37 protein-coding genes and 3 pseudogenes (1 of these 40 cut by a window edge) are annotated in these 115,343 nt (G+C 71.3%); 11 read left to right on the top strand and 29 right to left on the bottom strand.

Annotated features, from left to right (window positions below):
* Positions 1 to 39 precede the first annotated feature (39 nt).
* The gene (locus ACZ8ZB_RS34560) at positions 40 to 2,682 is read left to right on the top strand and encodes a helicase associated domain-containing protein (RefSeq protein WP_470741669.1); all 2,643 of its coding nucleotides are present in this window, start codon (positions 40 to 42) and stop codon (positions 2,680 to 2,682) included.
* 91 nt (positions 2,683 to 2,773) lie between these two features.
* Here ACZ8ZB_RS34560 and ACZ8ZB_RS34555 read toward each other — a convergent pair whose 3' ends face one another.
* Positions 2,774 to 3,580 carry a transposase family protein gene (locus tag ACZ8ZB_RS34555; protein ID WP_470741746.1) on the bottom strand — a complete coding sequence of 269 codons (807 nt, stop codon included), beginning with the start codon at positions 3,578 to 3,580 and terminating at the stop codon, positions 2,774 to 2,776.
* A gap of 112 nt (positions 3,581 to 3,692) precedes the next feature.
* On the opposite strand from ACZ8ZB_RS34555, the gene ACZ8ZB_RS34550 reads away from it, so the two are divergent.
* On the top strand, positions 3,693 to 3,992 hold the full coding sequence (locus tag ACZ8ZB_RS34550) for a hypothetical protein (RefSeq protein ID WP_470741670.1): 300 nt from the start codon (positions 3,693 to 3,695) through the stop codon (positions 3,990 to 3,992).
* A gap of 157 nt (positions 3,993 to 4,149) precedes the next feature.
* On the opposite strand, the gene ACZ8ZB_RS34545 is transcribed toward ACZ8ZB_RS34550, so the two are convergent.
* Positions 4,150 to 4,566: a carbohydrate-binding module family 20 domain-containing protein gene (locus ACZ8ZB_RS34545; RefSeq protein ID WP_470741671.1), complete on the bottom strand. Its 417-nt coding sequence runs from the start codon at positions 4,564 to 4,566 to the stop codon at positions 4,150 to 4,152.
* A 1,065-nt stretch (positions 4,567 to 5,631) separates the two neighbouring features.
* On the opposite strand from ACZ8ZB_RS34545, the gene ACZ8ZB_RS34540 reads away from it, so the two are divergent.
* Positions 5,632 to 5,805, top strand: a complete 174-nt coding sequence (locus ACZ8ZB_RS34540; RefSeq protein WP_470741672.1) for a hypothetical protein — start codon at positions 5,632 to 5,634, stop codon at positions 5,803 to 5,805.
* Between the two features lie 92 nt (positions 5,806 to 5,897).
* On the opposite strand, the gene ACZ8ZB_RS34535 is transcribed toward ACZ8ZB_RS34540, so the two are convergent.
* Both ACZ8ZB_RS34535 and ACZ8ZB_RS34530 read right to left on the bottom strand, forming a co-directional pair.
* Positions 5,898 to 6,221 carry a hypothetical protein gene (locus tag ACZ8ZB_RS34535; RefSeq protein WP_470741673.1) on the bottom strand — a complete coding sequence of 108 codons (324 nt, stop codon included), beginning with the start codon at positions 6,219 to 6,221 and terminating at the stop codon, positions 5,898 to 5,900.
* Positions 6,222 to 6,234: 13 nt separating this feature from the next.
* A pseudogene (locus ACZ8ZB_RS34530) lies at positions 6,235 to 6,960 on the bottom strand (IS256 family transposase); the annotation flags it as partial.
* A gap of 209 nt (positions 6,961 to 7,169) precedes the next feature.
* On the opposite strand from ACZ8ZB_RS34530, the gene ACZ8ZB_RS34525 reads away from it, so the two are divergent.
* On the top strand, positions 7,170 to 7,619 hold the full coding sequence (locus tag ACZ8ZB_RS34525; RefSeq protein ID WP_470741674.1) for an effector-associated constant component EACC1: 450 nt from the start codon (positions 7,170 to 7,172) through the stop codon (positions 7,617 to 7,619).
* Positions 7,616 to 8,005 (top strand): hypothetical protein, encoded by a 390-nt coding sequence (locus tag ACZ8ZB_RS34520; protein WP_470741675.1) that lies wholly within the window; start codon positions 7,616 to 7,618, stop codon positions 8,003 to 8,005. Before ACZ8ZB_RS34525 ends, ACZ8ZB_RS34520 begins: the two co-directional genes overlap by 4 nt.
* 29 nt (positions 8,006 to 8,034) lie before the next feature.
* Here the strand turns inward: ACZ8ZB_RS34520 and ACZ8ZB_RS34515 are convergent.
* The 5 genes from ACZ8ZB_RS34515 to ACZ8ZB_RS34495 all read right to left on the bottom strand — a co-directional run bounded on the left by ACZ8ZB_RS34515 (position 8,035) and on the right by ACZ8ZB_RS34495 (position 13,107).
* Positions 8,035 to 9,107 (bottom strand): IS630 family transposase gene (locus tag ACZ8ZB_RS34515; protein ID WP_470741676.1). Its coding sequence is split into 2 segments (ribosomal slippage): positions 8,035 to 8,652 and positions 8,655 to 9,107, totalling 1,071 coding nucleotides; the frame shifts between segments, so codons are not numbered across the junction.
* Positions 9,108 to 9,417: 310 nt separating this feature from the next.
* A complete protein-coding gene (locus tag ACZ8ZB_RS34510) occupies positions 9,418 to 10,212 on the bottom strand; it encodes a siderophore-interacting protein (RefSeq protein WP_470741745.1) in 795 nt (264 codons plus the stop codon).
* A 14-nt stretch (positions 10,213 to 10,226) separates the two neighbouring features.
* The gene (locus ACZ8ZB_RS34505; RefSeq protein WP_470741747.1) at positions 10,227 to 11,402 is read right to left on the bottom strand and encodes a prephenate dehydrogenase; all 1,176 of its coding nucleotides are present in this window, start codon (positions 11,400 to 11,402) and stop codon (positions 10,227 to 10,229) included.
* A 54-nt stretch (positions 11,403 to 11,456) separates the two neighbouring features.
* Positions 11,457 to 12,290: a hypothetical protein gene (locus tag ACZ8ZB_RS34500; protein ID WP_470741678.1), complete on the bottom strand. Its 834-nt coding sequence runs from the start codon at positions 12,288 to 12,290 to the stop codon at positions 11,457 to 11,459.
* Between the two features lie 553 nt (positions 12,291 to 12,843).
* On the bottom strand, positions 12,844 to 13,107 hold the full coding sequence (locus ACZ8ZB_RS34495; protein WP_470741744.1) for a hypothetical protein: 264 nt from the start codon (positions 13,105 to 13,107) through the stop codon (positions 12,844 to 12,846).
* A gap of 745 nt (positions 13,108 to 13,852) precedes the next feature.
* Between ACZ8ZB_RS34495 and ACZ8ZB_RS34490 the strand changes: the two genes are divergently transcribed.
* Positions 13,853 to 14,854 carry a LuxR C-terminal-related transcriptional regulator gene (locus ACZ8ZB_RS34490; RefSeq protein ID WP_470741743.1) on the top strand — a complete coding sequence of 334 codons (1,002 nt, stop codon included), beginning with the start codon at positions 13,853 to 13,855 and terminating at the stop codon, positions 14,852 to 14,854.
* Positions 14,855 to 15,075: 221 nt separating this feature from the next.
* Positions 15,076 to 16,137 carry a threonine ammonia-lyase gene (locus ACZ8ZB_RS34485; RefSeq protein WP_470741742.1) on the top strand — a complete coding sequence of 354 codons (1,062 nt, stop codon included), beginning with the start codon at positions 15,076 to 15,078 and terminating at the stop codon, positions 16,135 to 16,137.
* Between the two features lie 93 nt (positions 16,138 to 16,230).
* Here ACZ8ZB_RS34485 and ACZ8ZB_RS34480 read toward each other — a convergent pair whose 3' ends face one another.
* The 10 genes and pseudogenes from ACZ8ZB_RS34480 to ACZ8ZB_RS34435 all read right to left on the bottom strand — a co-directional run bounded on the left by ACZ8ZB_RS34480 (position 16,231) and on the right by ACZ8ZB_RS34435 (position 98,330).
* Positions 16,231 to 16,443, bottom strand: a complete 213-nt coding sequence (locus tag ACZ8ZB_RS34480; RefSeq protein WP_109784066.1) for an MbtH family protein — start codon at positions 16,441 to 16,443, stop codon at positions 16,231 to 16,233.
* Between the two features lie 323 nt (positions 16,444 to 16,766).
* Entirely contained in the window at positions 16,767 to 18,608 is a 1,842-nt protein-coding gene (locus ACZ8ZB_RS34475) for an ABC transporter ATP-binding protein (RefSeq protein WP_470741741.1), read from the bottom strand.
* A gap of 516 nt (positions 18,609 to 19,124) precedes the next feature.
* The gene (locus ACZ8ZB_RS34470) at positions 19,125 to 19,472 is read right to left on the bottom strand and encodes a hypothetical protein (protein WP_470741740.1); all 348 of its coding nucleotides are present in this window, start codon (positions 19,470 to 19,472) and stop codon (positions 19,125 to 19,127) included.
* 202 nt (positions 19,473 to 19,674) lie between these two features.
* Positions 19,675 to 36,636 carry an amino acid adenylation domain-containing protein gene (locus ACZ8ZB_RS34465; protein WP_470741739.1) on the bottom strand — a complete coding sequence of 5,654 codons (16,962 nt, stop codon included), beginning with the start codon at positions 36,634 to 36,636 and terminating at the stop codon, positions 19,675 to 19,677.
* Entirely contained in the window at positions 36,636 to 37,019 is a 384-nt protein-coding gene (locus ACZ8ZB_RS34460; protein ID WP_470741748.1) for a phosphopantetheine-binding protein, read from the bottom strand. Before ACZ8ZB_RS34460 ends, ACZ8ZB_RS34465 begins: the two co-directional genes overlap by 1 nt.
* Positions 37,005 to 40,070, bottom strand: a pseudogene (locus tag ACZ8ZB_RS34455) (non-ribosomal peptide synthetase); the annotation flags it as partial. The gene ACZ8ZB_RS34460 and the pseudogene ACZ8ZB_RS34455, both read right to left, overlap by 15 nt.
* An 84-nt stretch (positions 40,071 to 40,154) precedes the next feature.
* Positions 40,155 to 46,307: pseudogene (locus tag ACZ8ZB_RS34450) on the bottom strand (amino acid adenylation domain-containing protein); the annotation flags it as partial.
* Positions 46,304 to 65,620 (bottom strand): non-ribosomal peptide synthase/polyketide synthase, encoded by a 19,317-nt coding sequence (locus ACZ8ZB_RS34445; protein WP_470741738.1) that lies wholly within the window; start codon positions 65,618 to 65,620, stop codon positions 46,304 to 46,306. The gene ACZ8ZB_RS34445 and the pseudogene ACZ8ZB_RS34450, both read right to left, overlap by 4 nt.
* A gap of 536 nt (positions 65,621 to 66,156) precedes the next feature.
* Positions 66,157 to 85,440 (bottom strand): non-ribosomal peptide synthase/polyketide synthase, encoded by a 19,284-nt coding sequence (locus tag ACZ8ZB_RS34440; protein WP_470741737.1) that lies wholly within the window; start codon positions 85,438 to 85,440, stop codon positions 66,157 to 66,159.
* The gene (locus tag ACZ8ZB_RS34435; RefSeq protein ID WP_470741736.1) at positions 85,440 to 98,330 is read right to left on the bottom strand and encodes an amino acid adenylation domain-containing protein; all 12,891 of its coding nucleotides are present in this window, start codon (positions 98,328 to 98,330) and stop codon (positions 85,440 to 85,442) included. Before ACZ8ZB_RS34435 ends, ACZ8ZB_RS34440 begins: the two co-directional genes overlap by 1 nt.
* A gap of 327 nt (positions 98,331 to 98,657) precedes the next feature.
* Here ACZ8ZB_RS34435 and ACZ8ZB_RS34430 point away from each other — a divergent pair, with 327 nt between their 5' ends.
* On the top strand, positions 98,658 to 99,848 hold the full coding sequence (locus ACZ8ZB_RS34430; protein WP_470741735.1) for a cytochrome P450: 1,191 nt from the start codon (positions 98,658 to 98,660) through the stop codon (positions 99,846 to 99,848).
* A gap of 66 nt (positions 99,849 to 99,914) precedes the next feature.
* Here ACZ8ZB_RS34430 and ACZ8ZB_RS34425 read toward each other — a convergent pair whose 3' ends face one another.
* Positions 99,915 to 100,955, bottom strand: coding sequence for a TauD/TfdA family dioxygenase (locus ACZ8ZB_RS34425; RefSeq protein ID WP_470741734.1), 1,041 nt, complete (start codon positions 100,953 to 100,955; stop codon positions 99,915 to 99,917).
* 479 nt (positions 100,956 to 101,434) lie between these two features.
* On the opposite strand from ACZ8ZB_RS34425, the gene ACZ8ZB_RS34420 reads away from it, so the two are divergent.
* Together ACZ8ZB_RS34420 and ACZ8ZB_RS34415 are read left to right on the top strand one after the other, a co-directional pair.
* The gene (locus ACZ8ZB_RS34420; RefSeq protein WP_470741733.1) at positions 101,435 to 102,235 is read left to right on the top strand and encodes an alpha/beta fold hydrolase; all 801 of its coding nucleotides are present in this window, start codon (positions 101,435 to 101,437) and stop codon (positions 102,233 to 102,235) included.
* Positions 102,236 to 102,304: 69 nt separating this feature from the next.
* On the top strand, positions 102,305 to 102,949 hold the full coding sequence (locus ACZ8ZB_RS34415; protein ID WP_470741732.1) for a GNAT family N-acetyltransferase: 645 nt from the start codon (positions 102,305 to 102,307) through the stop codon (positions 102,947 to 102,949).
* Positions 102,950 to 103,041: 92 nt separating this feature from the next.
* Here the strand turns inward: ACZ8ZB_RS34415 and ACZ8ZB_RS34410 are convergent, their stop codons facing one another.
* The 6 genes from ACZ8ZB_RS34410 to ACZ8ZB_RS34385 all read right to left on the bottom strand — a co-directional run bounded on the left by ACZ8ZB_RS34410 (position 103,042) and on the right by ACZ8ZB_RS34385 (position 111,222).
* Positions 103,042 to 105,486 carry an aminotransferase class I/II-fold pyridoxal phosphate-dependent enzyme gene (locus tag ACZ8ZB_RS34410; protein WP_470741731.1) on the bottom strand — a complete coding sequence of 815 codons (2,445 nt, stop codon included), beginning with the start codon at positions 105,484 to 105,486 and terminating at the stop codon, positions 103,042 to 103,044.
* On the bottom strand, positions 105,483 to 106,502 hold the full coding sequence (gene hppD, locus ACZ8ZB_RS34405) for a 4-hydroxyphenylpyruvate dioxygenase (RefSeq protein ID WP_470741730.1): 1,020 nt from the start codon (positions 106,500 to 106,502) through the stop codon (positions 105,483 to 105,485). Before hppD ends, ACZ8ZB_RS34410 begins: the two co-directional genes overlap by 4 nt.
* 206 nt (positions 106,503 to 106,708) lie before the next feature.
* Positions 106,709 to 108,292, bottom strand: a complete 1,584-nt coding sequence (locus ACZ8ZB_RS34400; RefSeq protein ID WP_470741729.1) for an MBL fold metallo-hydrolase — start codon at positions 108,290 to 108,292, stop codon at positions 106,709 to 106,711.
* Between the two features lie 306 nt (positions 108,293 to 108,598).
* On the bottom strand, positions 108,599 to 109,132 hold the full coding sequence (locus tag ACZ8ZB_RS34395) for a YbaK/EbsC family protein (RefSeq protein WP_470741728.1): 534 nt from the start codon (positions 109,130 to 109,132) through the stop codon (positions 108,599 to 108,601).
* Between the two features lie 321 nt (positions 109,133 to 109,453).
* The gene (locus tag ACZ8ZB_RS34390) at positions 109,454 to 110,314 is read right to left on the bottom strand and encodes an ABC transporter permease (RefSeq protein WP_470741727.1); all 861 of its coding nucleotides are present in this window, start codon (positions 110,312 to 110,314) and stop codon (positions 109,454 to 109,456) included.
* On the bottom strand, positions 110,311 to 111,222 hold the full coding sequence (locus ACZ8ZB_RS34385) for an ABC transporter ATP-binding protein (protein WP_470741726.1): 912 nt from the start codon (positions 111,220 to 111,222) through the stop codon (positions 110,311 to 110,313). The genes ACZ8ZB_RS34390 and ACZ8ZB_RS34385 overlap by 4 nt, the downstream gene beginning before the upstream one ends.
* A 133-nt stretch (positions 111,223 to 111,355) precedes the next feature.
* On the opposite strand from ACZ8ZB_RS34385, the gene ACZ8ZB_RS34380 reads away from it, so the two are divergent.
* A complete protein-coding gene (locus ACZ8ZB_RS34380) occupies positions 111,356 to 112,657 on the top strand; it encodes a sensor histidine kinase (protein ID WP_470741725.1) in 1,302 nt (433 codons plus the stop codon).
* Here ACZ8ZB_RS34380 and ACZ8ZB_RS34375 read toward each other — a convergent pair.
* The 3 genes in view from ACZ8ZB_RS34375 to ACZ8ZB_RS34365 are tightly spaced (each overlapping or abutting the next) and all read right to left on the bottom strand, a layout consistent with a single transcriptional unit that may run on beyond the window.
* Positions 112,578 to 112,964: a DUF6009 family protein gene (locus ACZ8ZB_RS34375; RefSeq protein ID WP_470741724.1), complete on the bottom strand. Its 387-nt coding sequence runs from the start codon at positions 112,962 to 112,964 to the stop codon at positions 112,578 to 112,580. The genes ACZ8ZB_RS34380 and ACZ8ZB_RS34375 overlap by 80 nt on opposite strands.
* Positions 112,961 to 114,493, bottom strand: coding sequence for a DNA primase family protein (locus tag ACZ8ZB_RS34370; protein ID WP_470741723.1), 1,533 nt, complete (start codon positions 114,491 to 114,493; stop codon positions 112,961 to 112,963). Before ACZ8ZB_RS34370 ends, ACZ8ZB_RS34375 begins: the two co-directional genes overlap by 4 nt.
* A protein-coding gene (locus ACZ8ZB_RS34365) for a bifunctional DNA primase/polymerase (protein WP_470741722.1) crosses the window boundary here: on the bottom strand, positions 114,490 to 115,343 show its 3' portion. 208 nt of this gene lie beyond the right edge of the window; only the last 854 of its 1,062 coding nucleotides appear in the window; its start codon lies off the right edge, out of view — the gene reads right to left on this strand; its stop codon occupies positions 114,490 to 114,492. The genes ACZ8ZB_RS34370 and ACZ8ZB_RS34365 overlap by 4 nt, the downstream gene beginning before the upstream one ends.

The following is a 115,343-nucleotide window of genomic DNA, read 5'->3' as shown; positions in this document are numbered from 1 at the left end:
TCTTTATCATTGCCGAGGTCGGAGAGGTGAGGGGGGTCTGTGATTCAGCTCAAGGAGCATCAGATAGAGCAGAAGTCGAGTTTCCGAAAGTGGGTCGGATTTCCTGCAAGGTCATCTGTGCCGCCTCAGGGTGCCCGTGGGACGATCGTGTCCGCGACCGGGTCCGGTAAAACGATCATGGCTGCTGCGTGCGCGCTGGAGTGCTTCCCCGAGGGCCGGATCCTCGTGACCGTGCCGACCCTGGACCTGCTCGTGCAGACCGCCCAGGCGTGGCGGGCGGTGGGTCACCGCTCCCCCATGGTCGCGGTGTGCTCACTGGAGAACGACCCGGTTCTCAACGAGCTGGGGGTGCGCACCACCACCAACCCGATCCAGCTCGCCCTGTGGGTCGGGCGCGGGTCGGTCATCGTGTTCGCCACGTACGCCTCTCTCGTGGACCGCGAGGACATCGACGCTCCTGAGGGCCAGCGGAAGGTTCGCGGGCCGCTGGAGGCTGCTCTGGCGGGCGGAGAGCGGCTGTACGGCCAGCGCATGGCGGGCTTCGACCTCGCCATCGTGGATGAGGCCCACGGCACCGCCGGTGATCTCGGGCGGCCGTGGGCGGCGATCCACGACAACCAGCGGATCCCCGCCGACTTCCGGCTCTACCTCACCGCCACACCGCGCATCCTGGCGGCGCCCCAGCCGCGCAGGGGCACGGACGGTCAGGAGGTGGAGATCGCGACCATGGCCGCCGACCCGGACGGAACGTACGGCGCGTGGCTCGCCGAGCTCGGACTCTCGGAGGCGATCGAGCGGGGCATCCTCGCTGGGTTCGAGATCGACGTCCTGGAGATCCGCGACCCCTCCCCCGTCCTCGGGGAATCAGAGGAGGCGCAACGGGGCCGGCGCCTGGCGCTGCTGCAGACCGCACTCTTGGAGCACGCGGCGGCGTACAACCTGCGTACGGTGATGACGTTCCACCAGAAGGTGGAAGAGGCTGCGGCGTTCGCGGAGAAGCTGCCGGAGACCGCAGCGGAGCTGTACGCCAACGACGCTTCGGATGAGGATCTGGCGAAAGCGGAGGAGCTGCCGGAGTCGTCGATCGACGCGGCGTTCTACGAGTTGGAGGCCGGCCGCCACGTCCCGCCGGACCGGGTGTGGTCGGCTTGGCTGTGCGGCGACCACCTCGTCACCGAACGGCGCGAGGTGCTGCATCAGTTCGCCAATGGCATCGACGCGACCGGCCGTCGGGTGCACCGGGCGTTCCTCGCCAGCTGTCGCGTGCTCGGAGAAGGCGTCGACATCACCGGCGAGCGCGGAGTCGAGGCCGTCTGCTTTGCCGACACCCGCGGCTCCCAGGTCGAGATCGTGCAGAACATCGGCCGCGCGCTCCGACTCAACAAGGACGGCTCCACCAAGGTCGCGCGGATCATCGTGCCCGTCTTCCTCGAGCCCGGCGAGGACCCGACCGACATGGTCGCCTCCGCCTCATTCCGCCCCCTCGTCGCCGTTCTCCAGGGTCTGCGCAGCCACGATGAGCGACTCGTCGAGCAGCTCGCCTCCCGTGCGCTCACCAGCGGCAAGCGCAAGGTCTACGTGAAGCGCGACGAAAAGGGGCGGATCATCGGAGCCGGCGGGGAGAGTGACGGCGGGGACCAGGCGCAGGACGGCACCGATGCCTCCGCCGAGTCAGCCCTGCTCCACTTCTCCAGCCCGCGCGACGCGGCGACTATCGCGGCCTTCCTGCGCACCCGGGTCTACCGGCCGGAGTCCCTGGTGTGGCTGGAGGGTTACCAGGGCCTGCTGCGGTGGCGGGCGGAGAACCAGATCACCGGCGTCTACGCCGTGCCCTACGACGTCGAGGTCGAGGTGGGGACGACGAAGGCGTTTCCGCTCGGACGATGGGTCCATCAGCAGCGGAAGGCGCTGCGGGCCGGGGAGCTGGAGGAGCGGCGCAAGACGCTGCTGGACGCTCCGGAAGCCGGGATGGTCTGGGAGCCGGGCGAGGAAGCCTGGGAGGCCAAGCTGGCAGTCCTGCGCTCGTATTGGCGGGCGACCGGGCACCTCGCGCCGCGCCAGGACGCGGTGTGGGGCGAGGGCGAGGCGATGGTGCCCATCGGGCAGCACATGACCAACCTCCGCCGCAAGGGCGGGCTCGGGAAGGACCCGAAGCGCGCTGCGGAGCGGGCAAAGCAGCTGGCGGCGATCGACCCGGACTGGAACTGCCCGTGGTCGCTGAACTGGCAGCGCCACTACCGGGTGCTCGCCGACCTGGTCGACGCCGACGGCAGCCTGCCCGAGATCCAGCCCGGGGTGCTGTTCGAGGGCGATGACATCGGACGGTGGCTTCAGCGGCAGAAGAATCCAGGCACCTGGGCGCAGCTCCTGCCCGAGCAGCAGGAGCGGTTGGCGAAGCTGGGCGTGCAGCCCGCTCAGGCCCCGGCAGCCACGCGCACGACGAAGTCCTCGAGCAAGGCGGAACAGGCGTTCCGGCGCGGCCTGACGGCCCTTACGCAGTGGGCCGAGCGGGAAGGCGCGGACCGGCCGGTGCCAAGGGGCCACAGCGAAAAGATCACGATCAACGGCGAGACGGTGGTGGTGAAGCTGGGCATATGGATTTCGAACACGCGCGCTAGGCGAGACAAGCTCACCCAGAGACAGCAGGAGGCGCTGCGGAAGCTGGGCGTGGGCTGGGCATGATGGCCCGTGCGTGAGGAGTGCACGGGCCCAGCACGTTTTTCCCTCACGGCCTGCCCGCGCTGCCGACTATCAGTCGGCGACTGGAACGTTTTCATCCTGAGTATGTGCAAGTCAGCAGGGTATGGACAGCTTGGACAGCTGTGCCGATGCGGCGGGTGGGACAGTGGGCTCGCCGCAGTGGCTGCCGCGTCTTGAGTTGAGTGAAGGCGTGTTCGCTGGGGGCGCGGAGTCGGGCGTGGTCGCGGTTGAACTGCTGGTACTGCTGTGGTTGTTCGCTGTGGTGGTAGTACGGCGTGCGGAAAGTGGCGCCGGTGCCCTGGTGGGCGCGGTCCGCCAGCGCGAGGATCCGCCGGGTGAGGCAGGCTTGGACGATGCCGTGAGCACGGGCCGCGGTCAGGTCGTGCGTGCGGCCCGGTGTCGCGCGCGAGAACCACAGAGGGATGCCGTCCGCACGCGCGACCACCTGGACGTTCATGCCGTGCTTCCGGTGTTTTTGGGAGTGGTGCGGCTCGTCCGCGGCGATGCGGTCGATGGGGATGAGCGTGCCGTCGACGATGACGAAGTCTCCTTCGCCCAGGCCGATGGGGGCCTCCTGTAGGCCGGGCGCCCGGGAGGTCAGGACCTCGAGGGTCTCGTCCACGTACCGCCAGGCGGTTGCGGTGGAGGTCCCGAATCCCGCCTCGAGCCGGGGCAGCGTCTCGTTCTTGCGCGGGTGCGCCAGCGCCGGCAGAGCCTGGTGGAAACAGCCCGGCTTGCGCCACCGCGTGCCGCGTTCACACCGTCGGGCATGGATCAGCCATGAGACATGCCCGACGAGCTCGTGCGGGATGTCGAGCGTGGCTCGATACGGGACCGAGCGAGGCTCCTGGGACGAAGCGTGGTGCGTGGAGAACACCACCGCAACGACCAGGAGCCTCGCCTCGTCACACCACCCCGCTGACCTGCCCCATCGCCCCTGCAGGACAGGATGGGGACGGTTCACTGAGTGGAGGTTCGTGTCAGGAAGTGTCGTGGACGTGTCCGGTGCCAGGGACGCCGTGCAACGCCTGCCGGCGCTCGGCCACATCCGGACCGGCATGGTCGCGGTCCGGTCGCACTCGCCGGCCGGAGCGACACGGCTGCACGGCTACCGCGCCGCGCTGATCGTGGCTGCGGCGGACGACGTCGAGGTACTGGGTGGTCCAGTCGATGAGGTGGCCGGTGTAACCGCCGTCGACCCAGGCGGCTTTCCCGGACGCGCAGGACCCGTCCAGGTGCCAGGCTCTGCGCGAGCCTACGGCAACGACAGCTGGGCGGGGGCGGCGCGCTGAGCAATGTCCACCTGCTTGGCGGACAGTTGCCCGGACTCGGTGATCCCGCGCTGCAGGTCGGTGACGGTTCCGGTTGCCGAGAGCTGGGAGCAGTGGCCGCGTCGCATCCCACGAGGGGCCGGGCGGTCCGGCCGCCCGGCCCCTCGTTGTCAGGCGATTAGTTGCGGAAGTCCTCGTGGGTGATGTACGTACCGGTCGGAGGGGTGACCGTGGTGCGGTTGAGCCCGCTCTCCCAGACGACAGGGGCGTTGTTGCTCTTGATGATGTACTTGTACTCCACGGGGGCGTTTGCCGGGAGGACGACGGTGGCCGACCAGGTCGGGTAGGCAGCCGAGGAGAGCGGCACCGCCTTGTCCGGGTTCCACGAGCCGAGTTCCGGTCGGTCGCCGGTGACGTAGACCTGCTGGCCCCACTGGGTGTACGTGGTGACGTTGAACGTCGCCACGACGGAGTTCTCAGCCGCTCGTGCGGACGGTACGGCCGAGGCCTGCGGGGTTATGAGCAGCCCGAGGAGCAGGGCGCACACGGCTGCCAGTCCCAGGCGCAGGCGATCTTGCGGACGGCTGCGGTTCATGAGGAATGTCCTTCCGTATGACGACGGGACGGTCTGCCAGGGCCCTGACGAACGCCATCCTCATGATCCCCGCACACATTGCGCAAACCTCTGAAAGAGTTTTCAGACGTAGTGGAACGCTCAAGCATATGAGCTGTTCATATGGCTGTTTCTGGGATGCAAGTTTTGCAGAACCCTTGTGTGGACGTCGCCGCTGCATATCCGTCGTCGCACTTCCCCTGCAGTGCCATTCAATGACGAATCAGCCAGTCGGAGTAAGGAGATGCTCCCCTCGCCGGCTGCTGTCCGGTGCACCGCACACGTCCTGATCCCGACGCGACAGAGGTCGGCCACCCGGCTCGGTCCCGGTTGAAGGCAGGGCTGGGCGGTCTCACTGCCCGCTCCCGACTCACCGTTGCACAAGGTCGTCGCGACATCGCTGCCCAGGACCTACGACCGGTCCCCCGACACCAATCCGTGGAACGGCAACCCCGCCGAGGGCAGAGCTGCGAAATCCCTCCTCCTGGCTTTGGCGGCATGATGGTGGGCCCGGTAGACGGTGGAGTCTACGTCACTGAGGGTGACAGCGATGCGCCCATGGCCCGGACTATGGACGGGGGCGGTGAGCTCACCGTGGCCAAAGCTCGCGTCGGCCGCCCTGTCGAACAAGCTGATCTTATTGGCGTTGTGGTGCGCGGGATCGCCCCGAATTCCCCGCGACAGTAGTGACTGTGGGCGCGGGAGAGCGCCTCGGCGACGCCGTCGGCGAGGGTGTCGAGGCACCCGGCGTCCTTGCGTTCGACGACCTCGGCGCCGGTCAGGGCGAGGGCGGCGGCGCAGACGGCCGCGTTCGAGGTGGCAGGCGCCGATCCCGGCCGGGTCGCGGACCGCCTCGACGGCGCGGGAGCGGCCCAGGGAGGTCCACCCGGCGGCCGGATTGATGACCGCGGCGTGCACCACTGTGCGGCCGGCCTGGATCGCGGCGGGCTCCACCGTCACGCTCAGGCGCATCCGGGCAACGCACGCGCCATGCCCGGTGCCCTGGCACACGAAGTACCCGAGGGTCGTCTCCGGCCCGCAGACCGGGTGGGACGGGCGACCGCGGTGGAGCAGCGGTTCCTGGAGGGCTTCAAGGCGTCCACGGCCCGCAGCGGGTCGGCTTTCGCGGCCGAGTCCAGCAGCATCGACGCGGAGCAGCGGGTGAGCGTGCGGGAGGCGCCGCAAGAGCTTGAACAGCAGGAGCGGGGCCGCGCCGCGTGAGCGAGCAGGAACCTCATCACCCGGCCGATGTCACGTTCCCGCCGCACGCCGCGTGACGAAGAGTAATTGTCAAAAGCTGTGGATCCAGCTGTTCACACCGTCTCGCGGTTCAGGCGGATGAGTCCTTCGATGGAGTCCAGACGGGCGTGCAGGTCGGGGTCCGGGGTCGGTGTGGTGGTGAGCAACAGCACTTGGGCCGCCGGGTGTTCCGGGGCGTAGAGGTCCTCCTCATCGTCGTCGCCGGGGATCGGGTTGGGCTGGATCTCGATCCGCCCGTCGGCGATGCCGGCGAGGTGGTAGACGCCCCGGTAGTCGCTGTCGCGTTCGGTGAAAACCAGCCCGAGGCGGTCACTGACGAACCGGACCAGCTCGCCGGCGGTGCGGGTACTGGTGCCGTAGGTGTGGTGGCCGGTCATGGTGCACCAGACCCTATGCCGCAGCGGTGGCGGGGCGCTCGGCCGGCTGGCCGCGTTCGAAGCGGGCTCCGGCACGGACGAGGGCGAGGGGGCGGGGTGCGTTCACGGCCCGCCACCGGGCCTGGGCGGACTCGACGAGCTTGAAGACCATCGCCAGGGCAGCGGCGCGGGAGCCGGCGCCGCGGGTGACCTTGGTGCGCAGGCGGACGGTGGCGAACGTGGACTCGATCGGGTTGGTCGTCCGCAGGTGGATCCAGTGCTCGGCGGGGAAGTCGTGGAACGCCGACAGCCCGGCCTCGTCCCCGGTGATCTTCTTGACGGCCTTGGGGAACTTCGCACCGCAGAGCTGGGCGAACGCAGTGATCGCCTTGACCGCAAGGTCGCGGTCCTCGGCGTTGTGGATGTCCTGAAGCGCCTTGCGGGCGCCGGGCCGGACCGATTTCGGCGGAGCGCTGAGCACATTGGCGGTTCTGTGCACCCAGCACCTTTGAGGCCGGGAGGCGGGGAAGACCTCGGCCAGGGCCTTCCAGAAGCCAAAAGCCCCGTCGCCGGCCGCCAGGACAGGGGCGCGCATCCCTCGGCGGGCGCAGTCACGCAGCAGGTCCGCCCAGGACTCGCCCGGCTCGCGGTAGCCGTCCCCGAGCGCGACCAGTTCCCTGCTGCCGTCGGCGCGCACGCCGACGAGCACGAGGACGCAGGCTTCGGCCCCTTCCAGGCGGACGTTGAGGTGGATGCCGTCGGCCCGTCGGCATCGCACCCGTGCAGAGGTAGAGGACGTCCGCGCCGGCGCCGACCGCTGTGTCCGCCACCCCGGCGGGGACCACCGGCAGCGGCTGCGGCCGGGATGGGCTGTCGCTTCGAGCGCGCCCCTTCGCCGCATGGCCGGAAAGCATCACCCCGGTGCTCGCTCCTGTGCCGTGCAGGTCTCCACTCGGCACGCTGCGCCTCGTGGCTCAGCAGGGCGGCACAACACCGGGGGAGAGCACGCGCATCCTGGTCACCGTTGAAGGAACCGGTAACGGCACGGACGAGGACGGCATTCACGATCTCGGACGCCGGCTGGACGAGAAGCCAGAGTCGCGGGGACGGATGCGGCAGGAGGCCGCCGCGCCACTTCCGGCGGGGGCGACGGGGGCCATGAGTGATGCCTTACTCGCGCTGGTGGAGCCGGGCGGCACCGCCGCGGTGTTCGCCGCCGTGGTCGCGTGGGTGCAGACCCGGCGCGGTCAGCACACCGTGACCATCAGCCGCCCGGACGGCACGCGGATCACTGTGTCCACGCCCCAGGTGAAGGGACAGACCGTCGAGAGGACAGCCCAACCGGTGCAGGAGCTCGCGGCCTCACCGGACCCCCGGTCATCGGCGGAGGTGAGCGAGGGACCGGCGGACGGAGCGTGACCGCGGACCCCGGCGTCACCGGACTGGCGGCGGCGGGCGCCTGCGCCGTCCTGATCGGCAGTGACAGCCACGTCGCCGGATCGGAGCTGCCCGCTCCGCCGGCCGTGGCCACGACGCCGAACGACCTCGAAGCGGCATTGCGCAACACCTGCGGCATCGACCCGGGACGCATCCACCGGGTACCGGGCGGTGCCTCCTCCGCCGAGGTGACCGCGGCGGTGGAACGGGTGGTGGAGGAGGCCGCCGGTGGGGTGCTGCTCCACTACCTCGGGCACGGCCTGCCGGGCCCTGGAGGCGAGCTCTACCTCGCCACGAGGGCGAGCACCTCACCGGACCGAAGAGCCGACGCCGTCACTGGCTTCGGCTCTGCGGGTGCCGATGACTGAGGTCGAACTTGTGATGCCGTCTTCGGTGATCAAGAGCTGATGGTCAGTCCTGTCCCGGTGAGGCAGCCGTCCAGGAGGTGGCCGCGGTACCGGATGTGGCGGAGACCGCGTCGGATGGTCTGGACGAGGTGTCCGGGGGTGCTGAAGGCGACGTCGGAGAGCCGGCCGCGCCGCAGGAGTGCCCAGATCCCTTCGACGGGGTTGAGGCCGGGTGCGTAGGGCGGCAGGTAGTAGATGGTCGGCCAGTCCCGGGCTGCCACCCATTCCCGCAGGTCGGCGGCCTCGTGGACGTTGAGATTGTCCCAGACCAGGACGATCGGGCCGCCGGGTTGCCGGTGGGCGGCGGTCAGCAGGGCGCGGTAGTCGCGCCAGAAGAAGCTCTTGCGTCCGTCGCGCTGCCCGTCGTCCCGGCGGGGCCGGTAGACCAGCCTCGAGCGGTGACCGGGTTCGTAGCAGATCGACGCTGCGATGGAGATGCGTCTGCGGGAGCGGCCGCAAACCCGCACCACCGGGGTCCGGCCGCGCTGTGACCAGATCTTCGCCTGCGGCGGCGTCATGGGGAAGCCTGCATCGTCCTCGAAGACGAGCCGGGCTCCACGGACCGCCGCGAATCCTCCGCGCAGGGCCAGGTCTCCTTCACCCAGCCGGCCACGGCCCCGTCGTTGCGTTCCAGGGCCCGGCGGGCGGGGACCTGGCAGGACCAGCCGTTGCGGGTCAGGAGCTTGCGCACGCCCTGGATCGTGTAGGTCAGGTGGAAGCGCCGGCCGATCACGGCCTCGACCCGCGCCAGTGTCCAGCGCTGGTCCTGCCAGCCGTGCGCGGCCGGCCCCTTGGCCAGCTCCGCCTCCAGTTGCTCGAACTGCTTCTCGCTCAGTCTCGGCAACGACGCCGCTCCCTGCGACCGCAGAGCACACGGCCCGTCCTCCTCCCACGCCTGCCACGCCTGCCGCCACCGCTGCACCGACCGGACGCTGACGCGCAGATCCCTGACGATCACAGAACTCGCCTCGCCCCGGGCGAACCGCTCGGCCGCTCGGAGCCGTAACCCCTCCCGGAACTGCTGCCGTTCGGCGGTCAGCCCGCCCCCTTGTGGATACCGCATGTCCCGGTGACACCGCAGGGGACTGCCTCCCGGCAGCCCCCACGACACCACGAGTTCAACCTCAGTGGGTCCGGGCCGGGAAGTCCGTCTGGGCGGCGAAAACCCGCACCGCCGGCGCCGCAGCGTGAACGGGATGGGCGATACGCGCATGGAGCCGACGTACGAGGAGCGCGGTCGGCTCATCGGGCTCGGGCGAGGACGCGTTGCGGTTCACCCGTCGCGCGCATGAGCGCGGCAACCGTCTGCCGCGGTGACCCTTCCGGTCCGGTCTCCACGGCGTCACCGCATGCAACGCGATGCGCTGTGCGCATCAAGGGCGGGGGATGTGGCGCCAGTAGCCGGAGGCGGAGATGCGGTCGCGGGAAACACCGCGGTCGTGCAGGAGGTGGCCGCGGATCTCCCGGACCGCGTGAGCCTCGCCGTGGACGAAGGCGTGCAGGCCCCGCGCGGGCAGGTGGAGGTGGCGGACGGCGTCGGTGAGGAGTGTGCCCGCGCGGTGGGCGCCTCGGTGGAGCCAGATGATGTCGGCCCCCTCGGGGGCGTCGATGGGCTGCTCCTCGCGGGCGCTGTCCACTTCCAGCAGGACCGTGGCCCCTACGCCTTGTGGCAGGCATTCCGAGGCGGCGGCGACGGCGGACAAGGAGGTGTCGTCTCCCACCAGGAGGTGATGGGTCGCGCTGGAACCGGGGCGGTAGGTTCCGCGGGGCTGGAGATAGAAGACCGTGTCGCCGGGCCGGACACGGCGGACCCAGTCGGTCGCCGGGCCGCCCCGGTCGTGCAGGGCGAAGTCGAGAGTGATCTCGGCGGTGCGCGGGTTCTTGTGGCGGATCGTGTAGGAACGCATGCGGGGCCAGAACTCGCCGGGCAGTGTCGCTTTGACGTGACCGAGGTCGAAGGGCTCGGGATAGCTGACGCTCTCCGGGGCGAGGAGCAGGCGGACGTACGCGTCGGTGTCGGCGTACGGACCGGTGCGGACGTCCTCAGGAGTGTCGGTGCGCAGGACCACGCGTCGCCTTCGGGGGGTCAGCCGCCGCACCTGGGCCACGCGGGCGGACCGCACCGGCGCGAGCGGTGGTGACGCGGATCGTGGAGGTGAGGAGGGCATGGGGTTCTCCGGCATCAGCGGGTCAGGATCGTGCTCGGCATGCGCAGTGCCCGGGTGAGGCGTGGCGCGGCGTCGGCAGTCACCAGCAGCCCGACCAGACCGGTGACCTGGCCGGGGGCATGGTCGATGAAGACGTCCTCGATGTTGACGCCCGCTGCTCCCACGTCCGTGAAGACTCGGGCCAGCTCGCCCGGCTGGTCTCCGACGAGGACGGAAACGGTGACGTAGCTTCCCTGGAGGGCGTCGCGTTTGTGCGGGATACGGCTGTGGCCGGCGCAGCCACGGGCGAGGAGGGCGGTGAGAACCTCGGCGGCTTCTGCGTCGACGACCTTGCTGCCGCCGGTGAAAGCCTCGGCGGCTTCTGCGTCGACGACCTTGCTGCCGCCGGTGAAAGCCTCGGCGGCTTCTGCGTCGACGACCTTGCTGCCGCCGGTGAGACCTCGGAGCGCGAGGATCGCGCGGTCGAGGTCGTCGGCCAGGTCGTCCAGGATGTCGGCGACTGTGCCTGCGTTGGCGGACAGGATGTCGAGCCACAGCGCGGGGTCGCCGGCGGCGATGCGTGTCACGTCACGCAGTCCCTGGCCCGCCATGCTCACCTCGCGGTCGGCGGCGTGCTCCAGGCGGGCCGCCATCAGGCTGGCGACCAGGTGTGGAGCATGGGAGACAAGGGCGACGGCCCGGTCGTGCCCCTCCGGGTCCATGACGAGCGGAACCCCGCCGCACAGGCCCACCAGGGCACGTACGGTGTCCCAGGTGCTCTGGGAAGTGTCGGTGGCGGGCACCAGTGCCCACACCCTGCCCTCGAAGAGGTCCGGGCGTGCCGCGAGCGGGCCGGAGCGCTCACCGCCCGCCATCGGGTGGCCGCCGAGGTAGGTCCGGGTATCGCAGCCCAGACGTTCGATCGCTTCGAAAGCTTGCGCCTTCACGCTGCCGACATCGGTGTACGCCCTGGCCAGGCCTCGTAGCTGAGCGTTCTTCAGTGTAGGGGCGATGTCCGCGGGCGGCACGGCCAGAACGGCAAGGTCGACCGGACCGGGGGGCTGGGCGGCGAGCCCGGCGCCGAGCGCCGCTGCGGTCAGGGCCGCCATCGGTTCCCGGTCGGTGAGATAGACCGTGACGCCTCCGGCCGACAGGGACTGGGCGATCGACGTGCCGATCAGTCCCGCGCCGATCACAGCGACGGTGCGCAGCATCCTGGTGCCCCATCCTCATCTTCTCGGTGAAACGCCGGAGCGGGCCGTTGGTCAAGCGCTCTCGGTGTCGGCCTGGGTCTCGGAACGGGTCTTCAGGTCGTGCGCGAAGAGTTCCCAGATCTCTGCGTAGCCTTGGACGAGCTCCGACATCTGGACCTTGCAGTGCGCCGGGACGCTCTCGACGATGCGCTGCCGGTCGCGGGCCACCAGGGCAGCTGCCTCGAGCATCCGGAGCGTGTGCCGGCCCACCTCGTTGAACCGCAGGGACGGGTCACGGCGCAGGGTGTCGAACAGGGAGACCAGTTCGGCTGCCGAGCGGGTCTTGGCCGGACGTGGGATCGTGGGAGGGCGGTGGGCGGCCGGGTGGGCCGGCGAGGCGGCCTTCAGGTGGCCCCGCTGACGGGCCGGCACCGGGTCCTCGCCGCGCATCACCCTGTCGCGTACGTCGGCGACGGTCGCGGGCGAGATGCCTGCCTGTCGTGCGATCGTGCGCAGGGAGGCGGTGGGATTCTCCTTGATGAGACGGCTCGCGAGTTCCCGGCCGTAGGTGGAGTCGACGGGACGGGCACGTCCGTCGAGTCCGATCCGGCGGGCGCCGTTGAGGAAGGTCCCGCAGGAGTTGCGGCGGATCTCGGCGATCTTCCGGGCGGACAGGCCCGCGACAGCCGCCACCGCGCGGTCGGACCACTCCGGGTGGGAGGCGAAGATCCTCTCCGCCGCTCCGACGCGGTCCTCCAGACACAGGGGGCGTCCGTGGGAGACGTTCAGGACGATCGCGAGGAGGTCCGCGTCGGTGGAGTCGCCGTCGAAGTAGCGGACGTGGATGAAGTCCTGCCCGCGGGAGCGGGCTGCCGCAAGGCGGTGCAGGCCGTCGACGACGCGCATCGTGGGGCGGTGCACGAGGATCGGCGGAAGCTCGGACTCCGTGTCAGCGAGCGTGCGGGCGTACTCCTGGTCGACGCCGCCGGCCCGCGGCGACGAGGAAACGCACAGATCCTGAATACGGACGAGCTCGACGGGAACTTCATTCAGGCCTTTGTCGCGCAGCGCGAGCAAGTAGTCAGAACTACTGCACGTCAACGGCCTTTCGATCGGTTCAACAGTCACTGCGACGACTCCTGAAGGGGTGAACTGGCATGGCGGGGCGGCGGTGGGGTGCGGCGGGGACGCGGTCGACGGGCACGGCAGCGGCGTGGCTGCCGGGGTCAGGAGGCGCAGCCGCGGGTGGCAGCACCGTCGATGCGGTGGCGGGGCGGGCTCGGGCGGGCCGGGTGGCGTCCGTGAGCTCGATCGCGGGGCCCTGGGGTGAGGTGCGCGCCGTGGGCGTGGTGGCGGGGCCGGACTCGGGCGGCGCGGTGGGGGCGCGGCGGCCGAACGGGGCGGGGGGCCGGCGGTGTGGTGGCGCTGGAGCGGGGCTGTGCGGGGGGGGCTCTTGCTGTTACTGCCAGCCCGAGTCGTCGACGTCGGTCGTGACGCCCGGGCCGGGGGTGGGGTTCTGCCAGCCGGAGTCGTCGGTGCCCGTCGTACCGGGGTCGGCGGTGGGCGCGGGGGTCGGGCCCTGCCAGCCGGAGTCGTTCTCGGCTGCAGCGGCCGGAATCTCCTGCGCCACCAGGCTCGTCGGCGTGGTGTCGGAGGCCCAGGCGGTCTGGACGCCCAGGGCAAGGGTTCCGGCGGCGGCGGTGAGGAGAAGCTGACGGATCATCGGTTCTTCCTGTTCTGCTCAGGACTGGCGGCGACAGGAACGAGTCTTGTCCGCGCCCCGCAGGAGCAGAAGAGCATGCGGGGTGGGCAAAGCGGCCTTGGCGCATTCAGTCCAGAGTCCGGGCGGAAGGAAGCCCTTGTTCCCTTTCGTCCCGGGCGGTGAGCGGCCGGCTCACATGTCGTGGTCAGGGCGCATCAGAGGCACCTCTGCTGATGCCAACTCCCATGCGTTCAAGGCGGGTTCGCGTGCTACGGCGCGGTGCCAGGCGTCCACGGCGACCCATTCCGCCGCTGCCGGGTCCCGTGCGTGGACGTAGACGCCGATCACCGGACCGGGCTCGGCCCGGGGGTGGAGGCTGACGTGTTCGACACGGCCGACGCCCCCGGCGGCGGTGGAGTGGCCCGCGGTCGCGGTGGGATCGGCGGCGGCCATGAGGGCGGCGACGCTTTCCGGAAGGGGGTCGCCCAAAGGGTGGGGCAGAAGCCGTACGTGCACAAGAAACACAACTCAGTCCTCAGCAGACGGCATGGGCGACAAGCCGTCCACGTACGGCGGGGTCCAGATGGTCGGCGGTCCCTCTTCCGGCGGAAGTCGCCCGGCGCTCCGGGCGCGGAAATTCCGCCCGCCGGACACTCCCCCGCCGGGATAGTCTTGCGGAAAACCGTCTCGAACGCCTGTCCTCAGCCGGGAAGTCAGCGGTCGGGGCTCGCACCGCTCGGGACCTCGACGGAGAGGGGACGCTCGCGTGCTGTTGACGGATCTCGGGCTCGACGCCGCCGCCGAGGTGGTCTACCGGGGCATGCTCACGCACCCGGACGCCTCTCTGGCCGAACTCGGCGAACGACTCGACTTGCCGGAGGGTGAAATCCGGCACGCTCTGGACAAGCTCAGCGAGCTCGCCCTGGTGAGGGCCTCCTCGAGCGACCCCTGTCAGGTCCACGCCGTCAGCCCTCAGCTCGGCATGGAAATCCTCCTCGCCCGTCAGCAGGCCGAACTGGCCGCCCTGCAGCAGCGGGTCGAAGCATCCCGCTCCGCCGCCGCGCGTCTCATCGCCGAGTTCACGCACGGGCAATCCTCCCATCCGGATGAATCGGTGCAGTACCTCCGAGGTATCGATTCCATTCGAGACTATCTCGCCGCCCTGAATAATCAGGTCGAAGAGGAATTTCTCACTTTCGCCCCCGGGGGCGCCCAGACGGAAGCCAACATGAGGGCATCGCGACCGCTCAACAAGCGGCTGCTGGAACGCGGAATCAACATGCGCACGGTATATCTGGACAGCATTCGGCGCGACCAGGCCAGCGTTGAACACGCAGAATGGCTGACAAAGCACGGCGCGTACGTGCGCACCGCGCCGTCACTGCCGAACCGGATGATCATCTGTGACCGTCGCGTCGCGATCATCGCCAATGACAGCGACGACACCGGCATCGGCGCCATCGCCATCACCCTGCCGGGGCTGATCTCCTCCCTGTGCGCGCTCTTCGAGAACGAATGGCGCAACGCCCAGCCGTTCGGCGAACCCACCAGGCACCAGCCCGGCGAACTGTCACCCCAGCAGATCACCGCGCTGCAGCTCCTGGCCAAGGGCGCCACCGACGAATCCATCGCCAAGAAACTCGGCGTCTCGCCCCGCACTGCACGCCGCCTGGCCACCGGTCTCCTCACGCACCTCAACGCCCGCAGCCGCTTCCAGGCCGGCGTCCACGCCGTCCAGGAGGGATATCTCCCGCCGCAGCCCCAGTGACCGGCACGGCGTGACGAGCGGCGGTGCAGCGCGTCACTGCGCGCGGACGCGGACACGTGCGTGTTTCGCGGTGCCCGCAGTACGTTGACGCCCTGACGTCGTGACGCATCCCGCACACGAGCAGCCCCCTCCCCTTTCGCCGCGGTACCGGCCGTCAGCCAGGTGTGTGCCGCCCTGGGCGGATGCGTCGCATTCCCCTGACTTTCCTTGGAGGGACACCCATGCCTGAGTACGGGAAAGGCACATCGGCCGGCACCGCCGTGACGGAGCTCGGGCGGGCCGACGTGGACGACGCCCTGGTCCGGCTGGCCGGAAAGGTCCTGCGCACTCCGGTCATCCGTTCCGAGCAGCTCGACGCCGCGTGCGGTGCGCGGCTGTGGCTCAAAGCCGAGAACCTCCAGCACGGCGGCTCGTTCAAGGTGCGCGGCGCGCTGTTGGCCGTCGAGCACCTGGCCGCGGCGGGCAGCCGGGGTGTCGTCGCGCAGAGCACCGGCAACCACGCCATCGCCGTCGCCCTGGCCGCGCGGGCCCATGCGCTGCCCGCCCTCATCGTCCTGCCCGACGACGCTCCCGGGACCAAGGTCCGCCGTATCCGGGAAGCCGGTGCCCACGTCACCTTCGCCGGGACGGCACTGGCCGAACGGATCGCTGTCGTCGCCGAACTGCGGGAGCGGCACGGATACGACGTCGTCGACCCCTACAACGACCCGCGAGTGGTCGCCGGTCAAGGAACCGCGACCGCCGAGCTGTTGTCGCAGACCGCCGCGCAAGGAGTGCGGCTGGACACCGTCGTGGTCCCCGTGGGAGGGGGCAGCGCACTCGCGGGGGCCTGCCTCGCCGCCACCGGACACGGCACGCGGGTCACCGGTGCGGAACCCGAGAACGTCCCGGCGTTCACCGCGGCGCAGCGCGCCGGCGGACCCGTGACCGTGCCCGCCCGGCACACCGTCGCCGACGGACTGCGCCCTGACCGCATCGGCGACCTTCCCTACGCCCTCGCCCGGCCGGGCAGCACCCGCGTTCTGACCGTCGGTGAAAGCGCCATCACCGACGCCCTGCAGACCGCACTGTGGCTGGCCCGGCTCCTCGTCGAACCCGCCGCCGCGACTGCCCTGGCGGCAGCACTCGCCCACGCCCGTGAAGCCGGCGCCGGGACCGACATCGGGGTGCTCCTCACCGGCGGAAACGTGGAGCCCGCTCTCGTCACGCGCCTGCTCACGCACGCTGCTTCCGCCGGGCGGCGCCCCGCCAGGCGCACAGGTGCCGGAGCCCTTTCCGCCTGACACGGCGGCCGGCCCGTGCGGTGGGTGCGGGCGCGCCTCGGCCCGGAGCGCGTTTGTCGCGTTCCGGGCCGAGGGGTGGAGCGTGGTACGGGGTTACTTGCCCGCCATGGCCTCGATCAGGCTCTTGGGACGCATGTCGGTCCAGGACTTCTCTATGTAGGCGAGGCAGTCCTCGCGGCCGGCCACGCCGTAGACCGAGGTCCAGCCGTCCGGTACGTCGACGAAGACGGGCCAAAGGGAGTGCTGTCCCTCCTCGTTCACCAGCACCTGATACTGGGCATCGGGGTCTTCGAACGGGTTCGTCACCACATTTTCCTCTCTCGGGCGAGCAATTCTGATCACGCCGGCCACCGATCCGGGGAAACAAGAAGAGAATTTCCGAGCATGCGTGATCGAGTATTCCCCTGTCGCAGATCAGTGCGGTCCGCGGCGATCCACTATGGCCTGGCGGAAGGCGCGGCAACAACAGCGGTCGAGTTGTGCGCGGTGATACACCGGAAAGGGTGTTCCGCCGCGCGCCGGGGGGCGTCCAACCGCTTCCGTGCGGCAGTTGGACGCGCCCCTGTGCTCCTTGAGCGCATGGCGGATTGCGGGTAAACAGGAGAGCTCTGGTCATCCGAGCCCTCCCGTCACGCGGAGCGCTTGCCGTTCATATCGGTCACCCCCTCCGCGAACTGCGTCCGGTACAGCTCCGCGTACGCCCCGCCCTTGGCCAACAGCTCCTCGTGCGTCCCGCGTTCACGGATCCGGCCGGCGTCGACGACCAGAATCTGGTCCGCCTCGCGGATCGTGGACAACCGGTGCGCGATCACCAGGGAGGTCCGGCCGGCCAGTGCCGTCTTCAGGGCCCTCTGGATCGCCGCCTCCGACTCGGAGTCGAGATGCGCGGTCGCCTCGTCGAGGACCACGATCGGGGGCGACTTCAGCAGCAGGCGGGCCAGGGCGATCCGCTGCCGCTCACCGCCGGAGAGGCGGTATCCGCGGTCGCCGACCACCGTGTCCAGGCCGTTGGGCAGCCGTGCGATGGAGTCCCGGATCAGGGCGGCTTCACACGCCTCGACCAGCTCCTCCTCGGTGGCTTCGGGGCGGGCGTAAAGGAGGTTCGCGCGGATCGTGTCGTGGAACATGTGGGTCTCCTGGCTCACCACGCCGACCGTCTCGCTCAGCGACTGCAGCGTGACGTCCCGGACGTCGTGACCCCCCACCCGGACCGATCCCGTCGTCGCCTCGTACAGCCGGGGGACGAGCTGGGTGATCGTGGTCTTACCGGCACCGGACGGGCCGACCAGGGCCGTCAGCTTTCCCGCCGGGGCGGTGAAGCTGAGCTCCTTGAGGATCCACGCGCTGTCCCCCCGGTCCTTGTCCTGGAGCGCGATCGGCTCCAGGGAGGCGAGCGAGACCTCCTCGGCGCTCGGGTAGCGGAACGACACGTGATCGAACTCGATCTCCGCGCCGATGCGCCGGGCGTCGGCCGACGCACCGCTGCCGGGCAGAACGTACGCGTCCGGCTTCTGGTCGACCAGCGGCTTCAGATCCAGGACCTCGAAGATGCGGTCGAAGCTGACGAGGACCGTGAGGACCTGGATCTGGAGGTTCGACAGCTGGTTGATCGGTCCGTACATCCGGAACAGCAGCGTCACCATCGCCACCAGGGTGCCGATCTGCAGCGCGCCGCTGATCACGAGGTTGCCGCCGAACCCGTACACGATCGCTGTCGTGAGCGAGGTCAGCATCGTGACCACGATGAAGAACATCCGGCCGTGGACCACGTTGAGCGCGGTGACGTCGCGTACCCGACCGGCCTTCTCCTCGAAGAGCGCCGCCTCGGACTCCGGCCGCCCGTACAGCTTCGCGAGTTCCGCGCCCGAGACGTTGAAGCGCTCGTTCATCATCGAGCCCATCTCGCCGTCGAGCGTCATCCTCTCCCGCGTGATCTTCTGCAGCTTCCGCCCGATGATCCGGGCCGGGAAGAGGAACGCCGGCACCATCGCCAGCGCGACCAGCGTGATCTCCCACGACAGGTAGATCATCGTGCTGATGACGATCACCAGCGTCAGCAGTCCCGACACCGCCTGCGTCAGCAGCGACGTGATCGCCTGCCGCGTGCCCACGATGTCGGTGTTCAGCCGGCTGACCAGCGCGCCCGTCTGCACCCGCGAGAAGAACGCCAGCGGCTGACGCTGCACGTGCTCGAAGACCTCCGTCCTCAGGTCGTAGACCAGGCCCTCGCCGATCTTGCCCGAGCAGCGTGCCTCGACGTACAGGACGAACGACTCCAGCAGGGCGAGCAGCACGATGCCGAACGCCAGCATCAGGACGACTCCGAACCGCTGGGGAAGGATCCCGTCGTCGATCATCAGCTTGAGCATGAGCGGACTCGCGGCGGTGATCGCACCGCACGTCACACTCGCGAGAATCAGGACCGCGAGCTGGCCGCGGTAGCGGACCAGGTACGGGAGGATACGCCGCAACGTACCCGGGTCTATCTTCTGGCGGATCTTTTCCTTCCCGCCAAAACCATTTCCGGAATTGAGATTCGGGCCACCTATGAGAGCCATAGAGGACACTCCTTTCCTGTGGGTGAGAGAGACCTTTCAGTCCGGTGGTCGTTCGGTCGGGTGGGTGCGCGCCGCAGAACGCGGCGAAGCCGGCCGGGGCGGGCCACGCGAGGTGGTGGTGCGACGTTTTCCGCCGGCACCGGCCCGCCACGAGGCGTTGAGGCCACACCGGGCGCGGGGAGAGGGGGCGGGGGCCCTCCGTGCCGCCGGCCGCCACCGCCGCCTGCCGGGCGGGGGTGCGTTTCGGCTGTTCGGGGCCGCCCCTGATGTCGGAGTTCTGCTCGTAGTCCGGCTCGAAGGCCAGGAGAATTCCTGTGGCCGTCATGATCGGCATGTCGGGGTCATCACTTTCTGCCGCCAAGGGCCCTGCGTTTCGCCCTTGTCGAGGTCGGCCGCCCGGATTCGAGCGGCCTCGGGCCCGGCCGTCCGTCAGCCGTTGCCGCGCGCGTCGCGCGCGGTGTCGTGGATCAGCTCCTGGGCGTAGAAGCCCTTCAGGCGCGAGAGGAAACCGCGCCGGCCCGCACGGGCCGCGGACGCCGGGCGCGGGCCCGGGTCGAGGGCGTCGAGCATCGCCTGGCGCCGCAGCTCGGCGACCGCGATGACGTCGGCCCCCGGGTTGTCCAGGGGAAGAGCGCGGGTGGCCGGGTGGACGGGGGCGGCGGGCATGACCGGGGCGGACGCCTGCGGCGTCCCGGTGCCGTCCGGGGCCGTCCGGGTCCGGGAACCGTCCATGGGCTCGGGAGCGGACACGGCCGAGGCGGGATTCACGACAGACATGGATTCAGGTCTCTTTCCAGTGGGATGTCCGGCTGGTACAGGAAGTTGCGGCTCATTGCCAGTCATTGCGGGGTATTGGATGGTATTGGTTGGTATTGGGATTTTTTCTGGCCACTGCGAGTTTTTGCGGGTTATTTCGCTCGATCGTGGATACGCCTGACGAGGGGCCCCGGGTCAGGGCCCCCGGTGGGGCCCTGACATGTCACGGGCGGGAGGCCAGCCAGGCCGAGACCGTCTTCCAGATCTCCGCCAGCGTCTCGGGCCTGGCCATCTCGTAGTGCGTGCAGACGACCTGGCCCTGCGTGATCTCGCCCGTGATGTAGGGCGTCCAGCGCTCGGCGGGCACCTCGCCGGGCGGCATGCTCTGTTCGGCCACGATCAGCAGGGCGTCCCCGTCGAACCGGCCGTGTTCGTGCCCGGCCCGGATCGTGCGGTGGTTCTGCAGGATGCGGGCGAAGGTCCGGTACTCCTCCTCCGTCGCCGCGCCCAGAGCGCCGCCGGCCTCCCTGCGGACGACCTCGACGAGCCGGTCGACCTTCGCTTCGAGGTCGACCTCGGTCTCCTCCACGGCGTCGACGGCCTCGCCGTCCTCGCCGCGGCTCCACGGGTACTGGTCGAGGATCACCAGGGCCGAGATCTCCTGGCCCGCCGCCCGCAGCTGCACGGCCATCTCGTGGGCGACCGCGCCGCCGTAGGACCAGCCGAGCAGCCGGTAGGGTCCGCTCGGCTGCACCGAACGGATCTGCTCGACGTAGTCCGCCGCCATCTCCGTGATGGACCGCGCCGGCTCGCTCGTGCCGTCCAGGCCGCGTGCCTGCAGCCCGTACAGTGGGATGTCGGCCTCGACGTGGCGTGCCATCGGCATGTAGCACCAGCTCAGGCCGCCGGCGGGGTGGACGAAGAAGAACGGGGGCTGCTTGCCCTGTTCCCTGATGGGCAGCAGCACACCGAGCGCGTCGCGGATCGAGGACAGGCTCATCCCCTTCATCAGCCCCGCCACGCTCGGCGCGGCGAACAGATCACGCACGGCGATCGACACACCGCGTTCGCGCAGCGCCTCGACCAGCCGCACCGCGAGCAGCGAGTGGCCGCCGAGGGCGAAGAAGTCGTCGTCGACACCGACCTCGGGAAGCCCGAGGACCTCGGCGAACGCCTCGCACATGCCGTCCTCGAAGGAGGTCACCGCCCAGTTCGCGGTCTCCTCCCCCGCCGTCGCCTCGGGCACCGGCAGTGCCTTGCGGTCCAGCTTGCCGTTCGGCATCAGCGGCAGCCGGCCGATGGCCACCACCGCGGACGGCACCATGTAGCCGGGCAGCCGGTCCTGTGCGAGCGCCCGGACCTCGCGGCCCAGCCTCTCGGCCGCCTCGTCGTCCTCCTCACCGTCCGGCGCGGCGGCGGCGTTCGGGACCACGTACGCCACCAGGCGCTGGTCCCCCGGGGTGTCCTCACGGACCAGGGCGACGGCCTGGTCCACCGCCGGGTGCGAGGCCAGCAGCGCCTCGATCTCCCCGAGTTCGACGCGGAACCCGCGGATCTTCACCTGGTCGTCGGCCCGGCCCACGTACCGCAGGTCGCCCTCGGGGGTCCAGCGCACCACGTCACCCGTGCGGTACAGCCGCTCGCCGGCGCCGCCGAACGGGCTCGCGACGAACCGGTCCGCGGTCAGGCCCGGACGGCCCAGGTAGCCCCGGGCGACACTGTGACCGCCGATGTACAGCTCGCCCGCCACACCCGGCGGCACGGGGACGAGCCCCGCGTCGAGCACGTACACCTGGGTGTTGCCGATCGGGCCGCCGATCGAGGTGGCGTCGGCGTCCCGCCCGGACAGTTCCTTCGCGGTCGACCAGACGGTCGTCTCGGTCGGGCCGTAGAGGTTGGTCAGGGTCGGTGTCCTGTCCAGGATCGTGCGTGCCAGGTCCGCCGGGAGTGCCTCCGCGCCGATCATGGCCCGCACGCCGGTCCAGTCGACCGGGTCGTCCGCGTCCGCGATCAGGCCGCGCCACAGACTCGGCGTCGCGTGCACGACGGTCGCGCCGGTCGTACGGATCAGGGAACGCAGCGCCCACGGGTCGAGGACCTGCTCCTGCGAGGCCAGCACCATCCGCGCGCCGTTGAGGAGCGGCAGGTAGAACTCGAAGCCCGCCATGTCGCAGCCGTGCGTGCTGACCGCGAGGAGCCGGTCGTCCGCGGCGAGCGCGAACCGGTCCTGCATCGCGCCGAGGAAGTTCACGATCGCCCGGTGCTCGACCAGAACACCCTTCGGACGGCCCGTGGAACCCGAGGTGTAGATGACCCACATCGGGTGTCCGGGGCGCAGTACCGCCGTACGGTCGTCGTCGGCGAGCGGCCCGTCCGCCAGGCCCGCGAGCCGGCCGGCGGCCTCGGGGCCGTCCAGCACGATCACGGGGACGCGCGGCCGGTGTTCCGGGACGGCCGGACGGGCGTCCAGGTCCTCGGAGGTCAGCACGCACACGGCGCGGGAGTCGTCGATGACGTACGCGATGCGGTCGGCCGGGTAGGCCGGGTCGATCGGCAGGTACGCCGCTCCCGACTTGATCACGCCCAGCAGAGCCACCACCAGGTCGACGGTGCGCTCGAAGACCGCCGCCACGACCGTCTCCGGGCCGATGCCCCGGCCCGCCAGAAGGCGCGCGAGCCGGTTGGCGCGGGCGTCGAGCTCCGCGTATGTCAGCTCCTCGTCGCCGTGGACCAGGGCGATCGCGTCCGGGGTGCGGGCCGCCTGCGCCTCGAACAGTTCGACGACGGTCGCGTCCGGCACCTCGGCGCCGGTCATGTTCCAGTCGACGAGCATCCGCGTCCGCTCGGCCTCGTCCAGGACGTCCACCTCGCCGAGACGGATCCCGGGATCGGCCGCCAGCACCGCCAGGACCCGGCCCAGTCGCTCCGTGATCCGCAGGACCGACTCCGGGTCGAACAGATCGGCCGCGGCGACGAGCGAGCCGCGCATACCGGCCGGCGCGCCATCGGCGTCGTAGAGCTCGGCGACGCTCACGTCGAGGTCGAACTTCACGACCGCGTCGGCGGTCGCACCGCCGTCGGTGGAGCCGTCCGTGGAGGGGGCCGTGGAAGCCGTGGGGGCCCCGCGGCGGGCGTCGACGCCCTCCAGGTCGAGGATCGCGCGCTCGTTGTTCTGCAGGAGCAGCATCACCTGGAACAGCGGGTGGCGGGCCATGGAACGGGTCGGGGCCAGCTCCTCCACCAGCCGCTCGAACGGCACGTCCGGGTGCGCGAACGCGCCCAGACCGGCCTCCCGCACCCGTCCCAGCACCTCACGGAACGTCGGGTCCCCCGACAGGTCGGTGCGCAGGACGAACGTGTTCACGAAGTAGCCGACCAGGTCGTCCAGGGCCTCGTCCGTACGGCCGGCGATCGCCGAACCGATCGGGACGTCCGTGCCCGCGCCGATCCGGGACAGCAGCACGGACAGAGCACCGTGCAGCACCATGAACATCGTGACGCCCTCGGCCCGCGCCAGCGCGGCGAGACCGGCGTGGACATCCGCCGGGATCTCCAGCGGCACCCGGTGGCCACGGTGCGAGGCTGCCGGCGGCCGCGTCCGGTCGAACGGCAGCTCCAGCTCCTCCGGCATCCCTGCCAGCGTCTCCCGCCAGTAGGCGACCTGCTGCGAGATCAGGCTCTGCGGGTCCTGGCTGTCGCCGAGCACTTCGCGCTGCCACAGCGCGAAGTCGGCGTACTGGACCGACAACGGCTGCCACTGCGGGGCGCGCCCGCTGCGGCGCGCCTCGTACGCCGTCGCCACGTCGCGGGCCAGAGGCGCCCACGACCAGCCGTCACCGGCGATGTGGTGGACCACGACGACGAGGACGTGCTCCTCGGGGCCGGCCCTGAACAGCCAGGCACGGACCGGAACTTCGGACGACAGGTCGAAGGTGTACCCCTTCGCGCCGGCGACGGCGCCGGGCAGGTCCTCCGGGGTGACGTCGGTGGCGGTCAGTTCCCAGTCGAGGTCGTCGACGGCGACGATCCGCTGGTACGGCTCGCCGTCCGCGACCTCGAAGACCGTGCGCAGCACCTCGTGACGCGCGAGCACGTCACGGAAGGCCGCGCCCATCGCCTCGGCGTCCACCGCCCCTGTGAGCCGGGTGGCCACCGGGATGTTGTACGTCGGGCTCGGCCCGTCCATCTGGTTGATGATCCACAGGCGGCGCTGCCCGTACGAGAGCGGAAGCCGCTCGGGGCGCTCCCTCGCGGTCAGTGCGGCGCGTGCGGTACGGGCGCCGGTCAGGCGCTCGGCGAGACCCGCGACGGTCGGGGCCTCGAACAGCGCCCGGATCTCGACCTCGACGCCGAGGACGGAACGGATGCGGCTGACGAGGCGGACGGCGAGGAGGGAGTGGCCGCCGAGCTCGAAGAAGTCGTCGTCCACGCCGACCTCGGGCAGCCCGAGGACTTCGGCGAAGGCCAGGCAGAGGATCTCCTCCTGCAGGGTCTCCGCCCGTCGGCCGCCCGAAGCGAGCGACGAGGAGTAGTCGGGTGCGGGCAGGGCCTTGCGGTCGAGCTTGCCGTTGCCGGCCAGCGGCAGGGCGTCCAGGACGACGACCGCCGAGGGGACCATGTGCTCCGGAAGCCGCTGCGCCGCGAACTCCTTCAGCGCATGCGAGAGTTGAACCTTCTCCTGCGGCTCCAGGTCGTCGGCGACGACGTAGGCGACGAGCCTGCGGTCGCCCGGGGTGTCCTCACGGGCGACGACGGCCGCGTGGTCCACCAGCGGGTGGCCCGTCAGGACTCCCTGGACCTCGCCCGGTTCGATGCGGTAGCCGCGGATCTTGACCTGGTCGTCGGCCCGGCCGAGGAAGACGACCCGGCCGTCCGCCGTCCACTTCGCACGGTCGCCCGTGCGGTACATCCGCTGTCCGGTCTCGTACGGGTTGGCGACGAACCGCTCGGCGGTCAACGCCTCCCGGCCCACATATCCGCGCGCCACGCCGGCACCGGAGACGTACAGCTCACCGGCGGCGCCCGGCACGACCAGGTTCAGGCGGTCGTCCAGGATGTAGAAGCGGGTGTTGGCGATCGGCGTGCCGACGGGGACAGTCCCGTCGGCGACCTGTTCGGCGGTGAGCCGTGTGGTGGCGATGCCGATCGTCGTCTCGGTCGGGCCGTAGTGGTTGTGGACCGCGCGCTCGCCGGCGGCGGCCGTGAGGAGTGCGGTGGCCAGGGCCGGCGGGGTGGACTCGCCGCCCAGGACGAGGGAGCGCCTCGGCAGTACGGCCTCGATGCCCGCCGCCGTCAGCGCGGCCAGGTGCGAGGGAACGGCCTTGAAGTGGTCGATCCCGTGCTCGGTGAGATAGGCGGCGACCAGTTCCGGGTCGGTGACCGCGCTCTCGTCCAGGATGTGGAGTTCACCGCCGGTGGCGAGGCTGGCGAAGACCACCGTGTTGCCGAGGTCGGTCGCCTGCGCCTGGAGCAGCGCATAGCGGGCGCCCTCGCCGCCGAAGCCGAGACGGTCGGGGACCGAGGCCGTGTAGTTCGCCAGGCCACCATGGGTGACGGCGACGCCCTTGGGCCGGCCGGTCGAACCCGACGTGTAGATCACGTACGCCAGGGACCGCGGATCGACGGAACGTCCGGGGCTCTGGGCCGAGGCCGCGGCGAGCTGCATCTCGACGAAGGTGTCGTCGATCGCCACCAGACGCGAACGGCCCGCGGGCAGTTCGTCGAGGATCTCCTCCGTGGTCAGGGCCAGGGCGGCCCGGCTGTCGCGGAGCATGTACGCGATCCGGTCCGTGGGCTGCGCCGGGTCGATGGGCAGATAACCCGCCCCCGCCTTCCAGACGCCCAGGATCGCGGCGATCACGTCCACGCCACGCGGCAGACACAGCCCCACCACCGACTCCGGACCGACACCCTGACCGATCAGGTAGTGCGCGATCCGGTTGGCCCGCACCTCCAGTTCCGCATACGAGACCGCCACGCCCTCAGCGACGATCGCCGCGGCCTCGGGAGCGGCGGCCGCACGCGCCTCGAACCGCTCATGGACCAGGCCCGGCCGGCCGTCGGCCGACGTATCGTTCCAGACGGTCAAAACCCGGTGCCGGGTCACCTCGTCGAGCACCGGGACGCCGCTGAGGCGGGTCTGCGGGTTGTCGCCGAGGAGGTCGAGTACGCGCACCCAGGCACCGGCGATCCGGTCGGCCCACTCCGGGTCGAACAGATCGGCGGCGACGGTGACCGAGCCGCGCAGCCCGGCCGGGGCGCCCTCGGCGTCGTACTTCTCGCCCACCATCACGTCCAGGTCGAACTTCGCCGCCCTGGTACCGGTCGACATGCCTCCGGTCCAGACGACGGGCGTGGCCGAGGAGTCCAGGCCGGCGCTGACGGTGTTCTGCTTCGTCAGGACGACCTGGAAGAGCGGGTGGCGGGCCATGGAACGGGCCGGGGCCAGCTCCTCCACCAGTCGCTCGAACGGCACGTCCTGGTGGGCGAAGCCGGACAGGCTCGCCTCCCGCACCCGGGCCAGCAGCTCGGTGAAGGTCGGGTCGCCCGACAGGTCCGTGCGCAGCACCTGGGTGTTGACGAAGCAGCCGATCAGGTCGTCCAGGGCCTCGTCGCCGCGGCCGGCGTGGGCCGAGCCGATCGGGATGTCGGTGCCCGCGCCCAGCTTGGAGAGCAGGATGGCCAGGGCCGCCTGCAGCACCATGAACACGGTCACGCTCTCGGACCGGGCGATCTCCGCCAGGCGTACGTGCAGCTCGGCGGGAACGTCGAGGGGGACGCTGTGGCCCAGGTGGGAGGCGAGAGCCGGGCGGGAACGGTCGAAGGGCAGCTCGAGCTCCTCGGGGGAGCCCGCCAGCGTCTCGCGCCAGTACGCGAGCTGCCGGGCGATGACGCTGTCCGGATCGCTCTCGTCGCCGAGCAGTTCGCGCTGCCACAGCGCGTAGTCCGCGTACTGGACCGGGAGCGGCGTCCACTCCGGCGCCTGGCCGGCGCTTCGTGCCGCGTAAGCGGCGGAGAAGTCCCGGGCCAGCGGCGCCCGCGACCAGCCGTCACTGGCGATGTGGTGCACGAGGACGACGAGGACGCGCTCGCCCGCACCGGCCTCGAAGAGGGTGGCCCGGATCGGCACCTCGACGGAGAGGTCGAAGGCGTACCGCGCGGCCCCGGTGACCGCGTCCTCCAGCTCGGCCCGGCCGACCTCGACGACATCCAGCTCCCAGTCGAGCTCGTCGAGCGCGAGGACCCGCTGGTACGGCTGCCCGTCCGCGACGCCGAAGACGGTCCGCAGGACCTCGTGCCGGCCGATCACGTCCCGCAGGGCCGCGTTCAGCACCTGGTGGTCGGCATCGCCCGACAGGCGCAGGGCGATCGGGCTGTTGTAGGTCGCGCTGGGGCCCTCCAGCTGGCCGATGAACCACAGGCGCTGCTGGGCGAAGGAGAGCGGCACCCTCTCCGGGCGGTTGCCGGAGGTCAGGGCGAGCCGGGCCTGTCCGGCGTCCGCCAGCCCGGCCGCGAGACCGGCGACGCTCGGGGTGTCGAACAGGGCACGCAGCGGAACCTCGACACCGAGGACCGTACGCACCCGGCTGATCAGGCGGACGGCGAGCAGGGAGTGACCGCCCAGAGCGAAGAAGTCGTCATCCACACCGACCCCGGGCAGCCCGAGGACCTGCGCGAAGACACCACACAAAAGCTCCTCGCGGAGCGTGGCCGGACCACGGCCCACGGCGCCGGTGACGTACTCGGGAGCCGGCAGGGCCTTGCGGTCGAGCTTGCCGTTGACGTTCAGCGGCAGCGCATCCAGGACCACGACAGCCGACGGAACCATGTACGTCGGCAGGCGGTCGGCCACGAGGGCGGTCAGGATCCGCGGCAGTTCATCGGCCACCCCGTCCTCGGCCGGCACCGCGTAGGCGACCAGGCGCTTGTCCCCCGGCACGTCCTCACGGGCCACGACCACGGCCTGGGCGACCAGCGGGTGGCCGGCCAGGACCGCCTGGACCTCTCCGAGTTCGATGCGAAAACCCCGGATCTTGACCTGCTCGTCGGCGCGGCCGAGGTACTCGAGCTGACCGTCCGCGTTCCAGCGGACGACATCGCCGGTGCGATAGAGACGGCCGCCGTCGCACGAGAACGGGTCCGCAACGAAACGTTCACCCGTCAGCTCCGGACGGCCCAGATAACCACGGGCCAGACCCGCACCCGCGATATACAAGTCACCGGCAACACCCACCGGGACCGGGGCGAGGCTGCCGTCCAGGACATAGACCCGGGCGTTGGAGATCGGACGGCCGATCGGGACCGCGCCTTCGACGTTGCCGTCCGCGTACCAGGCCGTCGTGTAGACCGTCGCCTCGGTCGGGCCGTAGATGTTCGCGACCCGGGCTCCCGGGATCGCCGTGCGGATGCCCGCGACGGCATCCGCCGTGAGCGCCTCACCCGCCAGGACAACGGTCCTGGGACGGGCATCGATCTCACCCGCGGCCACCATCTGGGCGAAAGCCGAGGGTACGCCGCTGACCAGACTGACGTCACCGACCGGCGTGTCGGTATCGGCCAGGGCGAGGAGATCGCGCACCACTTCCACCGTGCCGCCGGACACCAGCGGACCGAAAAGCTCGAAGACCGAGACGTCGAAGTTGAAGGACGTGGACACCAGGACCCGGCGGAAGTCCTCCCCGCCGAACTCCGCCGCCGCCCAGCCCATCAGGCCCGCCACCGACCGGTGCTCCACCACGACACCCTTCGGACGGCCCGTCGAACCCGACGTATAGATCACGTACGCCGGATGCTCGGGACGGATATCCACACCCAGGGGGGCGGCCTCAAGTCCGGCGAGGTCGAGCTCGTCCAGGACCAGGACGGTCGCATCCGACTGCGGGACGGCCGCCGACGTGCCCGTCGAGGTCAGCACCACCGTCGGCTTCGCGTCACCGAGCATGTACGCGATCCGGCCGGCCGGATAGGCCGGGTCGATCGGCAGATACCCGCCGCCCGACTTCAGCACCGCAAGCAGCGCCACCACCGTCTCGACACCACGCTCCAGGCAGACACCCACGAACGACTCCGGGCCTACGCCCTGGGCCACCAAGTAGCGGGCCAGCCGGTTCGCACGGGCCTCCAGATCCGCATACGAAACCTCCACACCACCCGAAACAACAGCCACCGCCTCCGGCGACCGCGCCACCTGCGCCTCGAACAACTCCGGCAACGAACCAGCCGACACCTCGACCGCCGTGCCGTTCCACTCGGACACGACACGGTGGCGTTCGGTCTCGTCCATGACCTGGACGGAGCCGAGCGGCACATCCTCGTCGTGGGCGAGGGCCGATTCGAGGGCCGTGACCAGGTTCTCCGCGGCCGTGCGCAGGAAGAGGCCCACGCTCTCCGGGTCGATCGGGGCGACCGCCTGGACGGCGAGCGAGATCCGGTCGCCGTTGTCGTCGACCGAGACCATCAGGGGGTAGTTGGTGCGCTCCTCGAAGAAGACCCTGCGGATGCCGTCGAGCCGCTCGTCGCGTACCTGGGACACCTCGGCCCCGGCGTCGGCCTCGGTCCCGGCCTCCGTCGTGCCGCCGCTGTTGTGCCGGTAGTTGAACAGGGCGGTGAACAACGGCGCGTCGGCGGCCACCCCGCTGGCCTGCTGGGCCACCGTGAGCGGCGCGTGCTCGTGCTCAAGCAGCTCCGCGAGCTGGCCGCGCATCGCGGAGACGGCCGTCAGGACGCCGAGCGTGTCGGTGCGCACACGGACCGGAAGCGTGTTGAGGAACGGGCCGGGGACCCGGTCGGAGCCGGCGCCGGCGTTCATCCGGCCGAACAGGACGGTGCCGAAGACGACGTCCTCGCGGCCGCTGACCGCGGCGAGGACACGGGCCCACGCCAGGTGCAGAAGGGTGGCGGGGCTGGCGCCGAGGCGGCGGGAGACGGCGAGCAGCCGGGTGTGGAGGTCGTCGCCGAAGACGACCCGGGCGCGGGTCGTGCCCGTGCCGTCGCCGTGGACGTCGACCAGGCCGAAGGGGGCCGTGGTCTCGGTGACGTCGCCGAGGAGCTCGGCGAAGTACCGCTCGTGCTCGCCGGTGGTGACTCCCGCGCGGGCCTGGGCAACGAAGGTTCGGAAAGGCAGCGGTTCCGCGAGGGTGCTCTCGCGTCCGGTGAGGAACGCGTTGACCTCGGCGAGCATGACCTCCAGGGCGGTGTGGTCCTGCACCATGTGGTGGATCCGCACCAGGGCCAGCCACTGCTGTCCGCCCGGCACGCGGGCCGCGTGGACGCGGATCAGCGGGGCGCGGTCCAGGTCCATCGAGTCGCCGCCGGTGGCCAGGAGCTGCGGCACCGGGTCGCCGGCCTCGGCGGCCAGGGTGACAAGGTCGACGGGCAGGGTGGCGTGGCGCCGGACGACCTGGACGGGCTCGCGCAGGCCCTCCCACACGATCGAGGTGCGGTAGATGTCGTGCCGGTCGACCACCTGCTGCAGAGCGTCGGTGAACGCGTGGAGCCGGTCACGGCTGTCGAACTCGACGACCGTCGGCATCACGTACGTGTCCTTGCCGCCCTCAGCGAGGAGGTGGTGGAAGAGCAGACCCTCCTGGAGCGGAGCCAGCGGGTAGATGTCCGCTATGTTCGCCGCGCCGCCCGTGACCGTGGCGGCCACGGCCGCGATCTCGTCGGGGGTAAGGTCGACGAGCGGCAGCATGCCGGGCGTGATCTCGGTCGCGTCGGCCGGGATCAGGTTGGCCGGTACGGCCACCTGGACCGCGCCCACCGAGGCGGCGAGGCCGGCCGGGGTCGGGGCGTCGAAGAGGGCCCGGACGGAGACGGAGACGCCGCGCTTACGGAGCAGGGCGACCAGGCGGATCGCGAGGAGCGAGTGGCCGCCGAGCCGGAAGAAGTCGTCGTCCACGCCGACGCCGGCGCCGGTTCCGGATCCTGCTGCGTCGAGGCCCAGGACCTCGGCGAAGGCCGCGCAGAGGATCTCCTCGCGGGCGTTGGACGGGCCACGTCCACTACCGGTGGCGTACTCGGGGGCCGGCAGGGCCTTGCGGTCGAGTTTGCCGTTGACGTTCAGCGGGAGCCGGTCGAGGACCACGACAGCCGACGGGACCATGTACGTCGGCAGGCCGTTGGCCGCGAAGTCGGCGATATGAGTGGGCAGTTCGGCGGCGGCTGACGGCGTGGTGTCGTTCGGGACGACGTAGGCGACCAGGCGCTTGTCCCCCGGCACGTCCTCACGGGCCACGACCACGGCCTGGGCGACCAGCGGGTGGCCGGCCAGGACCGCCTGGACCTCTCCGAGTTCGATGCGAAAACCCCGGATCTTGACCTGCTCGTCGGCGCGGCCGAGGTACTCGAGCTGACCGCCCGTGTTCCAGCGGACGACATCGCCGGTGCGGTAAAGACGGCCGCCGTCGCACGAGAACGGGTCCGCAACGAAACGTTCACCCGTCAGCTCCGGACGGCCCAGATAACCACGGGCCAGACCCGCACCCGCGATATACAAGTCACCGGCAACACCCGCCGGGACCGGGGCGAGGCTGCCGTCCAGGACATAGACCCGGGCGTTGGAGATCGGACGGCCGATCGGGACCGCGCCTTCGACGTTGCCGTCCGCGTACCAGGCCGTCGTGTAGACCGTCGCCTCGGTCGGGCCGTAGATGTTCGCGACCCGGGCTCCCGGGATCGCCGTGCGGATGCCCGCGACGGCGTCCGCCGTGAGCGCCTCGCCCGCCAGGACAACGGTCCTGGGGCGGGCATCGATCTCACCCGCGGCCACCATCTGCGTAAAGGCCGACGGCACACCGCTGACCAGACTGACGTCACCGACCGAAGCCTCCGCGTCGGCCAGGGCGAGGAGATCGCGCACCACTTCCACCGTGCCGCCGGACACCAGCGGACCGAAAAGCTCGAAGACCGAGACGTCGAAGTTGAAGGACGTGGACACCAGGACCCGGCGGAAGTCCTCCCCGCCGAACTCCGCCGCCGCCCAGCCCATCAGGCCCGCCACCGACCGGTGCTCCACCACGACGCCCTTCGGGCGGCCCGTCGAGCCGGACGTGTAGATGACGTACGCCGGGTGCTCGGGACGGATACGTGTGCCCAGCGGGCCGGTCGCGAGGGCGGTCAGGTCGAGCTCGTCCAGGACCAGGACGGTCGCATCCGACTGCGGGACGGCCGCCGACGTGCCCGTCGAGGTCAGCACCACCGTCGGCTTCGCGTCACCGAGCATGTACGCGATCCGGCCGGCCGGGTAGGCCGGGTCGATCGGCAGGTACCCGCCGCCCGACTTCAGCACCGCGAGCAGCGCCACCACCGCATCGACACCACGCTCCAGGCAGACACCCACGAACGACTCCGGGCCTACGCCCTGGGCCACCAGGTGGCGGGCCAGCCGGTTCGCACGGGCCTCCAGATCCGCATACGAAACCTCCACACCACCCGAAACAACAGCCACCGCCTCCGGCGACCGCGCCACCTGCGCCTCGAACAGCTCCGGCAGCGAACCAGCCGGCATCTCGACCGCCGTGTCGTTCCACTCGGCGAGGACCTGGCGCAGCCCTGCCTCGTCCATGACCTGGACGGAGCCGAGCGGCACGTCCTCGTCGTGGTCGAGGGTCGATTCGAGGGCCGTGACCAGGTTCTCCGCGGCCGTGCGGACGAACTCGCCGACCACACGGGGGTTGATCGGGGCGACCGCGTCGACGGCCAGCGTGAACAGGTCACCGTTGTCGTTGACCGAGACCATCAGGGGGAAGTTGGTGCGCTCGCGGGTGAAGACCGCGCGCATGCCTTCCATGCCCTCATGGCGGCGCTTGTCCGCGCGCTGCTCGGCACTGCGGCCGGGGTTGTGGCGGAAGTTGAACAGGGCGGTGAACAGCGGGGTGTCACCGGTGACGCCGCTGGCGCGCTGCGCCACGACGAGGGGCGCGTGCTCGTGCTCCAGGAGCTCGGCCAGTTGGCCGCGCATCGCGGCGACGGCCGCTCGGACGCCGGTGGCGTCGGTGCGCACGCGTACGGGCAGGGTGTTCATGTACGGGCCGGGGACCTGGTCGGCGCCCTGTCCCGCGTTCATGCGGCCGAACAGGATCGTGCCGAAGACGACGTCGTCGCGGCCGCTGACCGCGGCAAGTACGCGGGACCAGGCGACATGCATGACGGTCGCGGGGCTCGCACCGAGGCGGCGGGAGACCTCGCGGAGCCGTACCGTCAGCTCCGGGTCGAACGGCACCACTTCGCGTATCGCTCCGGCGCCGTCGCCGCGCACGTCGGCGATGCCGAAGGGGGCGGTGGGCTCGGTGACGTCGCCGAGGAGGTCGGCGAAGTACCGCTCGTGCTCGGCGCGCGCGACCGCGCCCCGGGTCTGGGCGACGAAGTTCCGGAACGGCAGCGGCGCGGCCAGTTCCCGGCCCCGGCCCGCCAGGATCGCCTGGACCTCGTGGAAGACGATCTCCAGCGCGGTGTGGTCACGGACCACGTGGTGCGCCCGCAGCAGACCGAGCCAGCGACCGGTGCCGGGAACCCGGGCCGCGTGCATCCGCAGCAGCGGGGCCTGGGTCAGGTCCATGCGCAGACCGCCGGCCGCAAGGAGCTGCTCCGTAGGGTCGCCGCCCTCAGGGTCGAGGACGACGTCGGTGACGGGCAGGGTGGCGTGGCGCCGAACGACCTGGACGGGCTCGCGCAGGCCCTCCCACACGATCGAGGTGCGGTAGATGTCGTGCCGGTCGACCACCTGCTGCAGGGCGTCCGCGAAGGCGTCGAGACGCTCGCGCGAGTCGAACTCGAGCACGGTCGGCATGACGTAGGCGTCGTCGCCGCCGTCGGCGAGGAGGTGGTGGAAGAGGAGACCCTCCTGGAGCGGGGCCAGCGGGTAGATGTCCGCGATGTTGGGAGCCCCGCCGTCGACGGTGGCGATGATGGCGGCCAGTTCATCGGTGGTGAGGTCGACGAGCGGCAGCATGTCGGGGGTGATCGTGGTCGCGTCGGCTGGGATCAGGTTGGCCGGGACGGCGACCTGGACCGCGCCTGCCGAGGCGGCGAGGCCGGCCGGGGTCGGAGCCTGGAAGAACGAGCGGACCGAGACGGAGACACCGCGCTTCTGCAGCAGGGCGACGAGGCGGATGGCCAGCAGGGACTGGCCGCCGAGGGCGAAGAAGTCCTCGTCCACGCCCACGCTCTCAAGACCGAGGACCTCGGCGAAGGCCGCGCAGAGGATCTCCTCACGGGCGTTCGAGGGACCTCGGACCACCGCGTTCGTGCCGTGTTCCGGGGCGGGCAGGGCCTCGCGGTCGAGCTTGCCGTTGACGTTCAGCGGCAACGCGTCCAAAACCACGACCGCCGACGGAACCATGTACTCGGGCAGACTGCGCGAGACGAACTCACCCACCGGACAATCAAGTTCACCGCAGACGACCACATACGCGACCAGACGCCGGTCACCGGGAATGTCCTCCCGTACGACCACGGCCGCCTGAGCGACCTGTGGATGCGCGGCGACCGCTGCCTGGACCTCACCCAGCTCGATGCGGTAGCCGCGGACCTTGACCTGCTCGTCCGTACGACCCAGGAACACCAGCTGACCGTCCCCGGTCCACTTCACCCGGTCACCGGAGCGGTACATCCGCTCACCCGAAACCGAGAACGGCGACGCCACGAAACGCTCCGCCGTCTGAACCGGACGGTTCACATAACCACGCGCCACACCCGCACCCGACACATACAGCTCACCGGCCACACCGACCGGAACCTCACGCAGCCACTCATCGAGAACGAACACACGGGCGTTGGGGACCGGGCCGCCGACCACGACATCCGCAGACGAGGAAAGACACGCGATTGAGGTGTCGACCGTCGCCTCCGTCGGACCGTAGAAGTTGAAGCCCTCCACACCCTCCAGAGCACGCAGCCGCTCCCACAGACCCCGCGCAACGGCCTCACCGCCCACACCGACACGGAAAGGATGCTGCTCAGCATCGAACAGACCCTCGTCCATCAGGACCTGCAGATACGAAGGAGTGACCTCGGCGAAGCCGATACGGGAAGCGGTCATCCACTCCACCAGACGACCCGCGTCCAGCCAGGTGTCCCCATCGACAACATGCAGCTCGTGCCCCGAGAACAGAGCGGAAAGCTGGTTCCACGACGCATCGAAGGACACCGACGTGGTCAGAGCGACCCTCAGCGGAGCACCCTCCGTCGCGAACACCGACCGGCCATGACTCTCGCACAGACCCACGACACCACCATGGGTGACGATCACACCCTTCGGCCGGCCCGTCGACCCCGACGTGTAGATCACATACGCCGGATGCTCCGGACGGACCACCACATCCAGCGGCCCCTCCCCCACACCCTCCAGCACCGTGGTGACCTGCGGATCATCCAGTAGAACGACCGGCACGCCCGACACCGGCAGCACCCCCGCCGTCACCGACGACGCCAGGACCACCACCGCAGACGCATCCCCCACCATGTACGCGATCCGCTCCGCCGGATACCCAGGATCCAAAGGCAGATAAGCCCCACCGGCCTTCAGCACCGCAAGCAGCGCGACGATCAGATCCGCACCCCGCTCCAGGCACACACCGACCAGCGACTCCGCACCCACACCACGACCCACCAGATACCGGGCCAGACGATCGGCACGGGCGTCCAGATCCCGGTACGACAGCGACTCCCCCGCCGCAACCACGGCCACCGCCTCCGGCGTCCGCGCCACCTGCGCCGCGAACAACTCCGGCAGCGAACCCGCCACCACCTCCACACCAGTGTCGTTCCACCCCGCCAGCTCCCGGCGATCGGCCTCATCCAGAACCTCGACCTCACTCAGCCGCAACCCCGGAGCCGACACCAAAACCTCGATCACCCTCACCCAACGCGCCACCAACCGCTCGGCCGACACCACATCGAACAGATCGGCCGACACCACCACCGAACCACGCAGACCCCCAGGAACACCCACCCCCTCGAAGACCTCCGTCACGGAAGCATCCAGGTCGAATTTCGCGGCGGACTCACTGGTGGCCGGGCCGTCGTGGGTGACGGTCTCGGTCGGAGCCTGTGCATCGTGGGCCTGGGCCGGTGCGCTGCCGCTGCCCGTACCGGGCAGGTCGAGGACGGCTTCGGCGGTGTTCTGGACCTTCAGCATCACCTGGAACAGCGGGTGCCGGGCGAGGGAGCGGGCCGGGGCGAGTTCCTCCACGAGCTTCTCGAACGGCACCTCCTGGTGCTCGAAGGCCGCCCAGCCGGCCTGCCGTACCCGTGCGAGGAGTTCGGTGAAGGTCGGGTCGCCCGACACATCCGTCCGCAGGACGAGGGAGTTGATGAAGAAGCCGACGAGGTCGTCGAGGGCGACGTCCGTACGGCCGGCGACCGTCGTGCCGATCGGGATGTCCGTACCCGCGCCGAGGCGGGCGAGGACGGCCGCGAGGGTTGCCTGGAGCACCATGAACGGGGTCACGCCCTCGGCCTTGGCGAGCTCGGCAAGGCGTGCGTGGACCGCGGCGGGCACGTTCAGCGGGACCTTGTGGCCGCGGTGCGAGGGGAGTGCGGGACGGGAGCGGTCGGTGGGGAGCTCCAGCTCCTCCGGAATGTCGGCCAGCACGCCGCGCCAGTAGGCCATCTGCGTGGACAGCACGCTGTCCGGGTCGTCCTCGTCGCCGAGCATCTCGCGCTGCCAGAGCGTGTAGTCGGCGTACTGGACCGGCAGCGGCTCCCAGTCGGGGGCCCGGCCGGCGGCGCGTGCCGCGTAGGCGACGGAGAGGTCGCGGGCCAGCGGGCGCTTGGACCAGCCGTCGCTGGCGATGTGGTGCGTCACCAGGACGAGTACCTGCTCGCCGCCGCCGGTGGAGAACAGCGAGGCACGGATCGGTATCTCGGCGGACAGGTCGAAGGTGTGCCCGAGGACGGCGGCGATCGCGTCGTCGAGCTCGGCGGGGGCGACCTCGGCCACCGTCAGCGACCAGTCGAGGTCGGCCGGCTTCAGGATGTGCTGGTACGGCTCGCCGTCCGCGACCCGGTAGACGGTGCGCAGGACCTCGTGGCGGCCGATCACGTCCCGTAGGGCGGCGCCGAGCGCCGTCCCGTCGGTCTCGGCGGACAGGCGCAGCACGACCGGGATGTTGTACGTGGCACTCGGGCCCTCGGACTGGCTGAGGAACCACAACCGCCGCTGCGCGAAGGACAACGGGATCATCAGGACTCCTCCTGGTTACGCATGGGCCGCAACGCCGGCCGTGCTGTCTTCTGGTGGGCTAGTTGTTGTGCGAGTGCTGCCACGGTCGATGCTTCGAGGAGCACGCGGAGCGGGACCTCGACGCCGAGTTCGGCGCGGATCCTGCTGGTCAGGCGGACGGCGAGAAGGGAGTGGCCGCCGAGGGCGAAGAAGTCGTCGTCGACGCCGACTTCGGGGAGCCCCAGGAGTTCGGCGAAGGCCGCGCAGAGGACCTCCTCCTGGCGGTTGGCCGGCCCGCGTCCTGCCGAGGCGGAGTGCTCGGGTGCGGGGAGGTTCTTGCGGTCGAGCTTGCCGTTGGCGGTCAGCGGGAGCGCGTCGAGGATGACCACCGCGGACGGCACCATGTACTCGGGGAGCCGCTGGGCCGCCGAATCGCGGACGGCTCGCGCCAGGTCCTCGTCGGTCTCTTCGGGGTCGGTGGGGACGGCGTAGGCGACGAGGCGGGTGTCTCCCGGGGTGTCCTCGCGGGCGATGACAGCCGCCTGGGCGATGCCGGGATGCGCGGCGACCACCGCCTGGACCTCGCCCGGTTCGATACGGAAACCACGGACCTTGACCTGCTCGTCCACACGGCCCAGGTACTCCAGAAGGCCCTCCCTGGTCCAGCGGGCCATGTCGCCCGTGCGGTACAACCGCTCACCGGACCCGTACGGGTTCGCCACGAACCGCTCGGCCGTCAGACCGGGACGCCTCACATAGCCGCGAGCCAGCTGGACGCCCGCGATGTACAGCTCACCGGCGACACCCGGAGCGACCGGCCGCATACGGCCGTCCAGGACATACAGGCGGGTGTTGGCGATTGGACGGCCGATCGGCACCGTGTCCCCGACACTCCGCCCCGCCGACACCTCATACACACAGCAGCCCACGACCGTCTCCGTCGGACCGTACTCATTGACGATCACCGACCGAGGAGCCCGGGCCAGCCAGTCCCGGACGACCGCCCCCGAAAGCGCCTCCCCACCCACGACCCACGTACGGGCCGAAGCGGCCGCCTGCCCGGTGGTGAGCATCTCCGACAGGAGCGGCAGATGGGCGGGGACCGCCTTGACCAGACCGAACGTGCCCGACGCCCTGACCAGGCCCGCAAGACCCTCCGCACCGCCCCGCCCGTCGGCCACGACAGCCGAACCCGCGACCAAAGGCACCAGGACACTGGTCACCGTCAGGTCGAACGCGAGCGAGGAATGCAACGGCGCACCCCCCGCACCCTCACGCATCCCGTACGCGCCGACAGCCCACGCCACATAGTTCGCCAGGCCCTCGTGGGTGACGGCCACCCCCTTCGGACGACCCGTCGAACCCGACGTGTAAATCACATACGCGACCGACTGGGGGTCATTGTCCGCGGCCGGTGCGTCCGTGCCGGCCGAGGTCAGCTGCATCTGCGTCAGCGGGCTGTCCAGGGCCACGAACCGGTTCCGCCCCGCCGGGAGATCATCGAGGATCTCCTCCGTCGTCAGCGTCAGCACCGCCCCGCTGTCGGCCAGCATGAAACCGATCCGCTCCGCCGGACAGTCAGGATCGATCGGCAGATAACCCGCACCGGCACGCCACGCCGCCAGGAACGCAACCACCGCATCAACCCCACGCGGCAGACAGACACCCACCACCGACTCCGCACCAACCCCCTGACCGATCAGATACCGGGCCAGCCGGTCCACCCGGACATCCAGCTCCGCGAACGACACCTCCGCCCCACCCGCGACCACAGCCACCGCATCCGGCGTCCTCACCACCTGCGCCGCAAACAGCTCCGGCACCAGCCCCGAACCCAGATCCGTCCCGGTGTCGTTCCACTCCACCAACACACGACGACGCTCATCGGAATCCAGGACATCGAGGTCGCTGAGACGGGTCAGGGGTTCGGTGACCAGGTGTCCGAGTGCACGGGTCAGTCGCACGCTCAGAGCCTCGGCCGTCTCCGGGTCGAAGAGGTCGGCCGCGGCGATTACCGAGCCCCGGACGCCCGCCGGGGTGCCCTGGCCGTCGAAGGTCTCGGAGAGCCGGACCTCCAGGTCGAACTTGGCGACCGCCTTCGCGACCGGGACTCCACCGGCCCGTGCACCGGGGAGGTCGAGGACGGCGTCGGTGTTGTTCTGCAGGTCCAGCTGGACCTGGAACAACGGATGCCGGGCCATCGACCGACTCGGCGCCAGCTCCTCCACCAGCCGCTCGAACGGCACCTCCTGATGCGCCAGAGCCGAAAGACTGACCTCCCGCACCCGTCCCAGAACCTCACGGAACGTCGGGTCACCCGACAGATCAGTACGGATCACAAGGGTGTTGATGAAGAAGCCCACCAGATCATCCAGGGCCTCGTCCGTACGGCCGGCGTTCGCCGAACCGATCGGAATGTCGGTGCCCGCGCCCAGCTTCGACAGGAGCATCGCAAGGGCAGCCTGCAGCACCATGAAGGGAGTCACCCCCTCGGCCCGCGCCACCTCGACAAGACGGGCGTGGACCTCGGCCGGGATCTCCACCGGCACCCGGTGCCCACGATGCGACGCCACCGCCGCACGCGAACGGTCGAAAGGCAGCTCCAGCTCCTCCGGAGAACCGGCCAACGCCTCACGCCAGTAGGCCATCTGACGCGACATCACACTGCCGGGGTCACTCTCGTCGCCGAGCAGCTCGCGCTGCCACAGCGCGTAGTCCGCGTACTGGACCGGCAGCGGCGTCCACATCGGCGCCTCTCCGGCACTTCGCGCCGCATACGCCATGGACAGGTCCCGGGCCAGCGGAGCCGTCGACCATCCGTCACCCGCGATGTGGTGCAGCACCACCACCAGCACCCGCTCACCAGGACCGGCCTCGAAGAGAGTGGCCCCTATGGGGAGCTCACGGGTGAGGTCGAACTCCCGGGCGGTCGCCTTCGCGATGGCGGCGTCGAGATCGTCGGACGGAACAATGGCGCGCTCCAACTGCCATTCGACGTCTGCTGGTTCGACAATGCTCTGGTACGGCTCACCGTTCTCGGCCGTCGGGAAGACGGTCCGCAGGACCTCGTGCCGGCCGACCACGTCACGGAAGGCCAGGGCGAGCGCGTCCCGGTCGATCTCACTGCCCATCCGCAGCACGAACGGGATGTTGTAGGTCGCGCTGGGGCCCTCCAGCTGGCCGATGAACCACAGGCGCTGCTGGGCGAAGGAGAGCGGCACCCTCTCCGGGCGGTTGCCGGAGGTCAGGGCCAGCCGGGCCTGTCCGGCGTCCGCCAGCCCGGCCGCGAGACCGGCGACACTCGGGGTGTCGAACAGGGCACGCAGCGGAACCTCGACACCGAGGACCGTACGCACCCGGCTGATCAGGCGGACGGCGAGCAGGGAGTGACCGCCCAGAGCGAAGAAGTCGTCATCCACACCGACCTCGGGCAGCCCGAGGACCTGCGCGAAGACACCACACAAAAGCTCCTCGCGGAGCGTGGCCGGACCACGGCCCACGGCGCCGGTGACGTACTCGGGAGCCGGCAGGGCCTTGCGGTCGAGCTTGCCGTTGACGTTCAGCGGGAGCCGGTCGAGGACCACGACAGCCGACGGGACCATGTACGTCGGCAGGCGGTCGGCCGCGAGGGCGGCGATATGAGTGGGCAGTTCGGCGGCGGCTGACGGCGTGGTGTCGTTCGGGACGACGTAGGCGACCAGGCGCTTGTCCCCCGGCACGTCCTCACGGGCCACGACCACGGCCTGGGCGACCAGCGGGTGGCCGGCCAGGACCGCCTGGACCTCTCCGAGTTCGATGCGAAAACCCCGGATCTTGACCTGCTCGTCGGCGCGGCCGAGGTACTCGAGCTGACCGCCCGTGTTCCAGCGGACGACATCGCCGGTGCGGTAAAGACGGCCGCCGTCGCACGAGAACGGGTCCGCAACGAAACGTTCACCCGTCAGCTCCGGACGGCCCAGATAACCACGGGCCAGACCCGCACCCGCGATATACAAGTCACCGGCAACACCCACCGGGACCGGGGCGAGGCTGCCGTCCAGGACATAGACCCGGGCGTTGGAGACCGGACGACCGATCGGCACGATCCCGTCCACCTCGGCATCCGCGTACCAGGCCGTCGAGTAGACCGTCGCCTCGGTGGGACCGTAGATGTTCGCGACCCGGGCTCCCGGGACCGCCGCGCGGATGCCCGCGACGGCATCCGCCGTGAGCGCCTCACCCGCCAGCACAACGGTCCTGGGACGGGCATCGATCTCACCCGCGGCCACCATCTGCGTAAAGGCCGACGGCACACCGCTGACCAGACTGACGTCACCGACCGAAGCCTCCGCGTCGGCCAGGGCGAGGAGATCGCGCACCACTTCCACCGTGCCGCCGGACACCAGCGGACCGAAAAGCTCGAAGACCGAGACGTCGAAGTTGAAGGACGTGGACACCAGGACCCGGCGGAAGTCCTCCCCGCCGAACTCCGCCGCCGCCCAGCCCATCAGGCCCGCCACCGACCGGTGCTCCACCACGACGCCCTTCGGGCGGCCCGTCGAACCCGACGTGTAGATCACGTACGCCGGGTGCTCGGGACGGACACGCGCGCCCAGCGGGCCGGTCGCGAGGGCGGTCAGGTCGAGCTCGTCCAGGACCAGGACGGTCGCATCCGACTGCGGGACGGCCGCCGACGTGCCCGTCGAGGTCAGCACCACCGTCGGCTTCGCGTCACCGAGCATGTACGCGATCCGGCCGGCCGGATAGGCCGGGTCGATCGGCAGATACCCGCCGCCCGACTTCAGCACCGCAAGCAGCGCCACAACCGCATCGACACCACGCTCCAGGCAGACACCCACGAACGACTCCGGACCCACCCCCTGAGCCACCAAGTAGCGGGCCAGCCGGTTCGCACGGGCCTCCAGATCCGCATACGAAACCTCCACCCCACCCGAAACGACAGCCACCGCCTCCGGCGACCGCGCCACCTGCGCCTCGAAGAGACCGACCACTGTGGCGTCGCCGGGGAAGTCGGCCGTCGAGTCGTTCCACTCGGTCAGCACCTGGCGCAGCCTCGTCTCGTCCAGGACCTGGACGGAGCGAAGCGGCACGTCCTCGTCGTGGTCGAGGGCGGATTCGAGGGCCGTGACCAGGTTTCCGGCCGCCGTGCGGACGAACTCGCCGACTCCGCGCGGGTCGATCGGCGCGACCGCGTCCACGGCGACCCAGAGGCCGTCGCCGTTGTCGTCGACCGAGACGAGCAGGGGGTAGTTGGTCCGCTCGTGGGAGAAGACGGTCTTGATGCCGTCGAGCTGCTCGTTGCGCGGGGCCTGGGGCTGCGCCTGGGCTTCGGTCGTGCTGTTCGCCTTGTTGTGGCGGTAGTTGAAGAGGGCTGTGAAGAGCGGGGCACCGGTCGGTATGCCGCTGGCCTGCTGCGCCACGGTAAGCGGCGCGTGTTCGTGCTCCAGGAGCTCGGCCAGTTGGCCGCGCATCGCGGTGACCGCTTCGAGGACGCCGAGGCGGTCCGTACGGACCCGGACCGGGAGCGTGTTGAGGAACGGGCCCGGGACCCGGTCGGAGCCGGCGCCGGCGTTCATCCGGCCGAAGAGGATCGTCCCGAATACCACGTCCTCACGGCCGCTGACCGCGGCGAGGACGCGCGCCCACGCCAGGTGCAGCAGCGTGGCGGGGCTGGCGCCCAGGCGGCGGGAGACCCGCCGGATCCGATCCGTCAGCCCGTCGCCGAAGGGGACGACCTGGCGCGACGAGTCCGCGCCGTCGCCTCGTACGTCCGCGACGCCGAAGGCGGCCGTCGGTTCGGTGACGTCGCCGAGGAGGTCGGCGAAGTAGCGTTCGTACGCCGAGCGGTCGGCGGCGCCGCCGCGTGTCTGCGCCACGAAGGTGCGGAACGGCAGCGGGTCCTGGAGGTCCGCGCCCCGGCCCTCCAGGAACGCCCGCACCTCCTCCATGAGGATGTCGAGAGCTGTGTGGTCGCGGACCATGTGGTGGACCCGCACCAGGGCCAGCCATCGCTCTGCGCCGGGGACGGCGGCCACGTGGATCCGGATCAGAGGGGCTTCACCAAGGTCCATCGCGTAGCCGCCGGCCGCGACGAGGGCGGCGACCGGGTCGGTGCCGTCCGCGTCGAGAGCGACGTCGGTGACGGGCAGGATGGCGTGGCGCCACACGACCTGGACCGGCTCGCGCAGGCCGTCCCACACGATCGACGTGCGGAAGATGTCGTGCCGGTCCAGGACGTTCTGCAGCGCGTCGAGGAAGGCGTCGAGCCGGGCGCGGGTGTCGAACTCGACGACCGTCGGCAGGACGTAGGCGTCGTCCCCTCCTTCGGCGAGGAGGCGGTGGAAGAGCAGGCCTTCCTGGAGCGGGGCCAGCGGGTAGATGTCGGCGATGTTCGCCGCGCCGCCCGTGACCGTGGCGGCCACGGCCGCGATCTCGTCGGGGGTAAGGTCGACGAGCGGCAGCATGCCGGGCGTGATCTCGGTGGCGTCGGCGGGGATGAGGTTCTCGGGCGCGGCGATCTGCTCGGCGCCCGCCGAGGCCGCGAGACCGGCCGGGGTCGGCGTCTGGAACAGCGCCCGCGCGGAGACCGTGAGGCCCTGTCGGCGCAGCAGCTCGACCAGGCGGATCGCGAGGAGCGAGTGGCCGCCGAGGCGGAAGAAGTCGTCGTCCACGCCGACGCCGGTTCCGGATCCTGCTGCGTCGAGCCCCAGGAGTTCGGCGAAGGCCGCGCAGAGGATCTCCTCGCGGGCGTTGGACGGGGCACGTCCGCTGCCGGTGGCGTACTCGGGTGCGGGCAGGGCCTTGCGGTCGAGTTTGCCGTTGCCGGTCAGCGGCAGGGCGTCCAGGACGACGACCGCCGAGGGGACCATGTGCTCCGGAAGCCGCTGCGCCGCGAACTCCTTCAGCGACGTGGTGAGCCCGGCCTTCTCGTCGGGCTCCAGGTCGTCGGCGACGACGTAGGCGACGAGCCTGCGGTCGCCGGGGGTGTCCTCGCGGGCGACGACGGCGGCCTGGTCCACCAGCGGGTGGGCGGCGATCACCCCCTGGACCTCGCCCGGTTCGATGCGGTAGCCGCGGATCTTGACCTGGTCGTCGGCCCGGCCGAGGAAGACGACCCGGCCGTCCGCCGTCCACTTCACGCGGTCACCCGTGCGGTACATGCGCTGTCCGGTCTCGTACGGGTTGGCGACGAACCGCTCGGCGGTGAGGGCTTCGCGGCCGACGTATCCACGAGCGAGGCCGGCGCCGGAGACGTACAGGTCGGCCGTCACACCGACCGGGACCGGCTGGAGACGGGAATCGAGCAAATAGAAGCGGGTGTTGGCGATGGGGGTGCCGACGGGGACGACCCCTCCCGCGATCCCCTCGGCCGTCAGCCTCGTGGTGGCGATGCCGATCGTCGTTTCGGTGGGGCCGTAGTGGTTGTGGATCGCGCGCTCGCCGGCGGCCGTGAGGAGTTCCCGCAGCCACGGGGTGGACGCGGCCTCGCCGCCGAGGACCACGGACTGCGCGGGCAGTACGGCCTCGATGCCCGCCGCCGTCAGCGCGGCCAGATGCGAGGGAACGATCTTGAAGTGGTCGATCCCGTGCTCGGCGAGGTAGGCGGCGACCAGTTCCGGGTCGGTGACCGCGCTCTCGTCCAGGATGTGGAGTTCACCGCCGGTGGCGAGGCTGGCGAAGACCACCGTGTTGCCGAGGTCGGTCGCCTGCGCCTGGAGCAGCGCATAGCGGGCGCCCTCGCCGCCGAAGCCGAGACGGCCGGGGACCGAGGCCGTGTAGTTCGCCAGGCCACCATGGGTGACGGCGACGCCCTTGGGCCGGCCGGTCGAACCCGACGTGTAGATCACGTACGCCAGGGACTGCGGCGCGACCTCACGCTCGGGGCGCTCCGGCGACGCGGTGGTGATCTGCATCTCGACGAAGGTGTCGTCGAGGGCCACCAGGCGCGAACGGCCGGCGGGCAGTTCGTCGAAGAGGTCCTCGGTGGTCAGGACCAGCGCGGCACGGCTGTCGCGCAGGAGGTACGCGATCCGGTCCGTGGGCTGCGCCGGGTCGATGGGCAGGTAGGCGGCTCCGGCCTTCCACGTGCCGAGGATGGTCGCGATCATGTCGGTGCCGCGCGGCAGGCACAGGCCCACCACCGACTCCGGACCGACGCCCTGGCCGGTGAGGTAGTGGGCGATGCGGTTGGCCCGCACCTCCAGTTCGGCGTACGAGATGTCCGTGCCGTCGGCGGTGAGGGCCACCGCGTCGGGGGTGCGGTCCGCCCACTGCTCGAAGAGCTCGTGCACCGGGGTGGCAGGCTTGTCGGAGGAAGTGGCGTTCCAGTCGGTCAGCACCTGGCGGCGCTCGTCCTCCGCGAGGGTCCGGATCGAGGCGAGCGTACGGCCGGGGTCGGCGGTCGCCTGGTCGAGGACCTGTCCGAGTCGGGCGGCGAGGCGTGCGGCCGAGGCCACGTCGAACAGGTCGGCGGCGACCGTCAGCGAGCCGCGCAGGCCCGCCGGGGCGCCCTTCGCGTCGAAGAGCTCGCGGACGGAGACGTCGAGGTCGAACTTGGCGGATCTGGTGCCGACTTCGCGGTCGTCGATCGTGGCCGTGGCCGTGGCCGGGTCGACGACGGTCCGCTGGTTGTTCTGGACGGTCAGCATGACCTGGAAGAGGGGGTGGCGGGCGAGGGAGCGGGCCGGGGCGAGCTCCTCGACGAGCTTCTCGAACGGGACGTCCTGGTGCTTGAAGGCGGACAGGACGGTCCTGCGGACCTGAGCGAGCACCTCGCGGAACGTGGGGTCGCCGGTCAGGTCGGTGCGCAGGACGAGGGTGTTGACGAAGAAGCCGACGAGGTCGTCGAGGGCCTCGTCCGTACGGCCCGCGACCGCCGTGCCGATGGGGATGTCGGTGCCCGCGCCGAGCTTGGAGAGCAGGGTGGCCAGGGCGGCCTGGAGGACCATGAACGTGGTCACGCCCTCGGTCCGCGCCACCGCGGCGAGCCGCTGGTGCACCTCGGCGGGGACGCTCAGCGGGACGATGTGCCCTCGGTGGGAGGCCACCGGCGGCCGGGGGCGGTCCGTGGGGAGCTCCAGCTCCTCGGGAACGTCCGCGAGTGCCTCACGCCAGTAGGAGGTCTGCCGGGACATCACGCTGTCGGGGTCGTTCCCGTCGCCGAGCAGCTGACGCTGCCAGAGCGCGTAGTCGGCGTACTGGACCGGCAGCGGCTCCCAGGCGGGAGCTCGGCCGTCGACGCGGGCCTCGTAGGCGGTCGTCAGGTCCCGGGTGAGCGGGCCCTCCGACCAGCCGTCGCTGGCGATGTGGTGCATCACCACGACAAGGACCTGCTCGTCCGGGGTCCGGAACAGCCCTGCCCTGATCGGCGGTTCGGCGCCGAGGTCGAACACGTACCGCCCGGCCTCGTCGATCGCCCCGGACAGCTCTGCCTGGGCGACCTCTGTCACCGTCAGCGCCCAGTCCAGCTCGTCGGGGGAGAGGATCCGCTGGTACGGCTCGCCGTCGACGATGTCGATGACGGTGCGCAGGACCTCGTGGCGGCCGATCACGTCCCGCAGGGCGGCGTCGAGCGCGTCGGGGCGCACGTCGGCCGGCAGTCGCAGGACGACCGGGACGTTGTAGGTCGCGCTCGGGCCTTCCAGCCGACTGATGAACCACAGCCGCCGCTGCGCGAAGGACAACGGGATCATCGGGACTCCTCCTGGTTGCGGCGCATCGGCTGCAACGCCGGGCGGGTTGTTTTCACGGGTCGGGACTGTTCGGGATGTTCGGGCTGTCCGACGTGTCCGGGGTGTCCGAGCTGGGCCGCGAGGCCCGCCACCGTGGGTGCGTCGAAGAACGCGGCGATCTCCACCTCGATGCCGAGCACCGTCCTGATCCGGTTGACGAGGCGGACGGCGAGGAGGGAGTGGCCGCCGAGGGCGAAGAAGTCGTCGTGCACACCGACCTCAGGGACGCCCAGGACCTGGGCGAAGGCCTCGCAGAGGACCTCTTCCTCATGGCTCTGGGGGCCTCGGCCCGAGCCCGCCGCATCGGCGTAGTCCGGTGCGGGGAGGTTCTTGCGGTCGAGCTTGCCGTTGGCGGTCAGCGGAAGCGCGTCGAGGACGACGACCGCGGACGGCACCATGTACTCGGGCAGGCGTCCTCGGACGAACTCGATTACGGATGCGGCGAGTTCGTCGTCGGTTTCGTCGGGGTCGGTGGGGACGGCGTAGGCGACGAGGCGGGTGTCTCCCGGGGTGTCCTCGCGGGCGATGACAGCCGCCTGGGCGATGCCGGGATGCGCGGCGACCACCGCCTGGACCTCGCCCGGTTCGATACGGAAACCACGGACCTTGACCTGCTCGTCCACACGGCCCAGGTACTCCAGGAGGCCCTCCCTGGTCCAGCGGGCCATGTCGCCCGTGCGGTACAACCGCTCACCGGACCCGTACGGGTTCGCCACGAACCGCTCGGCCGTCAGACCGGGACGCCTCACATAGCCGCGAGCCAGCTGGACGCCCGCGATGTACAGCTCACCGGCGACACCCGGAGCGACCGGCCGCATACGGCCGTCCAGGACATACAGGCGGGTGTTGGCGATTGGACGGCCGATCGGCACCGTGTCCCCGACACTCCGCCCCGCCGACACCTCATACACACAGCAGCCCACGACCGTCTCCGTCGGACCGTACTCATTGACGATCACCGACCGAGGAGCCCGGGCCAGCCAGTCCCGGACGACCGCCCCCGAAAGCGCCTCCCCACCCACGACCCACGTACGGGCCGAAGCGGCCGCCTGCCCGGTGGTGAGCATCTCCGACAGGAGCGGCAGATGGGCGGGGACCGCCTTGACCAGACCGAACGTGCCCGACGCCCTGACCAGGCCCGCAAGACCCTCCGCACCGCCCCGCCCGTCGGCCACGACAGCCGAACCCGCGACCAAAGGCACCAGGACACTGGTCACCGTCAGGTCGAACGCGAGCGAGGAATGCAACGGCGCACCCCCCGCACCCTCACGCATCCCGTACGCGCCGACAGCCCACGCCACATAGTTCGCCAGGCCCTCGTGGGTGACGGCCACCCCCTTCGGACGACCCGTCGAACCCGACGTGTAAATCACATACGCGACCGACTGGGGGTCATTGTCCGCGGCCGGTGCGTCCGTGCCGGCCGAGGTCAGCTGCATCTGCGTCAGCGGGCTGTCCAGGGCCACGAACCGGTTCCGCCCCGCCGGGAGATCATCGAGGATCTCCTCCGTCGTCAGCGTCAGCACCGCCCCGCTGTCGGCCAGCATGAAACCGATCCGCTCCGCCGGACAGTCAGGATCGATCGGCAGATAACCCGCACCGGCACGCCACGCCGCCAGGAACGCAACCACCGCATCAACCCCACGCGGCAGACAGACACCCACCACCGACTCCGCACCAACCCCCTGACCGATCAGATACCGGGCCAGCCGGTCCACCCGGACATCCAGCTCCGCGAACGACACCTCCGCCCCACCCGCGACCACAGCCACCGCATCCGGCGTCCTCACCACCTGCGCCGCAAACAGCTCCGGCACCAGCCCCGAACCCAGATCCGTCCCGGTGTCGTTCCACTCCACCAACACACGACGACGCTCATCGGAATCCAGGACATCGAGGTCGCTGAGACGGGTCAGGGGTTCGGTGACCAGGTGTCCGAGTGCACGGGTCAGTCGCACGCTCAGAGCCTCGGCCGTCTCCGGGTCGAAGAGGTCGGCCGCGGCGATTACCGAGCCCCGGACGCCCGCCGGGGTGCCCTGGCCGTCGAAGGTCTCGGAGAGCCGGACCTCCAGGTCGAACTTGGCGACCGCCTTCGCGACCGGGACTCCACCGGCCCGTGCACCGGGGAGGTCGAGGACGGCGTCGGTGTTGTTCTGCAGGTCCAGCTGGACCTGGAACAACGGATGCCGGGCCATCGACCGACTCGGCGCCAGCTCCTCCACCAGCCGCTCGAACGGCACCTCCTGATGCGCCAGAGCCGAAAGACTGACCTCCCGCACCCGTCCCAGAACCTCACGGAACGTCGGGTCACCCGACAGATCAGTACGGATCACAAGGGTGTTGATGAAGAAGCCCACCAGATCATCCAGGGCCTCGTCCGTACGGCCGGCGTTCGCCGAACCGATCGGAATGTCGGTGCCCGCGCCCAGCTTCGACAGGAGCATCGCAAGGGCAGCCTGCAGCACCATGAAGGGAGTCACCCCCTCGGCCCGCGCCACCTCGACAAGACGGGCGTGGACCTCGGCCGGGATCTCCACCGGCACCCGGTGCCCACGATGCGACGCCACCGCCGCACGCGAACGGTCGAAAGGCAGCTCCAGCTCCTCCGGAGAACCGGCCAACGCCTCACGCCAGTAGGCCATCTGACGCGACATCACACTGCCGGGATCACTCTCGTCGCCGAGCAGCTCGCGCTGCCACAGCGCGTAGTCCGCGTACTGGACCGGCAGCGGCGTCCACTCCGGCGTCTGACCGGCGCTTCGCGCCGCATACGCCATGGACAGGTCCCGGGCCAGCGGAGCCGTCGACCATCCATCACCCGCGATGTGATGCAGCACCACGACCAGCACCCGCTCACCAGGACCGGCCTCGAAGAGAGTGGCCCGGATCGGCACCTCGACGGAGAGGTCGAAGGCGTACGCCTCCGCCTCCGCGACCGCGACGTCGAGCGCCGCGGGCTCCGTGTCGACGACGTTCAGCTGCCAGTCGAGATCGGCGGGCTCGATGACGTTCTGGTACGGCTCACCGTTCTCGGCCGTCGGGAAGACGGTCCGCAGGACCTCGTGCCGGCCGACCACGTCACGGAAGGCCAGGGCGAGCGCGTCCCGGTCGATCTCACTGCCCATCCGCAGCACGAACGGGATGTTGTAGGTCGCGCTGGGGCCCTCCAGCTGGCCGATGAACCACAGGCGCTGCTGGGCGAAGGAGAGCGGCACCCTCTCCGGGCGGTTGCCGGAGGTCAGGGCCAGCCGGGCCTGTCCGGCGTCCGCCAGCCCGGCCGCGAGACCGGCGACACTCGGGGTGTCGAACAGGGCACGCAGCGGAACCTCGACACCGAGGACCGTACGCACCCGGCTGATCAGGCGGACGGCGAGCAGGGAGTGACCGCCCAGAGCGAAGAAGTCGTCATCCACACCGACCTCGGGCAGCCCGAGGACCTGCGCGAAGACACCACACAAAAGCTCCTCGCGGAGCGTGGCCGGACCACGGCCCACGGCGCCGGTGACGTACTCGGGAGCCGGCAGGGCCTTGCGGTCGAGCTTGCCGTTGACGTTCAGCGGGAGCCGGTCGAGGACCACGACAGCCGACGGGACCATGTACGTCGGCAGGCGGTCGGCCGCGAGGGCGGCGATATGAGTGGGCAGTTCGGCGGCGGCTGACGGCGTGGTGTCGTTCGGGACGACGTAGGCGACCAGGCGCTTGTCCCCCGGCACGTCCTCACGGGCCACGACCACGGCCTGGGCGACCAGCGGGTGGCCGGCCAGGACCGCCTGGACCTCTCCGAGTTCGATGCGAAAACCCCGGATCTTGACCTGCTCGTCGGCGCGGCCGAGGTACTCGAGCTGACCGCCCGTGTTCCAGCGGACGACATCGCCGGTGCGGTAAAGACGGCCGCCGTCGCACGAGAACGGGTCCGCAACGAAACGTTCACCCGTCAGCTCCGGACGGCCCAGATAACCACGGGCCAGACCCGCACCCGCGATATACAAGTCACCGGCAACACCCACCGGGACCGGGGCGAGGCTGCCGTCCAGGACATAGACCCGGGCGTTGGAGACCGGACGACCGATCGGCACGATCCCGTCCACCTCGGCATCCGCGTACCAGGCCGTCGAGTAGACCGTCGCCTCGGTGGGACCGTAGATGTTCGCGACCCGGGCTCCCGGGATCGCCGTGCGGATGCCCGCGACGGCATCCGCCGTGAGCGCCTCACCCGCCAGCACAACGGTCCTGGGACGGGCATGGATCTCACCCGCGGCCACCATCTGGGCGAAAGCCGAGGGTACGCCGCTGACCAGGCTGACGTCACCGACCGAAGCCTCCGCGTCGGCCAGGGCGAGGAGATCGCGCACCACTTCCACCGTGCCGCCGGACACCAGCGGACCGAAAAGCTCGAAGACCGAGACGTCGAAGTTGAAGGACGTGGACACCAGGACCCGGCGGAAGTCCTCCCCGCCGAACTCCGCCGCCGCCCAGCCCATCAGGCCCGCCACCGACCGGTGCTCCACCACGACACCCTTCGGACGGCCCGTCGAACCCGACGTATAGATCACGTACGCCGGATGCTCGGGACGGATATCCACACCCAGGGGGGCGGCCTCAAGTCCGGCGAGGTCGAGCTCGTCCAGGACCAGGACGGTCGCATCCGACTGCGGGACGGCCGCCGACGTGCTCGCCGAGGTCAGCACCACCGTCGGCTTCGCGTCACCGAGCATGTACGCGATCCGGCCGGCCGGATAGGCCGGGTCGATCGGCAGATACCCGCCGCCCGACTTCAGCACCGCAAGCAGCGCCACCACCGTCTCGACACCACGCTCCAGGCAGACACCCACGAACGACTCCGGACCCACCCCCTGAGCCACCAAGTAGCGGGCCAGCCGGTTCGCACGGGCCTCCAGATCCGCATACGAAACCTCCACCCCACCCGAAACGACAGCCACCGCCTCCGGCGACCGCGCCACCTGCGCCTCGAACAGCTCCGGCAGCGAACCAGCCGGCATCTCGACCGCCGTGCCGTTCCACTCGGCGAGGAGCCGCTCACGCTCGGTCTCGTCTAGGACGTCCAGGGCGCTCAGGCGGAGCTGCGGGTCTGCGGCGAGCTGCTCGATGGCCCGCGCCCAGCGCGCCACGAGCCGCTCGGTGGTCTCCGCGTCGAAGAGGTCGACGGAGGCGACCACGGAGCCGCGCAGGCCTGCCGGGGCTCCGTTCTCGTCGACGGTCTCGATCACCGAGGCGTCCAGGTCGAACTTCGCCACCGAGGTGGCGGCACCGGCCGCAATGCCCCCGGTCCGTACACCGTCGAGGTCGAGGGCGGCTTCGGCGTTGTTCTGCACCTGGAGCATCACCTGGAACAGCGGGTGCCGGGCCATCGACCGGCTCGGGGCCAGTTCCTCGACGAGCCGCTCGAACGGCACATCCTGGTGGGCGAAGGCGGACAGGCTCGTCTCGCGGACGCGGCCGAGAACCTCGCGGAAGGTCGGGTCGCCGGACAGGTCGGTGCGGATGACGAGGGTGTTGACGAAGAAGCCGACGAGGTCGTCGAGGGCCTCGTCCGTGCGGCCGGCGTTCGCCGAGCCGATCGGGATGTCGGTGCCCGCGCCCAGCTTCGACAGGAGCATCGCGAGGGCGGCCTGCAGCACCATGAACGTGGTCACGCCCTCGGCCCGCGCCACCTCCACGAGGCGGGCGTGCGCGTCGGCGGGCACGGTCAGGGCGGCGTTGTGGCCGCGGTGCGAGGGCTTCGTCGGCCGCACGCGGTCAACCGGGAGCTGAAGCTCCTCGGGTGCGTCCGCCAGCGTCCGCCGCCAGTAGGCGACCTGCCGGGAGATGAGGCTGTCCTCGTCGTTCTCGTCGCCGAGCAGCTCGCGCTGCCAGAGCGCGTAGTCGGCGTACTGCACCGGCAGCGGCTTCCACACGGGGGCACGGCCCTCGCGGCGCGCCGCGTAGGCGGCCGACAGGTCGCGTGCCAGCGGGCGCTTGGACCAGCCGTCGCTCGCGATGTGGTGCATCGCGACGACGAGCACGCGGTCGTTCTCTCCGGCGGTGAACAGCGAGGCTCGGAAGGGGATCTCGACCGCGAGGTCGAAGGCGTGCCCGGCCGCTGCGGCGACCGCGTCGGCGAGCTCCTCCGGAGCGACCTCCGCCAGGGGCAGGGTCCACTCCAGCTCGTCGACGGAGACGATCCGCTGGTACGGCTCGCCGTCGGCGACCTCGAAGACGGTACGCAGCACCTCGTGGCGCTCGATCACGTCCCGCAGGGCGGCCTCCAGGGCCTTGTGGTCGACGTCGCCGTCGAGGCGTAGGGCTACCGGGACGTTGTAGGCCGCGTTCGGGCCCTCCAGCTGGCCGATGAACCACAGGCGGCGCTGGGCGAAGGAGAGCGGTACGCGCTCCGGACGCTCACCCGCCTTCAGGGCCAGTCGGGCCTGCTCGGCACCAGTCAGGCCGGCGGCGAGTCCGGCCACCGTCGGGGCCTCGAACAGCGCCCGGATCTCGACCTCGACGCCGAGGACGGAACGGATGCGGCTGACGAGGCGGACGGCGAGGAGGGAGTGGCCGCCGAGCTCGAAGAAGTCGTCGTCCACGCCGACCTCGGGCAGTCCGAGGACTTCGGCGAAGGCCAGGCAGAGGATCTCCTCCTGCAGGGTCTCCGCCCGTCGGCCGCCCGAAGCGAGCGACGAGGAGTAGTCGGGTGCGGGCAGGGCCTTGCGGTCGAGTTTGCCGTTGCCGGTCAGCGGCAGGGCGTCCAGGACGACGACCGCCGAGGGGACCATGTGCTCCGGAAGCCGCTGCGCCGCGAACTCCTTCAGCGACGTGGTGAGCCCGGCCTTCTCGTCGGGCTCCAGGTCGTCGGCGACGACGTAGGCGACGAGCCTGCGGTCGCCGGGGGTGTCCTCGCGGGCGACGACGGCGGCCTGGTCCACCAGCGGGTGGGCGGCGATCACCCCCTGGACCTCGCCCGGTTCGATGCGGTAGCCGCGGATCTTGACCTGGTCGTCGGCCCGGCCGAGGAAGACGACCCGGCCGTCCGCCGTCCACTTCACGCGGTCACCCGTGCGGTACATGCGCTGTCCGGTCTCGTACGGGTTGGCGACGAACCGCTCGGCGGTCAACGCCTCCCGGCCCACATATCCGCGCGCCACGCCGGCACCGGAGACGTACAGCTCACCGGCGGCGCCCGGCACAACCAGGTTCAGGCGGTCGTCCAGGATGTAGAAGCGGGTGTTGGCGATGGGGGTGCCGACGGGGACGACCCCTCCCGCGATCCCCTCGGCCGTCAGCCTCGTGGTGGCGATGCCGATCGTCGTTTCGGTGGGGCCGTAGTGGTTGTGGATCGCGCGCTCGCCGGCGGCCGTGAGGAGTTCCCGCAGCCACGGGGTGGACGCGGCCTCGCCGCCGAGGACCACGGACTGCGCGGGCAGTACGGCCTCGATGCCCGCCGCCGTCAGCGCGGCCAGATGCGAGGGAACGATCTTGAAGTGGTCGATCCCGTGCTCGGCAAGGTAGGCGGCGACCAGTTCCGGGTCGGTGACCGCGCTCTCGTCCAGGATGTGGAGTTCACCGCCGGTGGCGAGGCTGGCGAAGACCACCGTGTTGCCGAGGTCGGTCGCCTGCGCCTGGAGCAGCGCATAGCGGGCGCCCTCGCCGCCGAAGCCGAGACGGCCGGGGACCGAGGCCGTGTAGTTCGCCAGGCCACCATGGGTGACGGCGACGCCCTTGGGCCGGCCGGTCGAACCCGACGTGTAGATCACATACGCCAGGGACCGCGGATCGACGAAACGCCCGGGGCTCTGGGCCGAGGCCGCGGCGAGCTGCATCTCGACGAAGGTGTCGTCGATCGCCACCAGACGCGAACGGCCCGCGGGCAGTTCGTCGAGGATCTCCTCGGTGGTCAGGACCAGCGCGGCGCGGCTGTCGCGGAGCATGTACGCGATCCGGTCCGTGGGCTGCGCCGGGTCGATGGGCAGGTAGGCGGCTCCGACCTTCCACGTGCCGAGAATGGTCGCGATCATGTCGGCGCCGCGCGGCAGGCACAGGCCCACCACCGACTCCGGACCGACGCCCTGGCCGGTGAGGTAGTGGGCGATGCGGTTGGCCCGCGCGTCCAGTTCGGCGTACGAGACCGCCGCCCCCTCAGCGACGAGAGCCTTCGCCTCGGGAGCGGCGGCCGCACGTGCCTCGAACCGCTCATGGACCAGGCCCGGCCGGCCGTCGGCCGACGTGTCGTTCCAGACGGTCAGGACCCGGTGCCGCTCCTCATCCGACAGAATGCCGACCTCGCTCAGGCGGCGACCCGGGTCCTGGGGCAGCGCCTCCAGGAGGGTCGTCCAGGCGGCGGCGATGCGGCCCGCCCACTCCGGGTCGAACAGGTCGGCGGCCACGGTGACCGAGCCGCCCAGACCCGCCGGGGCGCCGTGGGCGTCAAAGACCTCGGCGACTATGACGTCGAGGTCGAACTTCACGGCCGTTCGGCCCGACGTCGCTTCGTCGTCCGCGGCTGCCGCGCCCGCCCGTACGCCGGGCAGGTCGAGGACCGCGTCGATGGTGTTCTGGAGGGTGAGGACCGTCTGGAAGAGGGGGTGGCGGGCCAGGGAGCGGGCCGGGGCCAGCTCCTCGACGAGCTTCTCGAACGGCACGTCCTGGTGCGCCATCGCCGCCAGGCTCGTCTCCCGTACCCGGTTCAGGACCTCACGGAAGGTCGGATCGCCGGACAGATCCGCGCGGACGACCAGGGTGTTGATGAAGAAGCCGACGAGGTCGTCGAGGGCCTCGTCCGTGCGGCCGGCGTTCGCCGAGCCGATCGGGATGTCGGTGCCCGCGCCCAGCTTGGAGAGCAGCATGGCCAGGGCGGCCTGGAGGACCATGAACGTGGTCACGCCCTCGGTCCGCGCCACCGCGGCGAGCCGCTGGTGCACCTCGGCGGGCACGTTCAGCGGCACGCTGTGGCCCAGGTGGGACGCGACCGCGGGGCGCGGCCGGTCGAAGGGCAGGTCCAGCTCCACGGGGGCGTCCGCGAGTGCCTCGCGCCAGTAGGAGACCTGCTGGGAGATGAGGCTGTCCTCGTCGTTCTCGTCGCCGAGCAGCTGACGCTGCCACAGCGCGTAGTCGGCGTACTGCACCGGCAGCGGCTCCCACTGGGGGGCGCGGCCCTCGCGGCGCGCCGCGTAGGCGGCCGAGACGTCACGGGCGAGGGGGCCCATGGACCAGCCGTCTCCGGCGATGTGGTGGACGACGACCACGAGGACCTGCTCGTCCGGACCGGCGTCGAACAGCCAGGTGCGGATCGGGGCCTCGACGGAGAGATCGAAGGCGTACTTCTCCGCCTCTCTGATCGCCGCGGGCAGGTCCGCTGGTGTCACCTCGGCGGCCGACAGCTCCCAGGCCAGGTCCTCCAGGTCCAGGACCCGCTGGTAGGGCTGGCCGTCGGCGACCTCGAAGACCGTACGCAGGACCTCATGGCGGCCGATCACGTCGCGCAGGGCCGCTCTGAGCGCTTCGCGGTCGACTCCGCCCGAGAGGCGCAGGGAGACGGGCACGTTGTAGGTGGCGCTGGGGCCCTCCAGCTGGCTGATGAACCACAGGCGCTGCTGGGCGGAGGAGAGCGGGATGCGTTCGGGACGTGTGTCCGGGCGCAGGGCCGGCCGTGCACTCCTGGCACCGGCGAGCCGGCTCGCGAGGGCGGCGACGGTCGGCGCTTCGAAGAGGGTGCGCAGCGGGACCTCGATGTCGAGGACCGTACGGATGCGGCTGATCAGGCGGACGGCGAGGAGGGAGTGGCCGCCGAGGGCGAAGAAGTCGTCATCCACACCCACTTCGGGCAGGCCGAGGACCTGCGCGAAGACACCACACAGCAGCTCCTCGCGCTCCGTCGCGGGACGACGCCCCCCACTCACATACTCCGGCGCCGGCAACGCCCTCGCATCAAGCTTCCCGTTCACCGTCAACGGCAGGACATCCAGAACGACGACAGCCGACGGAACCATGTACGACGGCAGCCGCTCCGACACGAAACCCGTCACACGAGCCTTCAGCCCGGCCACATCCAGATCCGCACCACCAACACCGTCGGCAACCACATAAGCAACCAGCCGGGGATCACCCGCCGTGTCCTCACGAACCACGACCGCGGCCTGCGCGACACCCACGCACCCCGCCACCACCGCACGCACCTCACCAGGCTCAATACGGAAACCCCGCACCTTCACCTGATCATCAGCACGCCCGACGAAAACCAGCTCACCCCCACCGGTCCACCGCACCACATCACCCGTGCGATACAACCGGCCACCACCCACACCAAACGGATCAGCCACAAACCGCTCAGCCGTCAGCCCCGCACGACCCACATAACCCCGCGCAAGCTGAACACCACCCACATACAACTCACCCGCAACACCAGGAGCCACAGGCCGCAAAAACTCATCCAGCACATACATCCGCGTATTGGCCACCGGACCACCGAACGGCACCACACCCACACCATCCGGATCCACCACACCCACCGCGGAGATCACCGTCGCCTCAGTCGGCCCATACGCATGCACCAACCGACGACCCGACGCCCACACACGCGCCAACGACGGATCCATCCCCTCCGAACCCACCACCATCGACACCACACCGGCCAGATCACCCGGATCCAACACAGCCAGCAACGACGGCACCACACTCGCCGACACCACACCCGCCGACCCCACCAAACCCCGCAACAACACCGGATCGGACCGCTCAGCAGCCGAAGCCACCACCAGCCCACCACCCGACGCCAACGTCACCGCCACATCCAGCACCGACGCGTCAAACCCGAACGAAGCAAACTGCAACACCCGAACCCCACGCCCCACACCCATCAACGGAGCGAACACCGACACCAAATTCGCCAACGCCCCATGACCCACCCCCACACCCTTCGGACGCCCCGTCGAACCCGACGTGTAAATCACGTAGGCGAGGCCGGTGTCCGCGTAGGTGGCCTCGGGGGCCGTGTCCGGTGCGGAGTCGAGTGCGGCGCGCAGCTCGGGGGCGTCCACGACGGCGACCGGCGCGCGGTCCACGGGGAGGCCGGGCAGGGCCTCTTCGGTGGTGAGCACGAGGGCGGCGCCGCTGTCGGCGATCAGGTACGCCTTGCGGTCGGCGGGGTGCTCGGGGTCGATGGGCAGGTAGGCGGCTCCGGCCTTCCAGGTCGCCAGGACGGCGACGATCATCTGCTCGTCGCGGCCGAAGCTGAGGCCGACGACGGATTCGGCGCCGATGCCCCGCTGGATCAGGAAGTGCGCGAGGCGGTTGGCTCGGGCGTCGAGCTCCGCGTACGTGAGCTCGACGCCGCCCGCGATCACCGCGACCTCGTCCGGGGTGCTTGCGGCGTGGGCCGCGAAGAGCTCCGGCACGGTGGTGGGCGCGACGGTCGTGGCGGTGTCGTTCCAGTCGTTCAGGAGCAGGTCGCGCTCGGGTGCGTCGAGTACGTCGACCGCGCTGAGGCGAGTGGCGGGCTCGGCGACCAGGGCGGCGAGGACGCGCGTCCAGCGTTCGGCGATCCGGCCGGCCGAGTCCTGCTCGAACAGGTCGGCGGCCGCCACCACGCTGCCGTGCAGTCCGCCGGGGGTTCCGTCGGTGTCGGCGGTCTCGGTGATCTGGAAGGCCAGGTCGAACTTGGCCGCGGCCTCGACGGGGCCGGCCGGTCGTGCGGCGGCCGGCGGGGTGTGCAGGCCGGGCAGGTCGAGGACCGCCTCGGCGTTGTTCTCCAGGGAGAGCATGACCTGGAAGAGGGGGTGGCGGGCCAGGGAACGGGCCGGGGCCAGCTCCTCGACCAGCTTCTCGAACGGCACGTCCTGGTGCGCCATCGCCGCCAGGCTCGTCTCCCGTACCCGGTTCAGGACCTCACGGAAGGTCGGGTCGCCGGACAGATCCGTCCGCAGGACGAGCGTGTTGACGAAGAAGCCGACCAGGTCGTCGAGGGCCTCGTCCGTGCGGCCGGCGTTCGCCGAGCCGATCGGGATGTCGGTGCCCGCGCCCAGCTTCGCGAGGAGTACGGCGCTGGCGGCCTGGAGCACCATGAAGGTGGTGACGCCTTCGGCCTGTGCCAAGTCCCGCAGCCGTGCGTGGACGTCGGCCGGGACGGTCACCGGGATGCGGTGGCCCCGGTCGGTGGAGACGGCGGGGCGGCGGTGGTCGGCGGGGAGCGTCAGCTCCTCCGGGGCACCTGCCAGTGCCTCGCGCCAGAAGGCGACCTGGCGGGATCCGACGCTGTCCGGGTCCGCCGAGTCGCCGAGGAGCTCTCGCTGCCACAGCGCGTAGTCCGCGTACTGCACCGGCAGCGGCTCCCACGCGGGCGCCTCGCCCGCGCACCGCGCCGCGTAGGCGGTGGAGAGGTCCTGCGCGAGCGGACGCTTGGACCAGCCGTCGCTCGCGATGTGGTGCATCACCACGACGAGGAACTGCTCGTCGGGTCCGACCGAGAACAGCCAGGCACGGAAGGGTATTTCGGTGGAGAGGTCGAAGGCGTACTCGCCCGCGGTGGCGACCGCGTCCGGCAGGTCGTCGGCGGCGACCTCGACGAGCGGCAACTGCCAGGTCAGCTCCTCCATGGGAATGACCCGCTGGTACGGCTCGCCGTCGGTGACGGGGAACACGGTACGCAGGACCTCGTGCCGCTCCAGGACGTCCCGCAGGGCCGCGGCCAGCGCGTCCCGGTCCACCGCGCCGGTCAGGCGGAGCGCGACGGGGACGTTGTATCCGGTGTTCGAGCCCTCCAACTTGCCGATGAACCAAAGGCGTTGCTGGGCGTACGACAGCGGGGTGCGCTCGGGGCGCGGCATGGGGGCGAGTCCGGTGCGCGCGGCACCGGCCAGACCCAGCCGGGCCGCGAGGCCGGCGACCGTCGGCACCTCGAAGAGCGTCGCCAGGTCCAGTTCGACACCGAGCGCGGCACGGACACGGCTGACGAGGCGGACGGCGAGGAGGGAGTGGCCGCCGAGGGCGAAGAAGCTCTCGTCGACGCCGACCTGGCCGAGGCCGAGAACCTGGGCGAAGGCCTCGCAGAGGACCTCCTCCTCACGGCTCTCGGGACCCCGGCCGGAGCCGCCGGTGTGCGCGTTGCCCGGTGCGGGGAGGTTCTTGCGGTCGAGCTTGCCGTTGGCGGTCAGCGGGAGCGCGTCGAGGACGACGACCGCGGACGGCACCATGTACTCGGGCAGGCGTCCTCGGACGAACTCGATTACGGATGCGGCGAGTTCGTCGTCGGTTTCGTCGGGGTCGGTGGGGACGGCGTAGGCGACGAGGCGGGTGTCTCCCGGGGTGTCCTCGCGGGCGATGACAGCCGCCTGGGCGATGCCGGGATGCGCGGCGACCACCGCCTGGACCTCGCCCGGTTCGATACGGAAACCACGGACCTTGACCTGCTCGTCCACACGGCCCAGGTACTCCAGGAGGCCCTCCCTGGTCCAGCGGGCCATGTCGCCCGTGCGGTACAACCGCTCACCGGCCCCGTACGGGTTCGCCACGAACCGCTCGGCCGTCAGACCGGGACGCCTCACATAGCCGCGAGCCAGCTGGACGCCCGCGATGTACAGCTCGCCGGCGACACCCGGAGCGACCGGCCGCATACGGCCGTCCAGGACATACAGGCGGGTGTTGGCGATTGGACGGCCGATCGGCACCGTGTCCCCGACACTCCGCCCCGCCGACACCTCATACACACAGCAGCCCACGACCGTCTCCGTCGGACCGTACTCATTGACGATCACCGACCGAGGAGCCCGGGCCAGCCAGTCCCGGACGACCGCCCCCGAAAGCGCCTCCCCACCCACGACCCACGTACGGGCCGAAGCGGCCGCCTGCCCGGTGGTGAGCATCTCCGACAGGAGCGGCAGATGGGCGGGGACCGCCTTGACCAGACCGAACGTGCCCGACGCCCTGACCAGGCCCGCAAGACCCTCCGCACCGCCCCGCCCGTCGGCCACGACAGCCGAACCCGCGACCAAAGGCACCAGGACACTGGTCACCGTCAGGTCGAACGCGAGCGAGGAATGCAACGGCGCACCCCCCGCACCCTCACGCATCCCGTACGCGCCGACAGCCCACGCCACATAGTTCGCCAGGCCCTCGTGGGTGACGGCCACCCCCTTCGGACGACCCGTCGAACCCGACGTGTAAATCACATACGCGACCGACTGGGGGTCATTGTCCGCGGCCGGTGCGTCCGTGCCGGCCGAGGTCAGCTGCATCTGCGTCAGCGGGCTGTCCAGGGCCACGAACCGGTTCCGCCCCGCCGGGAGATCATCGAGGATCTCCTCCGTCGTCAGCGTCAGCACCGCCCCGCTGTCGGCCAGCATGAAACCGATCCGCTCCGCCGGACAGTCAGGATCGATCGGCAGATAACCCGCACCGGCACGCCACGCCGCCAGGAACGCAACCACCGCATCAACCCCACGCGGCAGACAGACACCCACCACCGACTCCGCACCAACCCCCTGACCGATCAGATACCGGGCCAGCCGGTCCACCCGGACATCCAGCTCCGCGAACGACACCTCCGCCCCACCCGCGACCACAGCCACCGCATCCGGCGCCCTCACCACCTGCGCCGCAAACAACTCCGGCACCAGCGCCGAACCCAGATCCGTCCCGGTGTCGTTCCACTCCACCAACACACGACGACGCTCATCGGAATCCAGGACATCGAGGGAGGCGAGGGGCAGGTCAGTGCCGTCGGACAGTGCGCTTTCCACTGCGGAGACCAGGTGCTCGGCGGCCCTGTGCACCAGTTCCGCCACGGAGTGCGGGGCGATGGGGGTGATGGCGTCGACGACGAGGGTGAGGGTCTCTCCGTTGTCGTTGACGGCCACGGACAGCGGGTAGTTGGTGCGGTCGTGGGTCCATACGGTGCGGATGCCGGTGATCGCGACCGTGTGCTCGCCGTCGTCCTTGCGGCCCGTGTCGTGGCGGTAGTTGAAGAAGGAGGTGAAGACCGGGGTGTCGGCCGGCAGTCCGCCGGCCCGCTGGGCCACGGCCAGGGGGGCGTGCTCGTGCTCCATGAGGCGGGCGAGCTGGCCGCGCATGGCCTTGATGGACTCGAGCGCGCCGAGTTCCCCAGTGCGTACCCGGACGGGAAGGGTGTTCATGAAGGGGCCGGGGACGCGGTCGGAGCCGGTGCCCGCGTTCATGCGGCCGGAGAGCACCGTGCCGAAGACGACGTCCTCGCGGCCGCTGAGCGCGGCGAGGACGCGTGCCCATGCCACGTGCAGTACGGGGGCGGGGCTGACGCCGAGGCGTCGTGCCACGTCGCGGAGGCGGGTGGTGAGGGCGGGCCGGAACTCCCGTTCTCCTCGGGTGATGCCGGTGCCGTCGCCGCGGACGTCGGCCAGGCCGTAGGCGGCGGTGGGCTCGGTGACGTCGCCGAGCAGCTCGGCGAAGTACTGCTCGTGTGCGGCCTCTTCGACGCCGGTACGGGCCTGGGCGACGAAGTTGCGGAAGGGCAGCGGGTCGGGGAGGTCCTGGCCGCGGCCCGTGAGGAAGGCCTGGACCTCGTCGAGGAGGACTTCCTTTGCCGTGTGGTCCTGCACCATGTGGTGCATGCGCAGCAGGGCGAGGCGCTTGCCGTCCGCCGTCGGTGTGACGTGCAGGGTGATCAGGGGGGCGCGGCTCAGGTCCATCGTGGTGCCGCCGGCCGTGACCAGTGCGGCGACGAGGTCGTCGGTGTCCGCGTCGAGGGTCACGTGGGTGACGGGCAGGGCGACGTGACGCCGGACGACCTGGACGGGTTCGCGCAGGCCTTCCCACATGATCGCCGTACGCAGGATGTCGTGGCGGTCGACGACGGCCTGGAGCGCGGCCAGGAAGCTGTCGAAGCGCTCGGTGGAGTCGAACTCGATGACGGTCGGGAGCACGTAGGCGTCGTCGCCGCCCTCGTTGAGGAGGTGGTGGAAGAGCAGGCCCTCCTGGAGGGGGGCGAGCGGGTAGATGTCCGCGATGTTGGCGGCGCCGCCGTCGACGGAGGTGACGATCCGGGCCAGTTCGTCGGTCGTCAGGTCGACGAGCGGGAGCATGTCCGGCGTGATCTCGGTGGCGCCGGCCGGGATGAGGTTCTCGGGGACGGCGGTGTGGGCCGTGCTCGTCGCGACGGCGAGACCGGCCGGGGTCGGGGTCTCGAAGAGTGCGCGTACGGAGACGGACAGGCCGCGTTCGCGGAGCCGTTCGACCAGGCGGACGGCGAGGAGGGAGTGGCCGCCGAGGGCGAAGAAGTCGTCATCCACACCCACTTCGGGCAGGCCGAGGACCTGCGCGAAGACACCACACAGCAGCTCCTCGCGCTCCGTCGCGGGACGACGCCCCCCACTCACATACTCCGGCGCCGGCAACGCCCTCGCATCAAGCTTCCCGTTCACCGTCAACGGCAGGACATCCAGAACGACGACAGCCGACGGAACCATGTACGACGGCAGCCGCTCCGACACGAAACCCGTCACACGAGCCTTCAGCCCGGCCACATCCAGATCCGCACCACCAACACCGTCGGCAACCACATAAGCAACCAGCCGGGGATCACCCGCCGTGTCCTCACGAACCACGACCGCGGCCTGCGCGACACCCACGCACCCCGCCACCACCGCACGCACCTCACCAGGCTCAATACGGAAACCCCGCACCTTCACCTGATCATCAGCACGCCCGACGAAAACCAGCTCACCCCCACCGGTCCACCGCACCACATCACCCGTGCGATACAACCGGCCACCACCCACACCAAACGGATCAGCCACAAACCGCTCAGCCGTCAGCCCCGCACGACCCACATAACCCCGCGCAAGCTGAACACCACCCACATACAACTCACCCGCAACACCAGGAGCCACAGGCCGCAAAAACTCATCCAGCACATACATCCGCGTATTGGCCACCGGACCACCGAACGGCACCACACCCACACCATCCGGATCCACCACACCCACCGCGGAGATCACCGTCGCCTCAGTCGGCCCATACGCATGCACCAACCGACGACCCGACGCCCACACACGCGCCAACGACGGATCCATCCCCTCCGAACCCACCACCATCGACACCACACCGGCCAGATCACCCGGATCCAACACAGCCAGCAACGACGGCACCACACTCGCCGACACCACACCCGCCGACCCCACCAAACCCCGCAACAACACCGGATCGGACCGCTCAGCAGCCGAAGCCACCACCAGCCCACCACCCGACGCCAACGTCACCGCCACATCCAGCACCGACGCGTCAAACCCGAACGAAGCAAACTGCAACACCCGAACCCCACGCCCCACACCCATCAACGGAGCGAACACCGACACCAAATTCGCCAACGCCCCATGCCCCACCCCCACACCCTTCGGACGACCCGTCGAACCCGACGTGTAAATCACGTAGGCGAGGTTCGCGGGGGTGGTGTGCCTGGAGGGGGCGACGGCGGGCATGCGGTCGAGGCCGGTGAGGGTGGCGGGGTCGTCGAGCCAGACGACGCGTTCGACGCCGAGCCGGGCGGCCGCGCCTTCGGCGGCGTCGCGGGTGCTGACGACGGCACGGGCTCCGCTGTCGCGGAGGATGTAGGACAGGCGCTCCTCGGGGTGCTCCGGGTCCAGCGGTACGTAGGCGCCGCCGGCCTTCCAGACGGCCAGGATGCCCACGAGCATGTCGAGGCCGCGGGGAAGGCAGAGGCCGACGACCGATTCGCTGCTGACGCCGAGGCCGAGGAGGTGGTAGGCGAGGCGGTTGGCGCGGGTGTCGAGCTCCGCGTACGTGAGTTCCGCGCCCTCGAAGACCGCGGCGACGGCCTCGGGGGTCAGCTGCGCGTGTGCCTCGAAGAGGTCGGGGACGAGGGCGGCTTCGACGTCCGTCGTGGTGGCGTTCCACTGGCGCAGGAGCAGGTCGCGCTCGGTCCCGGTGAGCACGTCGACGGCGCTGAGGCGGGTGGCGGGGTCGGTGACCAGCGCGGTGAGGGCGCGGGCGAGCCGCTCGGCGAGGCGGGCGGCCGTGTCCTGCTCGAACAGGTCGGCGGCGACGATCACGGATCCGTGCAGCCCCGCGGGAGCGCCTTCGGCGTCGACGTGCTCGTCGACGGCGATCTCGAGGTCGAACTTCGCGATCTTCTTGAGGTTGGCGGTCACGTCGTCGGTGGCGACGTCGGCGAGCGAGCCGGCGCGTACCGCTCCGAGGTCGATCTGTGCCTGGGTGGCGTGGTCGACGGAGAGCATGACCTGGAAGAGGGGGTGGCGGGCCAGGGAACGGGCCGGGGCCAGCTCCTCGACCAGCTTCTCGAACGGCACGTCCTGGTGCGCCATCGCCGCCAGGCTCGTCTCCCGTACCCGGTTCAGGACCTCACGGAAGGTCGGGTCGCCGGACAGATCCGTCCGCAGGACGAGCGTGTTGACGAAGAAGCCGACCAGGTCTCTGAGGGCCACGTCGGTGCGGCCGGCGACCGCGGTGCCGACGGGGATGTCGGTACCGGCGCCGAGCTTCGACAGCGTCATCGCGAGGACGGCCTGGAGGGCCATGAAGGTGGTGACGCCTTCGGCGCGCGCGAGGTCCCGCAGGCGTGCGTGAACGTCGGCGGGGACGGTGAAGGGGGCGCTGAGTCCCTGGTGGGAGGGGACGGGCGGGCGCGGGTGGTCGAACGGCAGGGCCAGTTCCTCGGGGGCGTCGGCGAGTGCCTCGCGCCAGAAGGCGACCTGGCGGGATCCGACGCTGTCCGGGTCCGCCGAGTCGCCGAGGAGCTCTCGCTGCCACAGCGCGTAGTCCGCGTACTGCACCGGCAGCGGCTCCCACGCGGGCGCCTCGCCCGCGCACCGCGCCGCGTAGGCGGTGGAGAGGTCCTGCGCGAGCGGACGCTTGGACCAGCCGTCGCTCGCGATGTGGTGGACGAGCAGCGCGAGGGCGTGCTCGTCGGGTCCGGCCGAGAACAGCCAGGCCCGTACGGGAAGTTCGGCGGAGAGGTCGAAGGTGTGCCCGAAGACTCCGGCGACCGCGCCGGCCAGGTCCGCCGGGGTCGCGGTGTCGGGGAGTTCCACCGTCTCCAGGGCCCAGTCCAGGTCGTCCATCTCGTGGATGTGCTGGTGGGGTTCGCCGTCCTCGACGCGGAAGGTGGTGCGCAGGACCTCGTGGCGTGCCAGGACGTCCCGCAGCGCCGCTGCCAGCGCGTCCCGGTCCACCGCGCCGGTCAGGCGGAGGGACACCGGGATGTTGTACGTCGCGCTGGGGCCCTCCAGTTGCTGGATGAACCACAACCGACGCTGCGCGAATGACAACGGAATCATCGGGAACCTTCCTGGCTTCGTCCCTGCCGCAACGCCGGCACAGGCTGACTGTCAAGCGTCTGCCGTCATTCGCCCCGCACGGAGGAAAGGTCCCGTGCGGCAGCAAGGCCGGCGTGGTGTGCACGCCCCTGTACGACCCTGGGGAAATCAAATGCGTGCACCGGGTAAATCTGGTCAATAAAGATCCGCAGGAGCTCTGGCGGACTTCTGCGGAAACTGCTTACGAAGAACGGGAATTCGCCGGGAACAACCTTTCGATGCGCCGCTCCCCCGTGCTGGCGCGAACCACTATGACCCAGCACCCATCGGCGATCAATCGTCCGCCTTCACGCCGCGATCGGCTCGAAGGGCTAGCGGAAACCCGCATCTCACAGAGAGTTCCCGGTCTCGTTCAACCGCTCCTGGGCGCCAGTTGAACGTCCTCCGCACGCACTTCGGCCGCCTCATCCGATTTCTCGTACAAGGCGGCCGAATCGCTTGTCAACGCATATGTGATTGTTCAGCTTGAACGCACTGGATTCCTCGCGCTTTTCGTGTTACGAGGCCCTCCGATCGCGCATCGGCCGCAGGACCGGACGGTTCGACTTCCGCGTGCCGAGCTGTGTCGCGAGACCAGCGGGGGTGGGGAAGTTGAACAGGGACCGGATCTCGGCGTCGACACCGAGGGCCGCGCGAACCTGGACGATGAGTTCGGTCGCGAGCAGCGAGTGGCCGCCCAGGGCGAAAAAGTCATCGTCGACTCCCACCTTGTCCAGCCGCAGCACCTGGGCGAAGGCCTCGCACAGCGCGCGCTCCTCGCGGGTGTCGGGCTCCCGTCCCTGATTGGAGGGTCCGCCGGAGGTGAGGGTGCCGGGTGCGGGCAGGGCCTTGCGGTCGAGTTTGCCGTTGCCGGTCAGCGGCAGGGCGTCCAGGACGACGACCGCCGAGGGGACCATGTGCTCCGGAAGCCGCTGCGCCGCGAACTCCTTCAGCGACGTGGTGAGCCCGGCCTTCTCGTCGGGCTCCAGGTCGTCGGCGACGACGTAGGCGACGAGGCGGGTGCCGCCGGGGGTGTCCTCGCGGGCGACGACGGCGGCCTGGTCCACCAGCGGGTGGGCGGCGATCACCCCCTGGACCTCGCCCGGTTCGATGCGGTAGCCGCGGATCTTGACCTGGTCGTCGGCCCGGCCGAGGAAGACGACCCGGCCGTCCGCCGTCCACTTCACGCGGTCACCCGTGCGGTACATCCGCTCGCCCCGCTCGTACGGGTTGGCGACGAACCGCTCGGCGGTCACCGCCTCCCGGCCCACATATCCGCGCGCCACGCCGGCACCGGAGACGTACAGCTCACCGGCGGCGCCCGGCACGACCAGGTTCAGGCGGTCGTCCAGGATGTAGAAGCGGGTGTTGGCGATCGGCGTGCCGACCGGGACCGTCTCCCTGGCGACCTGTTCGGCGGTGAGCCGTGTGGTGGCGATGCCGATCGTCGTCTCGGTCGGGCCGTAGTGGTTGTGGACCGCGCGCTCGCCGGCGGCGGCCGTGAGGAGTGCGGTGGCCAGGGCCGGCGGGGTGGACTCGCCGCCCAGGACGAGGGAGCGCCTCGGCAGTACGGCCTCGATGCCCGCCGCCGTCAGCGCGGCCAGGTGCGAGGGAACGGCCTTGAAGTGGTCGATCCCGTGCTCGGCAAGGTAGGCGGCGACCAGTTCCGGGTCGGTGACCGCGCTCTCGTCCAGGATGTGGAGTTCACCGCCGGTGGCGAGGCTGGCGAAGACCACCGTGTTGCCGAGGTCGGTCGCCTGCGCCTGGAGCAGCGCATAACGCGCACCCTCGCCGCCGAAGCCGAGACGGCCGGGGACCGAGGCCGTGTAGTTCGCCAGGCCGCCATGGGTGACGGCGACGCCCTTGGGTTGGCCGGTCGAACCCGACGTGTAGATCACGTACGCCAGGGACCGCGGATCGACGGAACGTCCGGGGCTCTGGGCCGAGGCCGCGGCGAGCTGCATCTCGACGAAGGTGTCGTCGATCGCCACCAGACGCGAACGGCCCGCGGGCAGTTCGTCGAGGATCTCCTCCGTGGTCAGGGCCAGGGCGGCCCGGCTGTCGCGGAGCATGTACGCGATCCGGTCCGTGGGCTGCGCCGGGTCGATGGGCAGGTAGGCGGCTCCGGCCTTCCACGTACCGAGAATGGTCGCGATCATGTCGGCGCCGCGCGGCAGACACAGCCCCACCACCGACTCCGGACCGACACCCTGACCGATCAGGTAGTGCGCGATCCGGTTGGCCCGCACCTCCAGTTCCGCATACGAGACCGCCACGCCCTCAGCGACGATCGCCGCGGCCTCGGGAGCGGCGGCCGCACGCGCCTCGAACCGCTCATGGACCAGGCCCGGCCGGCCGTCGGCCGACGTATCGTTCCAGACGGTCAGGACCCGGTGCTGCTCCTCATCCGACAGAATGCCGACCTCGCTCAGGCGGCGACCCGGGTCCTGGGGCAGCGCCTCCAGGAGGGTCGTCCAGGCGGCGGCGATGCGGCCCGCCCAGGCGGCGTCGAACAGGTCGGCGGCCACGGTGACCGAGCCGCCGAGGCCGGCGGGGGCGCCCGTGGTGTCGAAGGTCTCCCCCACCATGACGTCGAGGTCGAACTTCACCGCGCGGCTGCCGGTGGACATGCCGCCGGTCCACGCGACGGCCGATCCGGCCGAGTCGAGGCCGGATTCCACGGTGTTCTGCTTGGTCAGGACGGTCTGGAAGAGGGGGTGGCGGGCCATGGAGCGGGACGGGGCCAGCTCCTCGACGAGCTTCTCGAACGGCACGTCCTGATGGGCCATGGCCGCCAGGCTCCGTTCGCGTACCTGGTGCAGCAGGCTCCGTACGGTCGGGTCGCCGGACAGGTCGGAGCGCAGGACCAGGGTGTTGATGAAGAAGCCGACGAGGTCGTCGAGGGCCTCGTCCGTGCGGCCGGCGTTCGCCGAGCCGATCGGGATGTCGGTGCCCGCGCCCAGCTTGGAGAGCAGCATGGCCAGGGCGGCCTGCAGCACCATGAACACGGTGACGTCTTCCTCGCGGGCCAGCCTGACGAGCTCGGCGTGCACGTGCGGGGGGACGGTGAGCGGGACGCTGTGGCCCCGGTGCGAGGCCTCGGCCGGGCGCGGCCGGTCGAAGGGCAGGTCGAGCTCTTCCGGTACTGCCGTCAGGGCCTCGCGCCAGTAGGCGAGTTGGCGGTTGATGACGCTGTCGGGGTCGTTCTCGTCGCCGAGGAGTTCGCGCTGCCAGAGCGTGTAGTCGGCGTACTGGACCGGCAGCGGCTGCCAGACGGGGGCCCGGCCCGCGGCGCGTGCCGCGTAGGCGGTGGAGAAGTCCCGGGCGAGGGGTGCCAGTGACCAGCCGTCGCTGGCGATGTGGTGGACCACGACCAGGAGGGCGCGTTCCTGTCCGGTGTCGAAGAGCGTCGCCCGGATCGGGATCTGCGTGGACAGGTCGAAGGCGTGCGCGGAGGCCTTGTCGACGGCCGTGGCCAGGTCCTCGGGTGCGACGGTGCGGCTCTCGGCGTGCCAGTCGAGCGTGTCGAGGGGGCGGACGTCCTGGTAGGGCTGGCCGTCGTCCGCCGTCGGGTAGACCGTGCGGAGTACTTCGTGACGGTCGATGACGTCGCGGAGGGCGGCGTCGAGGGCGTGCGGGTCGACCTCGTCGGTCGTGGTGACGGCGATCGGGCTGTTGTAGGTGGCGCCGGCTCCCTCCAGCTGGCCGATGAACCAGAGGCGCTGCTGGGCATAGGAGAGGGGAACCCGCTGCGGGCGGTCCCCGGCGGTGAGGGTGGGGCGTGTGCCGGCCGCGTCGTCGAGGCGGGCGGCGAGGGCGGAGACGGTCGGGGCGTCGAAGAGCACCCGGATGTCGAGGTCCACGCCGAGGACGGCGCGAACGCGGCTGGCGAGGCGCACGGCGAGCAGGGAGTGGCCGCCGAGGGCGAAGAAGTCGTCGTCGACGCCGACGGACTCGACGCCGAGGACCTGTGCGAACACCCCGCACAGGAGTTGTTCGCGCAGTCCCTGCGGGCCGCGTTCGGCGGGGTCCGCGGTTCCCTGGGTGTGAGGTGCGGGCAGGGCGGCGCGGTCCAGCTTGCGGTTGACGGTCAGGGGCAGGGCCTCGAGGGCGACGACCGCCGAGGGGACCATGTAGTCGGGCAGTCGCGCGGCGGCGTGGGCCTGGAGGGCCGCGGTGTCGGACGTGGTCCAGACGGTGGCGTCCGGGGCGGGTACGACGTAGGCGACGAGGCGCTTGTCGCCGGGGGTGTCCTCGCGGGCGATCACGGCGGCCTGGGCGACGGTGGGGTGCTCCGCCAGGACGGCGGTCACTTCGCCGGGTTCGATGCGGAAGCCGCGGATCTTGACCTGGTCGTCGGTCCTGCCGACGAAGACGAGCCGGCCGTCCGACGTCCACTTGGCGCGGTCGCCGGTGCGGTAGAGCCGTGATCCGTCGTCGGCGAGGTGGTTGGCGACGAACCGTTCGGCGGTCAGGCCGGGCCGTCCCAGGTAGCCGCGGGCCAGGCCGACGCCGGTGACGTACAGCTCGCCCGCGACGCCGGCCGGGGCCGGTGCCAGGAACTCGTCGAGGACGTACACGCGGGTGTCGAGTACGGGGGTGCCGATGGCGACGTCGTCGGCGAGCGGGTCGCAGCGCCACAGGGTGGCGTCGACGGTCGTCTCGGTGGGTCCGTAGGAGTTGAACAGGGTGTGGGTTCGGGCCCAGCGGGCCATGACGTCGGGCGGGCAGGCCTCTCCGGCGATGACGAGGATGGTGTCCGCGGGGAGGGAGGTCTCGTCGAGTGTGGCGAGGACCGCGGGCGGCAGGGTGGCGTGGGTGACGCGCTGCTCGGTGAGGTGTGCGGGCAGGGCGTCGCCGAGGCGGCGCTCGGGCGGGACGACCACGAGGGTCGCGCCGGAGAGGAGGGCCATGAGCCATTCCCAGCCGAAGGTGTCGAATCCGGCGGAGGCGAACTGGGCGACGCGGGCGCCGGGGCCGACTCCCAGGGATCGGATGTGGCCCTGGACGAGGGCGGCGACGCCGGTGTGCGGGACGAGGACGCCCTTGGGGCGGCCGGTGGAGCCGGAGGTGTAGATGACGTAGGCCGGGTGGGTCGGCAGGAGTGCCGGGGCGCTCGTGCCGGGGGTGCCGGTGGGGTTGGGGTCGGTGGCGAGGGCTTCGCCGAGCAGGGCCGTGTCGGTGCGGATGGCCGGGATCTTGGCGGCCGTGGTCTCGGAGACGAGGACGAGCGCGGGGGCCGCGTCGCCCAGCATGTAGGTGACGCGCTCGGCGGGGTAGTCGGGGTCGAGCGGCATGTAGGCGCCGCCGGCCTTGACCACGCCGAGCAGGGCCGTCATCAGGTCGACGCCCCGGTCCAGGCAGACGGCGACCACGGTCTCGGGGCCCACGCCCCGGCCGGTGAGGTAGTGGGCCAGGCGCTGTGCGCGGGCGTCGAGTTCGGCGTACGTGATCTCCGCGGTGGTGTCGGACACGGCGATCGCGTCCGGGGTGCGGGCGACGTGCGCGGCGAACAGGTCCCCGATCGTGGCGGGTTCGAGGTCGGTGGCCGTGTCGTTCCATTCGACGAGCATGCGGTGCCGCTCGGCCGCGTCGAGGGCGGGGACCGCACTGAGCCGGATGCCGGGTTCGGCGGTGACCGCGTCGAGCACCTGGGTGAGGCCGTCGACGATACGGCGTACGGTGTCGGGTTCGAACAGTTCGGCCGCGGCGGTGACCTCGCCGCGGACGCCGGCCGGGGCGCCGTCGGCGTCGAACGCCTCGCCGACGATGACGTCGAGGTCGAACTTGGCCTTCGCCGGGCCCGTACCGAGGGCGCGGACGTCGAGGCCGGGGAGCTCGACCACAGCCTCGGCCGTGTTCTGCAGGGTCAGCATGACCTGGAAGAGGGCGTGCCGTGCCAGGGAGCGGCTGGGCGCGAGCTCTTCGACGAGCCGTTCGAAGGGTACGTCCTGGTGGGCGAAGGCGGCGAGGCTGTTCTCCCGTACGCGGGCGAGGACGTCCCTGAACGTCGGGTCGCCGCTCAGGTCGGTGCGCAGGACGAGGGTGTTGACGAAGGAGCCGACCAGGCCGTCGAGGGCTTCGTCGGTGCGGCCCGCGTGGGGCGAGCCGATCGGGATGTCGGTGCCCGCGCCCAGCTTGGAGAGCAGGATGGCGAGCGTTGCCTGCAGGACCATGAAGGTCGTGACGCCCTCGGCCCGTGCCACGTGCGCGAGGCGCGCGTGGACGTCGGCGGGGATGTCCACCGGCACGCTGTGGCCGCGGTGGGAGGCGACGGCCGGGCGGGTGTGGTCGAACGGCAGCGTGAGCTCTTCGGGGGCTCCGGCGAGCGCCTGGCGCCAGTAGGCGGCCTGGCGTCCGGTCACGCTGTCGCTGTCGCGTTCGTCGCCGAGGAGTTCGCGCTGCCACAGCGCGTAGTCGGCGTACTGGACCGGCAGCGGCTCCCAGGTGGGCGCCTGGCCCGTGCACCGCGCCGCGTAGGCGAGGGACACGTCGTGGGCCAGGGGGCCGGTGGACCAGCCGTCGGTGGCGATGTGGTGCACGACGACGACGAGGACGTGGTCCTCGGGGGCGAGTTCGAGCAGGGCGGCGCGGATGGGGACCTCGTCGGCCAGGTCGAAGACGTGCTGGGCCGCCTCGGCGACCGCGTCGGAGAGTTCCTCCGGCCGTACGGTGCGGACGGACGGCTCCCAGACCAGGTCGTCGAGGTCGGCGATCCGCTGGTAGGGCTCGCCGTCGGCGACGGGGAAGCGGGTGCGGAGCACCTCGTGGCGGCCGATGACGTCCCGCAGGGCGGTGATCAGGGCGGGACGGTCGAGGCGGCCGGTGAGCCGCAGGCCCATGGGGATGTTGTAGGTGGCGCCGGGGCCTTCGAGCTGGCCGATGAACCACAGGCGGCGCTGCGCGAACGACAGCGGGGTCCGGGCGGGGCGCGGCAGGGGCGCCAGGGCGGCGCGTGCCGTCTCCGCACCGCCCAGTCGGCGCGCGAGCGCGGCCACGGTGGGGGCCTCGAAGAGGGTGCGCAGGGGCACCTCGACGCCGAGGACGGTACGGATGCGGCTGATGAGGCGGACCGCGAGCAGCGAGTGCCCGCCGAGGGCGAAGAAGTCGTCGTCGACGCCGACCGCGGGGCGGTCGAGGACGTGGGCGAAGATCCCGGCGAGGATCTCCTCGCGAGGGCCGGCCGGGCCTCGGCCTGGGCTCGTGCCGTCGCCGTGATCGGGGGTGGGCAGGGCCCGGTGGTCGAGCTTGCCGTTGGCGGTCAGGGGCAGGGCGTCGAGGGCCACGACCGCCGCCGGGACCATGTAGGACGGCAGACGGTCGGCGGCGTACCGGGCGACCTCGGCCGTGAGCGCCTGGTGGCCGGTGGGCCGGCCGTCGCCGGAGTGACCGGCGCCTCCGGGGTGACCGGTCTGGCCAGGGGTGCCGGTCGCCACCACGTAGGCGACGATCCGCCGGTCGCCCGGGCTGTCCTCGCGTACGACGACGGCGGCGCGGTCGACGTCCGGGTGGGCGGCGACGACGGAGCGGATCTCGCCGAGTTCGATGCGGTAGCCGCGGATCTTGACCTGGTCGTCGGTGCGGCCGAGGTACTCGATCCGGCCGTCGTCCTTCCAGCGCGCCAGGTCGCCGGTGCGGTAGAGGCGCTCGCCGCTGGTGGAGAACGGGTCGGCGACGAAGCGTTCGCCGGTCTGGGCGGGACGCCCCAGGTAGCCGCGGGCGAGGCCGGGGCCCGCGACGTACAGCTCGCCGGTGGCGCCGACCGGGACCGGTGCGAGAGAGCCGTCGAGCACGTAGGCGCGGGTGCGGGCGATCGGTGTGCCGATGGAAACGTCCTCGGCGTCCGGCTCGCAGCGCCAGCAGGTCGCGTCGACGGTGGTCTCCGTCGGGCCGTACGTGTTGAACAGGGTGCGGCCGCGCGCCCAGCGTCCGACCAGCTCCGGGGCGCAGGCCTCGCCGCCGATCTCGATGACGAGGTGCGGGGAGACCGCCTCCTCGTCGAGGCCCGCGAGGACGGCGGGTGGCAGGCTGGCGTGGGTGATGCGCTGTTCGGCGAGGAAGTCGGTCAGTTCCTTCCCGAGCCTGCGGTGCGCCGGTACGGGAACGAGGGCGGCGCCCGTGGTGAGCGCGAGCGCCCACTCCAGGCAGAAGACGTCGAAGCTGACCGAGGCGAACTGCGCCACCCGTGAGCCCGGCCCGGTGCCGAAGCGTTCCGTGGCGGCCGCGAGGGTGTTGGCGAAGCCGCCGTGGGTGAGCACGACGCCCTTGGGGCGGCCGGTGGAACCCGAGGTGTAGACGACGTACGCGGGATGCTCGGCGCGCAGGGCGACGTCGGGTGCCGCGGCCGGCAGCCGGTCGAGGGCGGCGCGGGTGCGGGCGTCGTCGACGAGGAGGACGGCGGCGTCCGTCGCGGGGACCCTGCTCCGGGTGGCGGTGGTGGCGAGGACCGCCATGGGGCGGGCGTCGCCGAGGATGTACGCGACGCGCTCGGCGGGGTAGTCGAGGTCGATCGGCAGGTAGGCTCCGCCGGCCTTGAGGACGGCGAGGAGCGCCGTCATCAGGTCGGGTCCGCGTTCCAGGAACAGCGCGACCACGGACTCGGGTCCGACACCGTGCTCGGTGAGGTGGTGCGCGAGCCGGTTGGCTCGGGCGTCCAGTTCGCCGTAGGTGAGGTCCCCCGTCTCCGTCACGAGCGCCACCGCGTCGGGCGTGCGGGCGGCGCGCTCGGCGAGCAGGTCGAGGACCGGTGCGGCCTCGGTGCGGGCCGTGGTGGTGCTCCACTCCCGCAGGAGCAGGTGCAGTCCTGCCTCGTCGAGTACCTGGACCGCCCCGAGGCGCGGTTGCTCGTCCTGGTCGAGTGCCGTCTCCAGGGCCGCGACGAGGTTGCGCGTGGCGGTCTCGGCCAGGCGGCCGACCATGCGGGGATCCACCGGGGCGACCGCGTCCACGGCCAAACCGATGCTGTCGCCGTGGTCGTCGACCGACAGGGCGAGCGGGAAGTTGTCCCGCTCCTGCGCGAACCGCAGGGTGATGCCGTCGAGTTCGCGCGGGGTGTCACGGCCGCCGGACAGGTCGGCGTGGTGGCGGTAGTTGAACAGGGCGGTGAACAGCGGGGTGTCGCCGTCGATGCCGCTGGCGCGCTGCGCCACCGCGAGGGGCGCGTGCTCGTGTTCCAGGAGCTCGGCCAGTTGGCCGCGCATCGCGGCGACGGCCGCGAGCACGCCCGACCCGTCGGTGCGCACGCGTACGGGCAGGGTGTTCATGTACGGGCCGGGGACGCGGTCGGCGCCCTGTCCCGCGTTCATGCGGCCGAACAGGATCGTGCCGAAGACGACGTCGTCGCGGCCGCTGACGGCGGCGAGGACCCGGGCCCAGACGAGGTGCATGACCGTGGCGGGGCTGGCGCCGACCCGGCGGGACACCTCGCGCAGACGCGTGGTGAGGTCGGGCGCGAACGGCACCTCGACGCGGACGGACGTGGCGCCGTCGCCGCGCACGTCGGCGATGCCGAAGGGGGCGGTGGGCTCGGTGACGTCGCCGAGGAGGTCGGCGAAGTACCGCTCGTGCTCGGCGCGCGCGACCGCGCCCCGAGTCTGGGCGACGAAGTTCCGGAACGGCAGCGGCGCGGCCAGTTCCCGGCCCCGGCCCGCCAGGATCGCCTGGACCTCGTGGAAGACGATCTCCAGCGCGGTGTGGTCACGGACCACGTGGTGCGCCCGCAGCAGACCGAGCCAGCGACCGGTGCCGGGAACCCGGGCCGCGTGCATCCGCAGCAGCGGGGCCTGGGTCAGGTCCATCCAGTTGCCGACGGCGGTCAGGAGCTGCGGCACCGGGTCGCCCTGGCCGTCGAGGACGACGTCGGTGACGGGCAGGGTGGCGTGCCGCCGCACGACCTGGACGGGCTCGCGCAGGCCCTCCCACACGATCGAGGTGCGGTAGATGTCGTGCCGGTCGACCACCTGCTGCAGGGCGTCCGCGAAGGCGTCGAGACGCTCGCGCGAGTCGAACTCGAGCACGGTCGGCATGACGTAGGCGTCGTCGCCGCCGTCGGCGAGGAGGTGGTGGAAGAGGAGACCCTCCTGGAGCGGGGCCAGCGGGTAGATGTCCGCGATGTTCGCCGCGCCGCCGTCGACGGTGGCGACGATCCGCGCGATCTCGTCTGCGGTGAGGTCGACGAGCGGCAGCATGTCGGGGGTGATCGTGGTCGCGTCGGCCGGGATCAGGTTGGCCGGGACGGCGACCTGGACCGCGCCCGCCGAGGCGGCGAGGCCGGCCGGGGTCGGAGCCTGGAAGAAGGCCCGCACCGACACGTTGACGCCCTGGTTGCGGAGCAGGGCGACGAGGCGGATGGCCAGCAGGGACTGGCCGCCGAGGGCGAAGAAGTCCTCGTCCACGCCCACGCTCTCGAGACCGAGGACCTCGGCGAAGGCCGCGCAGAGGATCTCCTCACGGGCGTTCGAGGGACCTCGGACCGCCATGTCCGCATCGTGCTCCGGAGCGGGCAGGGCCTCGCGGTCGAGCTTGCCGTTGACGGTCAGCGGCAACGCGTCCAAAACCACGACCGCCGACGGAACCATGTGGTCGGGCAGACTGCTGCCGACGAACTGCCTTATGGATTCTTGGAGTTGTTCCTGTGCTTCGGGGTCGGTGGGGACGGCGTAGGCAACGAGGCGAGTGTCTCCCGGGGTGTCCTCCCGTACGACCACGGCCGCCTGAGCGACCTGTGGATGCGCGGCGACCGCTGCCTGGACCTCACCCAGCTCGATGCGGAAACCACGGACCTTGACCTGCTCGTCCGTACGACCCAGGAACACCAGCTGACCGTCCCCGGTCCACTTCACCCGGTCACCGGAGCGGTACATCCGCTCACCCGAAACCGAGAACGGCGACGCCACGAAACGCTCCGCCGTCTGAACCGGACGATTCACATAACCACGCGCCACACCCGCACCCGACACATACAACTCACCGGCCACACCGACCGGAACCTCACGCAGCCACTCATCGAGAACGAACACACGGGCGTTGGGGACCGGGCCGCCGACCACGACATCCGCAGACGAGGAAAGACACGCGATTGAGGTGTCGACCGTCGCCTCCGTCGGACCGTAGAAGTTGAAGCCCTCCACACCCTCCAGAGCACGCAGCCGCTCCCACAGACCCCGCGCAACGGCCTCACCGCCCACACCGACACGGAAAGGATGCTGCTCAGCATCGAACAGACCCTCGTCCATCAGGACCTGCAGATACGAAGGAGTGACCTCGGCGAAGCCGATACGGGAAGCGGTCATCCACTCCACCAGACGACCCGCGTCCAGCCAGGTGTCCCCATCGACAACATGCAGCTCGTGCCCCGAGAACAGAGCGGAAAGCTGGTTCCACGACGCATCGAAGGACACCGACGTGGTCAGAGCGACCCTCAGCGGAGCACCCTCCGTCGCGAACACCGACCGGCCATGACTCTCGCACAGACCCACGACACCACCATGGGTGACGATCACACCCTTCGGCCGGCCCGTCGACCCCGACGTGTAGATCACATACGCCGGATGCTCCGGACGGACCACCACATCCAGCGGCCCCTCCCCCACACCCTCCAGCACCGTGGTGACCTGCGGATCATCCAGCAGAACGACCGGCACGCCCGACACCGGCAGCACCCCCGCCGTCACCGACGACGCCAGAACCACCACCGCAGACGCATCCCCCACCATGTACGCGATCCGCTCCGCCGGATACCCAGGATCCAAAGGCAGATAAGCCCCACCGGCCTTCAGCACCGCAAGCAGCGCGACGATCAGATCCGCACCCCGCTCCAGACACACACCGACCAGCGACTCCGCACCCACACCACGACCCACCAGATACCGGGCCAGACGATCGGCACGGGCGTCCAGATCCCGGTACGACAGCGACTCCCCCGCCGCAACCACGGCAACCGCATCCGGCGTCCGCGCCACCTGCGCCGCGAACAACTCCGGCAGCGAACCCGCCACCACCTCCACACCAGTGTCGTTCCACCCCGCCAGCTCCCGGCGATCGACCTCCCCCAGAACCTCGACCTCACTCAGCCGCAACCCCGGAGCCGACACCAAAACCTCAATGACCCTCACCCAACGCGCCACCAACCGCTCGGCCGACACCACATCGAACAGATCGGCCGACACCACCACCGAACCACGCAGACCCCCAGGAACACCCACCCCCTCGAAGACCTCCGTCACGGAAGCATCCAAGTCGAACTTCGCGCTTGAGGTGCCTGCCGGGAGTCCGGCGGTCTGCAGGTCCGGCAGGTCGAGGACGGCTTCGGCGGTGTTCTGGACCTTCAGCATCACCTGGAACAGCGGGTGCCGGGCGAGGGAGCGGGCCGGGGCGAGTTCCTCCACGAGCTTCTCGAACGGGACGTCCTGGTGGGCGAAGGCGGACAGGCTCGTCTCGCGGACGCGGCCGAGGACCTCGCGGAAGGTCGGGTCGCCGGACAGGTCGGTGCGGATGACGAGGGTGTTGACGAAGAAGCCGACGAGGTCGTCGAGGGCCTCGTCCGTGCGGCCGGCGTTCGCCGAGCCGATCGGGATGTCGGTGCCCGCGCCCAGCTTCGACAGGAGCATCGCGAGGGAGGCCTGCAGCACCATGAAGGGGGTGACGCCTTCGGCGCGGGCCACCTGGACGAGGTGGGCGTGGACCGGTGCGGGAACGGTCAGGGGGATGTTGTGGCCGCGGTGCGAGGGTTCGGCGGGTCGTGGCCGGTCCACCGGGAGTTCGAGTTCCTCGGGTGCGTCCGCGAGGACCGTGCGCCAGTGGGTGACCTGGCGGGAGATCAGGCTGTCGGGGTCGGACTCCTCGCCGAGGAGGTCCCGCTGCCACAGCGCGTAGTCGGCGTACTGGACCGGCAGCGGCTGCCAGGCGGGCGTGTCTCCGGTTCGGCGGGCGGTGTAGGCGGTGGACAGGTCGCGTGCGAGGGGTTCCATCGACCAGCCGTCGCCGGCGATGTGGTGCACGGCGAGGACGAGGGCGTGCTCGTCGGGGCCGGTGGTGAACAGCCAGGCCCTGACGGGGATGTCGGTGGTGAGGTCGAAGGGGTGGGCCAGTGCTTCGGCGATGGCGCGGTCGAGCTCGGCGGGGGCGACCTCGGCCACCGTCAGCGACCAGTCGAGGTCGACCGGGTCCAGGATCCGCTGGTAGGGCTCTCCGTCGGCGGTGCCGAACACCGTCCGCAGGACCTCGTGGCGGCCGATGACGTCGCGGAGGGCTGCGTCGAGTGCGGCGTGGTCGAGGGCGCCGGAGAGGCGCAGGGCGACGGGGATGGTGTACGTGGCGCCGGGGCCGTCGAGTTGGCCGACGAACCACAGGCGGCGTTGGGCGGAGGAGAGCGGGATCCGTGCGGGGCGGTGGGCCGGGGCGAGGGCGGTGCGCGCGGTGCCGTCGGTGTCGAGTGCGGCGGCGAGGCGGGCGGGTGTGGGCCGGTCGAAGAGAGTGCGCAGGGTCGTCTCGGTGCCGAGGACCGTACGGATGCGGCTGACGAGCCGGGTGGCGAGCAGGGAGTGGCCGCCGAGGGCGAAGAAGTCGTCGTCGGGTCCGACCTGTTCGAGGCCGAGGACGTCGGCGAAGACGCCGCACAGGAGTTCTTCGCGGAGGGTGGCGGGTCGTCGTGCGGCGTCGGTGGTGTGGTCGGGGGCGGGCAGGGCGGCGCGGTCGAGCTTGCCGCTGGGTGACTGGGGCAGGGCGTCCATCATGACGACGGCCGCGGGCACCATGTGGGCCGGCAGGCGGGCGGCGAGGAAGTCGCGTATGCCGGAGGGCGTCTCGGTGTGCGGTTGCGCGGGGACGACGTAGGCGATCAGGCGCCGGTCCTTGGGGGTGTCCTCGCGGGCGACGACGGTCGCCTGGGCGATGCCGGGGTGGGCGGTGGCCGTGGCTTCGATCTCGCCGGGTTCGATGCGGTAGCCGCGGATCTTGACCTGGTCGTCGGCGCGGCCGAGGTAGGTGAAGCGGCCGTCGGCGTCCTGGCGTACCAGGTCGCCGGTGCGGTACATCCGGGTGCCCGGGGTGAAGGGGGAGGCGACGAACCGTTCGGCGGTGAGGGCGGGGCGGTTCGCGTAGCCGCGTGCGAGGCCGGCGCCGGACACGTAGAGCTCTCCGGGGACGCCGGGGGGCACGGGGGCGAGGCGGTGGTCGAGGACGTACGCCTGGGTGTTGGGCAGGGGGCGGCCGATGAGGGGGCGTTCGCCGTGGGTGGTCTGGGCGGTGTCGTGGCACAGGACGTGCACGGTGGCCTCGGTGGGGCCGTAGAAGTTGAGGCCGAGCGTGTCCTGCGCGTCGTGGAGCCGCTGCCAGAGGGTGGTGCCGACGGCGTCGCCGCCGAGGAGGAGGGCGCGGGGGCGGTGGGTGGCGGTGTCGAGGAGGCCTTCGTCGAGGAGTTGTTCGGCCTGGACGGGGGTGAGGGCCATCAGGTCGATGCGCCGGGTGTCGGCGTAGCGGGCGAGTGCGGTGCTGTCGCGTCGTATGTCGTCGGGGACGATGTCGAGTTCGTGTCCGGCGACCATCCACAGGAGCGGTTCCCAGGAGGCGTCGAAGGAGAGGGAGTAGGTCAGTGCCACGCGCATGCGCGGTCCGGGGCGGTTGATCGGGCCGGTGCGCTGGAAGGCGGCGAGGTTGGAGAGGCCGCGGTGCGGGACGGTGACGCCCTTGGGCCGGCCGGTCGAGCCGGAGGTGTAGATGACGTATGCGGCCTGCTCGGGCCGGATCTCGACGTCCAGGGGGCCGCTGTCGGGGCCGTGGTGGCGGTCGGGGTCACCGAGGTCGCCGAGGCCGTCGGCGGCGGTGTCGTCGAGGAGGACGACGGGGGTGTCGGCGGCGGGCAGGACATGGGCCGTGCCGGGGGCGGCGACCAGGACGGCGGGGGCCGCGTCCTGGACCATGTGGGCGATGCGGTCGGTGGGGTAGGCGGGGTCGACGGGCAGGTGGGCGCCGCCGGCCTTGAGGACGGCGAGGAGGGCCACGACGGGGGCGGTGCCGCGTTCGAGGCAGACGCCGACGACGGATTCGGGTCCGACGCCGTGGTGGGCGAGCAGGCGGGCCAGGCGGTCGGCGCGGGCGTCGAGTTCGGCGAAGGTGAGGCTGTGGCCGTCGGCGGTGAGGGCGGTCGCGTCGGGGGTGCGGGCGGCCTGGGCCGCGAACAGGTCGGGGACCGTGGCGGGCGCGACGTCGGCGGTGGTGTCGTTCCAGTCGTTCACGATCCGGCGTCGGCGGTCCTCGTCGAGGACGTCGATCGCGGAGAGGGGCAGGTCGTCGGCGCCTTCGGCGGTCGCGGCCAGGGCGTCGAGGATGCGGTCGAGTGCGGTCCGCAGGAGGGCGGTCACCTCGTGGGGGTCGACGTCGGTGTGCGCGTCGACGGCGAGGGACAGGGTGGTGCCGTCGTCGTCGACGGACACGGCCAGGGGGTAGTTGGACCGTTCCTGGGCGAAGAGGGTGCGGATGCCGTCGATGCCGGTGTCCTGGCCGGTGGTGGCGCGGCGGTAGTTGAACAGGGAGCTGAACAGGGGGGTGTCGCTGGTGGTGCCGGCGGCCCGCTGGGCGGTGGTGAGCGGTGCGTGTTCGTGTTCCAGGAGGGTGGTGAGCTGGTCGCGCAGGGCGTGGAGGGCGGCGAGGGCGCCGTGGTAGCCGGTGTGGACCCGTACGGGGAGGGTGTTGATGTACGGGCCGGGGGCCGGGCGCGTGGTGTCGGCGGTGCTGAGGCGTCCGGACAGGACGGTGCCGAAGACGACGTCGTCGCGGCCGCTGACGGCGGTGAGGACCCTGGCCCAGGCGAGGTGGAGGAGGGTGGCGGGGCCGGTGCCGTGCCGGTGGGCGAGGCGGCGCAGGCGGTCGGTGAGTTCGGGGGCGAGGTCGGTGCGGGCGCGGGTGGACGCGGAGCCGTCGCCGCGGACGTCGGTGAGTCCGTAGGGGGCGGTGGGTTCGGTGACGTCGCCGAGAAGTTCGGTGAAGTACCGCTCGTGGTCGTGGTGCGCGGCGCCGGCTCTGGCGCGGGCGACGAAGTCGCGGAAGGGGGCGGGTTCGGGCAGGTCGGCGCCGTGGCCGTCGAGGACGGCCCGTACTTCGCTCAGGACGGTCCGCAGGGCCTCGTGGTCCTGCACCATGTGGTGGGCGCGGACGAGGGCGAGCGGGCGTGTGTGCGCGGGGCCGTCGGCGATGGTCAGGTCGAGGAGCGGGGCCCGGGTCAGGTCGGTCGTGGTGCCGGCGGCGGTGAGGAGCTGCCGTACGGGGTCGCCGGCCTCGGGGTCCGGGGTGATTTCGGTGACGGGCAGGGTGGCGTGGCGCCACACGACCTGGACGGGTTCGCGGAGTCCTTCCCAGACGAGGGCGGTGCGCAGGATGTCGTGGCGTGCGAGGACCTGGCGGAGGGCGTCGGTGAAGGCGTCGAGGAGGGTGCGGGAGGCGAATTCCAGGACGGTGGGCTGCATGTAGGCGTCCTGGCCGCCGTCGGCGAGCAGGTGGTGGAAGAGGAGGCCCTCCTGGAGGGGGGCGAGGGGGTAGACGTCGGCGATGTTGGCGGCGCCGCCCTCGACGGAGGCGGCCACGGTGGCGAGTTCCTCGACGGTGAGGTCGACCAGCGGGAGCATCTCGGGGGCGACGGCGGTGGCGTCGGCCGGGATCGCGTTGGCGGGGATCTCGGTACGGGTGGTGCCGGCGGCCGCGGCGAGGCCGGCGGGGGTGGGGGTGTGGAACAGGGCGCGGACGGTGAGGTCGGCGCCGAGGGCGGCGCGGGCGCGGCCCATGAGTTCGACGGCGAGCAGGGAGTGGCCGCCGAGGGCGAAGAAGTCGTCGTCGGGTCCGACCTGTTCGAGGCCGAGGACGTCGGCGAAGACGCCGCACAGGAGTTCTTCGCGCGGGCCCGCGGGTGTCCTGCCGGGGATGGCGGTGCGGGTGGGTACGGGCAGGGCGTTGCGGTCGAGCTTGCCGTTCGCCGTCAGCGGCAGTGCGTCCAGCACCAGAATCGCAGCTGGCACCATGTGACCCGGCAGGCTCGCGGCCAGGTGGGCGCGTAGCTCTGCGGCATCAGTCGTCTCCTGTTCGTGGGTGGGGGTCGCGTAGGCCACGAGCCGTGCGTCGCCGGGGGTGTCCTCGCGGACGACGACCGCGGCGCGGGCGACGTGGGCGTGGCGTTCGAGGGCGGCTTCGATCTCGCCGGTCTCGATGCGGAAGCCGCGGATCTTGACCTGGTCGTCGGTGCGGCCGAGGCAGGTGAGGACGCCGTCGGGGCGCTGTCGGGCCAGGTCGCCGGTGCGGTAGAGGCGCTGCCCGGGCGTGAAGGGCGAGGCGACGAACCGTTCGGCGGTGAGGGCGGGGCGGCCGAGGTATCCGCGGGCGAGCTGGTCGCCGGCGAGGTAGAGCTCTCCCGTGGTGCCGGGTGCGACGGGTCGCAGCCGTTCGTCGAGGACGTGGGCGCGGGTGTTGGCGAAGGGCCGGCCGATGACGACGGGACCCTCGGTGACCTGGGCGGCGGTGGCCCAGACGGTGGCCTCGGTGGGTCCGTACAGGTTGACGGCGGGGATGCCGAGGGCGTGCAGTCGTGCGGCGAGTTCGCCGGGGAGGGCTTCGCCGCCGACGAGGGCGCGTACGGGGGCGGGCAGGGCGCCGGTGTCGAGGAGGGCACGCCACAGGGAGGGGACGGCCTGGAGGGCGGTGGCTCCGCTGGTGCGGACGAGGTCGAGGAGGGCGTGGGGGTCGCGGACGGTGTCGCGGTCGGCGAGGACGACGGCGGCGCCGTTGACCAGGGGCAGGAACAGTTCGAGGGCCGCGATGTCGAAGGAGACCGTGGTCACGGCGACGAGCCGGTCGCCGGTGGTGAGCGGGACGTGGGCGGCGACGGCGTGCAGGTGGTGGACGAGCGCGTGGTGGTCGACGACGACGCCCTTGGGGCGGCCGGTGGAGCCCGAGGTGTGGATGACGTACGCGGGGTGCCGGGGCAGGAGGGCGGCGCGGCCGGGGAGCCGCCCGGTGCGGGGGCTCTCGGGGGTGGTGCGGGCGGGGTCGTCGACGGTGACGACGGGGGTGCCGGCGAGTGCCGCGGCGGCGGTGTGCGCGGTGGTGGTCAGAACGCAGACCGGTCGGGCGTCGTTCAGCATGTACGCGATGCGGTCGTGCGGGTAGTCGGCGTCGAGCGGCAGGTAGGCGCCGCCGGCCTTGGTGACGGCGAGGAGGGCGGCGACGAGGTCGGCACCGCGTTCCATCAGGACGGCGACGACGGTCTCGGGGCCGACGCCGTGGCCGGCGATCAGGTGGGCCAGTTCTTCGGCGCGCGCGTCGAGTTCGGCGTAGGTCCAGGCGGTGTCGCCGTCGACGAGGGCGGTCGCGTCCGGGGTGCGGGCCGCCTGGGCTTCGAAGAGGTCGGGCAGGGTCGCGGCGGGAACGTCGACCGTCGTGTCGTTCCAGGTGTGCAGGATGCGGTGAAGTTCGGTGTCGTCGAGGAGCGGTACGTCGCCGACGCGGGTCTGCGGGGCGTCGGCGAGGAGCTCGGCGGCGCGGGCGAAGCGCCGGGTGAGCGTACGGGCCGTGTCGGCGTCGAACAGGTCGGCCGCGGCGATGAGGGTGCCGTGCAGGCCGGCGGGTGTGCCGTCGGCGGTGAAGGTCTCGCCGAGGGTGAACTCCAGGTCGAACTTGGCGGCGGAGTCGCCGACGGGCAGCGCTTCGGCGTGGACGCCGGGCAGTCGCAGGGCCGCTTCGCCGGTGTTCTGCAGCATGAGCATGACCTGGAACAGCGGGTGCCGGGCCAGGGAGCGGGTGGGGGCGAGGTCCTCGACGAGCTTCTCGAAGGGGACGTCCTGGTGTTCGCGGGCCGTGAGGGCCGTCTCCTGTGCCCGGGCGAGCAGTTCGCGGAAGGTCGGGTCGCCGGACAGGTCGGTGCGCAGCACGAGGGTGCTGACGAAGAAGCCGACCAGGTCGTCGAGGGCCTCGTCGCCGCGTCCGGCGTCGACGGTCCCGATCGGGATGTCGGTGCCGGCGCCGAGCCGGTGCAGCGTGACGGCGAGGGCGGCCTGGACCACGGTGAAGAGGGTGACGCCTTCGGCGAGGGCGAGACGCGCGAGGCGGGCGTGTGTCTCGGCGGGCAGCCGGAAGGGGACGGTGTGGCCCGTGTGGCCGGGCACGACGGGGCGCGTGCGGTCGTAGGGCAGGGCGAGTTCCTCCGGCAGGTCCGCCAGGGTGGTGCGCCAGTGGGCGCTCTGGCGGGCGAAGAGGCTCTCGGGGTCGTCCTCAGCGCCGAGGAGCTCGCGCTGCCACAGGGTGTAGTCGGCGTACTGGATCGGCAGCGGCTCCCAGGCGGGGGCCGTGCCTGCGGCGCGGGCCGCGTAGGCGGTGGACAGGTCGCGGCCGAGGGGGCCCATGGACCAGCCGTCGCCGGCGATGTGGTGGACGGCCATGACGAGGACGTGGTCGTCGGGGCCGGTCGACAGCAGGCGGGCCTTGAGGGGGATCTCGGTGGCGAGGTCGAAGGCGTGGCCGACGACGGCGGCGGTCTCCCGGTCGAGCGCGGTGGGGTCGGCGGGGTCGACGTCGCGGGTCTCCAGGTGCCAGTCCTGTTCGGCGGCCGGCAGGACCCGCTGGTGGGGCTCGCCTGCGGTGACGCCGTAGACGGTGCGCAGGATCTCGTGGCGTCCGATCACGTCCCGCAGGGCCGCCTGGAGCGCGTCGCGGTCCACGGGGCCGCGGAGTCGCTGCGCGACCCGGATGTTGTAGACCGCGCTCGGGCCCTCGAGCTGGGATATCAGCCACAGCCGACGCTGCGCGAAGGACAACGGGATCATCAGGACTCCTCCTGGTTACGCATCGGCCGCAGCGCGGGCCTAGCAGAGCTCACATTTCCAAGCTGTCGTACGAGGCCGGACACGGTCCGTGCCGTGAGGAGCACCCGCAGGGGCACCTCGATGCCGAGCGCCGTGCGCAGGCGGCTGGTGAGGCGTGCGGCGAGCAGGGAGTGCCCGCCGAGGGCGAAGAAGTCGTCGTCGACGCCGACCTGTTCCAGGCCGAGGACGTCGGCGAAGGCGGCGCACAGGGCCTTCTCCCGCTCGGTGACCGGTGCGCGGCCGGTGCCGGGGGCGGGACCGTCGTCGGGCAGGGCGGCGCGGTCGAGCTTGCCGTTGGGTGTCAGCGGCAGGGCGTCCAGCAGGACGACGGCGGACGGCACCATGTGCTCGGGCAGCCGCTCCCTGGCGAAGGCGCGCAGGTCCTCGGCGAGTGTCGCGCCGGCCTGGCCGGCGGGGACGGCGTAGCCGACGAGCCGCTTGCCGCCGGGGGTGTCGTCGCGGACGACGACGGCGGCCTGGGTGACGGCGGGGTGGGCGGCCAGGACGGCGCGGACCTCGCCGGGTTCGACGCGGAAGCCGCGGATCTTGACCTGGTCGTCGACGCGGCTGGCGAAGACCAGCCGGCCCTGGGGCGTCCAGCGGACCCGGTCGCCGGTGCGGTAGAGCCGCGCGCCCGCCCCGTCGAAGGGGGAGGCGACGAAGCGCTGCGCGGTCAGGCCGGGCCGGCCGGCGTAGGCGCGGGCCAGGCCGGCGCCCGCGATGTACAGCTCGCCGTCGACGCCGACGGGGACCGGGGCGAGGCTGCTGTCGAGGACGTACACCCGGGAGTTGGTGATCGGGACGCCGATGGAGGGTGTGCCGTCGTCCATGGTCAGCGGGTCGGAAATCGTCGCGCACACGGTGGTCTCGGTCGGGCCGTACGCGTTGACGAAGCGGCGGCCGCGTGACCAGCGGGCGACGAGGTCGCCGCCGAGGGCCTCGCCCGCGGAGACCAGGGTGGTGACGGGGGCGAGGTCCTCGGGCGCGAGGACGGACAGCACGGCGGGGGGCAGGGTGGCGTGGGTGACGCCGTGACGGGCGACGAGGCCGGCGAGTCCGCCGTCGGGCAGCAGGGTCTCGGCGGGGGCGACGACGAGGCGGGCGCCGGAGCACAGGGCCATGACGAGTTCCCAGGTCGCCGCGTCGAAGCCCGGCGAGGCGAACTGCAGGACGCGGCTGCCGGCCCCGACGTCGAAGTGCTCGATCTGGGCCGCGACCAGGCTGGCCACGCCCTCGTGGGTGACGACCACGCCCTTGGGGCGGCCCGTCGAACCCGAGGTGAAGATCATGTACGCGGGGTGGGCGGGGCGCAGGCGTGTTCCGGTCACCGGTGCGGCGTCCAGCGCCTCGATCCGCGCCGCGAGCGGCTCCTCGTCGAGGACGAGGACCGGCACGCCGGTCCCGGCCGGTACGGCGGGCGCGCACAGGGCCGAGGCGAGCACGGTCTGCGCGCCGGACTCGGCCAGCATGAACGCGATGCGTTCGGCCGGGTAGGCGGGGTCGACCGGCAGGTAGGCGCCGCCGGCCTTGAGGACGCCGAGGAGGGTGACGATCAGGTCGATGCCGCGTTCGCGCACGACGGCGACCACGGATTCGGGGCCGACGCCCCTGCCCATGAGGAACCGGGCGAGGCGGTTGGCCCGCGCGTCGAGTTCGGCGTACGTGAGCTCGGCGTCGTCCGCCGCGACGGCGACGGCGTCCGGAGCGTGGCGCACGCGGGCCGCGAACAGCTCGGGCACGGTCGCGGCCGGCACGTCGGCGGCCGTGTCGTTCCAGTCGGCGAGCACCTGGTGGCGCTGGTGCGCGTCGAGGACCCGCACGGTGCCGAGCGGCCGGTCGGGAGCGCCGTCCAGGGCCTCCTCGGCGGCGTCCACCAGCTCGTCGAGGGCGGTGCGCACCAGGGCGACGACCTCCTGCGGGTCGACCGGGGCGACGGCGTCGACCATGAGCTCGAGCCCGTCCTGGGCTTCGTCGACGAGCAGCGACAGCGGGTAGTTGGTGCGTTCGCGGGTGAACAGCAGCCGGGTGCCCGGCAGGGACGTGTTCCAGCGCGTGTCGGAGTCCTCGCCGACGCTGCGCCGGTAGTTGAGGCAGGCGGTGAACAGCGGGGCGTCGCCGTCGATGGCGGCCGCCCGCCGGGCCACGGTCAGCGGTGCGTGCTCGTGCTCCATGAGGCGGGCGAGCTGACCGCGCATGGCGGTGATCGCCTCCAGTGCGGAGGACCGGTCGGTGCGCACCCGTACGGGCAGGGTGTTGATGAACGGTCCCGGGACCCGGTCGGCGCCCGCGCCGGCGTTCATCCGCCCGAACAGGACGGTGCCGAACACGACGTCCTCGCGGCCGCTGACCGCGGCGAGCACCCGGGCCCAGGCCACGTGCAGCACGGTCGCGGTGCTCACGCCCGCGCGCCGCGCCACTTCGCGCAGCCGTACGGTGAGGTCGGGTCCGGCGGCCAGCCGCGCCCGGGTCAGGGTGGCCCCGTCGCCGTGCGCGTCCGCCAGGCCGTACGGGGCGGTGGTCTCGCCGACGTCGCCGAGGAGTTCGGCGAAGTACCGCTCGTGTTCGGCGCGTTCGACGCCCCCACGGGCCTGGGCGACGAACGTCCGGAACGGCAGCGGGTCGGGCAGGGTGTCGCCGCGCCCGGCGAGGAACGCGGTCACCTCCTGGAGGAGCACGTCGAGCGCGGTGCCGTCACGGACCATGTGGTGGGCGCGGATCAGCGCCAGCCACCGCTCGGGACGCTCCTCGCCGGGCACGGCCGCGCGGTGCAGGTCGAGCAGCGGAGCCGCACCGAGGTCCATGCGCGCGCCGCCCGCGTCGACGAGGTCGGCGACGGCGTCGGTGGTGCCGGGGTCGAGGACGACGTCGGTGACGGACAGCTCGGCGTGGCGCCGTACCACCTGGACCGGTTCGCGCAGCCCTTCCCAGGCATACGAGGTGCGGTAGATGTCGTGCCGGTCGACGACCCGCCGCAGGGCGTCGGTGAACGCGTCGAGCCCCTCCCGGGAGTCGAACTCCAGAACCGCCGGCATGACGTACGCGTCGTCGCCGCCGTCGGCGAGGAGGTGGTGGAAGAGCAGGCCCTCCTGGAGGGGGGCGAGCGGGTAGATGTCGGCGACGTTCGCGGCGCCGCCGTCGACGGTGGCGACGACGGCGGCCAGCTCGTCCTCGGTGAGGTCGACCAGCGGCAGCATCGCGGGCGTGAGCGCGGTGGCCCCCGCCGGGATCAGGTTGTCGGGGACGGTGACCTGCGGAGCGCCGGAGGTCGCGGCGAGGCTCGCCGCGGTCGGGTGGTCGAACAGGGCGCGTACGGAGACGGAGACCCCGCGGGCGCGCAGCATCTCGATGAGGCGGACCGCCACCAGCGAGTGGCCGCCGAGCTCGAAGAAGTCGTCGTCGACGCCGACGTGGTCGAGGCCTAGGACCTCGGCGAAGGCCGCGCAGAGGGTCTCCTCGCGGACGTCGGCCGGTGCCCGGCCCGCGCCCGCGGCGGCGGCGAAGTCGGGTGCGGGCAGGGCCTTGCGGTCGAGCTTGCCGTTGCCGACCAGCGGCAGGGCGTCCAGGACGACGACCGCCGAGGGGACCATGTGCTCGGGGAGCCGCTGCCCGACGAACTGGCGGATCGTGGTGGGAAGTTCGGTGCCCGACTCGTGGTGGTCGACGGGGACTACGTAGGCGACGAGCCTGCGGTCGCCGGGGGTGTCCTCACGGGCGACGACGGCGGCCTGGTCCACCAGCGGGTGGGCGGCGATCACCCCCTGGACCTCGCCCGGTTCGATGCGGTAGCCGCGGATCTTGACCTGGTCGTCGGCCCGGCCGAGGAAGGCGACCCGGCCGTCCGCCGTCCACTTCACGCGGTCACCCGTGCGGTACATCCGCTCGCCCCGCTCGTACGGGTTGGCGACGAACCGCTCGGCGGTGAGGGCTTCGCGGCCGACGTATCCACGAGCGAGGCCGGCGCCGGAGACGTACAGGTCGGCCGTCACACCGACCGGGACCGGCTGGAGGCGGGAGTCGAGGAGGTAGAAGCGGGTGTTGGCGATGGGGGTGCCGACGGGGACGACCCCTCCCGCGATCCCCTCGGCCGTCAGCCTCGTGGTGGCGATGCCGATCGTCGTCTCGGTCGGGCCGTAGTGGTTGTGGATCGCGCGCTCGCCGGCGGCCGTGAGGAGTTCCCGCAGCCACGGGGTGGACGCGGCCTCGCCGCCGAGGACCACGGACTGCGCGGGCAGTACGGCCTCGATGCCCGCCGCCGTCAGCGCGGCCAGATGCGAGGGAACGATCTTGAAGTGGTCGATCCCGTGCTCGGCAAGGTAGGCGGCGACCAGTTCCGGGTCGGTGACCGCGCTCTCGTCCAGGATGTGGAGTTCACCGCCGGTGGCGAGGCTGGCGAAGACCACCGTGTTGCCGAGGTCGGTCGCCTGCGCCTGGAGCAGCGCGTAACGCGCGCCCTCGCCGCCGAAGCCGAGACGGCCGGGGACCGAGGCCGTGTAGTTCGCCAGGCCACCATGGGTGACGGCGACGCCCTTGGGCCGGCCGGTCGAACCCGACGTGTAGATCACGTACGCCAGGGACCGCGGCGCGACCTCACGCTCGGGGCGCTCCGGCGACGCGGTGGTGATCTGCATCTCGACGAAGGTGTCGTCGATCGCCACCAGGCGCGAACGGCCCGCGGGCAGTTCGTCGAAGAGGTCCTCGGTGGTCAGTACCAGCGCGGCCCGGCTGTCGCGCAGGAGGTACGCGATCCGGTCCGTGGGCTGCGCCGGGTCGATGGGCAGGTAGGCGGCTCCGGCCTTCCACGTACCGAGAATGGTCGCGATCATGTCGGCGCCGCGCGGCAGGCACAGGCCCACCACCGACTCCGGACCGACACCCTGACCGATCAGGTAGTGCGCGATCCGGTTGGCCCGCACCTCCAGTTCCGCGTACGAGACCGCCGCCCCCTCAGCGACGATCGCCGCGGCCTCGGGAGCGGCGGCCGCACGTGCCTCGAACCGCTCATGGACCAGGGCCGGCCGGCCGTCGGCCGACGTGTCGTTCCAGACGGTCAGGACCCGGTGCCGCTCCTCATCCGGCAGGACCACGATCGAGCCGAGCGGTATGTCGGGGCCGCCGTCGAGGGTGGTCTCCAGGGCGGAGAGAAGTCGGTCGGTGGCGGTGCGGACGAGGACGCCGACCGCGAAGGAGTCGATGGGGACGACGGAGTCGACCGCCACCTCGGTCCGGTCGCCGTAGTCGTCGACCAGGATGACCAGGGGGTAGTTGGTGCGCTCGCGGACCGAGAGCAGCTGCACGCCATCCATTCCTTCGTCCACGGCCCGGCCGTTGTTGCGCCGGTAGTTGAGGAAGGAGGTGAAGAGCGGGGTGTCACCGGTGACGCCGCTGGCGCGCTGTGCGACGACGAGGGGGGCGTGCTCGTGCTCCAGGAGTTCGGCGAGCTGTCCGCGCGTGGCGCACAGGGCCTCGTGGGCGCCGAGTTCGCCGGTGCGGATCCGGACCGGCAGCGTGTTCATGAAAGGGCCCGCCACACGGTCGGCGCCGTGGCCGGCGTTCAGCCGGCCGTACAGCACCGATCCGAAGACGACGTCCTCGTGGCCGCTGAGGGCGGCCAGGACGCGGGCCCAGGCGACGTGCAGCACGGTCGCCGTGCTGGTTCCGAGGCGCTGGGCAACGCTGCGGAGCCTGTCGTGCAGCTCCGGTGCGAACGGCACGACCGCGTGGACGGTGCCGGCACCGTCGCCGCGCGCGTCGGTCACGCCGTAGGGGGCGGTGGGTTCGGTGACGTCGCCGAGGAGGTCGGTGAAGTACCGGGTGTGGTCGGTGTGCGCGGCCGCTCCGCGTACCTGGGCGACGAACGTCCGGAAGGGAAGGGGCGCGGGCAGGGTGTCGCCGTGGCCGGCGAGGATCGCCTCGACCTCGTCGAGGACGATCTGCAGGGCCGTGTGGTCGCGGACGGTGTGGTGCATGCGGACGAGGACCAGGTGGCGGTCGCCTGCGGGGTCGGCCGCGACGTGCGCGTCGAGCAGGGGTGCCTGGCCGAGGTCCATGGTGCCGCCGGCGGCGGCGAGAAGTTGCTCGGTCGGGTCACCGCCGTCGGCGTCGAGGGTGACCTCGGTGACGGGCAGGGTGGCGTGGCGCCGGACCACCTGGACCGGTTCGCGCAGGCCTTCCCAGGCGAAGGAGGTGCGGTAGATGTCGTGCCGGTCGACGACCTGCTGGAGGGCGCTGGTGAAGGCGCCCGCGCGGTCGCGTGAGTCGAGTGCGAGGACGGCGCGCATGACGTAGGCGTCCTCGCCGCCGTCGGCGAGGAGGTGGTGGAAGAGCAGGCCCTCCTGGAGGGGGGCGAGCGGGTAGATGTCGGCGACGTTCGCGGCGCCGCCGTCGACGGTGGCGACGACGGCGGCCAGCTCGTCCTCGGTGAGGTCGACCAGCGGCAGCATCGCGGGCGTGAGCGCGGTGGCGCCGACGGGGATGAGGTTGTCAGGGACCTCCGCCTGGTGGGCGCCGTCCGAGGCCGCCAGACCCGCGACGGTCGGGGTGTCGAAGAGGGCGCGGACGGAGATCGTGACGCCGTGGGTGCGGAGGGTCTCGATGAGGCGGACGGCGAGGAGGGAGTGGCCGCCGAGGCGGAAGAAGTCGTCGTCGACGCCGACGTGGTCGAGGCCTAGGACCTCGGCGAAGGCCGCGCAGAGGATCTCCTCGCGCACGGTGGCCGGGCCGCGGCTGCCGAGGCCCGCGGCGTACGCGGGGGCGGGCAGGGCCTTGCGGTCGAGCTTGCCGTTGACGTTCAGCGGGAGCCGGTCGAGGACCACGACGGCCGACGGGACCATGTAGGAGGGCAGCCGGTCGGCGGCGAGGTCGGTCAGGAGCTGCGGCAGTTCGTCGGCCGATGCGTCACCGGCCGGTACGACGTAGGCGACCAGGCGCTTGTCTCCCGGGGTGTCCTCGCGGGCCACGACGGCGACCTGGGCCACCTGGTCGTGTCCGGCCAGGACGGACTGCACCTCGCCCGGCTCGACCCGTATCCCCCGGATCTTGACCTGTTCGTCGGCGCGGCCGAGGTACTCGATCTGACCGTCGGTGTTCCAGCGGACGACGTCGCCGGTGCGGTACATCCGCCGGGCGGTCTCGAAGGGGTTGGCGACGAAGCGTTCAGCGGTCAGCCCGGCACGTCCCTGATAGCCGCGGGCGAGCTGCACACCGGCGAGGTAGAGCTCTCCCGCCACGCCGACGGGCACCGGGGAAAGCGTGGCGTCCAGGACGTACACCCGGGTGTTGGCCACAGGCACACCGATCGGGACCGACACGCCTTCCCGGCCGGGAACGCACTGCCAGGACGTGACGTCGACCGACGCCTCCGTCGGCCCGTACAGGTTGTGCAGCTCGACGCCGGGCAGGAGGGAGAAGAACCGGTCCCGCACCGACGGTCCCAGGGCCTCGCCCGAGCAGATGACCCGCCGCAGACCCACACACTCCCCCGCCGCCGGCTCGGCGACGAACGCCTCCAGCATCGACGGCACGAAGTGGACCGTCGTCACCGCACGCTCACGGACCACCGACGCCACATACGCCGGGTCACGGTGACCACCGGGGCGCGCCACCACGAGAGCGGCGCCCACCGACAGCGGCCAGAAGAACTCCCACACCGACACGTCGAAACCGAACGGCGTCTTCTGCAGCACCCGCTCGCCCGCGCCCAGCCCGTACCGGTCCTGCATCCACACCAGCCGGTTCACGATTCCGGCGTGCGGAACGACCACGCCCTTCGGACGGCCCGTCGAACCCGACGTGAAGATCACGTACGCGGGAGACCGCGGGTCGACCCGCACGCCCAACGGGCCGTCGTCGAGATCCGCGACCGAAGTGTGGTCGAGGACGACGAGGGCCGTCTCCGACACCGGGACACCCGGTGCGATGCCGGCCGAGGTCACCACGGCGACGGGAGCGGCGTCGATGAGAATGTTCGCGACACGCTCGGCGGGGTGGTCCGGGTCGATCGGCAGGTAGGCGCCGCCGGCCTTCAGCACCGCGAGCAACGCGACGACCATGTCGGGCCCGCGCTCCAGGCACACCCCCACCACCGACTCCGGGCCCACGCCCAGACCCGCCAGATGCCGGGCCAGACGATTCGCCCGCCCGTCAAGCTCCCGGTACGAGACGACCTCACCGTCCCACACCACCGCGTCCGCCTCCGGCGACCGCGCCACCTGCGCCTCGAACAGGTCCACCAGCGAACCCGAAACCCGCTCCACGACCGTGTCGTTCCACTCCACCAACACCCGGCCACGCTCCCCCTCGCCGAGGACGCGGAGCGTGCGCAGTGGCACGTCGGCGCCGCCGTCGAGGGTGGTCTCCAGGGCGTCGAGGAGCTGCTCGACGGTGGTGCGGGTGAGGGTGGTCACGGCAGTGGGGTCGATGGGCTCGGCGGCGTCGACGGACAGGCTGATGCGGTCGCCGTTGTCGTCCACGAGCAGGGCCAGCGGGTAGTTGGACATCTCGCGGGCGAAGAGCAGGCGGGTGCCGTCGAGTGTGGCGTTCCAGCTCGCTTCGGCGTCCTGGCCCGCGTTGTGGCGGTAGTTGAGGAAGGAGGTGAAGAGGGGAGTGTCTCCCGTGATCCCGCTGGCGCGCTGTGCGACGGCGAGGGGGGCGTGCTCGTGTTCGAGGAGTTCGGCGAGCTGTCCGCGTGTGGCGGACAGCGCCTGGAGTGCGCCGAGTTCGCCGGTGCGTATGCGGACCGGCAGCATGTTCATGAAGGGGCCGGGCACGCGGTCGGCGCCGGAGCCCGCGTTCATCCGCCCCAGCAGGACGGTGCCGAAGACGACGTCGTCGTGGCCGCTGAGGGCGGCCAGGACACGGGCCCAGGCGACGTGCAGCACGGTCGCCGTGCTGACTCCGGCCCGACGTGCCGCGGTGCGCAGCCGGGCGGTCAGTCCGTCTTCGAGGGGCAGCAGGGCGAGTCGGGCGTCCGAGCCGTCACCGCGTACGTCGGCCATGCCGTAGGGGGCGGTGGGTTCGGTGACGTCGCCGAGGAGGTCGGTGAAGTACCGGGTGTGGTCGGTGCGCGCGGCCGCTCCGCGTACCTGGGCGACGAACGTCCGGAAGGGAAGGGGCGCGGGCAGGGTGTCGCCGTGGCCGGCGAGGATCGCCTCGACCTCGTCGAGGACGATCTGCAGGGCCGTGTGGTCGCGGACCAGGTGGTGCATGCGCAGGAGGACGAGCACACGGCTGTCGCTCGTGGCGGCGAGGTGCAGGTCGAGCAGGGGTGCCTGGCCGAGGTCCATGGTGCCGCCGGCGGCGGCGAGGAGCTGCTCGGTCGGGTCGCCGCTCCCGGGGTCGAGGACGACGTCGGTGACGGGCAGGGTGGCGTGGCGCCGGACCACCTGGACCGGTTCGCGCAGGCCTTCCCAGGCGAAGGAGGTGCGGTAGATGTCGTGCCGGTCGACGACCTGCTGGAGAGCCGCGGCGAAGGCGGTGACGCGGTCGCGCGTGTCGAACTCGAAGACCGCCGGCATGACGTAGGCGTCGTCGCCGCCGTCGGCGAGGAGGTGGTGGAAGAGCAGGCCCTCCTGCAGGGGGGCGAGCGGGTAGATGTCGGCGACGTTCGCGGCGCCGCCGTCGACGGTGGCGACGACGGCGGCCAGCTCGTCCTCGGTGAGGTCGACCAGCGGCAGCATCGCGGGCGTGAGCGCGGTGGCGCCGACGGGGATGAGGTTGTCGGGGACCTCGATCCGCTCGGCTCCGGCGGAGCGCGCGACGGCGTGGGGGGTCGGGGCGTCGAACAGCGTCTTGAGCGAGATCGTGACGCCGTGGGTGCGGAGGATCTCGATGAGGCGGACGGCGAGGAGGGAGTGGCCGCCGAGGCGGAAGAAGTCGTCGTCGACGCCGACGTGGTCGAGGCCGAGGACCTCGGCGAAGGCCGCGCAGAGGATCTCCTCGCGCACGGTGGCCGGGCCTCTCCCCTCGCCCGCGACCGCGGTGAAGTCGGGAGCCGGCAGGGCCTTGCGGTCCAGCTTGCCGTTCACGCCGAGCGGGAACTCGTCCAGGACCACGACGGCCGACGGCACCATCGCCGCGGGCAGTCGCTCGGCTGCGAACTCGGTGACAACGGAGGCGACCTCACCGGCCGATGCACCGTCGGCCGATGCGTCACCGGCCGGTACGACGTAGGCGACCAGGCGCTTGTCTCCCGGGGTGTCCTCGCGGGCCACGACGGCGACCTGGGCCACCTGGTCGTGTCCGGCCAGGACGGACTGCACCTCGCCCGGCTCGACCCGTATCCCCCGGATCTTGACCTGTTCGTCGGCGCGGCCGAGGTACTCGATCTGACCGTCGGTGTTCCAGCGGACGACGTCGCCGGTGCGGTACATCCGCCGGGCGGTCTCGAAGGGGTTGGCGACGAAGCGTTCAGCGGTCAGCCCGGCACGTCCCTGATAGCCGCGGGCGAGCTGCACACCGGCGAGGTAGAGCTCTCCCGCCACGCCGACGGGCACCGGGGAAAGCGTGGCGTCCAGGACGTACACCCGGGTGTTGGCCACAGGCACACCGATCGGGACCGACACGCCTTCCCGGCCGGGAACGCACTGCCAGGACGTGACGTCGACCGACGCCTCCGTCGGCCCGTACAGGTTGTGCAGCTCGACGCCGGGCAGGAGGGAGAAGAACCGGTCCCGCACCGACGGTCCCAGGGCCTCGCCCGAGCAGATGACCCGCCGCAGACCCACACACTCCCCCGCCGCCGGCTCGGCGACGAACGCCTCCAGCATCGACGGCACGAAGTGGACCGTCGTCACCGCACGCTCACGGACCACCGACGCCACATACGCCGGGTCACGGTGACCACCGGGGCGCGCCACCACGAGAGCGGCGCCCACCGACAGCGGCCAGAAGAACTCCCACACCGACACGTCGAAACCGAACGGCGTCTTCTGCAGCACCCGCTCGCCCGCGCCCAGCCCGTACCGGTCCTGCATCCACACCAGCCGGTTCACGATTCCGGCGTGCGGAACGACCACGCCCTTCGGACGGCCCGTCGAACCCGACGTGAAGATCACGTACGCGGGAGACCGCGGGTCGACCCGCACGCCCAACGGGCCGTCGTCGAGATCCGCGACCGAAGTGTGGTCGAGGACGACGAGGGCCGTCTCCGACACCGGGACACCCGGTGCGATGCCGGCCGAGGTCACCACGGCGACGGGAGCGGCGTCGATGAGAATGTTCGCGACACGCTCGGCGGGGTGGTCCGGGTCGATCGGCAGGTAGGCGCCGCCGGCCTTCAGCACCGCGAGCAACGCGACGACCATGTCGGGCCCGCGCTCCAGGCACACCCCCACCACCGACTCCGGGCCCACGCCCAGACCCGCCAGATGCCGGGCCAGACGATTCGCCCGCCCGTCAAGCTCCCGGTACGAGACGACCTCGCCCTCCCACACCACCGCGTCCGCCTCCGGCGACCGCGCCACCTGCGCCTCGAACAGGTCCACCAGCGAACCCGAAACCCGCTCCACGACCGTGTCGTTCCACTCCACCAACACCCGGCCACGCTCCCCCTCGCCGAGGAGGTCGGCGTGGGCGGCGAGGGCGGTGGGTTCGGCGTGGGCCAGCCAGGTGGCGACGTTGAGGTAGTGGCGTGAGACGGCGGCGGCCGCGTCGAGGTCGTGGGCGTCGGGGTTGGCGTCGACGTTGATCTGCATGCCGCCGCGGTCGTAGATGTCTATGCGGAGGTTGTCGACGGGGCCGGTGGACAGGTTGTGGGTCACGGTGGGGCAGGTGCCGAACCGCAGGTCGTAGTCGAAGGCCATCACGTTGATGTGGAGGCCGCACAGGTCGCCGTCGGTGATCTTGAGGTCGCCGAGCATGTCGCGGTAGCGGTAGCGCTGGTGCTTCATGCCGTCGCGGACGGCGCGGGAGGTCTGGCGTACGAGGTCCTCGACCGTGGTGCGGGGGCCGATGCTCAGGCGCAGGGGCAGGATGTTGGAGGTCATGCCGGGGACGGCGAGCGTGTGGCGGTCGCCTCGGGCGCGTACGGGCAGGCCGACGGTGATCTCCCGTTCGCCGCTGACCCGGTGCTGGTAGAGCGCGGCGGCGGCGATCATGAGGCCGGGGAAACTGGTTCTGAGGCGGCGTGCGCCGCGCTTGAGGCCGTCGGCCGCTTCGGTGTCGATGCCGTCGGTGTGCCGCAGCGGGGCGTGCTGGGCGCGGCGGGACTTGTAGGCGTCGCCTCCGTCGAGGGCGGGGTGGCCGGCGAGGCGGTCGAGCCAGTAGAGCCGGTCCTGGTCGTACTGCGGGGAGGTCCGGTAGGCGCGGTCGTCCTCGTGCAGGACGGAAAAGGGCGCGAGAGCGCCTTCGGCGGGATCGCGGCCTTCGAGGAGGGCGGCGTAGATCTCGGCGCCGCGGGCGGCGGCGACGGCGCCGCTCTGGCCGTCGAAGACGAGGTGGTGGACGCGGATGTGCCAGTAGTGGAGTTCATCGTCCAGCGTGATGATCGCGGCGTTGTAGAGCGGTCCGCCGTCGAGTTCGGCGGGGCGGCGCAGGTCGGCGTCCATCCAGGCGCGGGCGGCGGCGCGGGGGTCCGTCTCGCCGCTGAGGTCGACGGCCTGCACGGGGTAGTCGGCCGCGTCGTGGAGGTATTGGACGGGGGTGCCGTCGACGGTCTTCAGGCGCAGGCGTACCGTCTCGGTCTCGCGGATCCGCAGTTCGGCCGCGCGTACGAGCAGGGCGTGGTCGACGGGTCCGTGGATCTCGATGTACTCGGCGAGAAAGAACGACTGGTTTTCGGGGGCGAGCTGCTGCGCATACCAGATGCCGAGCTGTCCGCCCATCAACTCGATGAACTCGCCCTCGTTCTTGGTCATGCCCACGCACTCCAATCGTTTGAAACGTCGACTGGAACAGCACGGGCTGCCTCAACCGGGGCACGCGCATGACCGCCCAGCTCCTGTTGAACAAAGCTGCGACCTGAGAATTCGTCTTCGTCGAGCACTGGCGCGGCGACCCACTATGACCGAGCCCCGGTGGGGGATCAACGTACGTCGGGGGTGCGTTCAACTGTGAGAGAAGGGCAGTTGAACGGCTGCTTCACAGGTCAGGGGCGGACCTTGACGGGGTGCGACGGCTTTTGGGACGGTGAATGGCGCCTATGGCTTCTCTCCCCCTTCCCGCTTTTACTGCGAGGCACCCGTATGCCCGATTCAGCGCCGCACATCGATCTCGTGGATCCGGAACTCTATTCCCGTGGCGATCCCTTTTCGCAATGGGCCTGGCTGCGTGCCAACGATCCGGTGCACTGGCGCCGGCCGGGAGAGCTTCCGGGTTTCTGGTCCCTGACGCGTTACGAGGACATCCGTACGGCTTACCGGGACGCGGAGACGTTCAGTTCGGCGCAGGGGATCCTGCTGCGGCCGGCCGAGCACGGGGCGGACCCGGGCGGCGGGCGGACGCTGGCCCTCACCGACGCGCCCCGTCACAAGCAGCTGCGCGGCCTGGTCGACGGCTGGTTCGCCGTCCGCTCGGTCCGCGCGCTGGAGGCGGAGATGGCGTCGATCGCCGAGGGGGTGGTCGAGGCGGCGCTGGAGCGGGGCAGTTGTGACTTCGTCGCCGATGTCGCGGCCCGGATCCCGCTCTATGTGATCTGCCGGATGATGGGGGTGCCCGAGTCGGACTGGGAGCGTCTGTACGACCTGACGAGCCAGGCGTTCGCGGCGGGCGATCCGCTCGCGCGGCGCTTCGCGCACCTGGACATCCTGGGGTACTTCGAGACCCTGCAGGCCGACAAGGCGCGCGACCCGGGTGACGACCTGGTGAGTGTCCTGGCGACGGCGGTGGTGGACGGTGAGCGGCTGAGTCCCGACGACGTGATCCTGAACTGCGACAACCTGCTGGTCGGTGGTACGGAGAACACCCGGATCGCCGCGGCCGGGGGGATGCTCGCGCTCCTGGAGCACCCGGAGCAGTGGAGTGCGGTGCGCGGGGATCCCGCGCTGCTGCCGTCCGCGGTCGAGGAGGTGCTGCGCTGGACGTCGACGGCCACGCACATCATGCGTACGGCCGTGAAGCCGGTGCGGATCCATGACCGGCAGATCGAGGCCGGCGACAAGGTGGTGTTCTGGCTGCCGTCGGCGAACCGGGACGAGACGGTGTTCGACGCGCCGGACGTGTTCGACGTGCGGCGCTCCCCCAACCGTCATCTGTCGCTGGGGTTCGGCGAGCACTTCTGCCTGGGCAGCATGCTGGCACGGGTGGAACTGCGGCTTCTGTACGGCGAGTTGGTGAAGCGGGGGGTGCGCATCGAGCTGGACGGTGAGCCGAAGCTGCTGGATTCGATCGTCGTGAACGGTCCCGAGCTGCTGCCGGTGCGCCTGAAGGCCTCCTGAACCGTGTACGCGAGCGGGGCGCCCACCTCCACGGTGGGCGCCCCGCTCGCGTGTGTGCGTGTGGGGTCAGCCGGACATGGCGACCAGGACCCTGCGGTCGCCGGTGTAGGGGCGTCGGCCGTGGGCGGTGGCGACGTTGTCGATGACCATGAGGTCGCCCTTGTGCCAGTCCACGTCGACGGCCGTCTCCAGGCCGCGGTCGTGGATGTGGAGGATGTACGCGTCGGGGATGGGACTGCCGTCGGCGAAGGTGACGGACTGGGGCAGTTCCTCGGGGGGCAGGATCTGCGCCAGTTCGCGGGCGGTCTCGTCGCCGAGGGCGGCGGGGTGGAAGTGGTCGGCCTGGTTGAACCAGACCTCGGTGCCGGTGACGGGGTGCCGGACGGTGGCGGGGCGGACGGGGCTGGTCATGCGCAGGCCGCCGTCGGTGTCCCAGTGCCAGGTGAACTCCCCCGCCTTCAGGAAGGCTTCGACCTCGTCGCGGTCGTCGGTCTCGAACGTCTGGCGCCAGCTGCGGCCGAGGCCCATGCCGTCGTGCAGGTTCTGGGTGTAGCGGATGCCGCCGGCGAAGGCCTCGCGGACCTCGGCGTCCAGGGCGGCGAGCCAGCGCGCGCCGTCGGCGACGGGTGTGGCGCCGCCGCCGCCGGGGGTGGTGGCGCAGTAGAAGAAGAGCCGCTCGGGCCACTGGTGGCTGTACGACAGTTCGCTGTGCATCGCGATCGTCATGTGCTGGGGGTACTCGGTCGACGTGTAGAGGTTGCCGCCGAGCTGCGTGCGGGGCGAGGTGCCGTGCAGGTAGCCGAGCCGGTTGGGAAGCAGCAGGTCCATCACCCTCTCGACGTCCTCTTCGGGCACGTCGAAGTCCCGGAAGACCAGCGCCTTCTCGCGAGCGAGGAGGTCCCCGGGGTCTCCGAGGGCCGCCAGCCTGTCGCGTACTCCTTCGGCGCCGGTCGGACCGCCCTCGGGGCGTATGACGAGCGGGCTCCAGGCGGTGCCGGTGACGGTGGTGGTCCCGTCGTCGCCCGTGGGGGAAGTGCCGGGGACGGAGGTGCTGGTGACGGGTGTGCTGGTGACGGGTGTGCTGGTGATCGTGGTGGTCTCGCTCATGGCTGGGCTCCTCGGCTCCTGACTCGATACGCGTGACCGGGCGTCGTCGGGGCGGTGGGGCGAGCCGTGCTCCCGGGCCCGCCGGGCGGGGGTCTGTCGGAGGCGGGGCCGGGAGCCGCGCGGGGCCACGGCCCCGGCTCCGGCCGCTGCGGGCTGCCCGACGGGCGCGGCCGGACGCCCACTATGACCGCGGCCCACCGGTGCGGGTCAACGTGCTGTTCAACCGCGCGGTCGTCTTCGTTGAACGGCGTTGATCGGCGGGTCGTGGCGGTGTCATGGTGGACCGTCCGGCACGGCCGGGGGCCCTGGCCCCGGGTGGCCGCCCCGCTGTGGCCGGCGCCGTACGCGCGGTGTGCGGCATGGCCGCGCTGCGGCCGGTGACATCCCGCGCCGCCTCTTGTGCCCGCTGACTGCGACGACTTCGTCCCGGACGACCTGGAGTTCCTCTTGCGCACCGAGACTGTGACCGGAGGCATGTCATGCCGTATGTGACCTCCAACGGGATCCGGCTCTCCTACCAGCGTCAGGGCAGCGGCGAGCCGGTGCTGCTCATCATGGGCTCGGGCGCCGCCGGGCACGTGTGGACGACGCATCAGACGCCGGCGATCAACGCGGCCGGCTACGAGACGGTGATCTTCGACAACCGGGGCATCGGCGCCTCCGACGCACCCGAGGGCATGTACACGCTGGCCGACATGGTGGCCGACACCAAGGGCCTGATCGAGGCCCTGGGGATCGGTCCCTGCCGGATCGTCGGTACGTCGATGGGCGCGATGATCGCGCAGGAGCTGGCGGCGCGGTATCCGCACCTGGTGCGCTCGGCCGTGCTCATCGCCACCCGTGCGCGCTCGGACGCGACCCGGCGGGCGCTGACCGAGGCCGATCTCGCGCTGCGGGAGAGCGGGGTGCGGCTGCCACCGAAGTACGAGGCGATGCGGACCGTCCTGGAGATGCTCTCTCCCGCCACGCTCAACGACGACACGTCGGCGCGGAGCTGGCTGGAGATCTTCGAGCTGACCGGCGGTGGCGACGGCGGTGGCGGGCAGGCCGGCGTCGACCGGGTCGGCGACCGGCGCGGGGTGCTGCGTTCCATCGGGGTCCCGTGCCGCACGATCGCTTTCTCGGACGACCTCATCTGCCCTCCGCATCTGGTGGTCGAGGTGGCGGACGCCATTCCCGGGTGCGACCACGTGGAGATCGCGGACTGCGGGCACCTGGGGAACCTGGAGCGTCCGCGGGCCGTGAACGACGCGATCATCGAGTTCCTCGACAAGCACTGACCCCGGGCGCGCGCCGTCACCCGCCCCGCCCTTCCTTCTTCTTCCGCCCCTTTCACGTAAGGCCGCGCCATGAACCAGCCTGAGCACGTCGATCCGGGTTCCGAGGCGAAGATCGTCCGGCAGGACGTCACGACGTGGACGCTGCGGATGTCCTCGCCCGAGCAGCTGCGGCCGGCCCGGTCGGAGACCGAGATGCGGGTGGAGCGCTCGCAGGTGCCGTCGGTCGATCTGAGCCGGGCCCTGTACGCGGCCGTCGGGTCCCACGTGTGCTGGACGGACCGTTTCTCGTGGAGCCACGAGACGTGGCGCGCGTGGGTGCACCGGCCGTCCATGGCGACGTGGATCGCCACGGTGCAGGGCACGGTGGCGGGCTTCTTCGAGCTGGAGGCGCAGCCGGACGGCGGGGTGGAGGTGGTGCTGTTCGGGCTGCTGCCCCAGTTCTACGGGCGCGGCCTGGGCGGCGCCCTGCTGACGGCCTGTGTGGAGCGGGCCTGGCGCAGTGGTGTGGAGTGGGGCGGGCCCGAGGCGCTTCCCGCGCGGTACGTGTATCTGCGGACGAGCACGCTGGATCACCGTCACGCCGTGCGGAACTATCTCGCACGGGGTTTCGAGACGGCGGAGGCGCGGACCCATGCCAAGCCGGTACCCGATCCGCGGATGGCGCCGTGGCCGCTGGCCCGGGATCCGCGGCAGGTGCCGGCGGGCGACCTCTAGGCTCTCTCTTCCGGAGTCCCTCGGGCTCCTTTGGGCTCCTTGAAGACGGCGGTGGTTCCCCTCCCCGTGGGGAGGGGAACCACCGCCGTCCCTCATCGTCCGTTCGTCGCGGCCCGGGCTCTGGTGAAGCGGGCCAGGCGGCCGATGCCGTCCTTGATCTGCTCGTGCGTCAGGGAGCTGACGGAGAGCCGCAGGGCGTGTTCGCCGCCGCCTCGGGGGTGGAAGTACGCCATGGGGGTCCAGATGACGCCGAACTCCTCGGCCGCCTGGGTGAGTGCTGTCTCGTCGGCACGGAAGGGAACGGTGAGGGAGAGGAAGAAGCCGCCGCTCGGTTCGTTCCAGCGCACGCCGAGCACGGTGCGCTCCTGCGGCGGGAAGGCGTCCTCGAGGGCGTCGAGGGTGACGCGCATCGCGTCACCGTAGTGGGCGGCGGTGGCCGTGTTGAGTTCTCCGGCCCGGCCGTCCGCCGTGAGCAGCATGCCGGCCACGAGGGCCTGGCTGATCGGCGAGGTGTTGACCGTCACCATCGACTTGATCTTGCTGAGCGCGTCGGCGAGCACCGTGGTGCGGCCCGTGTCGTCGGTGACGGGCTGGTCGGCGACGGCGAACCCGACGCGCGCCCCGGGGAACAGCGTCTTGGAGAGCGAGCCGATGTGCACCACGCGGTGGTTGCGGTCCAGCGCCTTCAGCGTCGGGAGCCGCTCCCCCGGGCTGACCAGCCGGTAGGGGCTGTCCTCCAGGAGCAGGATGTCCTCGCGTTCGGCGAGGTCGAGCAGTTCCTGGCGTGCCTTGAGGGACAGGGTGGCGCCGGAGGGGTTGGAGTGGTCGGGGATGACGTAGAAGGCGCGGGGTCTGCGGCCCCGGGCGCGTTCGGCGTCGATCGCGGCGGCGAGGCGGTCGACCCGTACGCCGTCCTCGTCCTCCTCGACGGCGACCGGGGTGATGTCGAGGAGCCGGGCGGCGCCCGTGATGCCGACGTAGCAGGGGCTGGAGGCCAGCAGGACGTCGTCGGGGCCGGTGATCAGCGCGCGGACGGCGAGCAGCATCGCCTCCTGCGCGCCGACGGTGACCACGACGGCCTCGGGCGGGACGTCGATGCCCTCGTCCTTGCGCAGCGAGTCGGCGATCAGCTCGCGGATGTGGCCGCTCGTGGGCCCGTACTGGAAGAGCGTGGTGCGTATCTGCTCGGGTGAGGCGCCCTGCTGGTGCAGGTGGTCCACGTAGCGGCGCAGGTAGGTGAAGATCTGCTCGGTGTCGAAGAAGCCCTCGTAGGGGCGTCCGGGTGCGAAGGAGACGGCGTCGGGGTAGCGGGTGGTGATCTCGTTGAGGAAGTTCATCGTGTCCAGGACGGGGTCCGAGACGCTGGCGTGGAGGTCCCGCGTCCGCAGCCCGGTGACGGCGGGCCTGACGGGAGCGGGCGCGGCCGTCACGAGGGCGGGAGTCACGAGGGCGGGGCCCGCGTCCGTCACCGTCCCGGTGCCGGTCAGGGCCATGGCGTCGGCCAGTTCGTCGCGGACGATGCCGAGCACGTCGGCCACGCCGTCGGCTCCGGCGACGGCCAGTCCGTGCAGGGCAGGCCGGCCGAGGAGGACGGCGTCGGCGCCGAGCGCGAGCGCGGTCAGGACGTCGGCGCCCCGGCGTACGCCGCCGTCGAGGAGGACGGGGCAGGCACGGTCGACGGCCTCGGCGACGACGGGCAGCGCGGTGAGGGTGGCCGGGGCTCCGTCGAGCTGGCGTCCGCCGTGGTTGGAGACGACGATGCCCTGCGCGCCCTCGGCGGTGGCCCGCCGGGCGTCCTGTGCGGTGAGGACGCCTTTGAGGAGGAGCGGCAGGGAGCTGACGGTGCGCAGCCACGCGAGGACGGACCAGTCCAGGGCGGGGTCGAACTCGGCGAGCGCGTGCGCGCTGGGCGAGTCGAATCCGCCGCCGGTGAGGTTGGCGGGCGCGATGCCTCCGGGGAGTTCGAAGCCGTTGCGCAGGTCGCGCAGCCTGCGGCCGAGGCGTGGCGCGTCGACGGTCAGCACGATGGCCTCGAAGCCGGCCCGTTCGGCGCGTTCGATCAGCGCCCGGGTGACGCCCCGGTCGCGGAAGCAGTACACCTGCAGCCACAGCGGGGAGGTGGCGGCGGCGGCGATGTCCTCGAAAGTGCGGCCGGCGAAGGTGCTGACGGTCAGTGGGACGCCCGCGGCCCCCGCGCCGCGGGCGGTGGCGACCTCGCCCTCGGGGTGGGCCAGGGCGTGGTAGGCCATCGGGGCGATCCCGAGGGGGGCCGCCCAGTCGCGGCCCAGGATCCGGGTCGTGGTGTCCGGCGCCTGGTGTCCGGCCAGGACGCGGGGGTGCAGGTGGACGGCGTCGAAGGCGGCGGTGTTGGCGGCGAGGGTGCGTTCGTCGCCCGCGCCGCCTTCCAGGAAGTCCCTCACGGCCGGCGTGAAGCGCGGCCGCGCCGCCGTTGCGTAGTCGGCCAGGGTCAGCGGACGGTCGGCGGACGGCGGACGGTCGGCTGCGGCGGGCGGTCGGCTGCGGTGGGCGGGACTCATCCGGCGGTCAGCCGCTCGCGTTCCACCGCTTCGTACAGGGCACGGATGTTGGAGCTGCCGAAGCCGCGCGATCCCTGGCGCTGGATCAGTTCGTAGAAGAGGGTGTTGCGTTCGTGCGGGGAGCGGCTGAACAGCTGCAGCAGGTGTCCCCATTCGTCGCGGTCGGCGAGGACCTGGGTGTCGCGCAGTTCGCCGACGATGGCCCGCAGGTCGGGGAAGCGGTCGACGAGGACGTCGTAGTAGGCGTCGGGGGTGGTGAGGAAGTCGACGCCGCGCTGCTTGCACTCCCGTACGGCCGGGATGATGTCGTCGACGAGGAAGGCGAGGTGCTGGACGCCGGGGCCGCCGTTGCGTTCGAGGAACGAGTCGAGCTGGCCGGTGCGCTTGTCGGGGTCCGGTGCGACGAGGGTGAAGGTGACGCCGCCGCGGGGGTTGCGGACGACGATCGAGTCCATCGCCTGGTCGCCGACGCTGACGTACTCCGAGTAGAAGCGGTCGAGGCCGAAGCCGTCCTGGTAGAAGCGCGCGTACTGGTCGAGGGTGCCGCCGGAGAGGCAGACGGCTATGTGGTCGAGGGACTTCACGCGGCCGGGCGGGTGGTGCGGCCCGTCGAGGGGGACCCAGGTGCGGCGGGGTGGGAGCCGGTCGGCGGCGGAAGCGGGGGCGGGGACGAGGGTGTGGACGACGTCGCCGAAGCCGCTGACGACGGTGTCGCCGCGCGGGGAGATCTCGGTCCTGGCGCCGGCGCGCAGGGCCGCGTCGCGGGTGGCGGTGACGTCGTCGCAGGTCATGGCGATGTCGGCGATGCCGTCACCGTGTTCGTCGCAGAACTTCCAGGTGCCTCGGCCGGTGGTGAGGACGACCTGGACGTCGCCCTGTCGCAGCAGGACGGAACTGCGGTCCACCTCGACGGAGTCGGCGACCCGGGTGAAGCCGAGGGCGGAGACGAAGTAGTCGGTGGTCGAGCGTTTGTCCTTGGTGAACAGCTCTACGTACGCGATGTCCTGCACGACCATGGAGCGGCCTCCTCAAGGCAGATGCCGTGTGACGTATGTGTGCCGGCGGCCGGGCGGGACACCCTGGGCAGTGCCTGGGTGCCCCGTGCCGGGCCGTGCTCGATCGGGTTCTGTTGCGGTCGGAGTCGGATGCGGTCAGGCGGGGATGCGGTCCGGGTCAAAGAGGGTTCGGGGACCGGTAACGGCCGGTTCGGGGCCGGGCGGGGTTACCAGCGCCACTCCTGCTGCTTGAAGAGGTGACCGGCGGGGATGTCGCGCTCCTTGCACCAGGTCAGGAACTCCTCGATCTGCTTGATCTGGTAGGTGTCCTCCGTGTACGTGGTCGCCATGACGTGTCCGAGCCAGTCCTCCTCGCCCATCGCGTAGACGTAGGCCTCCTTGGCGCCGAGCTCGGTCATGATCGCGGCGGCCTGCTCGGCGTTGGAGCCGGAGAGCTTGCGGGAGTTGCTCATCTTCTTGGTGACCGGGATGGTCAGCAGCGCCTGGTAGAGCCAGGTCAGCGGCGCGCCGTCGCACTCCATGCCGAGGAAGGCGATGTCGGCCTGGCCGAGGTGGTCCTTCATGTAGCGGTAGAGGGACGGCTCGATGCCGGAGGAGTCGGCGCCGATGAAGACCTTCTTGCCGGCCAGTTCCGCCCAGTAGGTGGACTTGGCGCGGATGTCGAGGTCGCAGTGCTCGCCGAGGAACGGCGTGGCGGTGATCTTGCCGCCGGGGAAGGGCACCTCGTCGAAGTCGTCGACCTCGATGACGGTGAAGCCCTGGTTGCGGAGCATCAGCGCCATGGAGGGGTCGGCGAGGTTGCCCCGTGAGGAGCGCGGGACGACGATGGCGCCGAGCCGGCCGCGCAGCTGCAGCAGCGTCTCCAGGACGATGTGGTCCTGGTGGCCGTGGGTGATGAGGACGAGGTCGATGTAGTCGGGCAGGTCGTCCAGCGTGTACCGGTCCGTCTTGTCGCTGTCCGCGCTGATGAACGGGTCGGTGACGATGGCGGCCTCGGGCGTCTGCAGGACGAGGCAGGCGTGCCCGAAGTAGCGGATGCGGCCGCCGCTCTCGATGTGGCGGTCCTCGGACAGGCTCGGCTTGTCGGTGAGCAGGGTCCGCAGTTGCTTGGTCTGCGCGTCGTTCAGGCCGAGCGCGTCGCGCAGGTGCGCGAGGGTCGTGGGATGGACGCGGCTCTTGAAGAGCTCGGCGAGGCCTTCGTGGCGGAAGGGGATCTGCAGCTCGAGGACGTCGGGCGAGGGCAGGCGCGGGGTGCTGAGGATGAACGGGCGCTCGATGCCCGTCTCCAGGGAGAGCTGCACCGACTGGCGCTCCTCCTGGTAGACGTTGCTCTTGTAGACGACCGGCTCGAGGAAGCGCATCTGCGCCTGGTTGTCGGTGTCGTAGGCGAGCTCGACAAGACCGGCGAGCTCGGTGGGGAGCTTCGGGTAGAGCGGGGTCAGGTCGAAGCCGGTCGCGTTGGCGCGCAGGATCTCCTGGCCGGCGGCTATGGCGTGGGCGAAGCGGAGCATGTCGGCGCGGTCGCGCTTGATGGTGGCGAGCAGGTCGCGCACCTCGTCGGCGCGCTCCTCGGGGATGTTGATGAAGTAGCCGCCGCGGAGCTCGGGGTTGTTGCTGGCCGCGACGTGGACCTGCGGGGACTGCAGGTAGGACTCGAGGAGCGGGACTTGGAGGAAGGCCAGGTTCATCGCGGCCTGGACCGGCGCGATCGTGTAGGGCCAGGCGAAGAAGCGGTCCACGAGCGGCTCGATGATCGCCTTCGACCTCAGGTACAGCTGTTCGTCAGCCATGGGTGCATTCCCTCCAGGAGAGCCAAGGAAGAGGACCGCCTGGGGCACACGCATGCCCGTGACGCACAGCGGACCGTGAGAAAAGGAGAAGGAGTACGGGGACGCCGGGTGAGTTTCGGGCGTGCCTGCCGCAGCAGAATGACCGGCGGTGCCGGTGACGATCAATACGCGCCGGATGGTGGCGGGTTGAACAGGCGGTCGAATCGGGCGTGCGCCGGCGGTACGCCGGTGTCCCCCCTCTCCCGGCGGGTGGAGGTGGTGTTCAACCGCGGTGGTGGTGGCGGTTGAACACCGGTGGGGTGGTTCTCAGGCCGCTACGGGCGCGGCGATGGGGGCCACGGCGGGCATGGCGACTTCGAGGTAGTCGGGCACGGCGAGGGCGACGGACAGGTCGAGGCGTCCGGCGTTGAAGTAGATCTCGTCGTGGACGAGCAGGCCGTCGTCGACGAGCAGGTCGAGTTCGCGGCTGAAGGCGAAGGGGGCGATGGAGCCGCTGACGCTGCGGGTGAGGCGTTCGGCGACGGTCCGTTCGGCGAAGTTGGCGGCGCGCCCGCCGTAGCGGGCGGCGAGGGCGGTGAGGTCGACCCGGCGGTCCCCGGGAACGACGGCCAGGACGTAACGGCGGGAGCGTTTGCCGGTGGCCACGCGGACGACGAGGGATTTCGCGGCCTGTTCCAGGGGGTGGTCGCGCAGCGCGCTGGCGGCCTCGGTGGACCCTTCGGGTGGGTGCCGGATGATCCGGTACGCGTCGGGGCGGGCGGTCAGGAGGGCGGTGATGCGCTCGAAGGCGTCGGGTGTCGTGACGGGGGTGGGGGGTGCGGCGGTGTCGGGTGGGTGCACGGTGCCTCCGCGAGGAGAGGAGCGGGAGGGGGAGGAGAAGGGTGTGCTCCTGCGGGGTGTCCGCCGGCATGCGGGGGTGCACCGCTCGTGGCGGTCGCGGTGGTCGCGGTGGTCGCGGTGGTCGCGGTGGTCGCGGTGGTCGCGGTGGTCGCGGTGGTCGCGGTGGTCGCGGTGGTCGCGGTGGTCGTCATCCTAGAAATCCGGGGGCGTGACCGGTACGTGTTCAAGCCGAGGTCCGGACGGCGGCGCCGTGCGCGGGTGTGCGGGGTGTGGGAAAGCCGCTGCCGTTTCGCGGGGCAGCGGCTTCTTCGTGCGCGGGTGTCACTGGTCGCGGCGTTTGACGGCGAAGATCGTGATGGCGGCGGCGACGACGGCCCAGACGGCGTAGACGGTCCACGCGCCCTCGGCGGACCAGGGGAAGTTCGCGGGCTTCTCGGCGATCTGCATCAGACGGGCCCAGGCGCTGTAGGGCAGGGCGTGGTCGATGACGGCGGAGCTGTAGTGGTCGTCGCTGACGCCCATGGGGACGAGGAGGAGCAGGGCGAAGCTGGTTCCCATGGTGGCGGCGCTGGCCCGGATGATCGTGCCGACGGCCATGCCGACGAGGGCGGCGAGGGGGGCGGCGAGGACGCAGGCGGCGAGTGCGGACAGGACGCCGGGGTCGGCCAGGGAGAGGCCCGTGTCGCGTGCGGACAGGATGGCTTGGGTCGACCAGAAGGAGCCGCCCGCGGCGAGCAGACCGAGTCCGGTGGTGACGACGCTGACCACGACGACCTTGGCGGCCATGACGGCGCTGCGGTTGGGGACGGCGGTGAAGGTGGTGCGGATCTGGCCGGTGCTGTACTCGCTGACGACGCTCAGTGCGCCCATGGCGCTGGCGATGAGCAGCAGACACAGCAGGGCGGCGTCGGTGAAGGAGTCGAGCATGGCCCAGTTGGGAGCGAAGTCGGCCTTCTGCTGGGCGCTCCAGGCGGGCCAGTTGCTGTAGTCGTCGTATGTGGTGAAGACGTTGAAGCCGATGATGGCGAGGGTGCCGACGGCGATGGTCCACGCGGTGGAGCGCAGCGACCACATCTTGATCCACTCGGATGCGACGAGGTCGGTGAAGCGGGCCCGGGGAGCGGGCTCGGCCTCGGGCTTGCGGGAGGTGGGGGTGGCGGGGGCGGTGGAGGCGAGGGTCATCGGGCTTCTCCTGCCGCGTACTCGACGCTGTCGGCGGTCAGTTCCATGAAGGCGGATTCGAGGGATGCGTTGTTGTTGGTGAGTTCGTGGACGGGAATCATGTGGCGGAAGGCGATGTCGCCGATGTGGGGTGCGCTCATGCCTCGGACGGTGAGGGTGTCGTCGGGGTGGGTCTCGACGGTGGCGCCGGCGTCGCTGAGGAGGGGGTGCAGCGCGGCGGCCTTGGGGGTGCGGACGGTGACGCTGCGCTGGGTGCCTCGCGCGGCGAATTCCTTGAGGCTCTCGGCGGCGATGAGCCGGCCCCTGCCGACGACGACGAGGCTGTCGGCGGTGTTCTCCATCTCGGACATGAGGTGGCTGGAGACGAAGACGGTGCGTCCTTCGGCGGCGAGCCGCTGAAAGAGGCCGCGGACCCATTTGACGCCTTCGGGGTCGAGGCCGTTGAGGGGCTCGTCGAAGAGGAGGACCGGCGGGTTGCCGAGCAGGGCCGTGGCGATGCCGAGGCGCTGCTTCATGCCGAGGGAGTAGCCGCCGATGCGGCGGTCGCCGGCGTCGGCGAGGCCGACCTCCTCGAGGACGTGGTCGACGCGGCGGCGGGGCAGCCGGTTGCTGACGGCGAGGGAGGCGAGGTGGGCGCGGGCGGTGCGGCCGCCGTGGACGTGGTGGGCGTCGAGCAGGGCTCCCACGTCGCGCATGCCGCGGGCGCGGTCGGTGTAGGACCGGCCGTTGATGGTGACGGAGCCGCTGGTGGGCCGGTGCAGCCCGAGCATCATGCGCAGGGTGGTGCTCTTGCCCGCGCCGTTGGGGCCGAGGAAGCCGGTGACGTGGCCTGGTTCGACGGTGAAACTCAGGCTGTTGACCGCGGTCTTCTTTCCGTAACGCTTGGTGAGTTCCCTTGCTTCGATCATGTGATTCATCATGGCGAGGGCCGCACGAAGCGTCATCACTCCCAGGGTGGCACCGTTTGAACAGTGGTGTCATCCCTGGTTGTACGACGGTGGGCTGATCCGGCGGGCGGGGCTGCGTGGCTACGATCCGGTTATGTCCTTCTCGTACCGTGCTGTGTTTCGTCGGGTGCCGCCGGGTTGGTGGGCGGGTGGTCTGTGGTCCCTGGCGGCGTTGTCTCCGCTGGTGTGGTCGGGCCGGGGGGTGGGGGGTGCTGACCCCGGGCCGGTCTCCGACGTGCTGGGCGGGTTGCGGGGGCAGTTACTGCTGGTGTTCGCGGTGCTGGCGGCGTCGGGCGGGTGTGCGGTGCTGATGCGCCGGCCATGGGTGGGGGCGGCGCTGCTGCTGGCGGGAACGGTGGCGTATGCCGGGGCGTGGGGGCTCGATGAGCTGCTCGTGCTGCAGTTCCTGGCGGTGGACGTGGCGATCGCCCTGGTGGCGGCGGTGCGGGCGCCGCGGGTGTCGTTGCCTGTTGCGGGGGCGGCACTGGTGGTGCTCGGTGTGTTCGCGGGGGTGAGGTGGGGCAGCGGTGCGGAGACGGGGACGGCATCGGAGCCGTATGTCGCGCTGACGGTGGTGGTGGCGTGGCTGGCGGGCCGGTCGGTGCAGCAGTCGCGTACGCACGAGGAGGAGATGCGGCGGCAGTTCTCCGAGCAGGTCGCGGCGCGTGCGGTGGCCAGTGAGCGGCTGCGGATCGCGCGGGAGCTGCATGACAGTGTGGCGCACAGCATCGGGATCATCGCATTGCAGGCGGGAGCGGCGGCGCGGGTGGTGGAGGCGCGGCCTGATGAGGCGCGTGTGGCGATGGTGGCGGTGGAGCGTGCGGGCCGTGAGGCGCTGGCGGGGCTGCGCCGGATGCTGGGCGCGTTGCGGGAGGCCGAGGGCGGGGACGCGGCGGCGCCGTTGGTTCCGCTGGAGGGGCTGGATGGGGTCGAGCGGCTGGCGGCGGAGGCCGGCGATGCGGGGGTGCGGGTGGAGGTGTCCTGGGAGGGGGAACGCCGGCCGTTGCCGCAGGAGGTGGATTTCGCGGCGTTCCGGATCGTGCAGGAGTCGGTCACGAATGTCATCCGGCATGCGGGGACGGGCGCGTGCCGTGTGGTGATCGCCTTCAGGTCCGGTGAGGTGGGGGTCGAGGTCACGGACGGCGGGTCGGGTCCTGCGGACCGGGTGGGGGTGGGGTACGGGCTCATCGGCATGCGTGAGCGGGTGGCGTTGCTGGGTGGCGAGTTCTCGGCGGGTGGTGTGCTGTCGGGGGGGTTCCGGGTGGCGGCGACGCTGCCGGCGGGGCCGGGGCCTGGGGGGAGCGGGCCGTCGGGGGCTAGGCGGGTGGTGGAGCGGGGTGGTCGTGCCGGTCGCCTTCGGAGCGGGGGGTTTTCCGGCCTTTCTCGCGGGCGCTGACGGTGCGGGGGTCGACGGCTTCGGCTGGGGTGCCTTTGGCGTAGAGGCCGTCGGGGGTGGTGTCGCGGTCGTTGGGTGTGAGCCAGAAGACGCGGCGCAGGAAGGTTCCGGAGGCGCGTGAGGCCTTGGCCTGGGGGGTGAGGGTGGCGTAGCCGATCATGCGGCCGTCACGGTGGTACGGCGGTCTGCCCCGGCGGGTGGGGAGCCGGTCGAGTGACTGGCGCACGTAGTCGAGGGTGTCGACGGATTCGAGCCAGACGATGTCGTGCTCGTGGGTGAGTTCGTCGTTGGTGATCAGGGAGCTCACGGGGCCTCCGCGTCGGCGAGCAGACCGATGCCCGGATAGTACTTTCGCGAGTTCGACAGGACCATCTCCTTGGGTGAGGTCAGGCCGACCAGTTCGCGTGTGCGTTGCGCGAAGGCGCGTGAGGTGATGGCCGGGGCCCCTTCGCTCTGGCACCACTTCTTGTAGGCATCGTACAGGCGTGCTTGTTCGGCGCGGTGATGGTGTCCGAGGGTGCACCGTTCTTCGAAGAAGCGGCCGGTGTGGTCCTCGGTCTCGGCGTAGGAGGTGGTGGCGACGCGGATCTGTTCGGGGCCGGTGAGGTCGCGGTCGCCGGAGAGGTAGCGGCGTGCGCCGTCGATGAGCCAGCCGAGGATGCCGGGGCCTTCTTCTGTGACGAGGATGTCGGCGAGGTTGTCGACCTTGCGTTCGTCGCTGACGACGCGTTCGAAGGGGATGAGCCGCATGCGGCGCCAGAAGGCGAAGCCGCCGGTGCCGACTTCGGGGCGGTGGTTGCCCAGGAGCCAGAGTTTGTGTGTGGGCTGGAAGGAGAAGAAGTCCTGGCGCATCCGGCGGGCTTTGATGCGGTCGCCGCCGGTGAGGAGTTTGACGCGGGCTTCGTCGAATTTGTCGCCCGGGCGGACCTCGTTGCAGACGACGACGCGGCGGCCGTGGAGTTCGGCGAGGTCGGTGGGGTGTCCTTCGTAGGGGCGGGCCATGAGGAAGCCGGGCGGTGCGGCGTCGGCGTAGTCGCCGAGGAGTTTCATCAGGACGTCGAGGAGGACGGATTTGCCGTTCTTTCCGGCTCCGAAGAGGAAGGGCATGACCTGGCCGCCGACGTCTCCGGTGATGGAGTAGCCGAGCAACAGCTGGAGGAAGTCCGTCATCTGCCGGCCGTCGGTGTCCTCGCCGAAGGTGTCGGCGAGGAAGCGGTGCCAGCGTGGTGTGGGCATGTGGCTGGCGGCTGTGGTGGTGGAGCGGGAGTGGAAGTCCTTGTCGGGGTCGGGCAGGCGAGTGCGGCCGGTGCGCAGGTCGACGATGCCGCCGGGGGTGCACAGGGCGTAGCTGTCGGTGTCGAGGAGGCCGGCGTTGAGGGTCATGCCGGGGGCGCTGCGGGCCTGGACGAGCATGGCGTTGATGCCGGTGGTGGACAGGGCTCGGCGGCGGTGCTGGAGGAGGGTGTGGGGGGTGTGGCGACCGGTGATGTCGGTGGTGGCGAGGGTTTCGGCGAGGTCGCCCGCGGCCCACAGGACCGTTTCTTCTTCGTCGGCCTGCCAGCGGGAGCCGTCCCAGCGGTACCAGCCGAGTCCAGGAACGTAGCGGTAGTCGCGGGCGTAGAGGCGGGCGAAGAGTTTGGCGTTGCCGCGGTCGGTGAGGGTGTCGGGGAGGAGGCCTTGGTCGGTGACTCCGGCGGTGCCGTGGGCGGCGAGGGGGCTGGGGGTCTGGTGGGGGGTGGTGGCGGACCGGGCGAGGATCTGGGCGGCGACGGCGTGTGCGTCGAAGACGCCTGCTGCGGGTCCGGTGGCGGAGGGCGGGGTGGTGGGAGTGCTCACCGGTGCCTGCCGGCGGTGAGGGGGCGGGCCAGGCCGGCGCTCATGCCGCCGGCGATGATCTGCATGGAGCGCCGGTCCTGTCCGGGGCGGGCGGCGCGGGCCGCTTCCCGCAGGGCCTGGGTGGCGGCGTCCTGGGTGAGATGGCCGGCGGCCACCAGTCCTCCTAAGGTGTAGGCCGCCCGGTTGAGGACAGCGGTGAAGCCGACACCGTCGTGGACGCGTCCGCAGTCGTGGATTTCCTGCAGGACGGTGGTCATGATCCGGGTGATCCGCTGGTGTTCCGTGCCTGCGGCCCGTACGGCCTGCTGGGCGCGTGCGGGTGCGCGGCGGGAGCTGCGGGGGTGCGGGACGAGGGGGCGGTGGTGGCCGGTGCGTTCGAGTTCTGCGGCGAGCCAGCCGGGGAGCGGGGCGGGGGTCGGGGAGCCGTCGAGGGGCTGGTAGGTGCCGGTGGGGGTGGTGGTCGTGGGGGCGACGATGTAGCCGCCGTGGGCGCGGATGTCGACCTGCCAGGCGAGGGCGCGCTGGGGGCTGTTGCCCGAGGAACAGCGCCAGTGACGTGTGTCGTCGACGCGGTACCAGACGTGCAGTCCGCCGGAGGGTGTCCGTACGCGCAGGGTGGAGGTGTCGTGGGCGGGGTCGCCCTGGCCGCGCAGTGCGGCGAGGACGGCGAGGGTGTCGAAGCCGTTGGTGAGGCCTGTGAGGTCGACGGTGTCGCCGATCTCGATTCCGGGCCAGATCCGGTCGCGGGCGGGCGGGGGTGCCGGGTGGGTGTCGATGTCGATGACGACCAGGCGGGCGGGACCGCAGGCGACGCCTACTCCGTGGTGGGGGTTGTCCGTCCACCAGCGGG

The sequence above is a fragment of the Streptomyces sp. 12E genome, assembly GCF_055633275.1.
Note: the sequence above shows the minus strand (reverse complement) of the source record. Positions and strands in the feature narration are given on the sequence as shown.

Bases quoted from the DNA above. Each gene is read 5' to 3' on its own strand.
- ACZ8ZB_RS34545 (WP_470741671.1), bottom strand. From the start codon at position 4,566: ATGAACCGCAGCCGTCCGCAAGATCGCCTGCGCCTGGGACTGGCAGCC.
- ACZ8ZB_RS34535 (WP_470741673.1), bottom strand. From the start codon at position 6,221: ATGACCGGCCACCACACCTACGGCACCAGTACCCGCACCGCCGGCGAG.
- ACZ8ZB_RS34510 (WP_470741745.1), bottom strand. From the start codon at position 10,212: ATGCCCTCCTCACCTCCACGATCCGCGTCACCACCGCTCGCGCCGGTG.
- ACZ8ZB_RS34500 (WP_470741678.1), bottom strand. From the start codon at position 12,290: ATGCGCGTCGTCGACGGCCTGCACCGCCTTGCGGCAGCCCGCTCCCGC.
- ACZ8ZB_RS34495 (WP_470741744.1), bottom strand. From the start codon at position 13,107: ATGATCCGTCAGCTTCTCCTCACCGCCGCCGCCGGAACCCTTGCCCTG.
- ACZ8ZB_RS34485 (WP_470741742.1), top strand. From the start codon at position 15,076: ATGCCTGAGTACGGGAAAGGCACATCGGCCGGCACCGCCGTGACGGAG.
- ACZ8ZB_RS34470 (WP_470741740.1), bottom strand. From the start codon at position 19,472: ATGTCTGTCGTGAATCCCGCCTCGGCCGTGTCCGCTCCCGAGCCCATG.
- ACZ8ZB_RS34465 (WP_470741739.1), bottom strand. From the start codon at position 36,636: ATGATCCCGTTGTCCTTCGCGCAGCGGCGGTTGTGGTTCCTCAGCCAG.
- ACZ8ZB_RS34460 (WP_470741748.1), bottom strand. From the start codon at position 37,019: ATGGTGCCGTCCGCGGTGGTCATCCTCGACGCGCTCCCGCTGACCGCC.
- ACZ8ZB_RS34445 (WP_470741738.1), bottom strand. From the start codon at position 65,620: ATGATTCCGTTGTCATTCGCGCAGCGTCGGTTGTGGTTCATCCAGCAA.
- ACZ8ZB_RS34440 (WP_470741737.1), bottom strand. From the start codon at position 85,440: ATGATCCCGTTGTCCTTCGCGCAGCGTCGGCTGTGGCTGATATCCCAG.
- ACZ8ZB_RS34435 (WP_470741736.1), bottom strand. From the start codon at position 98,330: ATGACCAAGAACGAGGGCGAGTTCATCGAGTTGATGGGCGGACAGCTC.
- ACZ8ZB_RS34430 (WP_470741735.1), top strand. From the start codon at position 98,658: ATGCCCGATTCAGCGCCGCACATCGATCTCGTGGATCCGGAACTCTAT.
- ACZ8ZB_RS34425 (WP_470741734.1), bottom strand. From the start codon at position 100,955: ATGAGCGAGACCACCACGATCACCAGCACACCCGTCACCAGCACACCC.
- ACZ8ZB_RS34420 (WP_470741733.1), top strand. From the start codon at position 101,435: ATGCCGTATGTGACCTCCAACGGGATCCGGCTCTCCTACCAGCGTCAG.
- ACZ8ZB_RS34415 (WP_470741732.1), top strand. From the start codon at position 102,305: ATGAACCAGCCTGAGCACGTCGATCCGGGTTCCGAGGCGAAGATCGTC.
- ACZ8ZB_RS34410 (WP_470741731.1), bottom strand. From the start codon at position 105,486: ATGAGTCCCGCCCACCGCAGCCGACCGCCCGCCGCAGCCGACCGTCCG.
- hppD (WP_470741730.1), bottom strand. From the start codon at position 106,502: ATGGTCGTGCAGGACATCGCGTACGTAGAGCTGTTCACCAAGGACAAA.
- ACZ8ZB_RS34400 (WP_470741729.1), bottom strand. From the start codon at position 108,292: ATGGCTGACGAACAGCTGTACCTGAGGTCGAAGGCGATCATCGAGCCG.
- ACZ8ZB_RS34390 (WP_470741727.1), bottom strand. From the start codon at position 110,314: ATGACCCTCGCCTCCACCGCCCCCGCCACCCCCACCTCCCGCAAGCCC.
- ACZ8ZB_RS34385 (WP_470741726.1), bottom strand. From the start codon at position 111,222: ATGATCGAAGCAAGGGAACTCACCAAGCGTTACGGAAAGAAGACCGCG.
- ACZ8ZB_RS34380 (WP_470741725.1), top strand. From the start codon at position 111,356: ATGTCCTTCTCGTACCGTGCTGTGTTTCGTCGGGTGCCGCCGGGTTGG.